This is a genomic window from Heliobacterium chlorum, from assembly GCF_014502795.1.
Taxonomy (GTDB): Bacteria; Bacillota; Desulfitobacteriia; order Heliobacteriales; family Heliobacteriaceae; genus Heliobacterium; species Heliobacterium chlorum.
The window spans coordinates 1-115,343 of sequence record NZ_JACVHF010000004.1 but is presented as its reverse complement, the minus strand read 5'-3'; the positions used below and the strand labels follow the sequence as shown (position 1 = coordinate 115,343).

The window sequence follows — 115,343 nt, the reverse complement described above, 5'->3', positions numbered from 1 at the left end:
GGCATTGACCCGGCCGATGCCCAGTTTTTCCCCTAGGGCTTCTCGCCGTTGACCGGCGCCGGGCACACCGTCGACTTTCCAGATGCGCAGGTCGTCGCGGTTAAAAGTCTCCCGCTTGGTAGCCGGCGAACGGACCTGGTTCAAGGCAACCCGGATATCTTGCAGACGGGCATGTTCGATGCCGACTTTCCCTTCTTTTTTCGCCACTGCTGCCGGCAAAAAGGCATGTTTGACACCGGGTACCGCTTCGGTGACCCACCGGCGGATTCGCTCTCCTGGCCCGTCCGGATCGGTAAACACGATGACCCCGCATCGCTGTTGGGCTTCTTTGATGACCTGCAGCGTCTTCGGGCTCAGACCGAGCCCTTGGGTAATGATCACTTCGGCGTCGACAGCACGCTTTACAGCGACCAGATCGTCCCGCCCTTCCACAACGATCACTTCGGCGATTCTTTCTTTTTCCAGACTTGTTCACCTCATCATCGAGATAGTTTTCCCGCCGGAAAGAAACCAAACCCGCCCCAAATAGGGCGGGCTCAATGGTTCACCATTGAATTTGCTTATTCGTCCAGTACATAGACCTTCGTGTTCTTTTTACCCCATCGTCTCGCATCTTGCTCCGTTTCGACGAACACATCGATGTGGTCGCCGATGATGGACGCTCCCCGGTCAGCGGCGCGGGCAAATCCGTATCCTTCCACGTATAGCTTAGAACCCATAGGGATGGTGGAGGGGTCCACGGCGACCATGCCTACTTCCGGGTATGCGCCAGAGGCTGTGTTTCTGCCCGTATGGGTGTAGGCAGTCGCTGTCATGTACAGTGCCTCTTTGATGCGAAAGCGCAGACCGCCCCGAGACACCTGATCAATCGTACCCATAGCCACCACTTGATTGACGGGCGGTTGAACGATTTCCTGCGAAATCAGTTCCCGCTTAACTTCCTGACCGTCTTCAAAGATCACCTTGGTCGCCTGGCGAACGATGCCGTTCTTTCCTCGAGAAACGATCTTTTGAAGGCCTTTTTCCAAGCTGTTGTCCGGTTTCGATTCTGTGCGAAAAGGAATGGGTTCGTTTTCAACAACTTCTGTTTCCTGTACACGAACGATGCGAACCTGCCCAGGCTTGTCCACCAATGTTTCCAGAGATGGTTCAACCCGGTCCTTGGGCTGCAATTTTATCGATGTTTGTTCAACCAGATCTTTGACGAAGACAGGTGTTGTGACGATTTCTTTGCGCTGGCCATCTACGACCAGCGATACAGGAAAGGCTCGAATGATATGTACGGTAAGTCCGTCTGTCAGCGCTGTCTCTGGACTCGGTTCGACCTTGTCTTTCTCAGCCAAGGTGATTTCCTTTTCTTTCAACACTTCGGCGACGCTGTGGGAGAAGGTACCCACGACGACTTTTTGTCCATCGATGTCCAATGTGATGTCTTTTTGCAACCAATCGTATAAACCCCAGGTGACAAAGAGCAGACCGACAAGAAGGCCTAAAGCCAACTTCCATTGCCGCCCCGGCGGCTGAGAGCGAAACTGAGTGAGATCTTTGGCCACTGTTTGCAGTCTTTGGAGAAAGGATAGCGGCTCGGTCGGGTTAGTGGTGGTGTCATCCGGCATGACGGGGCCCCCTTTCGACCAAGTCTAACCAATTTTAGGTTGTACTCATTTTACTTAAGGAACGGGGGCTTGTCAAAGCTAAGAATGTTGAAAAATGGGAAAAAGAGCCACTGATCCTTCGACGTGGTTTCCTCTTTTCCCCAATCAACTGTGCTTGTGCCGAAAGTTTTAAGCTATTCTCACTATTCCTCCACGATATGTACGGTTACCGGTCGCCTTCCCCAACGAATACATTCCGCTTCCGTGTCGAAAAAAACATCGATTTTATTCCCTTTAATGGCTCCGCCAGTGTCGGCCGCTGTAGCCATACCGTAATTTTCCACAAACAGTTTGGTCCCTAGAGGGATCACCCTTGGGTCCACTGCAACCACACCGACCGACGGCCAACGGCCTGTGGCGGTGCGGCTGCCCGTGTGCGTATAGGCGGTGGCACTCACCGTGAAGGAAGAGGCGATCTTGGATCCCTGGGGAAGACCATTGTCAGTTCCTCCAGATTGCCCAAGGCGAGTGGAGCGCCCCCGTGATGCCATGGCCAATCTACTTCCGCCTCTGTCCGATCCTTCGCCGCGGATGACCACTTCATTCCGAGCTGGCTTTTGTACTTCTTCCCTCAGCCTCTCGGCCCCTACTTCGACTCCATTTTCGAGAGTGACCACTTCGGTGATTTCCTTCAGGCCCTCTTCTCCTTGAACGACGACACGGCTTTGTCCTTTGGGCATCGTCCCGTCGGTCAATTCCTGCCGTTCAAAGGGAATGGGCTCTGTCCGATTCCGGCTCTGCTTTTCTACACGGACGATTCGCCATCGCGATACACCATCTTCCGCCACCGCCTCAAGGCGGTCCTCTTTACCGAAAGCTACGCCCATTTCTTGAAGTTTCTCTTTCGAGAGACTGCCGGTAAGCTTAAAGTTCATCTTTCGTCCGTCCAGGGCCAATTCGTGCCATTGAGACTTCTCCACATGGATAACCATTCCGTCGGTGACTGGCTCTTCTTCCATCGGAGTCAATCGATCGCCAATCTCATAAGGAATCCCCTCGCTGGTGAGCACATCTTTTACGGTCTTCGCGCGGGAACGGACAATCCGTGTCTGCCCTTCCGATTCGACGGAAAGGGTCTTCCAACGAAAGGCATCACTCATCATCACCGGTGTAAGCATGCCGACAAGTGCGAAGAAAGCAGCTGTTCCCACAATCCAAGGAGACGTAAGACGAGCTTTCACTTTCGATTCTGTCGCCGGTGTGCTAGATCTATCCAATCAGAACCCTCCCCTTCTTTTCCCCATAAATCCCCTTTACGGGGACAAGAACGGGCATGGTCCAATCTATTAGGGGCCAATAAAAAAAAGAACCCAAGTGGGTTCTTTTTCCGGTTCCTGATTATGGAATTGAATTCGGTTCTGGAATTCGAAAGAGCCGGCATCCGTTTCGCAGCATCTGTTCGGCCAGTTCTTCGGGATCCTCCTCCCGCAGTTGTGCCACCTTTTGGGCAACCAAAGCTACATTCCCTGAGTGGTTGCGCTTACCGCGAAGGGGGTGCGGCGATAGGTAGGGGGAATCGGTCTCGATGAGCAGCCGATCGGCGGGGACTTTTTTTGCGATGTCCAATAGCTGCCGGGCATTTGTATAGGTGACCGGGCCGGCTAAGGAGATGTAAAAACCGAGATCGAGGCAGAATTTGGCCATCTCCCAACTGCCGGAAAAGCAGTGTAATACTCCCTCGATCCCTTGAGCCTCGCGGCGCAGCGTATCCATGACGTCCCCGTGGGCGTCCCGATCATGGATAATCACCGGTTTGCCAAGTTCCTGGGCGAGATGTAACTGCCGGACAAAGACTTCCTGCTGAACAGGCCGAGGCGACAAATCTCGATAGTAATCGAGCCCAATCTCACCGACGGCGACCATCTTCCGATGGGCCGCCATCGTGCGGAGTTGTTCATAAGTCTCTTCGGTGACTCCTTCCGCATCGTGAGGATGGACGCCCACTGCCGCATAGATGAAGGGATATTGGTCTGCTAGGGCGATCGAGCGTTCTGAGGAAGGAATATCGTAGCCGGCATTGACGATCAATTCGACGCCAGCCTCCTGGGCTTGTGCGAAGACCTCTTCCCGGTCGTCTCGAAAAGATTTGTCGTCCATGTGGGCATGGGTGTCGAAGAGGCGCATCTATTTCACCCGACTGCCAGCGGGAATATCTTTCGTGACGGTCAACGCTTCTAGCACTCCATTGTTGGAGGCCGCCAGAATCATGCCTTGTGAGGTGATTCCCCGCAGTTTGGCCGGCTTTAAGTTGGCCACGAGGACGAGCTTTTTCCCGACGAGTTCTTCCGGCGTATAGTATTGGGCGATCCCAGAGACAACCGTGCGGATTTCATCGCCTAGCTTGACTTTTAACTGCATCAGTTTCTCTGTCTTGGGAACTCTCTCCGCTTCTACCACCTCGATCACCCGCAGATCCACCTTGGCAAAGTCGTCGATGGTAATCTCCGGTAACAGAGGTTCCATAACCGGAAGGTTTTCTGCGACAGCTTCCGTCGTTGATGCTTGGGTGCCCTCTAGGGCTGATTGCGCTGCGCCTTCTGGGACGACAGTTGTTGTATCATTTGCTTTCGTATCGGTCATTTTTTGCTCCGCTGCCTTTCCTTTTTTCTCTGTTTTGGCGTCTTTTTGGCTGCCTGCCTCGGCATCTCCTTGTAAGGCCGCCGGATCGATCCGGGGGAAGAGGGGTTCCCCTTTTTGTACGGTGACACCGTCTGGGAATTCCCCCCAGATGGTCCCTTCCCAGCCCTGCAAATCTTCCCGGTCGGCTATGCCCAACTGGGCAAAGATTTTCTGCGGGATATTGGGCATGACCGGCTTGAGCAAGATCGCGGCCAAGCGAAGGCTTTCCACCATATGATAGAGGACAGCTTCCAGTTCAGCCCGAGCCTCAGGCTTTTTGTTCAATGCCCAAGGAGCCCGTTCGTCCACATATTTGTTCATGCGTCCGACGAGCTTGAAGATGGCGGCATGGGCGCCGGACAGGTCATATTTATCCATCAGAGTGCTGTACTCATGGACGACTTTTTCAGCGAGGGCTTGAATCTCTTTTTCCAGCGGACCTTCTGCCTCGGGAGATGCTTTCTTCACGACACCGCCGGAGAAGCGTTCCACCATCGATAAGGACCGGTGGAGCAGGTTGCCGATATCGTTGGCCAGATCCGTATTGATCCGGCCGATGAGCGATTCCTCCAAATAATAAGCATCTTGACCGGCGGTCATTTCCCGGGCGAAGTAATACCGCATGGCATCGACACCATATTTGTTCGCCAACTCTACCGGATCGACCACATTCCCCTTCGATTTAGACATCTTTCCGGAATCGAGCATGAACCAGCCGTGACCATAAACTTGCTTAGGCAAGGGTTCCCCTAATGCCATCAGGATGATGGGCCAGATGACCGTGTGAAAACGGACGATATCTTTGCCAACGAGATGAACATCGGCCGGCCAGTACCGTTGGTACAATTCCTGGTTATCACTGCCATAGCCTAAGGCGGTGATGTAGTTGGACAGGGCGTCAAACCAGACGTAGATGACATGGTTTTCGTTGATCGGTACGGGGATCCCCCACTTGAAGGTCGTCCGGGAGACACAAAGATCTTCCAACCCCTGCTTGATGAAGCTGAGCATCTCATTGCGCCGGCTCGTCGGCTGGATAAAATCGGGGTTTTCCTCGATGTGTTTGAGCAGGCGGTCCTGGTATTTGGACATGCGGAAGAAATAGCTCTCTTCCTTCACCAGTTCGACAGGACGGTCACAGTCCGGGCAGAGCCTTTGGTTATCCACTTCTTTGAGCTGCCGTTCCACCCAGAAGGCTTCACAAGGCGTGCAATACCAGCCTTCGTATTCCGATTTATAGATGTCTCCGTTATCCCAGATCTTTTGGAAGATGGTCTGGACAGCCTTTTTATGACGTTCTTCGGTCGTGCGAATGAAGTCGTCATATTCAATCTGATACTGCTTCCAGACGGCTAAAAAAGTATCGGCCAGTTGGTTTAAGTACTGAATCGGTTCCATCTCTTTTGCCTTAGCGGAACGCTCTATCTTTTGACCGTGTTCATCGAGCCCGGTGAGGAAGCGCACATCAAATCCCCGCAGGCGCTTGTAACGGGCGATCGTATCGGCCATGACTGTCGAATAGGCGTGGCCGATGTGCGGTTTTCCGCTGGGGTAATAGATGGGCGTCGTCAAATAAAAGGTAGGGCGGTTTTGACTCAATGCGGTAGCCTCCTGTTCATCATCATCTCTCTTATTCCCAAAAACCTGGCTGTAACCCCAGAAAAGATGATTTTTATGGATTTTTGTCAAATTTTAAAAGCAGGGGTTGACTGTTCCTGGAACGAATGGTACCATCAGGTTGTTGAACGTTGTCGAATTTTGGGGAACGAAGGGAGGCAATTTTTCATGAAATCTACAGGTATTGTGCGTAAAGTCGATGAACTGGGACGTGTGGTCATCCCCATTGAACTGCGGCGAACCCTCGGTATCGATGAAAAAGACGCTTTGGAGATTTACGTCGATCACGAGAAGATTATTTTGAGGAAATATGAACCTGCCTGCGTTTTCTGTGGAAGCGCCGTTGATGTTCAGAACTTCCGTGGCAAAGTGGTCTGCCGTGAATGCGCCGTCAGCATGGCTCAAAACGCTGCAGGCTGATTGGCTACATAATACCATTATTTCCAACTGAAAAAAAGAAACGGGCTATATTATGGCGAACATGCCATAAAAACGGGACGGGGGAAACCCCGTCCCGTTATTTTTCTATTTCATCGGAATCGCTTTTGCCTTCATGGAGAAGCTTCAAGCGGTACGCTTCTCGTCGCGGGAGACCCAATTCCTGGGCGGCTTTTTTCAGGGCGCTTTTGTGGTCGTCTCCTTCTGTTTCCAGAATCCTTATCCGTTCGGTCAGTCGTCGGGCCTTTTCGGTGTCACTTTCCTCTTCACCTTCGGATTGTTCCCCTTCTCCAGTCCCTTTCGTTTGTCCCTGACCATCAAAACCGGCTACGACGAGGGTGCATTCCCCCCGCACTCCTTCTTGCAAAGAGAGCGCCAGTTCGTCGAGGGTACCGCGACGGACTTCCTCGTACTTCTTGGTCAGCTCTCGTATCAAAGCCGCTTTCCGTTCCCCGCCAAAGGCGTCCCGGAGGTCTTTTACGGTATCTCTCACCCGGTAGGGTGACTCGTAGATGATCAGGGTGCGCTCCTCCCGGGCGAGCGAGGCGATCCGTTCCCGGTATTCTTTTTTCTGGCGGGGCAAGAAACCTTCGAAGACAAACCGGCCTGTAGGCAGCCCTGAAAGGACGAGTGCCGTCAGGGAAGCTGTCGGCCCGGGCAGCACTTCCACCGGCAAGCCCCGTTCGACACACTGCCGCACCAGGTCTTCACCGGGATCAGAGATCCCCGGTAGTCCGGCGTCGGAAACGAGCGCCACCACAGCGCCTGCAGCCACTTTATCGAGAATCTCCGTTCCTTTGCCAAAGCGGTTATGCTCGTGGTACGACGTGAGCGGCACATGGATATCATAGGCGCTTAAGAGCTTCCGGGTATGGCGGGTATCTTCGGCAGCGATGAGGTCAGCCCTCTTTAACGCTTGCAGCACTCGCAAGGTGATATCTTCAAGATTGCCGATCGGTGTGGCGCAGACGATCAGCTTCCCCGCCCCGGAAGGGCTCTCTTCGGCTTGGTTCATGGTTCACCTACTCTTTTTCTAAAAAACTGACGCAGAACAAACAATCGTCGCCGCTCCGAGGCTGACCGAAGTGAACGTGACAGATATGAAAACCTTCCCGGTATAGCCGGTTCAGATTCTCATGGCCTTGCCGTTCCAGTAGGCGCACATTGTCCTCGACCCGATCGACCGTCTCCGGCGTCACATTGGCCCGTTCCGCCCGCAGCCGCGCGTTTTCTTCCTCTAGCGTATAGACTTCCATTTTCAATGCTTCCACTTCCGACAGGAGTTCCCGCAGTTGCTCTTCCAGAGCGATCAGCTTGGAGGTTACCTTTTTCACCCGCTCCACCTCTCGTGGTTTGCGCTGTCCGCAACATCTCAAGTCAGAATAACATCGTCAGCCCTGTTCTGATTCGGGCATGTCCATCGGTTTTGGGTAAGGCCGGGGAGGTATGTCTTTTCGTTCATAACAGTCGTTTTCGAACTTTAAGCAGCACATGAGGCGGCCGCAGATTCCTGAGATTTTCGTCGGGTTTAAGGAAAGGTTCTGGTCCTTGGCCATGCGGATCGAAACCGGTTCAAAATCCCCCAGGAAGGAGGAGCAGCAGAGCACCCTGCCGCAGCAACCGATGCCGCCAATCATCTTGGCCTCATCACGAACACCGATCTGGCGCAGTTCAATACGGGTCCGGAAAACAGCAGCTAAGTCCTTCACCAGTTCCCGGAAATCGACCCGGCCATCGGCAGTAAAGTAGAAGATGATCTTGGAGGCGTCGAAAGTGTATTCCACATCGACCAGTTTCATCGGTAACTGGTGGATGCTGATCTTCTTTTGGCAAATCTCATAGGCGGCCGTTTCTTTCGAACGGTTCTCTTCCACCTGCTGGGCATCTTCGGCCGTGGCGACTCTCAGCACCTTTTTTAAAGGGTTAACGAGGCTGTCTTCGGGTACTTCCCGAGGAGGTATGACGATCTCTCCATACTCGATACCGCGGGCCGTCTCGACGATCACTCGATCCTGCGCCTGGATTTCCAGATCGCCCGGATCGAAATAATAAACTTTACCGGTTTTTTTAAACCGGACACCGACTATCTTGACCAACATGTTTCCTCCTGTCTCCCTCGGCCCATGTTTTTCTATGTTATTTCCGGGTTAGATCCCGAAGCCGCAACAGCAAATCTTCCACCAGCAAGCGGGCACTGGCGTTTGTCTCGAGCAGGCGTCGTGTTTTCATGACAAGTTCCAATCCTGCCAGCAAAACCGGGAGTGACCAGTTAGCACCGCCAACAATATCGCGGTTGATGATCAGTTCCTCCGCCAGCTTGTCCCCTCGGTCCGCCGACTGCCCCGCCAAGAGCAACCAATCACGCAGCAAAAGGGCTCCGTAGTCGACGAACTCCGCAATGGCTTCTTTGTTCTTGTCCCATTCTTCGGCCAGTTGAAAGATCTGGCTGTCGCTCATCCTGGGCAACCGTTCCAATATCTGCTGGGCCTTCTCCCGTCCCGGCGGCAGTCCTGCTTCGGCTAGTTGGCCTGCCCGGTCCCAACGTCCGTCAGACAACAGCGTCAGCAAGGGAATATGCTGGGGATCGACACCTTTTTCACGCAAGAAACGGCCGATCGCCTCGCCCGGGATGGGTTGAAAATGAACGGGCAGGCAGCGAGATAGGATCGTCGGGAGAATCCCATGGCCTCGGTCGGTAACAAGGATAAAGACCGTAGGCCCTGGCGGCTCTTCCAGTATCTTCAGCAGGGCATTCGCCGCCGGTCCCTGCATCGTTTCGGCCTGTTCAATGATCACAGCTTGATGGGCCGATACGTAGGGGAGATAACGAATCCGCTTTTGCAGATTACGTATTTGATCGATCTTTACGGAAGCCCCGTCGGGACGAATATGAAAAAAGTCCGGATGGTTCTCTCCGGAAAACTGACGGCAAGAAGCACAGCTCTCACAAGCCTCACCCTCTTGAGGCTCCAGACAAAGAACCGCTTGGGCAAAGGCCCGAGCCGTTGTCCTTTTCCCAACACCCTGAGGACCTGAAAAAAGATAAGCGTGGGCGACTCGTTCCCGAGATAATCCACGAATCAACTGCTGGACGGCCCGCTCCTGGCCCTCAATCTCGGATAACCGCACGGCCATCTCCCCTAGGTGATGATATCCAAAAGGAGGCCTCGAATCTCACCGGTTTTACCGAGGATATCGATAGACTCCGACTGTTGAGAAAAAACGGCAGAGGCAAGCTCGTCTAACTGGCGATTCACCTTTTCCACCGTAATGAGTACTTTATGCCGTCCCCGCCGATCCCAGCCTGCTTCTTCCTTCAACTGATAGGCACCGCCGACGACTTGAGCTAAAAACTTCTTTACCATCTCACGGTACTTTTTCAGATGACCTACCGTTCGATTTTGCACTAGGCTCTGGGCAGCACTGTCAATGCGTTCCAACAGGTCTTGCAAATCCGATTGGTCCCGGGCAGAGCGGGCTTTGTGCAGCTCTGAAAGAAAGGCTTCTTTCGTGATACTAGAGCCAGCGTTCCGGTCGCTGTCTGCGATTTGCCGGGCATCGCTGATTCCCGTCGGGAAGTTTTTAATCTTAATGTTATCAGACATGTTTTATCCCTCCTGACAGCAAACCAGTTCCGGCACTTTCTCACGGACCGCGTTGACAACCTGCCGGTGAACCCCGAAGATATCGCTGCCGGCCGGGATGACCCGGATTCGGCTCGTCTCTTTGGCCGCCAGTTCCAGAAAACCGCGGCGAACCTTCTGATGGAAGGCAGCCGTCTCCATCTCCATGCGGTCAGCACCTTTTCGGCGAGCCCGGCTCAAGCCTTTATCGCTGTCAATATCGAGAAGCAATGTCAAATCAGGCGCCAGCCCTTCTGTCGCCCAATGATTGATGCTTTGCAGTCGTTCCATATCCAAACCACGGCCGTACCCTTGATAGGCCAGCGTCGAGTCGGTAAACCGGTCACAGATAACAACTATACCGGCGGCTAAGGCTGGCAAGATTATTTCACGGACCAACTGAGCTCGGGCGGCGGCGTACAGGAAGACTTCCGCCATCGGCACCATTCCCGTCAAGGAGGGATCGAGCAACACCCGGCGGGCTGCCTCGCTCACCGGCGTTCCACCCGGTTCCCGTGTTTCCAGCACGGGGTATTGTAAAGCTCGAAAAGCCTGCGCCAGCAACGCCCCTTGGGTCGTCTTTCCAGCCCCATCGGCTCCTTCGAGAGTGATAAATAGCCCAGGCATGATGGCACCTCGCCTTACCCTTTGCATAGTTACGCTCATTACTATATCATCGGCCAAAATGCCTGAATACTCAATAGGCCACAAGCTGAATCGGAACGTTTATTTATCGATCACGGTGATCAAGGTCAGCTTGGGGTCCGCCGACCCTTGCCAGTGCACTCCGGCTTGTTGGAGTTCTCCGATCAGTTCCACCATTTCCGGCGTTATTTTCTCACCGGGCGCGACGAGGGGAATCCCGGGGGGATAGGGACAGATAAATTCTGCCGCAATCTGGTCACGGGCCTCGGACAGCGAAACGACGCGATGGGAGGCGAAAAATGCTTCCCTCGGTGTCAGCACCATCTGGGGCCACTGCCGGTAGCTGTCTTTAAATAGACTTCCATCTCTAATGCTCCCGGGCTGACGCCGCTCTACGGATCCGGCGAGATGGCGGAAGGCCGCCAGCAGCACGGTATCGGCATCGTCATCGTCAAAGGGAGAGATGAGAAACAGGATATGGGCCGAACCGGCCAGTTCGGCTTCAATGCCATACTTTTCTCTCAGTTGCCGGCGCAGTTCATACCCGGTCATCGGCCAATCCCGGATGACCACGAGTAGACGCGTCGGATCCCAGTCGGTGACACCGGGATAGGCCTTAATTTCTTCACCCCAACAGGAAATTCCTTTGAGGCGATTCAGTTCTTTTCGTAAAAGCTGGGCTCGTTCGGCAGTGTGCTCCCACAGCCCCTGGCCCTCCTCTTCCATGCGGCTCCGGGCCAGATCGAGAGAAGCCAGCAGCAGATAGGAGGGGCTTGTCGTTTGCAGCACCGAGAGGGCTCGGCGGACCTTGTCCACCGCAAAGCTGGGAGGCGAAAATTCCCCCGAGCCGATATGGAGCATGGCCGCCTGAGTGAGAACAGGCAGTGTTTTATGACTTCCATGAACGACCGCATGAGCTCCTAGTTTCAGCGCCGATTCCGGCAACCGGTCGCTGAAGGGATAGGCGGCGCCATGAGCCTCATCGACCCACAGCGGGATCCCTACCCGATGGGAACAATCGAGCCAAGGCGCCAAATCCTCCGCCGTCCCGAAATAGCTCGGCCGAAGCATAAACAACGCCTTGGCGCCGATGGCGCTTTCTTCCAGCCTAGAGGGATCGGAAGCTAAAGGTAGCCCTGTCTCTGCTTCGCAAACTGCCGGGATGTAGCGGGGTACAGCACCGCTGAGCACAAGAGCGCCGAAGAGAGACCGGTGACAGTGACGGGGAAGAACGATCTCATCGCCGGGTTTCAATCCGGACATGCAGAGAGCATGGATCCCCACCGTCGCCCCTTGAACCAAAAAAAAAGTGGCCTGAGCACCAAAGGCCCGAGCAGCAGCGGCTTGGGCCTCAGCAATAGCTTCCTCGGGAGCGTGGAGGTCATCGAGTCCGGGAATTTCCGTTACATCCAGGTCCGGCGTCAGACCAAGTCCTTGGAAGGCCCGCCCTTGCCCATGACCGGGCATATGAAACCCCTTGACTCCCTCACGGCGGTACGCGAGCAAGGCCTCCCATAAGGGTTGTTCTGTCACCGTAGGACCTCCGTTACATTCATATTTTCATTAGACAAAAGCGCTGGCGATGGTCGAAGGCCTTTGCCCATTCGTCAATTTGTTTATAATTGTTATTTTATCATGATTTGCTGCCGTACGCCAAATGGTGCCGCCAAGCGGGATGGTGACGCCATAACCCTGCCAAACTTTCTTTCAACAGGAGATAAGGCCGTTCATTCTCCTGCCATTCGGAGAGATTATTCAAGCAGTCCTCACAGAGAAAAAGACCTTTGAACCAAATTCCCCCGGCGAGCCCTTCGGGGGGTGTACACCGGCATGCGGAACATACGGGCAATACTTTTCCTAAATTCATCGGATCACCTCATAATAATGCCTATTTCCTAGTATGGACATTGGATCCCGCTCCTGAAACCGCCGGACTGCATTCTATGCACCCCAAGGGGATCCGGCGCCCGTCCAAGCGGGATAAATCATGAATCAGCCCATGTAAGAATGCCCTATGTGCCGCCGCTGTGAGGACGAACGCCACTTTTACATATTTTTGCATTTTTCCTCAGTTTCTACCCTTTACAGGCTCATCCCAATCGGGGTATAGTGAAACAGGAGGTGGATGACATGGTTGTTTCGGGAATTGAAGCGATTCGCCAGCAGGTGCAAGCTCAGTGTCCCAAAGGGGATTCCTTCGCTGATTTTGCCGCAACCTTGCAGGCCACGATTAAAGCCCAAGCCCTGGGAAACTATTCGCCTGCGAACCCGAACCGGCTGAACGTCGCCACGGCCTCGGATCTGCTGTTGAACAGGAACATGGTGACTACATCGTCCACGGCGACTGTCAATTCCCAACAAGCCGGTAAAGCCTACACCGCACAGAAAAACATTCCTGCCGGTCAATACAGCGATTTGATTCGCAAGACCGCCCAAAAATATAATGTAGACCCCACACTGGTCTGGGGTGTGATTAAAGCCGAATCCAGCTTCAATCCGCGCGATGTATCGCCGACCGGTGCCGCAGGGCTCATGCAACTCATGCCCGGCACAGCTCGTTCGCTCGGTGTTACCGATGCCTTTGACCCGGCCCAGAATATCGACGGCGGTGTCCGTTACCTGCGACAAATGCTGGATCAGTTCGGGGGCAATGTGAAATTGGCCCTTGCCGCCTACAATGCTGGTCCCGGTAACGTCTCCAAGTATGGAGGAATCCCGCCTTTTTCCGAAACGCAAGCCTATGTTCCCCGGGTGTTACGGTATCAGCAAGAGGCCCAATCGGCCTTCGCATAAATATATACGCTCAGAGCCGCTTATTATCTTGAGAATGGGCGGCTCTTTTTATGGATAAAACCACCAAAGGATTATCGACAAGCATTTCGATAACATTTACAATGTTACTATAAAGAATATACAAACCTTTTCGCCGTCAGAATTTGTGTCGCGTAATGAAAGGCGGGAAACGTATGTCACTTGAGGAACGGACTCAGGAACTCGAAGTGCAGAGCGGAGAACTCCATCGGCGTATGCAGGAAGTCGAGAAACGGACCGATGATCTGCAGAAACGAACGCGGGAACTTGTCCAACGCCTCGATGAAGCTATATCGATGAACAACCTTTTTCTGGCCTTCATCGAAAGCAACGGTCTGACTCAGGAGTTTAAGGCTTTTTCCGAACGGCTCACTTCACCGAACGGAAAATTCAACTAATCCCTTTTAGGGGAAGGAATGACAGGTATAAAACCAGGAGAGTTGCTCTCCTTTTTTGTATCGTGAATTTAAACGGTCATCGAGCCGGCGTAAGACCACCTCAGCTCCGTCCCGTTGAGTGGCTGGCAGAATGATCACCACCGCTTGTTGGGACACATTGACCACCGTATCGTCCGTACGAACGGCCCCTTTGATCAGTTCCATCACCCGCTCATATTCGTTGGATTCGTCGATGACGCGGTCTTCCCCGGCGACGAAACTAAACATGAGCATAATGACGGAAAAACTGTGGCTCACCAGCTTCGTTCTGCGGTCTTGGGCAAGGGCTCGTTGGATTTTGGTCAGCATCGTATCGGGGTTGATCGGTTTCGCGATCAGATCAGATACACCGAGGGCTAAGGCGTTCTCGATAACCTGACGAGTCGCCCGTCCGGTAACGATGACGATAGGAACTGATTTATACATATCGTCAGCTTTCAACTGTCTCGTCAACTGAAAGCCATCCAATCCGGGCAGTATGTAATCCATCAAAATCAGATTTGGTTTTTTGGGAAGAAGATTATCCAATTTGGCCATCATTTCGTTGCCTTCGGCTGCTTCCAGCAGTTCATATCCGCTGGAAGTCAAAACTTGCCGGATACTAGCTCGGAAAGTGGCGTTGTCATCGACGAGCAAAATCGTCTGTTGCATGCCTACTCCCTCTTCCTATCAAGCACTTTCCTGAAAAACTGCAACTCTATTGTAATGGTATTCTGAATTTAAATGCAATGTATCACTTTTGTTTATTTATTGATAAATCTCCCGCCTATCTAGACGGGAGATTTTCTCTTTTTCACAGTAGCCTTCGCCGAGACGATACGACTGCCGCCGCGATGGCCGCACCCACTTCCGACCCCGCCTTCGTTAGGCGCATTTTTACTTCAACTGGGTGACTCCCCTGCGCTTCGGCTAAGGCTTCCTGTAAGGCCTCCCCGTAACCAGGCATTTTCTCGTAGAGCGAACCGTCTACAGCGATGGTATGACTTGACTTACCCTCTGGATCCCGATGATTCAGCACAGCGAGATAGGTTGCCGCGACGAGTCGGGCCGAACGCCGAACCACCATCTCGGCCAAAGAGCGAAGCGTATAGCGTTCACCGAACTTCGATGGTCTGACTGCGGCTCGAAAGTGCAGCCAACGCTCAATCTCTTCCAGATTTGAGCTCCGGTCTGACAGCCAGAGAGATAAATCCTCTGCGCGAATGGCGAAAGCGCGAGCAAAAATCCCTTGTTCCTGAAAACTCAGCCAGCCTTCCTTTTCCATCAGGTCAAGGATCATACGGCGCACCAGTTCACCCACATAATGACCGCTCACCATCTTTTCGAGCCGCTGTTCCCCCGGCTTGTGACTGTACGAATCTAAAGCCTCGTCATAAGCGGTGAATGGCAACCGATCAAAATTCCCTGATTCCATGTTGATGATCATCGGCCCCAGACCGGAAATAGGGTTTGTTTCCATATAACATGTGTTATGGCCGGTGCCGAGAATCGAACCTATATCGGCATCTTTGTCTCCGTAGGCCGCCGTTAATAACGTTCCTACCGTGTCATTGATAATCGCTACCGGCTCGACTCGTCCGCCGAGGCCCCTGCGAGCCAGGGCCTCGGTGAGGAGTTTCCCCACATCTTGTCCTTCCACACCGCTGGTGCGAAACTCTTTCGCCCAGTGAATCAGTTCCGCATGACCGATGTCTTTCTGGCGGCTCGGAAAGGAAAAGGTATGGCCCAATCGAATCGCCTCTCCGGTGTACCCGTCGATGGCTTCTGCGATCAAGGAGGCTAAAAAGTCGAAGAGCTCTTCCGCCGTCACCTGTTCTCGCGTATAGTCATAATCGCCCTTCGGCCCTTTAATGGCTTTAGCGACGCGCCGTAAGACTCGGATTCGTCCTCTTCCTCCCAGTTCCACTTGGGACACTCGAACATTCGTCCCGCCAAAGTCGAGGGCCAAAAAGAGCCCCTGCTCCTGTCCTGTCGGTCTCGCCAGGTAGGAGGGAAGCATTTTCAGCGAACTCCTTTGGCCGGTTAGACCCGCTCGGATGGCATTTTGAAATTTTTGCGCGACCGCTTGCATCATCTCGGGCGAAATCCAGAATTGCTCTTCCAATCGTTGCAGCACCGGTTTCCATCGTTCCATCGGCGGGTCCTCCCATTTCGATCTTGCAAAGCCCGATATTTCAATATAATCCCAAATCCAGTGTAATATAGCCCCTTTTGCGATCACAAGCAAAAGATTCCTATCGACGAACTTCCGATACACAAAAAAACCGGGAAGAACGCTTCTCCCGGTTCTCGATCAGGATGCCCTGTTGCCTCTAGGTCAAGTGTATGTCCCGATCCTTTTCGAAGTACTCGATCAAGGGATGCATGACTACACTCCAGGTAAAGGCGCAAAAGGCGACGATAAAGCCAAACTGAATAAACTCTGCGAAGGAATACAAGGGATAGTGGTTCCAAAGGTACACAAAAAGACCACACCAAAAACCTTGACAAAAAGGGCAACTGAGCAGCTTTTTAAAGAAATAATGCAGGCTTTTCAGGCGCTCCCGGATTGACTTAAATAAGATAAAATCAAATACAAAGAAACGGACGGCCAAAGCAAAGAGCAGATCGACCAGCATTAGAACATCCCCTCAATCTGCGGGAAGCGGTCGACTAAGATTTTCACCTGCTCCCGGGTCAGTGACACTTTTCCGCCATGGTCATCTTGGATCACGACCATCCCCTCGACGATTTCCACCGTCGGGCAGCAGCCGCTTGTGCACAGAGACAGCACGATCATCCTTTACGTCCTCCTTTCGTCCCCCTCACCTCGCATTTACGCCGAGAGCCCCCCAAGTGTAAACATCCCCCTAACCCTGAAAAAAGACTAATTGATAGTCTATTCTATATGTTATGACCTGCACTTCTAGGTCGTGTCTATCCCGCTTCGCAACTCCGCTTATGGGACATTGTTGCAAACTTTTATTGGAGCTCAAAAGGAAACTAGAGCCGGAAATGGAATACTATCCGTCGGAGGTGATTTGACGAATGATCCCTGTTACGTTCGTAACCCACGATGGAGAAATTTCTGTGCAAGCTGCCGAAGGAACCACTCTCCTGGAAGCAGGCCTGAAAAACGGCGTTGATATCGAATACAGTTGTAAAGACGGCCGCTGCGGCGTTTGCCAAGTCACCGTGTTAGAAGGCGAAGAGAACTTGAGTGAGCCTGACATCGATGAAGTGGACGAGCTTTTTGACCGCATTGATGACGGTGTCCGGTTAGCCTGCAAGGCCGCCATCCTCGGCCCGGTGAAAGTACGGGTTCGCTAAAAAAGAATACTGCCTATAACCATCCTACGGGAATAACAGAGCCGATGAAGCAACCATACTGGTGCCTTCTCGGCTTTTTCTTTTTCCTTTTTTGGTTTATGCCTGAAAGCGTATTTGTAAGCTAAGCCTCACCAGCGATATCGACTGGAAAACCGCTTTGCCTCAGTTCCGTGAAAAAGTGATGGAGAAATTAGAAAAGGCCGGGCTGACCGATCTTCGCCAACATATCGAATTTGAACGCATCTACACGCCCTATACATTCCAAGAACGCTTTAATCTCTATCAAGGGGCTGCTTTCGGCTTGGCGCCGACACTGCTGCAATCAGGCTATTTCCGTCCCCATATCTCATCGGAAAATGTGAAGAACCTCTACTTCGTCGGGGCCTGCGTGCATCCCGGCGGAGGGGTTCCCGTCGTCCTCACCTGCGGTAAATTAGCGGCCGACCTCATCCTCAAAGACCATCACTCCGGTACGATCTCTTGGCCGAATCCAGAGATGGCGGGGTAATAAAAAGGAGATGCCTTGTAGGCATCTCCTTTTTTATCGATTACCGTAAATCTATCCCATTTCGGGCCGCCAGTGCCTGTAAGGCGTATTCGCCGGTCGCCGTCATCCCTTGTTGCATCATCCGTCCCAGTTCCGGCTTGGTGCAAGGAACGACCCTTCCTTGCGAGGCGAGTGGCTGAACGACGGACGCCCGGCCTTGGTCCAGGCTGATACCTGCCGTCAAGCCGATGGTGTAGTCCGACTTGTCCAGGAACAAGTCATAGCCTTTGATATTCCCTTCCAGCCCGGCTAGCGCGTCCTGGTTGATGACCAGTTCTTTCGCAAGGCAGCGAGTGAGCCAGTTGGCAAAGCTGAATTTCAGCGTCCCTTCGATCCGGTCCGCATCAGACAACTCGTCACAGAGGGTTACGTCCAATTTGCCTCGTTGACCGAAAACAAGCTGTTCCCCTTGGGCCGATGAAACGGTAACCCATGTATGCACCTTGATGTCCGTCAAGAAGGCGTTATAGCGGTTTACTTCAGTAGCCGTCTTCATCTTCAGCATATCGGGATCGCCCGCTTGCAGTTCCCGGAAGATCGACCGGAACACGCGGTGGGTAAACTCGTCCGTCTCATACATCTGCAGTTCCAGTGCGTTGTGACCGGCTCTGCCCGTCGTCCCGTACGGATTGATGTGCAGCACACCCCAGCGGCGGCGGTTTATGTACTCTCCATTCGATTCTGCCAACCATTCCTGCGCCGCGAGTACCCGGTGTTTGTCAATCCGTTCCACCAAGTCATAAATACCCGAACGCATGGGGATGTCAGAGTAATAATGAAAACCGTCAAAAGACTTGTCATGATGAAAGATAAAGTTGGGGTTCTTCGCCAACACAGCCGGTTTCAAGTTTTCCGGGAAGTCCACATAAAAATCCCGGTCCGAATGGACGATCACGATATCTCCCAATTCATAATGGGGGTCGGCATTGGTCAAGCTCGTCACATTCCATCGCTGTTCGTCCGCCTTAATCTTCCCCAGAAGGGAACCGGGCGCTGCCGACTTTCGTTCCGATTCCGCCTGTGCCGGTTTGGCACTGGCGCCGCCAAAGAGTTTATTAAAAAAACCCATATTGTTCGCCTCACCTCATCATTCATTATACTAAAGCCATACCGAATTTCCACTGGTATTCAACAAACCGCAAAGATATGGAAAATTAGAGGGGTTCGCCTCCGCTCCACTGCCCTAAGGCACGGTGCAGCTCTTCCAGCTTGACGGGTTTACTGATGTAATCATCCATGCCAGCTTGCAGGCAGCGCTCCCGGTCTCCTTCCATGGCATGAGCCGTCAGGGCGATGATCGGCGTATAACGGCCCATGACGCCTTCGATTCGACGTATGGCTTTGGTCGCTTCAAACCCGTCCATCACCGGCATCTGACAATCCATCAAGATAATCCCATAAGGTTTTGCCGATGCCGCCTTGACCGCCTCCCGGCCATTGACACAGACATCCACATCGCCGAAACCAATCTTATTTAACTGCATCACCGTCAGCTTGCGGTTGACAGGGCTATCTTCCACGAGCAGTATAGGGCCCTTCATCAACTTGCTTACACCGTCAGCGGGTACTGTATCAGAGGCATCCCGCAGCGTAACTTTCGCGTTGGTGCCGCCCGTTGGCGTTTCCTCTGTTGACATGACGGGGGATGCTTCCCCCATCGTCTCAAAGGGAATCAAAAACCAAAAGGTCGATCCTTTCCCGGCTTCGCTTTGTACACCGACCGTTCCATTCATCAGCTCGATAAGCCGCTTCGCAATGGACAGCCCCAGCCCTGTTCCCCCGTAGCGACGGGTCATCGAACTGTCTGCCTGATGAAACGGTTGAAAAAGATGCTTAATGACCTCTTTAGACATGCCGATTCCCGTATCGGATACTTGAAAGCGCACATAGACCTTCTCCGATTTGACAGCCATCCGTTGCGCTTGCAGGTCCACTTGTCCCTGCTCCGTAAACTTGATGGCATTGTCCAACAGGTTAAAGAGGATTTGCCGTAAACGGACCGGGTCGCCTCGTAGGATCCGAGGGATTTTCGGATCGAAGGATGTATGAAGATGTAACCCCTTTTCACGTGCCTTGCCCGCTAACGTGGTAGAAGTATTTTGAATGACCCATTCCGCATCAAATTCAACGGTCTCAATGGGCATCTTGCCTGCTTCGATTTTGGAAAAATCCAAAATATCGTTGATGATGGTAAGCAGCAAATAGGCTGAGCTCTGAATCGTCAACGCGAATTCCTTCTGTTCATCCGTTAACAACGTGTCAAGCATCAGATCGACCATGCCTAAAACGCCGTTCATCGGCGTCCGGATTTCATGACTCATGACGGCCAAAAAGTTGCTCTTCGCCCGGTTCGCTTCCTCTGCCAATTCCTTGGCCTTTTTGAGCTCAATCCCAGCATAAACCCGATCCGTCACATCTTCATGGGCCACAACGACTCGCAAAGGTCCGTCCCAGGAAAGACGAGTCACACGACCGACGAACCACCGCTGCTCCACTGGGGAATGACAGGGGTACTCTTGGGCGTATTCCTCCAATTGGCCGTTCATCACCGCTCGGATACCAGTTCCAAACCGTGCTGCGTCAGAAGCATCGTCCCCATCGGTGGCCTCGCAAACAGCTAAATAATTTAATCCAACGCCACTGTCGTCGGGACAAAATCCATTTTTGAGCGCAAAGTCTCGCCATGCCTGGTTGACAGCGATCACAACGCCTGTCTCGTCGAGGATAGCGATTTGGGTGGTCAAACTGTCTACGACCGAACGGGCGATTTTATCCAATTCCGATTTCATATTCCCGTCCACGTTGTCACATCGCCTACCCTGCATGGCAGACCCTCCCGTCCCTTTCCCGTTTCGCTATTTATTTGATTCGACTTAAATCTGCCAAAATCCTCTGATAATGTTTACAAAGAAAAAGCGGCCGAAAAAACGACCACTTTCCTAAGATGTTTATTTGCTTGGTGTGTTATATAAATCCTTATTGACCAGATTGGGGGGACGCCGTCCTTCCAACACCGCCTTGATGTTCTCCGCCGCCATCATCCCCATCTTGGTACGTGTCTCAATCGTAGCACTTCCGATGTGAGGAGCCACCACCACATTGGACAACTCCAACAGCGGATCGTCCGGCGAAATAGGTTCCTCTTTGAAGACATCGAGCCCGGCTCCACCGATCGTTCCGTCCTGCAAAGCAGTCGTCAGCGCTTCCTGATCGACGACGTTCCCTCGAGACGTGTTGATCAAGATGGCCGTCGGTTTCATCAATTGCAGCTCCTTCGCTCCGATCAGATGATAAGTCTCCGGCATCAGCGGGGTGTGGAGGGAGACATAGTCAGACTGCTGCAACAGTTCTTCCAACGAGCAGTATTCCACGCCAAGTTCCGCTTCTGCAGCAGGATTGCGGTGCCTCGATGTATAGAGAATACGCATCCCAAAACCTCGTGCCCGTCGAGCCACAGCTTGTCCGATTCGACCTAAGCCCACGATGCCCAAAGTAGCTCCGCTCACATCGTGGCCTAGCAGCACCAGCGGATGCCAGGCAATCCAGAAACCGTCCCGCGTAAAACGGTCGGCAGCGATCAGATTTCGTGCGGCCGCCATCAACAAGGTAAATGCCATATCGGCCGTTGTCTCTGTCAGTACATCGGGGGTATTTGTCACGGCAATATTTCTTTTCGTCGCGGCTGCCACGTCAATATTGTCGTAACCGACGGCATAATTGGAAATGACGCGCAGTTTTTTTCCCGCTGCCATGACCTCTTCATCGATAGGGTCACTGAGCATGCATAATAAGGCATCAGCCTGAGATACGTGGTAGAGGAGCTCGTGCTTTTCTGGCGCGGGAAAGGCCGGCCACAGATCCACATAAGCGAATTCCTTTAAGCGATCGATGGCTGGTTGAGGCATATCGCGAGTGACAAAGACTCTCGGACGAACACTGTTGTTCATGAAAAAAGCTCCTTTCGTCATGGAGGAAAAAGCTAACAATATAGAGATCTTACTGTGAAGTACCGGAGATGTCCAGCTTTTCGCACGGATCCTTCATGAATTTCAAAATAATAAAGCGGCCAATCTCCTTCGAAGTTTCATCTTCTACAGGGATTGGCCGTGCTTTTAGATATCTACCTGTCTCGATTCTTCGGGATTCACGCCGAATGTTTCTGTCGCGATGCCTGCCGCATCATGAGCATCTTTGATCCGTTTCTCTTGATTGCCTAAGACCACTTCTTTGTCGGCGGCCGAACGTTCGGGCTCCTTTGGCAAGCCTATCACCTCCGCCATTAGAATGCCCGGTTTCATTTTTTACCCTCCACCGACCGGAGGGAAGAGCGAGAGGGTATCCCCATCCGCCAATTCATGATCAATCTCTTTCGAACGGCCGTTCACCATGCAGATGGCCACCTCTTCTTCCGGAATCTCGATTGCCTTAAGGACTTCCCGAACGGTACTTCTCACCGGGAAATCCATATGCTGCGTCATAAAACGCTTGTCACGAAAAGTGGCAAACAATTTGATGAAGACGGTAATATTCTGTTTTAGGGCCGCCTCATTCAACACAAACTGTTCCGACGTTCCATAGCCGTTCAGATGATCCCCCATAGGCTCCCCCCTCCTTTAGCAAAAGGGGAGGCGCTCATGCCTCCCCCGTCATCTTATTCCAATCCAAGTTCTTTTCGTTTTTCTGCCGTCGGTACTCCATCGGCATCCCAACCGCGGACTTCATAGTACTTCGGAAGCAGTTCATCGAGCTTGTGGACCCATCCTTTCGAGGGGCCTTCCGGCATAGGCTCTTCAAGCAAGCGCTTCGGCAGGGTGTCATCTGCTTTGGTAAGACCGGCCTTCAGGTTGAAGATACGCTCCAGGTTGTAAATACGATCCCCAGCGGTCAGCACATCTTCCGCCGTCACTTCCACACCCCAGGCAGCGCTCAGCAGGTCCGCATAATCGCCGGCTCCTAGCGCGAAGGAGGTGAAGAGGCACATACCTGATGCGTCGATGGAGGCGGTCAGATCTTGGAAGATCTTCGCCCAGAGCGGTTTGCCTTCCAGGGAGAAACGGTCCAGTTTTTCCGGCAGGCCTAAGATTTCCGGTGAAATGAGATAGCCGCGAACATGGCAGCCGCCCCGGTTGGATGTGGCGTATTGGACACCGTGTCCTTGAATGCCCCGTGGATCATAGGCAGGGAGTTCCTGCTTTTTCACGGTCATCGAATACTCAGGGACACCGTAAGATTCAGCCAGCCGGTAGGAACCTTGGGCCAACTTAGCTCCGAATCCTTCGCTGGTACCCATCTTTTTCGTCCACTCGATAATCGCTTCCGCATTGCCCCAAGTCAGTTCCGGACCATCGACTTCTTCTGGTTTGATATACCCCTTTTCAAAGAGCTCCATGGCGCAGGCAATGGTGGCGCCGGCGGTGATCGTATCGAGACCGTATTCGTTGCAGAGGTGGTTCGCTTTGATGATCGCTTTCATGTCATTGATGCCGCAGTCGGAACCGTAGCACCAGATCGTTTCATACTCCGGCCCGCCGCCTTCCATCTCATCGGCCTTCGTGTAGCGGCCGCAAGCGATGGGACAGCGGTAGCAGGGGTCTTTCTTCACTAAATACTCAGCCGCCAAGGTCTCACCAGAAATCGCTTCGGCGTCAGCGAAGACACCTGTTTGGAAGTTGCGGGTAGGCAGCACTCCGCTTTCATTGATGATATTGACGAGTACGGCTGTGCCGTAGGTGGGCAGACCTTGACCGGTGACGCCGTTTTCACGGATCTTCTTCATGGCGTCTTTGACGAAAGCTTTCATCTTTTCTTCGTCGGCGATCTTCACCTTGCCAGAGCCTCGAACGACGATAGCTTTTACGTTTTTTGAACCGACGACGGCACCTACACCGGAGCGACCAGCGGCACGGTAGCGCTCATTCATGATCGCCGCCATGGGGGAGAGGTTTTCCCCGGCTGGACCGATACAGAGGACCCGAGCTTTCGGATCGCCAAATTCTTCGAGCAGGGTGTCTGTCGTCTCGTTGACTTTCATCCCCCAGAGATGAGCCGCATCCTTAATCTCCACTTGATCGTCTTTGATGCTGATATAGACCGGCTTTTCCGCCTTGCCTTCGAGTACGACGATGTCGTAGCCGGCGTTTTTCAGTTCCGGTCCCCAGAATCCGCCGGAGTTAGAGGAAGCGATCGTGCCCGTTAAAGGGGACTTGGTAATCACCATATAGCGACCACCGGTAGGAACCGTTGTCCCGGTCAACGGACCTGTGGTGATGAAGACCTTGTTTTCCGGGCTTAAAGCATCGATTTCCGGATCGATTTCTTGGGAAAGAAGGTAGCTGCCCAGACCCCGTCCGCCGATGAACTTCTTGGCCGTTTCCACATCCAAGGGTTCGCACTTGATCGTCTTTTCTGTTAAGTTGATGCGAAGAATGGTACCTACGTAGGCGTGCATGAGAAATCCTCCTTTGATTTATGTTGATTGTGATTACGTCTGCAGTTTGTTCTTTGAAAGCATTCTCACAAACGAAGAGATGCCGGTTCGATTTGCAAAAAGATATCGTCGGAAAATCCGCTTGAATCGGTACAGTGTCAATGCTGACTATGGTTGGTTTTTCTTCGTTGGTGCAGAGGAGGGTCGGTTCGGATTTACATGAAGATATTAAATTTTCATTTGAACTTGCACCCTCATTCACTCATTTATGTAATTAGGCAAAAACATTAAAATCCCTGCTTCAATACACAAAAGATTAGAAATAATCTAATATATGTTTTTCTATTCATATTTACACCTTGATTTTAAAACAAAAAAAGTCTTTTCAGACTCTATTTCATCTGAAAAGACTTTTCTACGAATATAAAGACTTTTATATACCTCTACAAAAAGGCGGTTCGGAAACGATCGGCTGCCGCCGCTTTTTTACAGCGCTCACAGCGGACAGTTCCATCGCCAGAGTACTCGATTGGATTTCCTTGCATCTGCTTGCGCAGGTATTCTGCCTGTTCCCGGGTTACGACTGGTTTCCCGCAATCGGGACAGATCAACAACTCGAAAGCCTTGTTCCAGATCTGCCGCGTCCCTGATTTATCCTGAACCTTGATGGCCCCGGTCGGGCAGATGGAGGCACAGGCAGCGCAACCGATACAGTCGGCGGCTGGATCGTCAAACGGTGTGGCAATCTTTTTGGTAACACCTCGGTGAACCGTCGAGATGGCTCCGGCGCCGATTTTCTCACAGGCACTGGCACATAAGCCGCAGAGGATACAGTCAGAGGAGTTTTCTTTTTTAAACCGGTCAGGCTTTTCGAGGCCGTACTCTTGCATCAGCTTTCCGATGGTCTCGTTTTCTGGTGCCCGAGCGGCCAACAGCATGATCAGGGTCTTGCGCATGCGGAGGATTTTCTCGGAAGCTGTGAACACCTCAATCTCGGCGGAGACGGGGTATACGCAGGAGGTGACAACCTTGTGCCAGCCTTTCTCTACCACTTCGACGATACAGAGACGGCAACTGGCCAGCCCCGGCAGCGCATCATTGTGGCAGAGCGTGGGAATACGGATTCCTTCTCGCCGAGCCACCGTCAATAGATACTCGCCCCGTTCCGCCTCGCAAACTTTTCCGTCGATGACGATTTTCATGATACCACCTCCTAACGAACCTTGACGGCATTACGCTTGCAGCTATCGACACAGTTACCGCAGCGGATGCACTTCTCCTGGTCGATGACATGTCGTTGTTTCGTCGAGCCTGTGATGGCATCGGGAGGACAGTCCCGTCGACAAAGGCCGCAACCGTTACAGAGAGCACCGTCGATCTCAAAGGTGGTCAGTTCCCGGCATACGCCGGCTGGACAGCGCCGTTCCTGGATATGAGCCAAGTATTCCTCCCTAAAGTACCGGATGGTGGTACTCACCGGGTTGGGAGCACTCTTACCTAAGCCACATAAGGCTGCTTCTGCCATCGTCTCACCGATGGTGAGCAGGAGGTCCAGATCCGATTCTTGCCCCCGTCCTTCACAGATGTCCTCTAGGATCTCTGCCATGCGGCGGATCCCTTCGCGGCAAGGCACACATTTTCCGCACGACTCGTCCGCTAGGAACTGAACGTAGTAGCGGGCGACATCGACCATACAAGTGCGGTCATCCATGACAATCATCCCGCCCGATCCCATCATCGATCCCGCCTCGGTGAGGCTGTCAAAATCGACGGGCAAATCGAGCAACTCTTCGGGGATACAGCCGCCGGAGGGGCCGCCTGTTTGGACAGCTTTGAATTTCCGCCCGCCTAAGATGCCGCCGCCGATATCAAAGATCAACTCCCGCAAGCGGATGCCCATGGGTACTTCGACGAGTCCCGTATTTTTCACCTTGCCCACTAGAGAGAAGACCTTCGTCCCGGTGCTCTTCTCCGTCCCAATCTGGCGAAACTGGTCCCCGCCCTGTGTAAGGATCACAGGGATGTTGGCCCAGGTCTCGACGTTGTTGAGGACCGTCGGTTGACCCCAGAGGCCTTTTTCCACGGATCGTATGTACTTGGCCCGCGGTTCACCCACTTTTCCTTCGATCGAAGCCATGAGTGCCGTCGATTCGCCGCATACGAAGGCACCACCGCCCCGGACGATAGATAAGCCGAAAGAATAGCTGCTGCCTAAAATATTACGGCCAAGATAGCCCCGCTCCCGGGCTTGTTCTACCGCCTTCCGAATCGTCTCTACGGCCAGCGCATACTCATCGCGGATGTAGATAAACCCTTCGGCCGCACCGACGGCATAGGCGCCGATGATCATCCCTTCAATGACGCTGTGCGGATCCCCTTCCATGATGCTTCGATCCATGAAAGCGCCCGGATCGCCTTCATCGCCATTACAGACGACATACTTCGGAAAGTTCTTGTAGCCGGCGCATTGTTTCCACTTTCGCCCCGTGGGAAAGCCGGCGCCGCCGCGCCCACGCAGGCCGGAACGGTGCACTTCTTCAATGACAACATCAGGTGTCATTGATTTTACGGTTTTTTCTAAAGCGCCGTAGCCGCCATGGGCGATATAGTCGTCGATCTGATGGGGGTCGATCTCGCCGACATGGCGCAGCACGATTTTGACCTGCGGGGTGTAGAATTCGTTTTCCTTCAGCGATAGGACCGGCTTGCCTGTTTTTGCACTGACATGGAGCAGCTTTGGGATCACCTCTCCGCTGCGCAGCGTTTTCTCGACGATGGCTTCTACATCCTTCAAGGCTACTTTGTAATAGGCGATATCATCGGGAACGATCCGGAGCATCGGTCCCTTTTCACAGAGTCCCTGACAGCCTGTCTCTTTGATGAGGGGACGGACCTCAACGTCGAGACCGGCCTCGTCGATTTTCGACCGCAATGCCTGGGCAATCGCCGGACTGTCGTTGGCCAAACAGCCGGGGCCGCAACAGACGAGCACCGTCCGGCAGTCTCTGCGAAGAGTTTCTTCGGACAAATGGGCCTCACTCACCCTGGTGCCTGCCAGTTCAGGGTTAGTCATGGGCTACACCTCCTGAACGCTCGCTCTGTTCAGGGGCATCGCCGTACTGAGCGATGATCTCCTGCAGTTTGGCCGGGGTGACCTTGCCATAAAAGGTCTCATCGATGACCACGACCGGTGCAATGGCGCAGGCACCGAGGCAGTTGACCAACTCGACGGAAAATTGCCCATCTCCCGTTGTTTCACCAGGCCGAATCTTCAGCAATGTGTATAATTCGTTCGCGAGCATCTGAGAAGAACGGATGTGGCAGGCCGTACCATCACAAATTTTGATGACATGCTTCCCTTTCGGCTGTAAGCTAAGGGCCTTGTAAAAGGTGGCTAAACTGTAAATTTTGCCCAAGGGAAGTTCCAAGTGGTCGGCGATCAACTCCATCGACTCCCGAGGGATGAATTGAAATTCCTTTTGAATATCCTGCAGCATGGCCAAAGTGTACCGCTGTTCTTTAGGGTAGCCTTCTAGAATCCTGCCGGTGACGGCCACCCGGTCCGGTGACCTGTGCTGCATACCGGATGAAAGAGTCAAGATGTTCACCTTCTGCTCTGAATTACTCCGTGAATGACCGTTAGCCTCCGGCCACTAACGGGAAGATGGAGATCTCGTCGTCGGGCTGCAGTCGCGCTTGCGGACCGCCCAGATGAGCGATATGGCGCCCATTGACGAGGATGATGACTTGATCGCTCACCGTCCCCTCGTTCAGCAATTCTTTGTGCATTCGGGGGCCGCAGCGCTGGCCGAGGAGTATGATCAGTTCTTCCACCGTGGCACAATGGTCGACCGTGAGTTCCTTCGCGTTGGCGTACTCGCGAAAATAGGCATAGAAGTTCACCTTCAATAGACTTCACCTTCGTCCTGATACATCCTGTCAAGCGCCCATAATGAAGAATCTGCAATCGGCCCGCCGGGTAAGAGCCGGCCGATTGCAGATCGATAGTTCCGACATGTTCCAAAGAAAGCGAGCCTACGCCGCCTTACCCTTCAATGGTGAGGGCCTTTGTTTTTTCCGCGGTCGGAATCCCATCGGCATCCCAACCACGAAGGGCGTAGTATTCCTCCAGCATCGGTTCCAGTTCTACGACTTTTCCTTTCGCCGGACCATCGGGCAGTGGTTCTTCGAGGAGCCGTTTGGGCAGTGTGTCATCAGCTTTGCTGAATCCGGCTTTCAGGTTGAAGAGCTTTTCTAGGTTCCAGATGCGTTCCCCCAGTTCCAAAATCGCTTCATCGCTGCAATCCCAGCCTACGGCGGTGCGAATCTGCGCGGCGATTTCCGGAAGCCCGATCCCCAAGGACGTGAACAGGCAGATACCTGCCGAGTCGATGACTGCCGTCAGGTCTTGAAAAATCTTCAACCAGAAGGCTTTGCCTTCCGTCGTCAGCGGATCGAGCTTTTCGGGGACACCGAGGATCTCCGGCGCCGTCAGATAGCCGCGAACATGGCATCCGCCCCGGTTGGAAGTGGCATATTCAAGGCCCATACCTTGAACGCCACGAGGATCGTAGGCTGGGAGCTCCTGCTTTTTCACGGTCATCGATAACTCGGGGCAACCGTAGCTTTCGGCCAGGCGGTAGGAACCTTCGGCCAACTGATCGCCAAAGCCTACCCGCAAGCCCGTCTGACGGGTCAGCTCGACGATCGCTTCCGCGTCACCGAAGACTAGGTCCCGGCCAACCTGCTCCCGGCTCAAGCTGCCTTTTTTCATCATCTCCATGGCACAGGCGATCGTCGCACCCATGGTGATCGGATCGAGCCCGAGTTCATTACAGATAAAGTTGGCCTTCGTGATGGCGGCCAAATCGTGGATACCGCAGTTGGCCCCGTAAGACCAGCCTGCTTCGTATTCGGGACCTTCGCCGAATCCTTGGTAAGGGCCGTCGCTGATGCGGGTGACCCGGGCACAGCCGATGGAACAGCCGAAACAGCCCTTGTTGCGGACCAGGTATTTTTCGCGCAGCGTTTCGCCGCCGGTCTCGTCAGCACGATCGAATTTGCCTGAGGCAAAGTTCTTCGTCGGCAGTGCGCCCGATTGGTTGAGCACGTTGACCAAGACTTCTGTGCCATATGTGGGCAGACCCACACCGGTGACTGGATGTGCTTTTAACTTGGTCCGTGCATCCATAGAAGTCGCCAAAAAGGCGTCAGGCTGAGCGACAGCAACGGCGCCGGTTCCTCGGACGACGACAGCTTTCAAGTTTTTTGAACCCATGACGGCGCCTAAGCCGGAACGTCCGGCAGCCCGGTGCTTATCGTTCATGATGGTGGCGAACTTGACGAGCCGTTCCCCGGCAGGTCCGATGCAGGCCACCCGGGCGTCCTCTTCGGTTTCTGCGACGAGGAGGTCTGTCGTTTCGTGGACGTCTTTTCCCCAGAGGTGAGCTGCGCTGCGTATTTCTACTTGATCGTCATTTATGTAGAGATAAACGGGGCCGTCGGCCTTGCCTTCAAAAATGATCCCGTCATAGCCGGCGAATTTGAGTTCAGGGCCGAAATGTCCCCCTGAGTTGGATGCACCGATCGTGCCTGTCAACGGGGCTTTCGTGACGACGACATACCGTCCGGAACAAGCGGCAAAGGTGCCTGTCAGCGGACCGGTCATGAAGATGACCTTGTTTTCGGGACTGAAGGGTTCCACCTTCGGGTCTACTTCGTCGATCATATACTTGGTTCCGAGCCCGCGGGCGCCGAGGTACAGTTCGGCATCCTTCATGTTGAGTGGCTCTTTCTGAATCGTCTTTTCCGTCAGATTTACCCGCAACAGCGTGCCTTTCCAGCCAAACATTATACGCTCGCCTCCCCGAAGACTTCCTTGAATTTGTCGGCCACAGCCTTCTTCTTACGCAGATTGGCCACATTCGCCTCTTTAAACTCAATAGCCCCGGTAGGGCAGACCTTGGCGCAGTTGGAATCGCCGCCGCAAAGATCACACTTGATGATTTTTCGTTCCGCGGGATGATAGCTGATATTGCCGAAGGGACAGGCACTGATACAAAATTTGCAGCCGATACACTTGTTTTCGTCGACCACGACCGTACCTGATGCGTTTCTCGACAAGGCTCCGGACGGGCAGACTTTGCTGCATGCAGCCTCTTCGCATTGCATGCACATGACCGGCACGGAAATGGCGGCTTCTTCAAAGGTCAGCACTGACAGGGCCGCTTGTTTGGGGTTAAAGGCGCCTTCCCGGTGGAAGGAGCAGATGAGTTCACAGCTTCTGCAGCCCAAACATTTTTCCGGCGAAATGATTAGTACCTTGCTCATGGTAACCTCCTCAGGATTCATGGTTTTGGCACTTCCTGGTACGCTGTAAGTTGAGATTTGTGTATCTGTTTTCTATGTATATTCTTTGAAATATTTATGCATAAAATAGAAAAAACCTTCTGTTGAGTTAAACAAATTTATTGGATATTTGGCATGTACGATGATTTGTTTCACCCCTTTTTCTTTCTTCATTTCACAAATAATATGTTTGTTGAAGCATATTTAGTCTTGCCCAGATTGTTATATGCTTTTTTATGCATATTTATATAAATAAATGTGAGTTTGTGACATCAGGTATCTACCCGTGAATTAGCCCATCCACAGAGACCTGTTTAGTACCAGTTCGACAAAGCGAACAAAAAGTACTCCAAACTTTTACCCCCCTACCTCTATAAGACACGTTTAAACATGAAGAAGCCCTGAACCCATGTCGATTCAGGACTTCTTTGGATTACTCCCGTACATTCGGCATATTTCCTCGTGCACGGTAATGGGTATGCAACAATTTCTGAGCAACCTCGCTGCCTGGATGTCCCAGGTACTCTTCATAGATTCGCTGGATCGTCGGATTCTCATAGCTGTTGCGAAGGTGCTTATTGTAGTCGATCTCATATAGAGCGTCAGCTCGGTTGTGGCGGTAATCTAAGGATAGCTTTTTATGATCCCGCCCGGACAGGATCGGTTGACCGCCACCGCCGACACAGCCGCCGGGGCAAGCCATGATTTCCACATAGTCGATCTTTTCGCCGCCTAAGATGGCGTCGAGAATGCGCCGGGCGTTGCCGGTCCCGTGGGCTACAGCCACATGAATATCCCGCCCGCCGAGCATCACATGGGTCAGCTTTAGGCCCGACTGTCCACGAATCTCACGAAACTCGACGGTTTGCTCTCGGGTCCGCTTTTTCGGTGCATCGGCCATCTCTTTCCCGCCGTTCATCACCCACCAAGCGGTTCGCAGTGCCGCCTCCATCACACCGCCGGTGGCACCGAAGATCGTGCCTGCGCCTGTGTAAGTGCCGAGCGGTGCATCGAATTCGTCATCGGGCAGGTTCGCAAAATCGATTCCAGCCTGGCGGATCATCCGGGCCAATTCCCGGGTCGTGAGCACATAATCTATATCCGGCCGTTCCCCATCGCCATGTTCGGGACGGGCCGCCTCATACTTCTTGGCGGTACAAGGCATGATGGCTACCGAGATCATTCGCTCCCTGGGAATGCCCCGCTCTTGGTAGTGATAATGGCGGCAAAGGGCACCGAACATGGCCATGGGCGACTTACATGTGGATACATAGGGGATAAGTTGTGGATAAAAGTGCTCGCAAAACTTTATCCAGCCGGGGCAGCAGGACGTAAGAAAAGGAAGTTTGTTTTGTTCCAGACGCTCGACAAACTCATAGGCCTCTTCCATGATGGTCAGGTCAGCTGCGAAGTCGGTAGCAAAAACCTGATCAAAGCCGAGCCGACGCAGGGCCGTCACCATTTTACCGGTCACTTTCGTCCCCACGGGCAGACCAAACTCTTCCCCCAAGGTCACTTGGATGGAAGGAGCTGTCTGGACAACCACATGGTTTTGGGGATCTTCCAAGGCCATCCAAACGGGGTTGATGTTCTCTTTATCGGCGAGGGATGCCGTAGGGCAGGCGATGACACACTGTCCACACATGATGCATGCCACATCACCCAGATCGCGCATGAACGTCGGCGCGATGACGGTGTCGAAGCCCCGCTTCTGGGCCGAGTAGACGTAACACTCTTGAATCTTGGAACAAATGCTCTCGCAACGGCGGCAGTGGATGCACTTGTTGTAGTCTCGCTGGATGGCTGGATTGTTCTGGTGGATCTCATAGCGCATCGTTTCGCCGGTCGGTTCGATATTGCGGACGCCCAGACTGTCGGCTACGTTCTGAAGCTCACAGTTTAAGTTACGAATGCAGGCTGTACACTCCCGGTGATGGTTGGAAAGGAGCATCTCGACGATCTTTTTCCGGGCCTTTCGTACTCGCGACGTGTTCGTACGGACTTTCATGCCCTCTTCGACCGGATAGATACAGGCCGCGGGCAGCGACTTTCTCCCCTCCACTTCCACTAAACAGACCCGGCAAGCGCCGATCTCGTTGATATCTTTGAGATAACAGAGGGTAGGGATGTTGACGCCGATATTGCGGGCCGCCTCCAAAATTGTCGTCCCCTTCTCGATTTCTACCGGCTGCCCGTCGATTTCCAACTTGACTCGTTCGATCTGCTTTTCTGTGTCCTCCTGATCATTCATTACAGGAATTGGATTTTTCTCTTGGTTCTGCAATGTTCATCACCCCCTGGAAAGGGCCTTGTTTTTTCGAGCCATCTTCGGGCGGTGCATGACCTTGCAGACGCCTGCGGGGCAGCGTTTATCTTGAATATGGGCGAGAACCTCGTCCCGGAAATAGTTCAGCGTGCTGATGACCGGATTGGGCGCCGTCTGCCCTAGACCGCAGATGGCGCCTTCTTTGATGTCCCGGCTCAATTCTTCGATAATCTCTAAATCCTCCATCTCGCCGCGCCCTTCGGTGATCGCGATGACCTTTTCCAAAAGCCGCTTCGTGCCAATCCGGCAGGGCACACACTTTCCGCAGGATTCATCGACAGAAAACTGCAGGTAAAACCGAGCCATATCGACCATGCAATCCTGCTCATCCATCACGATGATGCCGCCAGAGCCCATCATGGAACCGATTTCGTGGAGGCTATCAAAATCGATGGGGATGTCGAGATGCGCTTCCGGCAGAATGCCCCCCGTTGGCCCTCCCATTTGTACCGCCTTAAACTTGCGCCCCTCTGGAATGCCCCCGCCGATGTCATAGATGATCCTTCTTAAGGTAGTCCCCATGGGCACCTCAATCAGTCCTGTATTGTTCACCTTGCCGGCAATGGAAAAGACCTTTGTCCCTTTGCTGCGTTCCGTCCCCATGGTGGCAAACCACTCCGGTCCCCGCAAGATGATCTGGGGGATGTTGGCGTAGGTCTCCACATTATTCAAAAGGGTTGGCCGATCCCACAGTCCTGACACGGCCGGGTAGGGCGGACGAGGACGAGGTTCGCCCCTACGGCCTGTCACTGACCGAAGCAGGGCCGTCTCTTCGCCGCAGACGAAAGCGCCGGCGCCAAGGCGAAGTTCCAGATCAAAGTCAAAGCCGCTGCCGAGGATGTTTTTGCCTAGCAAACCGGCAGCTTTGGCCTGGCCGATGGCGGTCTCGAGCCGGTGGACGGCCAGCGTATAATCGGCCCGCACATACAGATATCCTAAATGAGCAGCGACGGCATACCCGGCGATGATCATCGCCTCAATGATCCCGTGAGGATCCCCTTCCAAGAGACTTCGATCCATAAAGGCCCCCGGATCGCCTTCGTCGCCATTGCAGACGATATACTTTTTTTCATCCTTTACTCCCGCTGCGAAGGACCACTTCTTGCCTGAGGGGAAGCCGGCCCCGCCTCGTCCTCGGATCTGAGAGGCCTCTACCGCCTCAACGACCTGCTGCGGGGACATGCTCGTCAACGCTTTCGCCAAGGCAAAATACCCGTCATGGGCGACGTATTCATGGATATCTTCCGGGTTGATGAGGCCACAATTGCGAAGGGCCACCCGAACCTGACCACGGAAAAAATCGTTTTCGTCCAACCTTTTGATGGGCTCTCCCGCAGAGGGGCTACGATACAAAAGATGTTCGACCAGATTCCCCTGCGCAAGATGCTCATCGCATATGTCCGGAATATCCTCCATCTTCACGCGGCAGTATAAGATCCCTTCAGGGTGAACGATGACGACGGGACCTAAATCGCAAAAGCCAAAACACCCTGTCATCCCCACATAGACCTGATCGCTCCAGCCTCGCCGTTCAATCTCTTTTTCGAACGCGGCTTGCAGTGTCTCACTGTGACCGGTCATACAGCTTGTCCCCCGGCAGAAGAGAATTTGGCGAGGGAACGATATGTTTTCGTCTGCCTTTTTGCCCAGCGTTCCACTTGTAAGGCGTTGTGTGAGTACCGGGCGGTAGCGTTCTTTAATTTTCTCCAGGTCTTCAACGGACCGAATCGGCCCGATAGCGTTACGATTGACCATTAAAATTTTCCTCTTCTGCAACCCTGTCTCTGTATTTCGCCAGGATAAAGGGGACATCTTCCGCTTTGACACGGCTGTATATTTCACCGTTTATTGCCATGACCGGCGCCATCCCGCAAGCACCGACACAGCGACTGCTCGTCAAAGAAAAAAGACCGTCTTTCGTCGTCTCTGTTACGTCGATGGACAGTTCTTTTTTCAGGGCCTTGACAATATCCTGTGCTCCTTTGACATAGCAGGTCGTACCTAAACAAACTCCGATGGTATACTTGCCTTTCGGACGGGTGGAGAAAGTACTGTAAAAACTGACCACCCCGGCAACCTCACTGATCGGGATGGACATGCGATCGGCCACGTAAACTTGAACTCCTTCCGGAATGTAACCGAAAATCTCCTGGGCTTTCTGCAGCACACGAACAAGTTGACCAGGCTTGTCCCGGAATTCCTCCAAGGCCTGATCGAGCTTTGCTTTTTTGTCTTTGTCTTTGATGAGTTTTGCTGTATCGATATGGGGGGCGTCCCAACGGTTAGCGGCCATATATCGTTTTATCTTATCCATAGGGCCTCCCGGTATAGCATGGTTCTCACACTGACAGATTCCAGCTTTTTTACCGCTAAACTTCTCATGGTAGGATACCCAAGATCTGTTTTTCTATGTCCATACACCCTCTACGGTGACGGCTCATATGCAATAGAGTTGGATCAATTTCATGAGGGGGCCAGGAAAGATGAAGAGATGGACCCTGCCATTGGTTACGCTACTGACCGCTGTGATGCTTCTGTTCCTCGTCTCGCCTGTTTTCGCCAATACCATCAAGCTCATCGTTGACGGTACCTATGTTCAAAGCGATGTCGCACCGTTGTTGGTCAACAACCGTGCACTCGTCCCTATCCGGGTTGTCAGCGAGCGTCTGGGAGCCAATGTGAATTGGGACCCGAACACGTCTACGGCGACCATACAATCGGGCAACCGGGTCATCTACCTTACAGCCGGGAGTTCCACTGCCGACATTGATGGAAAAACAGTCTATCTCGATCCGCCGCCGCAGATCATGGAGGGACGCCTGATGGTTCCGCTCCGCTTTATTTCAGAATCTCTGGGCAAGAACGTCTACTATGATGCGACTTTTCTCGATGAACCGACCGTTTGGGTCTCTACAGAAAATCTATTGTCTCTAGATGACGTGAACGTGAACGATGGCAATTACATCGAATACACGGAAGAGGCCAGCGGACTCCCCTATTACGTTATGAAATCAGAGGGCGTGACGAAGCGCGGTATCCACATCGGCGATCCGATTTCGACCGTCAAAGAGCGCTACGGCATTCCCCAGCGTGATACGTATGACTCTTCCACAAAAAAGAATATCGTTGAGTACACCACCTTGTTCTTACCACAATCCGGTTATAGCTACTGGTTAGTATTTGAGCATCAGAACGGTACCGTAGCGCGAGTCGTCGTCTATCCACCAAACTAACATTTAGACGCAAAAGGGACATCACTGCGCTGATGTCCCTTTTGCTTGTTTTCGCTTAACAGTCTCCATAAAATGAGATACACTTATCCTGATAAATCGCCCCAACCGAAAACCGATGTACGATTTCGACATAAAAAAGGAGTTTATCGCGTTTATGGACAATCAATCGCAACCGAACTGCCCTTCCTGGCACGATGATGTCCGCCGGGTGGCTCAAGGCATCCGCCGGCGCGTGCTGGAACACACCGTCAAAAACAACGGCGGCTATCTCAGCCAAGCCTGCTCGTCTGCTGAGATGCTCGCCACTCTATATCTGAAAGTGATGAACGTAGGACCTGTCGAGCGTCCTCTCGTTCCACCGCCTTTCCCGGGCGTGCCCGGTCCGAATAACCCAAACAGCTTTACCGGTGCTATCTTCAACGGCCCGAAAGCGCCTCACTTGGATCGCTTCATCCTTTCACCGGCCCAGTACGCTCTCGTCGTCTATGCAGCCTTGATCGAACTGGGCCGCATGGATCCGGACGGATTGAACCAGTTCAACAAAGATGGCAGCACTGTAGAGATGATCGGTGCCGAACACTCTCCAGGTATGGAAGTGATGACCGGTTCCCTCGGGCAAGGCTTAAGCCAAGCGGCAGGCATCGCCATGGCCCGCAAACTGCGCGGGGAAACCGGCCGGGTCTGGGTGTTCATGTCGGACGGCGAGCTCCAGTCGGGCCAAAACTGGGAAGCCCTACAAGCCATGTCTCACCACAAACTCGACAACATGGGCATCTATGTCGATGTGAATAAGCAGCAATGCGACGGACCTATCTGTTCCGTCATGAATATGGACCCCCTGGCTGAACGGCTAGCCTCTTTCGGGGCGAGAGTGATTGAGGTTAACGGGCACGACCTTGACGCTTTGGCGGCACCGGCCGAACTGGAGCGGGACGGCCGGCCCCTCGTCGTTCTCGCCGATACGGATCCCTGTGCCGGAATGCCGATTCTCCAATCGCGAATCCCGAAGCTCCATTATGTTCGTTTTGTCAATGAGGACGAACGCCAACGCTATCAATCCTTCTTAGCGGATTTTTGCAGATAATCGCGTCGATATGTGAAGTTGATTTGTAAAGTACACGATGAGGAGTACCGAAATGGAGATATTGTCAAAAGTACACGCCAAAAACCTCGTCCAATGGGCAAAGGATAAGCCGGAAGTGCTCGTCCTTTCGGCCGATCTGACGAGCTCCACCGAGATTGACCTGTTCCGGGATACCTACCCCGACCGGTTTCTCTCGATGGGCATCGCTGAACAGAACATGCTGAGCTTTGCCGGCGGCCTCGCTCGGGAGGGCTTATATCCCTTCATCCATACCTTTGCCGTCTTTATCTACCGGCGCGCCTTCGATCAGATCGCTATGTCTGTGGCCTACCCGAACGTACCTGTTCGGATGTTCGGCTTTCTGCCAGGCATCATGACTCCCGGCGGCGCCACCCATCAAGCGATTGAAGACATCGCCGTCATGCGTGCCCTACCCAACATGACGATCTTCGAATGCGGTGACGCCACCGACGTGGAATCGGTGCTTGACGTGGCCCATGCTGTAAACGGCCCCGTCTATGTACGCATGCTCCGTGGAGAGATTCCCCGTCTGTTCCACCCTTCCGACAAAATGCAGTTCGGCAAGGCCCGGGTCATCCAAGAAGGCACCGATATCACCTTGCTCACGACAGGCATCTGCACCGAAGAAGCCATGCGGGCGGTGCAGGTCCTGCAAAAGCGAGGGCTCTCGATCCAGCATATGCATGTGACGACCTTAAAACCCTTCGATGACCCCTCGGTGCTGGAAGCAGCGGCAAAGGCAAAGTACGGTGTCATCACGATGGAAAACCACTCCATCATCGGTGGTCTCGGAACCATCGTCGCTGAAGTGATGGCCGAGGCCGGGTTAGGCAAAAAACTCGTCCGCATCGGCCTGAAAGACACCTTCGTCCACGGCGCCAGCAAGCCTTATCTGATGCGTGAATACGGCATCGACGCCATGGCGCTCATCGCTGAAGTGGAGCGCCTCGTCGATGACCGCTTTGGCATCGCAGAAAGCGAACTGGCCCAAACCTACCTCGCCCCGGTGCACAGCCTGGCCAAAGCGGAGGCGTTGTAATGATTTCAGGAGAACGCTTTTCCGTCATTTACCGCCTGGTAGGATCAGAGAAAGAGGCGATCAAGAAGGCACTCGATATTTGCCTGGAGCAGACGGTTGAATTCCCGGAAGAACTGGTGCCTCGCGGCATGATCCGCGATCATGTGGTGGGACGTATTGAGTCGGTAACGCCCATCAGCGACGTCTCCGTTCGGGACGGACTATGTGGCAGAACCGGTACGGAGGCCGGGGCAACAGCAGGGGTATGTGCAGGGACAGCGTCAGCGACGGAAGGCTCCCGCCCCTCCTGCCGGGTTACCATCAGCTATGCCGTGGAAACAACCTCTGGAGAATTGACGCAGCTGCTTAACGTGATTTTTGGGAACATCAGTATTAAACCGGGTATTGTCGTCGAAGAGATTTGCCTTCCCGAATCACTGCTAAAATCCTTTCGCGGTCCTCGCTTTGGGCGGCAAGGCCTGCGAAAACTGCTCGGTGTTCCTCACCGTCCGCTCTTGTTTACGGCGCTGAAACCGATGGGGCTTTCCGCCGCCGAGTTGGCTAAAATGGCATACGAGTGCGCCCTTGGCGGCATCGACATCATCAAAGATGATCACGGCCTGACGAACCAGGTCTTCGCCCCTTACGAGGAACGAGTACGCCTTTGTGCCGAAGCGGTAGCCAAAGCCAATCGGGAGACTGGCTTTAATGCCATCTACGTTCCCAACGTGACGGCTCCCTATAACCAGTTGTTCCAGCGAGCCCGCTTTGCCAAAGAGGTGGGTGCCCAAGGGCTCATGATCTCGCCAGCCTTGGCTGGCCTGGACACTATGCGGGAATTAGCCGATGATGACAGCTTAGCACTGCCCATCTTCAGCCATCCAGCCTTTCAAGGCAGCTATGTCACCTCTGCCGAAAACGGCATTTCCCACTTCGCCCTTTTCGGCCAAATCACCCGCCTCGCCGGAGCCGATGGCGTCGTTTACCCCAACTTTGGCGGCCGCTTCTCCTTCAGCCGGGAGGAGTGCCGGCGGATCGCCGAAGGAACCGAAACACCGATGGGACATATCCAACCGATCTTCCCCTGCCCCGGCGGCGGAATGAGCCTCGAAGCTATCCCAGATATGCTGCAAGTGTATGGACGAGATGTCACCTTCCTCATCGGAGGCGGACTTTTCCGCCATGGTCCAAACCTGGTGGAAAACTGCCGTTATTTCCGAGAGATGGTTGAAAAGATGGTTTAATCGGAATGCCCCTGCAGTCTCCGAATAATTCGGACTTGCAGGGGCATCTTTTTGTGAAAAACCTTCTTCATCATAGCCTGTGATCCAACGTGTCATGAACGAATAATTTACCTAAAATTACATACTCCTCGCTCCTTGATATCAGACTCTCTGTCTAATGGCATTCTTGCTCAATGATTAGGTGTTTTGAATCGGGTGTGCTGTTGGGGCTCTAAATAATTGGGTGGACTGAAAATCTATGTAAAGACGGTCGTTTTCCACTAGCCATGCGTCGTAGCGTATCCCCGAGCCGTCTCGCTCCTTCCTGAAGTACCTCCTCCGGATGGGTCGTGAAACAGAGGCGAAATTCTTGGTCTCCGACCGGGGTCGTATAAAAGGCGCTACCGGGGACGAAAGAAACGCCCGATTTGATCGCCTCGTGCAAAAGATCCCGGGAATAGACGTCCCCTTCGATTTGACACCAGAAATAAAAGCCGCCGTCAGGTACGTGGAAGGTCAACTGTTCCCCGGCATACCGTCGCAGCGCTTTAGCCATCACGTCGCGGCGGTGTTTGTATTCTTTTCTCACCTTTGCCAGATGACTCGGCAGTTCGTCGCTTTCCAAGTATAGATGCAACAGCCACTGGCTCACATTGCTCGTGTGCAGATCGATATATTGCTTTTCTAAAGCGAGCCGGCTGATTAGTGTCGGTGCAGCCGCTACATAACCCATACGGAGACCCGGAAAGAGAATCTTCGAAAAGGTATTGAGATAAATTACCCCGCCGTAGCCGTCCCTCGCTTTCAGCGATAAGGGCGGCTTTTGTTCAAAATGCAACTCGCCGTAGGCATCGTCTTCCACGATCACCAGGCGATAACGTGCCGCCAGTTCCAATAGGTCCACCCGTTCCTGTTCCGTCATGACCCGGCCGGTAGGGTTATGAAAGGTGGGATTGATGTATAAAAACTTCGGACGGTAGCGAATGAGATAGTCCTCTAACAGTGCCAGGGTCATGCCGTCACCAACAGGCAACGTCAAGATGCGAGCTCCGGCCCCTTGAAAGACCTGAATCGCACCGATGAAGGTGGGCGCTTCCACAACGACATAGTCACCCGGTTCCAGCATCACCCGGGCCAGCAGATAAAGCCCGTTTTGAGAACCGGCAAAGGTCATCACCTGATCGGCTGTCGCCACAATCCCCTTTTCGGCCAGGTGTTTAACCAGGGAATGGCGCAAGGGCTCGTATCCTTCCGTCGGAATGTGACCAAAATCAGACCTTTCCATCTGGTCCATATGCTGTTCCATCAAAGACTTCATGCTCTCAATGGGAAACGTAGCCGGATCGGCCATACCGGCAGCCAAAGAGATATTATCCCGGTCCATTCGCGCCGAGACTAAATCGCGCAAGACCGTGGACATGGCCGACGGCGGCGCGGCTGCGAAAAGTTCTGTCCAGGGTATATCGCTGGTCGTTCCTGAATTCGCCACGGCGTGTCTCTCCACATAGGTGCCGCTCCCCACCCGGGTTTTTATCCACCCCTCTTGCTCTAAGCAGCGGTAGGCATTGATAGCGGTCGTGCGACTCACATCGAAAATATGGGCCAGTTCTCGCTCCGGCGGCAGTTTGGCACCGGGCGGCAGAACGTGATGGAGAATTTTCTGAATCACCATATCGGCAATCTGTCGGTACAGCGGCCTCGTCGAACAAGGATCCAATTTCACGTCAGCAAAACAATTGGATGCGTCCATTTGCTCTGTTTACTCCTTTTAATATCCAATTTACTCGCTACATCAACGAATTGGATATTTACGATGATTTTCCTGCCCTCTACAATAAGGACCAATCAGTAATTTTTCAAGGAGGGGGCAGCGCTAATGGAAGCGGGAAAAAGTTCAGCCGCAATCATTCCTACACCGTCAACAGAGGATTTTCGCATCGCTCTTCGAGACACTTCACCCATCCTGTTAGGCATTGTCCCCTTCGGCATCACTTGCGGTGTCATGGGACTTACGGCCGGACTGACACCCTTGGAGACGATCATGATGTCGATTATGGTCTTCGCTGGTGCCTCTCAGTTCGTGGCCATATCCATGTTAGGTGCCGGAATTACCAGTTGGAGCGTTATCGTCTTCACCACGCTACTGGTTAACTTACGCCATCTGCTGATGGGTGCTTCCCTGGCGCCGTACATGTCGCAACTGCCCAAACCGCTGCAAGCGCTCTTAGCTTTCGTCCTTACGGACGAGTCCTACGCCATTACAATCAGCCGGACCCACAATGGCCATTACAGCGGTGCTTATCAACTGGGTGCCAGCGTTCTTTTATACACGACATGGGCCGTATCGACGGCAGTTGGCGCTTACTTGGGCAGCTATTTCCCGGATCCGCTGGCTTGGGGCCTCGATTTCGCCATGCCGGCCACCTTTATGGTCCTCTTGATCCCCCGTTTGATGGAGGACCGCATTCAACAAATTGTTTGCGCCATCGCCGCCGTGTTGGCCGTTGCAGGAGCGCTCCTGTTGCCGGGGAAATGGTACATCATTATCGCCTGCTTAGCGGCCAGTGCCGTCGGCGCTTATCTGGAAGGAGGAAAAGGCGGTGCGCAGTGACATCTTCTGGCTCATTCTCGGCATGACTGCCGTCACCTACATGACCCGAATCAGTTCTCTGGGGCTGATTCGCTTCATGCCTCCCTGGATGGAAAAATGGCTCAAATATGTACCCACATCCGTCTTGACCATCCTCATCGTGCCCGCCTTGCTGCTCCCCCAGGGCAGGCTGGACATTTCTCTACAAAATCACTATCTCTTGGCGGGGCTCGTCGCTGCCCTCGTCGCTTATAAAACACGCAATGTGACAGCCACTTTAGGGCTCGGTATGGCCGTGATGTTTTCACTTCGCTGGTTATCCATTTGAGAACGGAACGACGGTTTATACTTTACATTCCCCACGTCGACGATGATTTGTCACCTTCCAAATCATCTTGCGAAAATACCCATTGTCTCATTTCAACCAGTATGGTATAGTAACAGCAATCATCCTCCTTGAAGGATGCGGAGACGGGCTGACAGAGGTCAGTTCGAGACGAGAAGAGTAGAGTATGAGTGAAAACTGCATAAGAGAGGAGTTGAGCCGAGTTGAGCTGAGCCGAGAAGTTTCCGTCATTCTTCGGATTTTCGGATCTATATTTTATGTTGCCCACTCAAACCAGGCCAATTTCGGTCTGGTTTTTTAATTTTTCTGGGCAAAACACCACTCAATCACAGAAAACATATAGAGGAGAAATTGAAAATGAGTAAAGAACATCAACCGATTATACTTCAAGAAGATGCCCTGACTACTGGAAATCGTACCGCCGGCCGCAGCAAGCAGTTAGCCGTCGTGGCGATGTTGATCGCCATCGGTGCCGTGTTGCGCATGGTTTCGCCAGCCATCTTCGGGATCACCCCGAACTTTGTTATCGCCATGTACTGTCTCGCCATCGTCCTGATTCGGCCGAAACTCGGTGAAGCCCTGGCCATCGGTATCGTCGGCGGCGCTGTCAGCATGGTTTCTTCGAAATCCCCCATTCCCTACATAAACCTGATCACGGAACCTGCCGGCGCTATGGCTTGCGCTTTTATCGTCGCTACATTGTCCGACTTGGCCCTTGGCCGCTTCTCCCTCAAACCGCTCGTCGCCACCGTCATCGGTACACTCGTTAGCGGCGGCCTCTATGTACTAATCAACAAATTTGCCTTGAATCTTCCCGTCGCGGTAGCTCAAGGAGCTTTGGTCGGCGTCGTACTCCCGGTCACCCTGTTCAACGCGATTATCGCTCAAGCGATTTACTTGCCGGCGAAAAAGCTGCTTCGCCTGTAGACCTTCAACAATTCCTTACCGGATCACTTTTACGACAGCCAATAAGACATAGGCCTCTCTTTTAGAAGCCTATGTGTGTCTCCCTCTCTGATAAACGCCCGAAGAGGAAAAAGCAAATAATCTGCGCCCGGCAGGCCTGGGAGGTATCCCCGTTGCTATCGATCACGATAGAAAATCTGACCTTTTCCTACCCCGATTGTTCGTCCCCAGCCCTGCATGAAATCAATCTCACCATGGAAGCGGGCGAATTCATCGTCATCACAGGAGCTACAGGTGCCGGGAAAAGCACTTTGCTGCGCTCCATTAACGGCGTCATCCCTCACTTCCAACCGGGGACCTTGCAGGGAAATGTCTGGCTGGACGGGGCCACTCCCTCGGGACGAGTCCCGGTGGCCCGTGTAAGCGCCCCCCAACTGGCTCGGTTTATCGGCAGCGTCTTCGATGATCCGGAAGGGCAGATTGTTTCCCCTATTGTAGAGGAAGAGATCGCTTTCGGCTTAGAAAATACAGGCGTTGACCCCGCCCAAATGGACGGCCGCATCGCCAAAGCGTTGGCCGATTGCGGCATCTCCCATTTGCGTCACCGCGCTACCAGCAGCTTATCGGGTGGGCAAAAACAACGGGTGGCTATCGCAGCGGCCTTGGCTCTGGCCCCAAAAATCCTGGTACTGGACGAGCCAACGTCAGAACTGGACCCCGACGGAACCGAAGCTGTCCTCAACGTGCTGTCCGAACTAAACAAAAATCACGGAATTACGATCATCATCGCCGAACAAAAAGTGACCCTCCTGGCCCCCCTCTGTGACCGGCTCGTCCTGCTCGAAAAGGGCCGCATCGCACTGCAGGGTCCGCCCCGCCAAGTCTTTTTGCACCCCCACATCTTTGCAAAACTCGGCGTGGAACTGCCTGCACCGGCCCGACTGGCCCATGCCCTTGTTCAAGAAGGAGTGCTTCCGCCATTCGATTCACCGGACGCTCCTCCGATTCCGTTGACGGTTGAAGAGGCCTTTACGTTGAGCCGCCAGTTGCTGTAACTGCAAGCTGCTCTATCCACCAGGGAGGACAAATCAATGCCCGCAAAGCTGACAGGCCGGCCCTTGATAGAGGTTCGGCAGTTAAAACATACCTACCGCTCCGGCGGAGAAGCCCTCAAAGGAATCGATCTCACGATCAACACCGGTGAGATGATCGCCGTCGTTGGTCGTAACGGTGCCGGCAAGACCACCTTGACCAAACATTTTAACGGCCTCTTGCGGCCAACAGCCGGTACGGTTCTTCTTGATGGCCAGGACACAGCGAAACTTCCCGTCGCCCAATTGGCACGAACCGTGGGCTACGTATTTCAAAACCCCGATCATCAGATATTCCATGAACGCCTTTTTGACGAGATCGCTTTCGGCCCCCGAAACCTTGGCCTGCGGGGCGATGAACTGACCGCCCGCGTCGATAGTGCCCTCAAAGCCGTCGACCTGACTGAGTATCGGGATCGAGATCCCGGTGACCTCAGTCGCGGACAGCGCAAACGAGCCGCCTTAGCGTCGGTGCTCGCCATGGAAACAGCCGTGATCATCCTTGACGAGCCAACAAGCGGCCAGGACTACCAAGAATCGGAACAGATCATGGAGATCTTGCGGGAATTAAACCGCCGGGGTCACACGATTCTTTTCATCACTCATGATATGGAACTAGTGCAGGAACATGCTCATCGCGTTTTGCTGATCGATGACGGAAAACTGGTCATCGACGCTCCACCGCAAGAACTCTTTCGCCAAGAACAGGCCCTTACGAGTGCCGGACTGCGTCTGCCGCCGACGGCAGAGTTAGAACAGCGTTTGGCCGCCTTCGGTATCCACAGCGACGCTGGAACTGTGGAAGCACTTGCCACGTCCATCGCCCGACGTTCGTCTCGGATTATTGCCAGAGATTCGTTCGACGAGAACTGCTCAGGGGGTGTAGCCGCATGTCAGTAAGTATCGAATATATTCCCACCGGTTCACCCGTTCACCGGCTCCATGCCTTGACCAAGCTCCTCTTTGCCCTAGCCGTGCTGACCATCAGCATGTTGCTCTCCCAGCCACTGCCTCTACTTTTGCTCTTTTTCAGCCTGCTCGGTATCGCCGCCTTGGCCTCCGTAAGCCAAGAAATCCTCTCCGCCGTAAAAGGGCTTCTCAAGGTGGCTTTTTTCCTGGTACTATTGCAGATGTTCTTCTATCCCGAGGGAACGGTTCTTTTCGCTCCCGTTTCCTCTCTGCCAGGGTTGGCCGTGACCGACCAAGGGATCCTTTTCGGCATTTCCATAGCCCTGCGGATGATGGTCATCGTCACCAGTTTCTTGCTCTTTTTAACGACGACACCAGCCCGTAGCACCGTCCTGTCGCTGGTAGAATACTTGAAAGTCCCCTATGATTACGCCTTCCTCTTCATTACAGCACTTCGTTTCATCCCCACTTTTCTAGAAGAGGTTCGACTGATAGGCCAAGCCCAGGAGGCCCGGGCCCATGACTTTTCTGGCGGCGGACCGCTGGCTCGATTAAAGACTATCTTTCCCTTGGCGCTCCCTTTGGTCATGATCTCGCTGCAGCGGGCCGAACGAATGGCCATGGCCATGGAAACACGAGGTTTCGGTTTGCCGGGGAGAACCTATTACCGTACGGAAAAGCCGGGGGCTGTCGATATCATGGTCATCGTCGCATTGTTGAGCGCTGTCGCCGTGGCAGTCCTTCTGCGATTCTAACCAACGATTCTAACCAACATCACCAATGCCAACTTTAGAGATTAAAAAAAGCTCTGCAGAGCCTCGGCCTTGCAGAGCTTTTTTCATGTCTTTCTAACCTACGATTCTATCAATCAAACAATGTTTTTGGTAAAATATGGTATATGAATCTCTAAAGTTCGTTACCAAATGGGTATCTTATAAGATAATTGGAGGAGTAAATGTGAATGAGGAACGAGTATAGGGAAATTTACACAATTATCGAAAAGCATTGGAACGACTGCAAGGTGCCTTAAACGTAGAGAATCCCCCTGAATATCTCTATGACGCAGTAATAAAACGGTTTGAGTTTACCTACGAAATGGCTTGGAAATTGATGAAGTCATTCATGGAATACAAAGGGGGCGCTGACTTACGCTTCCCCAGAGACATTTTTAAAGAAGCATACGTTACAGGAATCATTGAAGATGGCGAGGTTTGGATATCTATGTTAAAAGACAGAAACCTAACCAGCCACATCTACGATGAGTCTAGCGCACGTGCCATTTACTACCGTGTTAAAGCGATTTATTTTGTGCATCTAACAACCTTGAAAACAACGTTCGAGAGGAAACTGTGAACGCCATGTTTGGATTGAATGAATCTGTCACTCTCGCCTTGACTGATATCTTTTCCCAGTATCCGGAGGTAGAGCAAGTCATTATTTTTGGCTCGCGAGCAAGAGGAGATTACAAAAAGCAATCCGATATTGATTTCGCCATTTATCACCGTGGTGATTTATCACCGAGTCTATATTTAGACCTCGATGAAGCTGCCGGAATTTATAAAATCGATGTCATTGATATGAAGACTATTCATAATGAAGACCTCCGGTCAAAAATCGAACGTGATGGCATTGAGTTCTATCGGAAGAAAAGTGGTGGTTTAGGTTTGGAACAGGCCTAGATATCCAAAAACTCTATGCACTCTTCTCCAAGTTCACCAGCGACCAGTTCCAAAATATTCGGCGGAACCTGGTCAGAATCGGACATTTCATCAAAGGTCGGGAAGACGAGATAATCACCTTCATTTGTCTCCCTGTTGACGATGAGTACAAACAACTGCTCTTTAGCCGTAAGGGCTACTGAGTAGAGCGTATTTACATCCCCTTCTCCTTCGACGTCCCGAATCAACCAGCGGCCGTTGAAAATGACCTTGCGTTTATAGCCCCCGCAAAGGTATCTGACCACGGTGCGGTTGTTCTCTTCCTTTTCTTGCCTTTCCGCCTGTTCTCTTTCAAGTTCCATAAGCTTTTCTACATCCTCCCTCATTCGAATCAACTTGTCCTTTCTCGGAACATAGAATAGTGAGTGAATCTGCATGATAGTTAGTCGCTCTAGAAAGAAGCCCTGATGCTAACACGATATCTCCATCTATTGATTTATGCCTATAGATAAAACTTTAGGCTATCTTTTTTGCTGATTGTTCAGCATAGCTAAACCCCTTGTCCTATCTTTGTTTATAAGCCTTACACTGATATACTGAGGGAAAAAGCCCTTGGAGGGGTATTCGTTGAATCCAGAAACTAAGCTGCCTCATCGCTGGATGGTAGTCCTCTTTACCTTGTTCATTTCCATTTCCCTAAACGTGTATCACTTCTCTCAACCTGCTTCCACAGTGAAAACAGACAGTACAGATCACAGCGGTCAAACCTTGCGTGACCTGTACATGCTTGACGTGCTGCTCGAGCACCTTCAAGAAACGCTGCAAAGCTATGGGCAGTCAGAAGCCGCTTTAACCTCAGAAGCCTGCGTTAGAGCCTACAGTCTGGGAGCAGCCCGTTCGTTTCCTTCACCGGTACTCAACAGTCTGCTCGCCCAAGACGATGAGATGATCCGGGACGACTTATGCCAAGTGCGCAACCGGTTTAGTCAAAGCATCAGCCATTTACTCGATCATCTTTCCTCGTCCCCTGCACCCCAAACGATACAATCGGCCCAAGCACTGGCCCTATCCGTGGAAACACAGAAAAAGCAGCTCGAAGACTACATATTCGGTGCTAATTCGCCGAAAGACGCTCGAGCGGCACGGGATGCGGCGAAGAATGTTATGCTCGTACTGTCGGCAGATTTTGAAGCGGTCGTCCCATCGGCTCAACGATAGTTCCGCTTAGAGAATGACTGCTATCCGCGAATGAAAGAAGGGAATTCGGATGTTACCGCTAACGGGGAAACAAAAAAAATGGTTCGACGGCTGGCTCTGGTCGATCGCGGCTGGCTTGATTTTCGGCTATTATAAGGCACCTTGGTTACAGGGTGTGCCCATGATCTTTTTCTTTGTCGCCTTCTTCTGGCTTACACTTTTCCTGGATTGGCGCAAGGGGCGGCTCACTGGCAGCGGGTCAGAAATCGCGATGATCGGAACTATGATTCTGGGAATAAACCTGCTTGTTTATTCGGCCGCTTTCGGGGTCCTCATCATGTTAATCTAAAATTGATTTTCGATAATTCCAGAAAAAGAAGTCGTACCGGTTTCAATCCCGGTACGACTTCTTTTTTACGACGTTTTATTCTTGAGTGAATTACAATCTAAACTGCTCCAAGGTATGCTTTAACCTATCGGCAACGTCACTGAGCTGCTGCGCCGATTTGGCGATCTCATCGACAACATTAGCCTGTTGTTGTAGCGATGCGGAGATCTCCTCCGTTGATGCTGACGACTCCTCGGCGATGGCGGAGATACTTTCAACAGAACTGACTACGATATCTTTTTCCTCATTGACGACCATGATACTGCTAGATAGACTGCCGATTTTACCGACGATGCGATTGATCGATGCATTAATTTTGTCAAACTTCCCCTCTGTAGCCTCCGAGGCTAAGGACGTTCTGAGAATGACGTCTTTCGTCGATTCCATGATCTCTTTGGTTTTCGTAATTTCTTCGTGAATATCGCTCGTGGTGTTTTCAATTTCTTCGGCATGATTAGATACCTGCTCCGCCAATTTTTTGATCTCCTCAGCGACTACCGCAAAGCCCCTTCCCGCTTCGCCGGCATGGGCTGATTCAATCATCGCATTTAATGCTAACAGATTCGTCTGGCTGGCAATGGATTTGATCATATCGGTAATGGCCGTAATTGACTTCGATTTTTTATCCAGCACATCGACCTGGAGCCCCACATTTGATGTGGCGTCAACATTTTCTTTAACCGCCTGCTTTAGATCGCTAATGGCACTGATCCCCTCCTCGTTGGCTTTTCCCACCCCCTCGATCTCGCTCTGAATGGTGTCGGAGTTTTCCACCGATAGGCGTATTTTCTCAGATAGGTCACTCAGCTTATGAACGGCTTCCTCCGAGTCCTTCGCTTGTTCCGAGGCGCCCTTCGCTAAGTCGTCTGTGGCATGAGCAATATCATCGACGGAGACAGCCGTATCACTGATCAGCTTCGCTAAGTTTCGGGAGTGGTTATCGACGACATTTGCCGTCGTTGTTATTTCGCTCAACAGTTCTCTTAATAATTGCCTGGTATTGATCAGCGAATCTGCCATACTTCTAAATTCATAAGAATAAGAGTTCAATTCCTGGTCCTTCGATGGATCGTAAGTCAAGTCGAGATCTCGGGTTTGACCGAGGAGATGGTTGATTTTTTCTATCGGTCTCGTAAAAGCCCTCACTGCAAACACAGCAACGATAACGATGATGATGATGGTGACCGCGACGAGTTCCGCCGTAGTGATCACCGAAGCTTGAATTCCTCCAAAGAGCTCATTTTTCTTGCCGGTGACGACAAGTTTCCAATTCGTTAAGGGCACTTTTTGATAAAAACCGAGCCTCTCTGTTTGATCTGAAGCTACATATTCTATTTCCCCGTTATCTTTTTTGAACACTGTCTCTTGAAAAAGACTTAACTGACTGGGGTTGAGTTCTTCAAACATTTTCCCAACCTTTTCAGCATCCGGGTGAACTAAGAATACTCTGTCTTTAGAGACTAAATAACCGTACCCCGTTTCTCCTACCTTGATATCCTTAACGATCGTTTCAATCCCCGACGCGTTATACATCAACCCAAAGATACCAATAAACTGCCCTGCTTCATTTTTTAACGGAAGGACAAAGGCCACATTTTTATTTCCTGTTGTCTTGCTGATGATAATGTCACTGATTACAATTGAATCCGATTGCTGTGCTTGCTTAAAATAGGTTCTATCGGATAAGTTGATCTTTTGTTGCTGGTCATTGATGGAATTCCCTGTTTTATCTGCAAATACGACCCTTTCGATGCCATCGTACTGGCGTTGTATTTTCTGTAAAATTGGAACAACATCATTGATAGTGGCGGTTTTTAACTCGGGGTAGACGTTAGCTATTTTGGCCAATTCATCGACTCTGTGTTCAAGCCACAGATCTAACTCTTCCGCTTTGTCTTCAGCAACTTCTTTTTGACGATTTATAATGAGTGATGTTACTTCATCTCGATAACTGTTGATCTGATATATACTGCTGACCAACAGGGGAATCAAGGCGATTGCCAAGGATATTAGCAATACTCTTATCCGTAATGTCTTTACGCTACCCGTCCTCTTCAGACTAAAATGCACCGCATACACCCTTTCTATAGGCGAATTAGACCTTTTTCTATACCATGTTACGGAAAACGCAATGGGTTTGTTTATACACTTTGATAATAAAATGCGGTTTATCCTATGTAATAGGCATTTTCAAGACCACATCTTGCGTGTACTTTCGATACATATTGATAACAAGTTTCGGAATAAGCAGGATAGAAAAAGACGACAACTCTATCCCGGTTATCGGAAAAAGAGTTATCGTCTTTCTTCTGTGGGTATTTAATTCTGTTTGATTCTACTTCATCAAATCACTTCGTTATCAAATTAATTTGTTTTTAGAGACTTTACAATCCCCTTCGCCAAGCTAGCGGCCATGATTTCCTGCCCTTCCGGACTACCGATAAACTGTGCGTCTTTTTGATTGCTTAGAAAAACCATCTCCACCAAGGCAACAGGCACTTGACTGTAAATGGATCCCGTCAGCGCCCCTTGCTTACTCCCGATATAGGTCTGGGCATCCGTACGAACCCCGTTGTCTTTTAACTGTTCACCCATCCCCTCAGCGAGTTCTCCATGAATCGCTTCGGCAGCTACACGGCTCTTTTCGATTACAGCTGTCGACGGGCCCGTTACACCGTCGACCGTTCCTTGACGGTCCGGATAGTACACCGTAAAGCCTGTTCTTTTCTCGGAGGGCTCTGAGTCACAATGGAGCCGGAAAAATAATGCGGCTTGAGCTTCATTGGCTTTCCTCGCTCTGGCTTGATTCGATACGATCGTCTCCTTATCTTGGCGGGTCAAGATCACCTGGAAACCGTATTTCTTTTCCAGAATCGATGCTAGTCGTTGGCCCACTTGGAGGGTAACGTCTGCCTCGCGAAGACCATGCTGCACCTCCAACCCGTCGTCCCCATCGGAAGGATGACCAGGATCGATGCACAGGACCGTCTTTGCTTGTTTCCCAACCACACTTTCAGTTTCTGATGAGGATAGAACTGCATCATGTAGGGCTTTTTCATTTCTAACATTTTTATCGTCTTTTTCACTACAGCCGCTGATCCCAACAGCTCCGCAAATGAGCACTGCCGTCAGGAGAGCAATGAGTGTTCTTCCCTTTACCATCACCATTGTCCCTTCGCTTTCTGGTATTCCAAAATCTTTTCAGCATTTGCTTTTTCCAAGGGCGTCAAGGAATTCGACACCGCTTCATTCACTTGCTGCCGCTGGCTAAACCTTCCCCCAGGCTGATACCATGACTGCCGGCCGAAATAGTTTCGAAATTGAGCCAGTTCAAAAATCCAACCGTGGCGGGCGTAGATTTCGTTGCGCATGATGTCCAGTTCTTCTTTGGACATCCCATTGAGGTCATCGTAAGTCACGGCGCGGTAGGCGGTCCAGGGATAGCGGCCCGGTATGCTCGATGGATTGCCGTATTGCTGTATGATGGTTACTGACGACTGCCGACCATTCGATTCCTCAGCCGAATTAGGATTTTCCTGTTTTCCCGGATTTTTTGGCTCTACTCGTTTTGGGGCTAGCACCTGAACATTCTTCTGTAATTCTTCCCTTAACCGGGATAGACCCGCCTCTCTGTCAAAAGAATAGGACTGATTCAATATCCCCGCTTGAGCCTTTACTTCGTCTATCAACCTCAGGGCTTCCCCATTAGACGATAAGGCGTCGTCATAGTCGGTCTCCTGCAGCAATTTTTCCGTTTCTTCAATCAGCCTTTTTTCCTTCTGTATGTACTGCTCAAACTGACGAAAATCTTCGGACTCGTTCTTGGCATCAAAGTATAGTTTCCCTTGTCCTAAAAAGTTATCCATACTCGTGTGAAGGCTTGTTAAGCGTTCATGAATCAAAGCCTTTTTCGTTGGGGCCAGATTATCTTCCGCAACTTGGGCCAACGTTTCGTTCTGTAAACTGACTTGTTGAAGAACGTTTCCCCTCTTGACCATCATCTCTTTATCTGCTTTTAATAGCTTCCAAGTGTAATAGCCGGCGGCAGACACCAAAAGTACGACGACCATGACAGCGCCTACAATTGCGAGTATACCTGTCTTGCCGTCCAGCTTTATCGCTGCTTGTTGTCCGAAAGACGTTGTTCCTCCTTGCGACTGCAATTGTGCCTGCGCCTGCGCCTGTGTCTGTTCAGTTTCCAAACCAACGGTTTGTTTGGCACCACAGTTACCACAAAAAAGATCGCTCTGTAAAAGGGGCTCCCCACATTTGGGGCAGATCCGTCGTTCTACCAACGTCATCCCTCCGTTTTACAAGTTTACACGCGCCTATTGCAGCACTTTAGTCTATGAACAGTTATAGGGCTTATTGCAAATGGTACGGCTCAACGTTAGCGGTAATTAGTTCCATTCAGTTGATCGGGGGTGTACCCCCCAAAAGGCTTGTTTGCAAAAATCGGTAATTGATAATAAATTCTCAGTCAATAATGTAGGTGAACACGCTTGACTTAAGACTATGAGAAACATATTAAACGGTCAAAACCCAAATGGTAAATTTTCCGACAAGAGGCTGTGAGGGTGACTTTATCATGGTTAATCAAAAGGTTAAAGAAAAACTTGATACGTATCGTAAGGCGATAAGCAGGCTAGAAGATATTCTTAATGAAGAAATTTCAAACGACTATATATATGACGCCGTTATTCGGCGATTTGAATTCACGTATGAGGTCGCTTGGAAACTAATGAAGTTAACGCTTGAATACAAAGGGATTGTCGAGGCAAGATCGCCGAGAGATGTTTTTCGAGAAGCCTTCGCTGTTGGTATCATAAAGAATGGTGATGTCTGGTTTAAGATGCTTACCGATAGGAACTTGACCAGTCATACCTATGATCAGGAAACTGCCATCGCTATCTATCATCGAATCAAAGATGACTATTTCGAAACACTAAACCTTTTAATTGAACAAATCGAGAGGTCCTTATAATGACTCCCCTTGGAGTTAACAAACAATTGCTCGGAAACATTGTTTCCACGATTTCTAATTACAAAGAAATCGAAAAAGCGCTTATCTTCGGTTCTAGAGCCAGCGGCGATTATAAAAATTACTCCGACATTAATATCGCTCTCTTTTTAAAAGATGATATCCCCACCCAGCTCTTCTTCGATTTAGACGAACTGAATTGCATTTATAAAATCGATCTCGTTAACTTCAATAAATCCTGCAACGAAGATTTTAAAGGGAATATCCTCAAACAAGGCATTGAGATGTACAATAAGCAAGTTTTGCCAGTTACCTAAACAGGATCATATTTAGAAAAGGTCGTACCGATTTTAATTCGGTACGACCTTTTTTACCACTAAAAATACTCAAAGCAATTGAAGGGAAACGACTATTATTTCCTCACTATATCGTCGTTCCCCTAATTAAAACCGACGACCCGTTCTTCTAGAATTTCCAGCAAGTAGCCGAGCCTCTGGACATCCATAGCTTTTGCGGCCTCTTCTGCCTTGAAGGAGTATCTCGCGATTTCTTTCGCTCCTACACTGCCGGAGGACCCTTTCAATTGATGCAAAAGAGCTTTTACTTCTGCAAGGTCATTCTTAGATAGCTGTTCCTTTATGCCTGCGATTAGTTTCTTTGACTGTTGGTGAAAGTCACGCAAAAGCGCTTTGCCATCCTCCCTGTCAAGGCCTGATTCATCTGTCAGGAAACGCATCGCTTCGGCATAATCGTTTCGATCCGTCTTTTCTTTGTACTGCTCCTCCGAGCTTCTTCCGTATTTCTCTAACACCTGCAGAACTTGGTCCAGGTTTACCGGTTTACTTAGATAATCATCCATGCCTGCTTCAAGACATTTTTCTTTATCATCTTTCATCGCATAGGCCGTCAACGCGACAATCGTCTTATGTCGTTGCCCACTTTCCGCCGCTCGTATCTGGCGCGTCGCTTCATAACCGTCCATGACGGGCATCTGGCAGTCCATGAACAGGATATCATAATCGTTATCATCGCAAGCCTTGACCGCTTCAGCCCCATTGACCGCAACGTCACAGCTAAGCCCTTTCATCTTCAATAGCTTAATAAAAAATTTCCGGTTCACTTCGTTATCTTCTACCAGCAGTATTTTAAGCTTATGGTTATATTTCGCTTCCCGGGCCGTGTGTCGAGTGATGAAGATATCCTCTTTTCGGTTACTCCCTTTCTTCCCGTCAAGAACCATCGCCACACAGTCAAGCAGTTCCGTCCTCTTGTAGGGCTTGGAAATATAGCCGGTAAAGCCTTTTGTTCTGGCGTGCTTAGCCTCAGCATTTGTCGTCACTGATGTGACAAGGATCAAGGGAATCTCTTGTGCAGAAGGCACAGCCTGAACCGCTTCGGAAAAGTCAAACCCGGACATCCCCGTCATTTTATAATCCACGAGGATTACATGATAGTTCTGCCCACCTTCCCCATTGATAAGCGTACTCAACCCTTCGGCGCAACTAGGAGCTTCGATAACGGTACAACCGACTTCTTCTAGGTATACCCTGGCAATAAAGCGGTTCATCGCTAGGTCGTCTAAGATTAAAACGCGTTTGCCTTTAAGGACAGAGTAATCGGGCAGGACCGGAATCAATGGATCTTCTGCCTTGTCCATCTGTACGGTGAAGAAGAAGGTCGTCCCTTTCCCTTTTTCACTGCTGACAGTGATCTCTCCCCCCATCATTTCCACAAGTCTTTTGCAGATGGCAAGACCGAGTCCCGTACCACCGTATTTCCGTGTAGACGAAGAATCAGCTTGGGTAAATGGGGCAAAAACCTTTTTCATTTCCTGCTCTGTCATCCCGATACCGCTATCAGACACGCAAAAAGCGATCTCCACCGTCTTTTCTGTTTGTCGACGCAGCAACACCTCAACAAAGGCTTCGCCCTGTTCCGTAAACTTCAAGGCATTGCTGACCATATTGCTGATCACTTGGCGCAATTTCGTCGGATCGCCGACTACATAGTGAGGAACGGTCGAGTTGATCATCACGTTCAGGTCGAGGCCTTTTTCTTTCGCCTTCGGTTCAAAGAGAACGACGGCCGCTTCAACCATGGCACGAATGTCGAAGGGGATATGTTCGATCTCCATCTTGCCGGATTCGATTTTAGAAATATCCAATATATCGTTGATCACGTTCAGCAAATTATCGGTAGACGTCTTCATCAACTGGATAAATTCCATCTGTTCCCCATTTAGCTCTGTCGTCTCCAAAAGTTGCAGAAAGCCGACCACCCCGTTCATGGGCGTTCGAATCTCGTGGCTCATACTGGCAAGAAACTGGCTTTTGGCTAGGTTCGCCGCTTCTGCCTGTTCCTTGGCAAAAATCAGTTGTTCTTGCGTTCTCTCTAACTCCGATGTCCTTTCTTTGACTTTCTCCTCAAGATTGTTGAATAGGGTATCTAATTCTTCAGCCATATGATTGAAAGCCGTCGCTAATTTTCCGATTTCATCATTGCGAAAGATCGTCGCCCGCTGTGATAAATTCCCTTCTGAAAACTTATCGGCGGCGTTGATCAGTTCACTAATCGGCTTCAGGATGAAATCGGTGCTTTTCTTATGGATGAGAATGGATAGGATAACCCCAAGGAGCGATAAGCCCAGGGCAGTGTAAATGTTTTTATTGATTTCGGCGGTATAAAAGCTTTCTGGGATCGCGGTGATGATCAGCCAGTCTAAACCGTCTTTTTTATACTCGGCAAAATTCACATGAAAGATATCCTGTTCTTTATAGATGATAATTTCATGATTGAAACTATTTTTGTAATCCTCGTATGCCTCAATGATCGGCTTGTTTTCAATCTCCGCGATGGTCTTTCTCTTGAGCTTCCCGTCGGGGAGAACATCAAAATTCCGATTTTCTAATGAGTTGGCAACCAGTTCTCCCGAGCCCTTTTCCACAATAAAAGCGACAGCACCCTGATCTTGTACAATCTCTTTGAGGCTGCTGTTCAGTTTCGATAAGGTAATATGTGTCCCTAACACGCCCTGAAGGATATGGTCTCTGTTGTAGATCGGATAGGCCGCCGAAAGAGCTAAATCGTCTTTTACAAAGTGTTTGTAAATTGGAGAAAAGACGGGCTTCCCTTTTTCTTTGGCGATGATGTACCAATCCCTCGTCCGGGGATCGAATTTTCCAAAGTCTCCGATGAATCCACCCTCGGTAAAGTCCTCGGTAAGTCGATAATAGCGCGAAATCCCCTTGGTCTCTGCATCGCTTCGGTAGATTTCTATCTCATTGTCTTTATTTCTGCGAGCTCCAAAATACTCGCCCTTTTCCGTGCCATAACTGAAACTGTAAATCTCCTCGGGGTTAGATTGAATCACCCGGGCAAAAAAGGCATTCCGTTTTTGCTTATTCGTGAGATCGACGATTCCATCGCGAATCAAATCGTCGTTCATTTCATTTATGTATAGGGGAAGTGAGACTGCGGTTTCCATTTTATCGTAAATCGCCCGATTCGCTTCTGCTTCCATCTTCGTAATGTGGCTGACCATGGAAGAGTTCCAGTTTGAAAAGACGACAAAAGTGATGACACCGATCGTCGCAATCATCAGCACAATAAAGGAAGCGCTGATGAGCAATCTCAAGGAGCTTCCTTGGCTTTCTCGATTATTTACGTCAGATTTAACGTTTGCATCCATATAACCACATCCGTTACTTCGATCTTTGTTTATTTTATCTTCTATATAAATGCTAGGAGTAAGTCCGTTGTCCCGAGCGTATTATATCGATTATAGCAGTACCCTGGCACCCATTAAAGTGATTGTCCTATCTTTTTCAATATTCATCGAAGGACTGTTTTTCTAAAAGAAATCTTAAAATCTGGCTGATACCATATTAAGATTTGCTTAGGATAATTAAAGGTGGATCATCGAATTCACCTGTCGAGTGAACAATACCAATGAAGTGAGGGGAAACCATGAGCATTCATCGAGAGATGAGCAGCGTGAAGAAAGGTCTTTCCGTCGCAGCGCTTCTCATCGCCTTGGCCGTCGTCGCCGGTTGTAACAGCAACGGGGCTTCCACTGCCAATCCGACGGCGCAAAGCCAATCAGGCAAAGAGGGTACCACAAACGGTGCCACCATCCCCCTTCCTAACCGTCAACCGGAACTGGTTGGCAAAGTCAAAGATATCGTAGGTAACGAAGTCACCCTGTACAAAGGAAAAGTCGAGCAAAATCAGGACGGTACTGCATCGAACAACAGCGGTGGCAATGGCGCTGCAAATGGCAACGGGCAAAACCAGAATAACCAAAACAGGCCTAACAGACAGAATAACCCCACTGGTCAGAACGACCCAAACGGCCAGAATAGCCAAAACGGTCAAAACGGGGAAACCCGCACCCAAAGAGATAACGGACAGAGACCGGCGGGCATGGGACGAATGACCTTTACCGATGAAACCGAGACCGTTCTCATTCCCGTAGGCACACCGATTGCGACGATGCAACGGGGCAGTCGCGTTGCCGTATCTGCCCAACTAACCGATATAAAAAAGGATCAAATCGTCCGCTTCTGGAAAAACGGCGATACGATTGAGTTTGTGCAACTCCTCGGTGGTGCGAACGGGGGTCAGCGGCCAAACCAGCAACCAGGGAACGGTCAGGCGGGTAATGGCAATCCACGGCCTGGGGGACCCGATGGAAACAACTCCCGGTAGATAAACCGTTCGACCTGGGAAGTACCTGTTTAGGTGTCTGAATCGCACAAAAAGATGTACATACTTATGGGGGAAGGTAGTCTTCGATTCTCAGAAGGCTACCTTCCCCTTTACTGTGAAAAATCAATTCCATGGTGACCTGATCGGATGAGCCTTCATGCCTTGACGAAACAAGTCATGAGCGTCTTGCTTAGTTCACCGTGATTCCTTCTTGCAAGAGGGTCAGTGCCTGTTGCGTCAGGAAGATATCCCGTTCGTTATTGAACAGTTTTTGATTGGCCTCGAATAAATCCATCTCGCTTTTCATGACTTGCAGAGATGTGGCATATCCGAGTTCATAGCGTTTTTTATCTGCATCATATTGGCGCTGGGCCGTGTCCACTTGGTTCTTGAATTGTGTCTCCGACTCTTGTTTTGAAGCCAGATCGGAAAGCAATTTGCGAATGCTCTGCTCAACCTGAGCATTTTGTTCTTTGAGGTCCACCTGTAATCCCTTTTTATCGAGGTGAAGAAGGTCTTCCTGGTAGTCCAGATCGTCGGCGCTTTTCGACGTGTCCCAACGATCTGATTCAATATCACTTACGGCATGATCTTTCTTCTGGATATCGCGCTCCAACTGGGATAGTTTTACGGTCTTCTTTCTGACGATGGGAGACAATTCGTCGAAGGTCGGAATTGATTCCATTCGTTTCACTTCTAGTGGTTTCAGGTTCAACTGAGCCTTGTAGTCCCGGCCCATCTGCTCATTGAAATTCCCCTTCAGTGTGGCCAGACTGCGCTGCGCTTCTGCAAGGGAACTTTCCGCAGCCGATTCCGTTTGCTCCAACTGGGACACCGTATCCTTGCTGCTTCCACCGAGTGCGAGGCGCTTTTTTTCCACTTCGAGCAAGCTTTTTTGGTAATTTCGTTTTCGCTGGAGCACGAGTATGTTCTGTTCTTGTTGCAAGATGGCCGCATATTGCTTTTGGATATCGTACTTCAGGGCTTCTTCTTGTTGCTCCTTGGCGATGGTCGCATCGTCATAGTTGTCTTTGGCATCGTTCATTTTGTCTCGTAAGGACTCTGTATCTTGCTGGTCCTTACGGTAGGTACTTTCTGCCGAATCCACTGTTTGTTCTTGAACATTAATCCTACTTTGTAACAATGCAATCTCGTAAGAAATGTCATTGATCTGGTCTTGGTAGCCGTGAGCTTGAGCATCGGATAATTTGATTTCAAGTATGTGTTTCTGATTATAGTATTCATCGAGCACTGATAGGGCTCGCCCATAGGTATCCAGAGACGACGGCGAGTCCGCATTATCGTATTTTCGTTCGGCTTGGTCATAGTTGATTCGTGCCCGGTCGATGTTAAGCTGTGATTTTTCCAAGTCACGGCTGTGGCTGATGGCTAAGACAGTCGCCTCTTCCAGGTTGAACGTATTTTCCTCTGCATAGGCCGGTATCGAGTGGAACGCCAAAAGGGTAGTTACGGCAAAGATGGAGAGCAGTTGTTTTTTCATAGTGTCTTCCCTCGCTTATTCATAGCGCAATGCCTCAATCGGATTCAGATCAGCCGCTTTCCAGGCGGGATAGAATCCAAAAAACACGCCGGTGATTACGGAAAACAATAGACCCAGCATGAGGCCGTTCAAAGTCGGCAGTGCAGCCAGTTCAAAGTAACTGAGCACAGGTAGCATGCTGTATCCGATGATGCTGCCCAAGATGCCGCCCACAAAGCTGATGACGACAGCCTCACCTAAAAACTGACTGAGGATCTCGGAACGGGTCGCCCCTATCGCTTTGAGCGTACCAATCTCTTTCGTCCGTTCTTTGACCGTCACGAACATGACGTTCATGATGCCGATCCCGCTGACGATTAAGACGACGACAGCGACGGACAGCAAGAGCATGGACATCGTTTTGGCTGTCGATTGGGCGGAGGCCAACCGGCTCCCGGCATCGACGATGCGGAATTGATCGGATCCGCCCAAACGATGGGTTTCATCGAGAATCGATTTAATATCGTCAATGGCCGAAGACACGGAGTTTAAGTCTTTGGCGACAACCGTAATGTTGGGATTCGATCGGTTCCCAAGCAGGTATTTCTCGGCCACGCTCATGGGTAGAAATACGGAGTCGTCATAGCTCATGAAGGAGCCTGAATCACCGACGCGATTCAAGAGACCGACAACCTCAAAAGATCGGCTGTTGATCTCGATACTCTTGCCCACGATCTCATCAGGGTTGCCGTCTGTGTAGGTATTGGCAAATTCAGAGCCAACGACGGCAGCGCGACTGTGCTTGCTCTCATCGTCATCTTCCAGCAACCGGCCGATTTGAACGCTCAGATGGTTGGCCTCTTGGTACTCCGGTACGATCCCAAAAAAGGAGCCTTTATTTCCATAGTTGCCGTATTTCATCGTCCCTGATCCGTTGATCACCGGATATGCCGAGGCCACATTGGCGCTTTCGGTAAGGCGTTCTGCGTCTTTTTTGGTGAGTGGGTCTTTGACCTTCCCCCGCGTAGCTGATGTGACCATAATCGTGCCCACATTGAGTTTGGAGTATTGCTGATTCACCTGGGCTTCCCCGCCGGCTCCGATGGCGACAACAAGGAAAATCGTCGCTGTACCGACTATCACCCCGAGGGTGGTGAGCAGACTGCGAAACTTATTGTGGTAGATATTGATGAAGACCAGCTTGATCAGTTGCCGAACTTTCATCGGAAACCACCTGCATTGTTGCCTGCGTTATTTCCCGCGCCGCTCCGGTTGTTCCCTTGGGTAGTGTTTTTAGTGGTACTTTGATTGCTATTCTTCGCATCCGTCGCAGCAGCTTTCTGCCTTTTCGGAATGACGACGGTTTCATTCCCATTTAGACCTTCGAGCACCTCAACGGTAGTCCCGTCGGAGAAGCCGGTCTTGATCGGCCTTTCCACCATCACACCTTGATCATTGAGAACGGTCACAGCCTGTTTCCCGTCGACTATTTTGACAGCACTATAGGGGATATTTAGGCATTGATCGACCTCTTTGATCACAAAGGTGAAGCTGGCCGTCATGCCATCGCGCAGATCGTCGTCCGCATTCGTAATCCGAACGGTCACAGGATAGCTTACCAGCCCGGACGAGTCTGTGGCGGGAAGGTGGTCGATCTTGGTCACTTCCCCCACATACTTTTTGTCAGGAACGGCGTCTACAGCGATGTTTACCTTCTGCCCGATTTTGACTTTGCCGATGTCGTATTCGATTACTTTCGTCGTCGCATCGATTTCGTTGTTTTCGTGGAGCACAGCAAAGTCCTGATCCTCGGCGACATTCTCGCCCGCCTTTTTGACCAGCTTTAAGACTTTACCCGATACCGGTGCATACAGCACGGTGTTTTCTAAGTTTTCCTTGGCCATTTTTACAGACATTTCACTTTGGGCGAAGGAATCGCTCCGTTCATATTCGGACTTGGCCAGTTCGTACTTCTTTTGCTGGTTCCTGTACTCGATTTCGCTGCTTTCCAAATCGGCTTTTTTGGATTTTATATCATTGGCGCTGTAGGCATCGGGCAACTGTTGCATCATAGCATAGTCGTCTCGTAACTTTTGCAGATTCGTTTCCATCTGTTTCAGCTTTAATTCCGAATCCATCAAACTGGTGTACTGTGAGTTTTTGCTTGTCCGGCTCTGCTCTTGGGTATCATTGAGTTTGGCGACGGCGAGGTCGTACTGGTCTCGGTAGTCTTTATCATCAAGCCTGGCGATGACAGCCCCGGCCTCCACCATGTCCCCCTCGTTGACGAGAACGCTATTCACCCTGCCCTTGACGTTGAACTGCAATGTCACTTCGGAAAATTTGATGGTTCCATCGGATTGAAGGCCGACGACAATATCTCCTCGTTTCACTTTTGCCTGGTCGTATTGGACCTCTGTTTGAGTATTGCTTTTTTGATGTTTCCAAGCGGCGTAACCGCCTACGACGACGAGAGAAGCGACTACCGCGAAGGCGATCCACTTTTTCGCTTTGATTTTTTGGGCTATGTACTGAACCTTAGTTTTCGTAGAGCCTTCCATCTCGGATAAACACAACCTTTTGCATTTTTTCGGCGACTTCGGTGTCATGGGTGATCACGAGGATGGTATTCCCCTGATGATGCAGATCTTGAAATATCTTGATGGCGTCCAAACTCGATTTGCTGTCTAAGTTACCGGTCGGTTCGTCCGCTAAAAGCAGGGGCGGATCTCCCACGATGGCGCGGGCAATGGCTACCCGTTGTTGCTGCCCCCCCGATAGTTCGTTGGGGCGGTGTTTTAGGCGGTTTTCCAAACCGAGCAGGATGAGTTTCTCTTTTGCTCGCTCATAGGCCTCAGCTTCGTCGATACCCCGGTAGAGAAGAGGGAGCATCACGTTCTGAATCGCCGTCAAACGCGGCAGCAAATTGAACTTCTGAAAGACAAAGCCGATTTTTTGGTTTCGCATATGGGCCAACTGCTTCTCGTTCGCTTGAAGAACGTCAACCCCGTCGAGAAAATATGTACCGGAAGTGGGCTGATCGAGGCAGCCAAGGACATTCATCAGCGTTGACTTACCGGAACCGGAGGGGCCTAAGATCGCCGTGAAATCGTTTTCCATAACTGTAATACTCACGTCATCGAGAACGCGCAAAAGCTCTGTCCCTGTCTGATATTCCTTAATGATGTTGCGCGCATCGATGATGCGTTTTTTGTTTTCCAGACTAAACACTCCAGTTTTAGGTTTTTTCTCAGTGTGCTTTATTCCTTACCAGTGTAACAAACAGATTTTTATAAATTGTGGAGATTTCTTTTTGGTTTTACTTTTTTAAAAAATAAAGCGGTCGTTCGCAATTCTCTACGAACGACCGCTTTCCCCTAATCTCACATTCTGTGTGTGAAAGTCTGCAACTGGCCCTCTCAGCCTTTATATACAGATTACCCCGGGGCTAACGAGGGAAAACCGCACGAAGTAATCCTCGCCCTCTATAATCCAAACAGGCAATAAAAAAATGCACCAGCCTAAATATAGCTTTTAGTTATTAAGGACGACGTTTGTGTAGTCCTTTTTTCTTAACAAAATCTTAATACCTGCTAAAAACGATTCGTAAAAAACCACGTTACAATTTAATTGGGGGTAGTCTGCAATTAATTTAGATATATGGACTGACTAATCCTTCGGACGGGTATATCATAGTACATATCTTCATGGGGTTAACCCTTTCGCAAACTTATCGGGTTTGTAGACCAAATCTCCGGAGGCTATTCATGAAATCTTTACTTCGCAGCATGGTTCTCGCCTTAATGGTTTCTATCTTTACCTTGTCGACACCGCTATTTGTGGCGGCTCAGCCTACCCTGAGCGTCTTGGTAAACGGCAATCCCGTTAATTCCGATGTACAGCCGGTGATCAGTAATGATCGTGTCCTTGTCCCTATCCGAGCCGTCTCGGAGTCACTGGGAGCCACAGTAAATTGGTATAACGAGACGAAAACGGTCGTGGTGACAAAGGGTTCCACGGTCATTCAGCTGACTGTCGATTCCAAGGAGATCGTCGGTACCTTTGGACGAAAGGAAATCGATGTTCCGGCCCAGTTGATGAATGACCGCGTCTTTCTTCCCGTCCGGGCTGTGGCCGAACTCTTTGGATGTACGGTGAACTTTGATGACGCGACGAGACAGGTTCAAATTTCCATGCCCGATAATCCCGGGCCAACTGCGCCAAGTCCCGTAACTCCACCGGATTCACCCTCACGCGGATCAACCTCTAGCCCCGTGGTAACGACACCACAACTCACTCGCGTATATAAATCGGGAGCCGGTATTTTCTCATTGAACATAACTGGTGCGGCCAATATTACATATAAAGCTTTTGAGTTATCGAACCCACATCGGCTTGTAGTTGATTTGTCGAATGTGACGACTGATATCCCCAAAGGGAGCCTCCCTGTATCGGGCGGTCCCGTAAACGGTGTCCGCCTGGGGATTCGAGACGATGGAGGAATTCGCATCGTCTATGATCTCGCAGAACCGGATACTGGGACCCGAATCAAATACACGATATCGCAAACACCCACCGGTATTACTGTCGATTTCAACCGCAAGGCGATTCGGATCGTTATCGATCCGGGTCATGGTGGAAAAGACACAGGGGCCATCGGGAATGCGGGCGTTCAGGAAAAAGACGTCGTGCTGAGTGTCAGCTTGAAATTAGCAAGCGCGCTTAAGGCAATGGGGATTGAAACCATATTAACTCGTTCCGATGATACCTTTGTCGAGTTGGAAGACCGGGCCGAACTAAGTCATGATAAAGCCCCAGATCTGTTTTTAAGTATCCATGTGAATTCCGCAGACTCCCCGGAGGCCCATGGAACAGAGACATGGTACCGGTACGAGGAATATGCCAATTTAGCGTCAGTGTTTGAAAAAGATCTAGCTGCTGGACTGGGACGAACCGATCGCGGGGTTAAAGATGGCAACCTTTGGGTGTTAAAACCGGAAGAAGTCCCGAGTATTCTGGTGGAGTTGGCCTTTATCTCCAATAGCGAAGAGGAAGCTTTATTAAAATCGCAGGATTTTCAAAACAAAGCGGTGTCGGGGCTTGTTAAAGGTGTCCGGGATTACTTTAAGCTACGGTGAACGGGGGTAAAAAACTTTTATCTCCCTTATCAGGGAAAATGAAATCGGAAATCAAAAATGGGCCGTTACAAAGATCAACGTTCTTTGTAACGGCCCATTTTTCTACTAATTCCCGACCTATTAAACAAAAATCGGGGTCCTTAAAGTCTTGTAACCTCGGGTACCCCGACATAAACGACTATATTGGTGGAGATGAGCGGGATCGAACCGCTGGCCTCCTGCATGCGAATTTTAAGGTATATACTTTTTGCCTTTCACAACCGATCCCATCGAATCTTAACGAATACCAAAAAAGCTTATAACATCAACGTTTTTTGCCACTCATTATGTTATCAAGGATCATCTAATCGTATCTAATCCCAAGTACATTGGCATCATCGTTGGCATCATTGGCATCGGTGTTGGCATCAGCAAAACGATAACAGAGAGTGATTCACCCATGGATCTTAAGCCCTAGAGAATAGTCGGTTACAATTATTTGCCTCAGTTTTTTTCCTTTCGCTATTCCACAGTAACAGAAGGTTGAAGGGACTGAACTTTTTACCTTTTTACGTGTTTCTTAAGGATAATCGCTTGAACTTTTAGACTACGTACTCCTCTGCTTTGCCTCCGAGCCATCGAATATAAGGTAAACCGAAATTACGAATCCGATTAATTTAGTAGCTTCATTTTCGACCGATGCGAAAAATGCCCTCTTGATTTTTTGCGGTTAAAAAAACAACGTCTGAATGCTCTCACGTTGCTCTATCAACCATTTTAAATTGATAAAGAGACGGGGGCCGACAGCAAATTAACGAGTGTTTCCCTTAGAAAGATTCGATCGTTAATCTGTAATAGAGAAATAAGTAATTTTAAGGATATCTTCCAACAACAAAAGCAACTATCATATTAGATACGTTTTGACTCATTACTTTCTAGCGAAGCTTTAGCAACATCCCTTAATATAGAACCCTTGTACACCTATTAATTAATTTTTGGTTTCTTAGAAGTTATATTTCTCTAGTAGTTGTATCTCCTTCATCTTAATAATTAGGTTTATCGCCAAGTTTTCTATATACGTTAGGTCTTCTGAATTAAGTTTATATTGCTTGTACTCCGCGTTTAAATCAGTAAACACTCTGATACATCTTAGTAAGCTATCAGCTAACTGGGAGTTATTGCCATCCAGGTTAATTATGCTTTCAAATCTTTTTCCTCCCAAATAATCTATTATCTTTCTTGATATAATATTTGGTGAATCAGAATTGTCAAATTTCGGAGCAGAAATTTTTGATGCAATATAGTAGTAATCCATTACTGGATGTACCCTATTCAAACAAAAGCATAAGATATCCCTTAAAATAATAATTTCATCATAACTAACTATAACGTTTGATAAGCTATAAAAGCTTTGCATCTTTGAAAATATATCATCGTTGTAAAATAATTTGTAATAGTCTTGTTTTATAAAGTCTTCCACTCTTATGCGGTTCTTGTCACAAATAAACGGAATAAATGAGTTGGTTAACCAAGTATAAGCTGTTCGAACCCCCCAACTATCGCTCTTATTAATTTTTACTTCTTCGAATCTGTTCTTGGTAATATCGTTAATACTAATGTAAATATTTACATCGTCATTTAGTAAATGTTTATCTTTCTCAGCTCTAAAGATTGCATGTTCACCCCTATTTAACCCTACATCATTTAATGTTGTAGGAGTGTAAACATGTATATAATCATTATTGTGTTGAAAGATATTCCACTTTGTTTTGTTTAATTCCCAATCATATTCATTGGCAACACTAATTAATAATTTCCAGTGCTCCCTTCCTATTCTCAATAATTTATATTTGTATTTGTTGTCTATTAGATCAAAATTGGTGACTTCAAATTTTGCTTCAAACTCTTTTAACTTATTTAATAATAAGTTTTTGTTTTTAAAAACCTTATTATTTAGTTTTTTATAAACCCCACTAGGGACTAGCATATTAAAAGCATTAGTGTTAAATGATATTAAGTTGTTTTTAATATTTAGTGTTTCTTTATAACTTTTTAAGAATAACTCTACGGTCTGGTTATGATTTAAGTAAAAAGCCAGATTCCCATAACTTATGGTAGAGCTAATTCTAACCGGATACTCACTATAGTAATAACTCATATCAATGTCTTGATTAGCGCTGGCGGAATAGTGAATGAGCTTCCCTTTTACTTCATTCTTCTCATTATCACTTTTTCTTCTGCTAATTATCTCTTTTATTCGTTTTAGTTCTGTGTCATACATTTCTTGATTAGACATGTCATAGTAGCTTAACCCAGATACGCTTTTGGGTAATTCGACTCGGTTATCTTTTCTTTTGTACAATATTGGTATTAAGGATTCTTTGTCATTGTGAAATCTTTTTATTATATAATCTGTTTCTTTTTCAACCCAACTTCTCTCTTTTGTTGGGTCGTATTTCAAATTAGCTTTTTCTATGTATGAGGGGGTAATAATGATTATAATATAATCTGAATCTAGCATATTATCGTAGACAAATCGATCTATATCCCGGCTTGTCCCTTTGTTAATTTCATTTTTATCAAATACTAATTCCAGTTTCTCATCATATAGGTCGTGTATTAATTTATCAACCCAAACCTCATTGTCCTCTTCAGCCCAACTGTAGCTTATATATATTTTTATTTTATCCACATTTTCTTCCTTTAAAATAAGCATAAATATCAAATCTTTTTAAAATGAAAATCTTACTGTACGCCGAAGTATATACATAACGTACTCATTTTCAAATCCTATTATCTTTTATAAGTCTCCAATAATGATACCCTAGAGCAGTAAGTTTACATGCTTTTGAATTCATCGCAGCAAAATACATATGTTCCTCATCAACTGGAACTACCAATCCAACACTTTGGAACTTCTGTAAATCCTTAAATTTCGAAACATTTTCTGGAACCGCATATGGTTTTATTACCTTATGGTCTATATCTTCCGTATTGGTATATTCAAATGAGGGATCTAGCGGAAACTTTGCGTTGGGATTAGGAAAATAATCAATAAGCCTTCTTATGACATCAATAGAAACTTGGGGATTTACTGTACGCAATGATGTAAACCGGGAAATATTGGTTTTAAAAACAGGCCTTTGGTCCCATGGTCCTAAAGCTTGATCAATATAAGAATAAACGCTACCCGGTGTTATGCTGCCTCGTAAATCAGCTGAACCACCTTGTAGAGCATCTAATAATAGATTTGTAAAGACTCCATGTCCATTTATCTCTAAGGATGTCTCATAATCTCTACTAGCAGTAAGTATTGAAACCCCTTCTCCAATCTGTGCATTAGCCCCTCCGTTTACCTTAGGTGAACCAAATGCACCAGAATGACAACAATCAAGAATGATAATCTTATTTTTAGACTTCGAATTGTTTGCCATATAAAGTATTTCATCCATAGAAACACCTACATCATGTGCCTTATAATCAGGGGTTACAATATAACCTCCAACATCATCGATAAAGCCATGACCAGAGAAATAAAATAACGAAGTATCGCTATCTCCCTTAAAGAGTTCTGCGATTAAAGATTTCAACTCACCTTTATTCGAAATATCATGAATTAGTTTAACATCAAAATTGGGTGAACCATCACCGTTTTTCGCAATAATTCCGGCAAATGCATTAGCGTCATTTATGCATCCGTTTAGTTTTGACTGAGGGTAATTGTTAATTCCAACGACCAGTGCCTTTCTCATTAAAAGCCACCTACTTTCCTAGTCTAACGATTTAAGCCAGTTAGCAATGTTATTCCACGTCCAGTTTATAACCTTTACGCCTTTTAGCTCATCTGGAAGAATAGTTGGGCGATTATCATGGTTCCCCCAAATACCTATGCAAGGAATACCTTCTTCTTTGGCGCATCTTATTTCCCAAAGTTGTCCATCTGCATTTTTTGTATTCTTCGTTACAATTACAATAACCCCATCACATCCCTTGATTTTAGTTCTGCATTTTGTTTTCCATGCAGAATCCCAAGGTTGTTTCACAGACATATCGACAAACTCAAATGGAGATTTTTCATTTCTAGATTGCCCCACCAAGAAGTCCCTCAAGGTCTTGTCTTCAATAGCAAAACTAATAAAGATTCTTTTCGCCAATATAATCTCTCCTTATTCTATATTAAACATTGATACAGTTTGCTTTATCTCGTATTTGTTAGAATTCCCGTTACTTTTGTCTAAGCCTTTTAGAATTTGATACTTCTCAGCATTCATTTCTGAATAAACTTCTTCATTTGATATTAGGATCGTAACCCCCCCATGCAATTAAGCCAATATATGTATTTTATCATCAAAACGTTTAAGATTTTGTCGAAATATGTCACGACTTTTGTTTTTATTCATAGACAAAAAAATCAAGAGAAAGACCGCTAGTTATCATTGTAATCTCGATGAACGGTCTTTCTCTTATTAAAAATTTAGTAACATAACAACAGTATCCCGTACACGCCTAATTACCGAACCTTAAAAAGCCTTATTTATCAGGGATCCGCGCCATATAAGCCTTACTCAGTGGTAATAGTCGGACCTGCTTGTGTAATCAAAATACCCTTTCGGTGATTAGGTGAAAACCGTTCCATATTGAATAAAGAACGTTCGGTGATTAGGTAAATCGGAAGTAACGCTCTCCATCTTAAGTGGGGGGCGTTTTTATTTCTGACCAAAAAATTTTTTTAAGAGAGAAAGCAGTTGGGCAGAATTACCATACACGTGCTTGCATGATTGTTAGTTATAGCACGTCGTTGGCTCAGATACACAAAACAAGGAGGAAAAAAATCATGGCACCAAAGGCCCCAAGGAAAGCGAAAGAACCCATCAGAAAGCCGAAGCGTGCGAACGGCGAAGGATCTCTTAGTCAGCTTAAAGATGGTCGCTGGCAAGCACGCTTCTGGCGAATAGATCCGTTGACCCAGGAACGTAAACGCATGGCGGTATATGGTCGTACCAAAGAAGAAGCTGGGGCAAAAATGAGAAAGGCCATGCACGAAATAGAAACTGGGAGGTTCATCGATCCGAATAAAATCACCTTAGCAACATGGATAAACCAATGGCTCGATACTTATAAAAAGCCTGTTTTGAAACCTAGCACTTACGCACTCTATGAAATGACGTTCCGAACGCATATTGAACCCACTTTAGGTAAAAAGACACTTCAAAACCTGCAAACGGCAGAGATTCAAAAACTTATAAATTATAAGGCCAAGAATGGTAAGCTAGACGGTTCAGGTGGTCTCTCAACCCGTAACCTACACTTAATCCATCAGATAATATCAGGAGCATTAAAGCAAGCCGAGAAAGAACAGAAAGTTTTCCGGAACGTCGCAGATGCAGTCGAGCTCCCATCCATCAAGTACACTGAAATTCAACCCCTGACCTTAGAGCAGGTCAATAACTTTCTCGATGTTGCCAAAGACAGCAGGCACTATGCAGCCTTTTTGCTGGAATTGACAACAGGCCTTCGACGAGGCGAATTATTGGCACTAAGATGGGCAGATATCGACCTTGAAAAGGGCACCTTAAAGGTCAATCAGAGCCTATCCAGAGTGGCTGTACAAGAAGCAGATTCAAAAACACAACTTATTTTTCAAGCACCTAAAACGAAGAAGTCACAACGGACAATCAAAATTCCGCCCGACGCCTTGAAGGAACTTAAAATCCATAAGGTAAAGCAGGCTGAGGAACGGTTGGCGAAAGGGTCGGGCTACTCTGATCAAGGTCTCGTTTTTTGCGGATCGGAAGGCCAACCAATCGATCCACGGTCGTTCACCCGTCGATATGAAACACTGTTAGAAAAAGCAGAAGTACCTAAGGTATCCTTTCACGCACTCAGACACACCGTCGCTGTCCTGCTCATCAAGGCAGGCGAGAAAGTAAAGAACGTCCAAAATCTTCTGGTCACGAAAAGTTCAGTACAACGATGGACATTTACGCCGATTATATCGACGACGAAGAGATGGAAAATGTATCTAACCGAATGCAATCACTCATCGGTAAAAAATAAAAAAGCCCATCGGATAGATGGACTATGCTTGGCTAGGAAGGTCAAGTCTAATGGCTCGACCTTCCGTAAATTCAACGTAAAATCAATCGTTGGCATCAGCGTTGGCATCAACCCTGTTTTGGCATCACTCTGAGACATCAGCCAAAAACCCCGGAACCCTTGATTTTACTGAGTTTTTCAATGGTGGAGATGAGCGGGATCGAACCGCTGGCCTCCTGCATGCGAAGCAGGCGCTCTCCCAGCTGAGCTACACCCCCACGTGACAAAAAATATTATAGCGCAAAGGTATGCCGGATGCAAGTCGCATCCGGCCTCCTTTTCTACCCATATGGTTTTTATAATCTTGCGTATCTTACGCCTTCGGCTGCTTCTGCTCTTCCGGCTTCAGCTTCTCGACGACGATAGCGCAGTCCGGGCAGACGTTCTGACAGATGCCGCAAGCGATACAGGCAGGGTCCTGCTGCACTTCTACGGCCGGTGTGCCGTAGACGCCGAGCTTCTTCGACCAGGTGATCGTGTCGGTCGGGCACTTCTCGATGCATAGTCCGCAGCCTTTGCACAAGCCCGGGAATACGCTATGGCGCCCTTTTCCGCTCTCGATCGTATATACCTTCCATTCGGCCATTTGGAGAAGTTCCTCCTTTGTCTTACAGCTGGCTTTCAACCAACTGCATACCCCGTTCCAGCGCACGGTAGTTCAGTTCCCGTAGCTTGGGGTCTTGTTCGAATTTGTATCCTAGTCGATCTTCTAAAGCTTTTTTCGCCTGATCTTCGCTAACCACGTGCGTGGATCGGATCACAGCGCCCATGATGATGATATTGAAGACCCGGGGGTGAAGTTCGTTCTTCGCTGTTTCGATGGCCGGGATGCCAATGACCTTTTTGGCACCCTTCGGCAGATCGTCTTCGACGCCTTCGATGGCCGTGTCATAGACGAAAACGGTGTTTCCGTCTACATACTGAGCACAGCGGCGGACGGCCCGGTCGGACAAGGCGATGACGATATCGGCTTTTTCAAACTTGGGTGAACCGACTTTTTCTTTCTCGGAAATCTGCACGAAGGCGATGGAGACGCCGCCCCGCTGTTCAACGCCAAAGTTCGGAATATAGAGGGCTTCTTTGCCTTCTTCATTGGCCGCTTCGGTGATAATCTCCGCGACCGACTGCACCCCTTGACCGCCTTCACCGGCCAGGGCGATCTTGACGAGTTTGGACATCTTACTGCCCCTCCTTCTTGGCGGGAGCTTTCAGTTCGCCGACCTTGAAGTATTTGGTCATTTCCTTCTCGACGAACTCCCAGGTCTTCGCCGCATTCGTCCGCCAGTTGGTCGGGCAGGCCGATAGGGCTTCGACGAAAGAAAAGCCGTTGCCGTCGATCTGGTTTTGCAGGGCTTTTTTGAACATCTGGGTCAGTTGGCGCAAGTTCGCCATGGTCCCCCGGGCCACATAAGCACTGGCCGGTGTGATGGCGGCGACCATTTCCGGACCGAGGGTCGGATTCCCCGTCGATTCGGGATCGCGGCCGTAGGGAGACGTTTCGGTCTTCATCCCCGGCAGGGTCGTCGGCGCCATCTGGCCGCCGGTCATGCCGTACTGGACGTTGTTCGCTACGATGACGAGGATCTTTTCGTTCCGGCTGGCGGCGTTGACAAGGTGCTGCGATCCGATGGCATAACCGCCGCCATCGCCCATGTAGGCGATGCAGATCCGGTCGGGACGAGCCCGCTTGACACCGGTCATAACGGGGGTGGTCCGTCCGTGGTGGGTTTGGATGGAGTCGCAGTTAAAGAGGTCCCAGGACAAGAGGGAACAACCGATATCACAGCCAAAGACCACCCGGTCTTGGATACCCAGTTCATCGATGGCCGTGCCTAGGGCTTTTAAGATGTCGCCGTGACCGCAGCCAGGGCAGAATTTATGAGGCTTCGTCTCCTGCCGCCAGCATTTGGGCATTTTCGGTTCTAATACCGTTGCTACTGTCATGGTGCTTCGACCCTCCCCTTAGATCATGGCCTTGACTTTATTTACGATTTCGTCGGACGTGATGCCGAGGCCCGGCTTAAAGATAGTTTCCATGGGCGTCGTCAGGCCATAGAGAGCGTCGGTGACGATTTTAGCAAACTGGCCTTGGGACGATTCGACGATGAGCAGTTTTTTCGCTTTTTCGGCGATGGGGCGCAGGGCGTCCTTCGCAAAGGGCCGCAAGGTAATCGGCCGGAAGAATCCCGCTTTCACGCCGGCAGCACGGAGGTTGCGAACCGCTTCGATGGCGGCGCGGGAGACAATGCCGTGGCACAAGATGACCACATCGGCGTCATCGCATTCCATGGTGCTGTGCTCGACGATCTCCGGTGCCATTTTCTCGTAGGCGTCAACGAGATCCTTGACGACCTCATAGAGTTCTTCTTCGGTGTTGTAGGTGTTGCGCAGGTGCGCCGGATCGCGATCGACACCGGGCATTCCGGGCAGACCGACGAGCGGATAGGTGTCCACCATCTTTATGCCGCGGACTTCCGGATCATAGATCGTCACAGACTCGCGCATCTTCGCCTGGTAGCCGTCGCCTAAGACGAAAGTGGGGAACCGGTATTTCCAAGCCACGTTGAAGGACTTAATGGTGTAATCGAAGAGTTCTTGGTGCGACGAGGTGGAGTACACGACACGCAGGCCTTCGCCGTTGGCGCCGAAGCAGGTCATGGTCACTTCCTGCTGGGAATAGATGACCGTCGCTGTCGATGGGCCGCCCCGCTGCTGGATGATGAAGACGGCAGGAATGCGCATCATTTCGGCCATGGACATGGCTTCTTGCATGAGCGTGTTCCCAGGACCAGCCGTCGCGGTGAAGCAACGTTTGCCGGACATAACGCCGCCGCAGGTGGTAAAGCCGGCCGAGATCTCGTCTTCCGTCTGGAGGAACGTCCGGTTGTGTTTGGGCGCTAAGCGCGTCCAGTAGTGCATGATTTCGTTTTGAGGTGTGATGGGGTAGCCGTACATGACATCGACGTTTGCAGCGAGTGCGGCATAGGCGCACACTTCGTTGCCCGTCATGAACATGCGTTTTTCCCCTTGAATCGGCTTGTCTGCCATGAGTGAGGAGCACCTCCTGAAGCTAGATATGTTTTACCAAAAGGTTCGAGGCATGTAGCGCGTTAAAAAACGGATCGGTTGTCCCAAGACATCGTCCTCGGTAAGGATTCCGCGAAACCTCTCGTCGGCCGCAGTGGCTTCCACGGGCAGACCGAGTACCTGCGCGGCTTTCGATACCAGGCGGGCTCCCTCTCGAATGAGCGCGATGTCCGTCTCATCAGCGAGGTGGGTGTTGTTGATGAGCGCGTCGACCCGTCCGAGTCCTCGCACATGTTCGAGGATGTCATCGACGGAAGAGGTCATGGGCCGGGAGGCGTTGATGACGGCGATGACACGCAGGGCTTTATGCTCTTCTACCCCATGAAGGAGATTGAGCGTTTTGGACCCCTCGACGCCGTAACCGATATCGAGGACGATGTCCCCTTCCCGGTGAAGCGACCAGAGCATGTCCCCCCGGATCAAGGTACCAGCCTCGCCGAGTCCCATCGTGTCCCGGGTCTCCCAGGCGATTACGGTCATGCCCTTCGCTTCCAGTTCCCGCTTGATCGGCCGGAGGGTATAGAAGGGTTCCACCACATCTAAGTCGACCAAGGTCACTGGGCGGCCCTGCTCCAGGAGTTCGAGAGCACGGTTCACGGCATTTTCACTCTTGCCGCTGGCATACTCGCCGATATATGCTTCTACGACCCGCTGTTGTTCTGAGCCAGTGATTGGGCACCACCTCCGCTATCGTTTATTTTCCCCGAGGCCCGTAAAAACATGCCGCTATTCCCACGAAAGAGCCGAATAGGGCTTATTTTTTGCCATCGTCATTAAAAAGACCCTAGTCAGTATGTAACTATCCCTAGAAAAACGTCGAAACGCGCTTCGTCTCCCTGAAGGATATCATCCCCGTTTTTTCATTTCAATAGCGCCCCTCATCCGTGACGAGCACCGTCCAAGTTATTCTTTTCTTAAGCCGCCGACGAAATATTTGGAAAAGGGGTTCCTATGCAGCGAGGACGGGGTGATACCCCGTCCTCGAGAGCGCTTTTTAATCTTATTGAGCCAGTCGTTTGTACATGGCGTACCGGTCTTTGGCATCCTCTTCGGTCTTGGCGAAGAGTTGGTCCGCCTGATCCGGGAAGGTCCGGATGAGGGAGTTGAAGCGCACTTCGCTCATGATGAAGTCGCGGAAGGATTCCGTCGGCTCTTTGGAGTCGAGGACAAAAGGATTTTGGCCTTCTTCCTTGAGGAGCGGGTTATAGCGGTAGAGGTGCCAGTACCCCGACTTGACGGCTTTCGCCGCTTGGGCTTGCGAGTTGGCCATACCCGACTTCATGCCATGGTTGATGCAAGGCGCATAGGCGATGATCAAGGAAGGACCGTCATAGGCTTCGGCTTCTTTGATGGCTTTGATCGTCTGGTTCATGTCCGCGCCCATGGCGATCTGGGCGACGTAGACATATCCATAGGACATGGCCATCATGCCGAGGTCTTTTTTCTTCGTCCGTTTACCGGAGGCTGCGAACTTGGCGATGGCTGCCGTCGGCGTGGATTTGGAAGACTGACCGCCTGTGTTGGAGTAGACTTCCGTGTCGAGGACGAGGATGTTCACGTTTTCGCCGGAGGCTAACACGTGGTCCAGGCCGCCGTAACCGATGTCGTAAGCCCAACCGTCGCCGCCGAAGATCCACTGAGATTTCTTGATCAGGAGGTCTGCCCGGTCCGCAATTTGGGCCAGCACAGGATGGTCTTGGCCTTCAAGCATCGGCAGGATTTTGGCCGTCGCTGCTTTGGAGCCCTCTGCATCATCGAAAGCGGCCAGCCATTCGCTGAAGGCATCCTTCAAGGCGCCGTCGATTTCCAAGGCAAGGGCTGCTTGGACGAGTTCGGCCAGTTTTTCCCGGCGTTTGATAACCCCGATATGCATCCCGTAACCAAACTCGGCGTTGTCCTCGAAGAGGGAGTTCGCCCAAGCTGGTCCTTTGCCTTCGGCATTGGTGCAGTACGGCATAGAGGGTGCGCTGGCACCCCAGATGGAGGTACAGCCGGTAGCGTTGGCGACCATCATACGGTCACCGTAGAGCTGGGTGATCAGCTTGACGTACGGCGTTTCGCCACAGCCGGCACAGGCGCCGGAGAATTCCAGCAGCGGCTGGGCAAACTGGCTGCCTTTGATGGTGTCCAGCTTCAGGAGGTTATCTTTCACCGATACACTGGAGAAGGCAAAGTTCCAGTTCGGAAGCTGTGTTTCGGCCTGACCGCCGGCGTCCTGCATAACGAGCGACTTTTGCTTGGACGGGCAGACAGCGGCACAGACACCACAGCCCATGCAGTCTAAGGGGCTTACTTGCATGCGGTAGGTGAGCCCTTCCAGTTGTTTGCCGATCGCTTTGATGGTTTCAAAGCTTTCCGGTGCCTTCGCTTGTTCGTCGGCATTGAGCAGGAAAGGACGGATCGCTGCGTGAGGGCAAACAAAGGAGCACTGGTTACACTGGATGCAAGTGTCCTTGTTCCATTCGGGAACGAAGGCCGCGACGCCCCGTTTTTCATAGCGGGAAGTTCCCAAGGGGAAGGTGCCGTCAGCAGCATCGGCAAATACGCTGACGGGCAAGCTGTCGCCTTGCAGCGCGTTCATGGGCTGCAGGATTTTTTCGATGAATTCCGGTACGTCTTGCGTGACGGCGGCTTCATCGACGGCGCCTGCCCATGCGGCCGGTACTTCCACTTTGACCAGGGCGTTGATACCTTGCTCGACAGCAGCTTCGTTCATGGCGACGATCTGTTCACCTTTGCGGCCATAGGCTTTTTTGATGCTGTCTTTCAGGTATCCGACAGCCGTGTCGATGGGGATCACGTTGGCCAGCTTAAAGAAGGCCGACTGCATGATCATGTTGGTCCGGTTGCCGAGACCGAGTTTCTTGGCGATGTGGACGGCATCGATCGTATAGAAATTGATTTTCTTTTCGGCCAGATAGCGCTTGAGTTTGGCCGGAAGTTTTTCATTCAGTTCTTCCGGCGACCATACCGTGTTCAGCAGGAAGGCGCCGCCTTCTTTCAGGCCGGCCAGCAGGTTGTACTGGTAGACATAGGCCTGGTTGCTGCAGGAGATGAAGTCAGCCGAGTGGATGAGATAAGGCGAGCGGATGTGCTTTTTACCGAAGCGCAGGTGTGAAACGGTCACGCCGCCAGACTTTTTCGAGTCGTAGGCGAAGTATGCCTGGGCATACATATCGGTGTTGTTCCCGATGATCTCGACGGCTTGCTTGTTCGCGCCCACGGTGCCGTCGGAGCCAAGGCCCCAGAACTTGCACTGGATGGTTCCTTCGGGAGCCGCGTCGATGAATTCAGCCGGAGCGAGCGAAGTGAAGGTCACATCGTCGACGATGCCGACGGTGAAGCCTTGCTTCGGTTCGGCTGCCTTCAGGTTGTCATAGACAGCTTTGATGTCGGAAGGCAGAACTTCCTTGGAGCCTAAGCCGTAACGGCCGCCGATGATAAGGGGTTTGTTCTCACACTCGTAGAAGAGGGTACGCACGTCTTCAAAGAGCGGTTCGCCGAGAGCGCCGGGCTCTTTGCATCGGTCGAGGACAGCGATTTTCTTGACGGTTTTGGGGAGCACGTCGAAGAAGTACTTGGCCGAGAAGGGGCGATAGAGGCGCACTTTGATGAGGCCCACTTTTTCACCTTTCGCCAAGAGGTAGTCGACGGTCTCTTCGATCGTATCGCAAGCCGATCCCATCGCCACGATGATGTGTTCGGCATCTTCCGCGCCGTAGTAATTGAAGGGTTTATAATCGCGGCCGGTGAGCGCGCTGATTTGGGTCATATATTCGGCCACAATGTCCGCAACGGCATTGTAGTAAGGATTGCAGGCTTCTTTCGCTTGGAAGAAGATGTCCGGGTTTTGAGCGGTGCCCCGGATGACGGGATGCTCTGGATTCAGCGCACGAGCCCGGAAGGCTTTCAGGGCATCTTGGTCAAGCAGTTTGGCGAAATCTTCGTAATCGATGACCTCAATTTTCTGCATCTCATGAGAGGTCCGGAAGCCGTCAAAGTAGTGCAGGAAGGGCACACGCGACTTGATGGCGGACAGGTGGGCGACACCAGCCAGATCCATGACTTCTTGTACCCCGCCGGAGGCCAGCATGGCCCATCCGGTCTGGCGGCAAGCCATGACATCAGAATGGTCGCCGAAGATGCTGAGAGCGTGTCCCGCAACGGCCCGAGCCGATACGTGCATGACGCCAGGCAGCAGTTCGCCGGCAATTTTGTACATGTTTGGGATCATCAACAGCAAGCCCTGAGAAGCGGTGTATGTAGTGGTCAGCGCACCGGCAGTCAGAGAGCCATGGACGGCCCCGGCAGCACCCGCTTCCGATTGCATTTCGGCAACGGTTACTGTCTGTCCAAAGATGTTTTTCTTTCCTTGCGCACTCCACTCATCGACGTATTCCGCCATGTTGGAGGAAGGAGTGATGGGGTAGATGGCTGCACATTCGGTAAAAGCATATGATACATAGCCGGCAGCCTTATTTCCGTCCATCGTTTTCATGACTTTGGGCAAGGTTCACAATCCCCTTTCAAAGAATATTCTAAAAGTTTGAATCTTAGGGCTATCTGAATGTTCCCATGATTCGCTCTCAGAAGTCAATATAGTTCGACGGTTAGCCTAATCTTCCTGCCTTCATGCACAAAAAAAACAGAAAGTATAATGTATACTTTTCCGGATATATCCGTCTAGGGATTGGACAGTGGGCTCGCCCAAGAAGAATTATATAAATGGTATTCCTTTCCGTCAATGATCTTGTTAGATCATTAAATATTTCAACATTATTAATAAGATCATACCAGGCACTCCGAGAAACCCGGCAATCAAGGCGCTTGCTAAGTTTACCGGCAAGGTAAAGCCAAAATAGCCCCCAACTAAGTTCGTTCCACCGAGCATGAGGATGCCGAGCAGGGAATTAAAGGCGATAGTGAAGACCCAACGCATGGGTCGCCAGAACAGGTGGCCGGCAACCATCAGCAGCAGCGCCGCCAGGCCGATCAGGGTCAATTGCTGGGCAGAGATGTCCACATTTTTCACCCCCATACCAATCTACGCTTGTCCCTAAAAAACAGAACAAAAAAACCGGCTCAAGCCTCCACCGAGGCTGTCCGGTTCTTTCCTTAAGTGTATATTTATAGTTCTCGCCGGCCGTCGATAGCCCGCAACAGGGTCACCTGGTCGGCATACTCCAGATCGCCGCCGACGGGGAGGCCGTGGGCGATCCGGGACACCTTAATTCCCATGGGCTTGATCAAACGGGCCAGGTATGCCGCCGTCGCTTCCCCTTCGACGGTGGGGTTGGTGGCGACGATGATTTCCCGCAGCTCCGGATCGCCGAGCCGGGTCATGAGTTGGCTGATTTTCAGCTGTTCTGGGCCGACTCCTTCGATGGGCGATAACGCGCCGTGCAGGACATGATATAACCCGCGGTACTCCCGTGTCTTTTCCACAGCGACCACGTCCCGCGGTTCTTCGACGACGCAGATGACGCTGCGGTCTCGATTGGTATCACCGCAGACCCGGCAGGGGTCGCTGTCGGTAAGATTCGTACAGACCGAGCAATAGAGGGTTTTATCATGGGCCTCCACGATGGCCCGCGCCAAAGCAACGGCCTCGGTTCGGGGCACGTTCAGCAGGTGAAATGCCAACCGCTGGGCCGTCTTGGGACCGACACCGGGGAGCTTGGACAGTTCTTCGATCAGCCGGCTGACAGGTTCTGCGTAGTACAGCATCGGTTAGAAGAGGCCGGGAATTTTCATTCCACCTGTAACTTTGGACATTTCCTGAGAGACCATCTCCTGGGCTTTGCGCAGCGCTTCGTTGACGACCGTCAAAATGAGGTCTTGCAGCATCTCCACATCGTCGGGATCGACCGCTTCCGGTGCGATGCTGATCGAGAGGATCTCGTTTTTGCCGTTGGCAACCACTTTAATGGCACCGCCGCCACCGGTGGCTTCGACAGTCCGTTCCGCCAATTCCTCTTGGAGTTTGGCCATATCCGCTTGCATTTTTTGCACTTGTTTCATCATCTTTTGCATGTTTCCCATATTTCCGAACAATGGAGGTTCCCCCTTCCTTTTATAGCGTCAGTAGTTTACCACAATTCTACAGCGATATAAAGTGCGCATCCAGAAAAAAGCGGCCGGACAAGGCCGATAAAAAAAAATAACACTGCCGCGAGGGAAGTCATTCGGACATTCCTGCGGCAGTGTTATTGGTAACGCGATAAAATAGGTACCCCTCCTTCAGTTATCTGGGCGCCGCTTTCAGGCTCTCAAAGAGCAGGCCGGTGATGACGACAGCCAAGAGGACCAAGCCGATATCGATCACGGGGCCACCCTCCCTTCATGAATATTTTCTGCAGACCTATCGAAGTCGGACAGCGAACGGAGCAGCGTGCCTTGTGAAGATAGCGGTTTGTCGGTTAAGTTTCTGTTAAGGATATTAAGAATAAGCGAAGTATAGAGCAGATTTGAACGGATGTCAATATTTTCAACTGCAATTTTTGATAAGGTTTTTTCAGACGGTTTAAGCTATAGCCGAGGTGATGGCAACATGGACAAAGGTCGCGACAGTGGCAAGATCGCGAAAGATCCCGCTCGCCTGCAGCAAGAACTTTCCGAAAACCTGAACCCGGACGATTTCGAGGAAACGGAACAGTCGGCCGTAAAAGCCTTCGGTGAAGGTCATTCGGAGATGCTGACCGGTGACATCGGCAAGCAGGTGATAAGAACGCCCTAACGGGGCAAGCTAGCTTCGGAGGTGGTGGGATGAGACGCTTGTGGGCTCGGTTAATACCGATGGGTCTTCGCGGTTATCTTATGTATAACGTGGCCCGTCTGGGAATCCGCTGGAGTCTCCGTAACCGCCGCTGGATGCAGTTTCGGTAATCCCACACCATTCCGTTAACGGAAAAAGGCCGAGGGCAATCATGCCTCCGGCCTTTTTCCTTGTTCCAGGTCATCGTCAACAAATTCTATCGGTAAATTCGGATCGTGAAAGACCTTTTCCCGAATATAGTTGGGATCGGCCCAAAGAGGAACAGCTTGAGCTTGGGTTTCAGCAGCGTCCGTTTCCCTTTGGGCCTCACCCTTTGGGATGCCTCCCCGTTGCGCTGCCGGGCTGGGTTTCCACTGGCTCTCGTGAGAAAGGACGACAATAACCGGCCGGTCTAAGGCTTTCGAAAACTCCTCCTTGAGGACCGTCGTTACATCAGCCAGCCTCGGATCGTTCGTCTGATTAAAGAGTGGATTGTCGTGGACCAGAATAATCCGGTTTTGCTCGACCTCGGCTAAGCGGGCTTGTCCCCGCAGAATGGACCGCTTCAGCGGGGAAATCCGTTCAACAGCTTGTCCCAGCACATCAGGCCAGCAATCGTTGACCTGGTCAAAGCTCAAAGGCGGTTCCGACGTCTTCGACGGCACCGCCGTCATCGACTCCTCGGGCGCTGCGAAGGCAACGGGACGGACGGGTACGGCAGGACGGATTTGCTTATCTAGAAAAGGGCTCTCTTTCGATTCCCCCTTGGGACCGCCCGAATTCTCGACGGCCTGTTGTAAGTCCCGCAACTTTGCTTCCAGGCTCTCAATGCGCCGGCGAAGGGCCCGCAGTTCCATCTCGCTGGAGCCGCCAGCCGCCCCACCCAGCGACGGGGCCATTCCTGCTCCTGAATTTATGGCTGTCCCATTTCCCGCGAACGTCCCTGCACCATTGATCGCGGCAGCCGCGGCACTCCCTCGGGGGGTGCCGCTGTTTACCTTTCCATTGAGGGGAGCCGCTCCTCGGCCTGCCGCCGCAGTACTGCCAGCGAGCGTTCCTTCCCCGCGGTTCGGCCACTCCCGGCGGGCGATGCGCACAAAGGCGACTTCCAGCAGGATGCGAGGATGGGTGGTCCACTTCATATCGTTTTCGGCCTGGCTCAGCAAGGAGATGCACCCTTGCAGCTCTTCCGCTTGATAGGCGTCGTTCTTTTCCCTCACCTGGGCTGCGATGTCCCCCGGCATGTCCACCAAGTCTTCTGCCGAAGGCACCGTCTTTAAGATCAACCGATCCCGAAAGTGCTCGATCAGATCCTGCGTCAGCGGCCGGACTTCTTTGCCCCGGTTGATCAACTCATTGAGCTTCAAAAGCACATCGGACAAGCGCCCTTCCGCTAAGCCCTGGCTCAATTCAAAAAGCACCTCGTCGGCGACGGCTCCCAAAATGGCCGTCACATCGCTCGTGCCGATCTGCTGCCCTGCGAAAGACACGCATTGATCTAAAATCCCCAGGGCGTCCCGCATCCCGCCTTCGGCTTTGCGGGCGATAAAGAGCAGCGTATCCCGAGTGGCTTCAATGCCGTGGTGGCTGCAGATTTTATCGAGACGGTTAGCAATCTCGTCGACAGCGAGGCGTCGAAAGTCGAAACGCTGGCATCGAGACAAAATGGTCGCCGGAATCTTATGCACTTCCGTCGTAGCGAGAACGAAGATGACGTTCGCCGGCGGTTCTTCCAGTGTCTTTAAAAGCGCATTGAAGGCTTCCGTCGTCAACATGTGTACTTCGTCGATGATGTACACTTTGTATATTCCTTCTTGAGGAGCATATTTCACCTGCTCCCGCAGTTCCCGGATCTCGTCGACGCCCCGGTTGGAGGCGGCGTCGATCTCCAAGACATCGTGAGAGGCACCGCTGTTGATGGCCTGGCAGTTGGCGCATTGATTGCAAGGTTTGATTTTCCCGTCACTGGTACAGTTTAAGGCTTTCGCTAGGATCTTGGCGGTCGTCGTCTTTCCCGTCCCGCGAGGGCCGCAAAAGAGGTAGGCGTGGGCGATCCGTTTATAGGTGATGGCGTTGAGCAAAGTTCGGCTCACATGTTCCTGGCCGACCAACTCATGAAAGGTCTGGGGGCGCCACTCCCGGTACAATGCCAGATATGCCATGTCATCCTCCCACATACAGAAAAAAGATGGTCTTTCACCATCTTTCCTTCCTAGAATTGCACAACCGAAGCCTCTTTATAAAGCTCGGCCAATTATACATGTTGTATTAAATATTAAATGGCCGTGCACCCGACCTCGAACGCTGCCTTCCGAGCGTTACCTCTGTAGTTAGCTCGAGCCAGGCTCCCCTGCGGCACCCGAAATGGCCTACTTACCGTTGCTTCCTTCCGGACCTGGCGGGGTTCATAGGTTTCCGTTGCGCAGGACCCAACTGTCAGCACCACTTGCAGAAGCCAGACCTCACAAGACAGGCCCTCATGACGGGCGTCCACCCCGCTGTAGCGGATTGCGGGTTACAAGGCACCGCTAACGCCCCGTGTAGCACGGCCAAAACGAACAATTCAAATCGGCGAAATCTCGTATCACTAGTATATCGATGGGCCGCCCACTTGTAAAGCGGGTTTCCATGGCAGTACAGCCACAGGTCTCCTTGTCCCATCGAACTTCGCCTAAGAATCCAAATCAGACTGTCGATGTGTCCTCGACAGCTTTATTATTGTACCTCCCATCACCGCTTTGGTCAACCCGGTAAATTTTAACTTACAGAGGAGTCCATATTTTAACGCTTCTTGGGCGTCCCTAAAGGCTCTTTAGGAACCGGTCCCCCGGTACCGCGACAGCCCATAGATCCAGTAACGATAGCCCAATCCAAAGATGATCAGCCCGACGATCGGTGTCAGCCCGGCATAAAGGGCGAGCTCATCGTGACGCAGAAAAAGAGCGCCCGGATAAAAGCCGACAAAGGCAAAGGGAATCACCCAAGTGAGCACCCATCGCACCGCTCCTTTATAGATAGAAACAGGATAGCGGCCGTATCCGGTCAGATTGTAAATCAAGGGAGATACACCGGAGCGACCTTCCGCCCAAAAACCAGTCGCCGCCAGGGCCGTAAAAATACCTCCATAGACGAGCACCGAACCGGCGACCAGAATGACGAAGACAAATGGCTCCCACCAGATCAGATCAATCCCAAGACGGCTCCGGGCGTAGCCCATCAGGGCGATCCCAAAGACAGCCCCAGAGAGGGGTTCCAGTTCGATCATCTCCAAGTAGATCTGCAGCAGCGGGTTCACCGGCCGGATCAAAACTCGGTCCAACTGCCCTTCCACGATGTACTGATCACGAATGTACCAAGAGCCTCGAAAGAGACAGTTGAACAAGGCAAAGGGCACCATAAAATATCCCACGATGCCGATGATTTCGTCCCGAGTCCATCCGGCAATATCGGGCACTTGGGTAAAAACAATGAGCACAAAGGCTAAACTCACCGCCTGGTACAACAGATCGGCGGTCGACTCAATGATGAAATCGGCCCGGTAGGCCAGCTTTGTTTTTACATACTGCTGAAGATAGATCCAGACAATCTCTCTATCCACCTTGCACCACCATCTTTCTCCGGGCTATGGCAAAGAGCGCCCAAGCCAGCACCGACAGCAGCAATGCCCATAGGAACTGGCGGCTTAACGCATCCACTAAGGCATCCCCTTGCAGCGCTCCTGTGTAGATCATTGTCGGCACAAAGGCGATCGATTGAAAGGGAAGCCATTTGAGCCATAGCTGCAATCCCTCGGGAAAGAGAGAAATGGGCACAACGAGCCCCGACAGCAAATCGATGGAGATGTGTTTCGCCCGGATGATCCCTGTCGTGTTAAGTGTGTAAAAAGCCGTCATCCCTGTCAGCAGATTGATGGCGTTATTGACGGCAAAGCTCAAGATAATACTGAGGCCAAACCAGCCAAAAGACGCCATGGATGCCGGCCAAGCGACGGGAAAGAGAAGGTAGACGAAGATCGACCCCGGCACCGTAAAGAAAAACAGCCGGAAAAGGGCCTCTCCCAAGGCTCCGGAGATTTTAAAGGTTAGGTAATCATAGGGACGAGCCAGTTCCACAGCCACTTTTCCCGTCCGTACATCATCGGCGATTTCTCGATCTACGTTGTTAAAATAAAAGGTCCGGCTGATCCAGGCGACCGCTACATAGGTGACCATCTGCTCCAAAGTGAGTCCGCCGATGAGGGAGCGGTGGCGGTAGATTGCCTCCCAGAGAAAATAATAGGCTCCGATGTTGATGGCATAGTTGAAGACCCCCGTAAAGTAGACGACCCGGTAGGCCAGCATCTTCATAAACTGAATGCGTATGACTTCATACTGCAGCTTCAGCCAGGCGTTCATACCATCACCGACCCTTGATAGATTTCCTTGACGATCTCTTCGATTTTGGTCGCATCGATGGCAATATCCAGCACGGGGTACTGATCAATTAAGATTTTCATGACTTCCGCTGGCGCCACTTCCTTCGCCGAAAAAGTGGCGATCGCCCGCCGGCTTTCCGGCGTTTCCCACCGTACCGGCAGATGACCAAAGGATGCATGCAGTTCGGCCAAGTTTACCGGCGCGGAAAAGTCCACTTTAATCGTCCGGCCTTGTCCAAAGCTATCCTGCAGTTTTCCGAGAGAACCGTCATAGACGATTTTCCCCTTGTCGATCATGACCACCCTCGAGCATAGCGCTTCGATATCCGAGAGGTCGTGCGTCGTGAGCAATACCGTCGTACCGAGTTCCTGGTTGATCTCCGAGAGAAACCGCCGTATACGGTCCTTCGCCAGCACGTCCAACCCGATCGTCGGTTCATCGAGAAAGACCAGATCGGGGTGATGGAGCAAGGCCGCTGTCAATTCACAGCGCATGCGCTGTCCTAAGGAAAGCTTACGCACCGGGATATGTAGGAAATCGGCCATCTCCAAGAGTTCCACAAACCGATCTAAGCGCTGGCGATAGACCGATTCGGGAATCCGGTACACCCGGCTTAAGAGGCGAAAGGATTCGCTGACAGCCAAATCCCACCAGAGCTGGCTGCGCTGTCCGAAGACGACACCGATACGGCGGCAAAATTCCACCCGCTCCTTATGAGGAACGAAGCCATTGACGACCAAGTGACCAGACGAGGGCACGAGGATCCCCGACAGCATCTTGATCGTCGTCGACTTGCCGGCGCCGTTGGCGCCGATATAGCCCACCATCTCACCGCGGTTTACCTTGAGGTCGATCTGGTCGACAGCCTTCACCGTCTGGTAGTCCCTATCCCATAAATCCCGAACGGCGCCCATGACCCCTTCGCGGCGCTGAAAAAGGCGGAACTCTTTCGTCAAACCCAAAGCTTCAATCATCCTGAGGTCATCCTCTCCTGACTCTAATCCAAATCCATATTTTCAGTAAAAATTCAAACAAATCATATTATTTTTCCCAGGTTCCCCTTTTCCCGATTCCGTTTTCACTGTTATGATAAAACTAACAATCATTTTATGCAAAATCACGAAATCTTCGGCACCTTTGTCCGATAGACCATTCACTCCACGAACCGTGAGGAAACCCGAAACTGCATCCGTCGACCCGGGCTCATGAGGAGGTGCTGAACATGAGATTGCAATCGGCACAGCATCTACAAAAAGCTATCACGCGGTACTCCGCCTTAGGGATCTTCGCGATTGGCCTGATCATCGCGCTCGTCAGTATCTTACCACTATATCAACATCTAAAGAATTCGGAAAACGAACGGCTCCTTTTTGCAGCCCGTTCGCGTACGATGGCCGTTGAACAATTTCTCTCGAAGAGCCAAGAGATCACCTTACAGATCACCAGCCGCAGTCAGATCAAAAAAGCGCTCACCGATTATATTCACGGGAAAATGACCCACGATCAATTAGCTGCGGAAACTACTGTACGCCTGTCCGATGCAATGAACCAGTCGACTGGCGTGGTGGGCATCACCCGATTTGATGCCCTAGGCAACGTGGTCGCTCAGATTGGACTCCCCTTGCCGGAAGGAGAACAATTATTCCCTAAGGACCTCACCGAAGACACTCAAATCGGCAATCCCATCATCCAAGCGGGAGTTGGGCCGCTGTTAGTCGTGAGCGGGGCCATCGTTGGAACCCATGGCGAGCGCCTCGGCGTCGATAAAGTAATTTTTTCGCTGAATGAACTCGCCGATATCGCAGCCGATAATACCGGTCTCGGTCAATCCGGGGAGATGCTCCTCGGCCGTGTGCAAGACGGTCAATGTGCTCTCTTTTTCCCGCCGCAGAAGACCGATCGCATTGAACGTTCTCAGGTCCCCCTCACCTCAGAGATCGGCCTGGCGATGCAGAAAGCTGTTGCCGGTGAGACCGGCCTCCTCGTTCCGGAAGAACATAACAGAAACCATGACATCATCTCCTACGGGCCCATCCGGGGAACCTCCTGGGCCATCCTTGTCCGTATGGACGCCGAGGAGCTCTATATATCTGTCCAAAGCCAAGTGGCCTTGATCGCCTGGATCATCATCGCCTTGATCATCTTAGGTGTCATCGGAATGACCATATTGCTGCGACCGTTGACCGGAAAAATCATCGTTCAGACGACCGAACTGCAAGATGAAATCCGTGAAAAGACGTCGGCCTTGGAAAAGGAGTTATGGGAACGACGGCAGATGGAGACAGCACTTGTCCAAGCAAAGGAAGAAGCCGAAGTGGCCAACCGGGCCAAAAGCGCCTTCCTGGCCAATATGTCTCATGAAATTCGCACACCCCTGAACGCCATCATCGGCATGGCTGACCTGCTCTGGGAAACTCCCTTGAACGAGGAGCAGAAAAAATACATCGGTATTTTCCGGGACGCCGGAAATAATCTGCTGGCCTTGATCAACGATATCCTCGATCTGTCAAAAATTGAGTCTGGAAAAATGGAGCCCAAACAAACCATCTTCAATCTGTCCGATGCCATTCGGGAAACGATGAATCTCTTTGTATCTATCGCCCAAGAAAAAGGGCTCTGCCTAAAACAGCAACTGCCCGCCGAGGCCCCCTTATTTTTCGAAGGCGATCTGGACAGTCTCCGCCAAGTCCTCCTTAATCTTCTCGGTAACGCCGTGAAATTTACTGAACAGGGAGAGATCACTCTCTCCGTTGCGCTCGAACCAAACAGGCTGACCGCATCGGACTCCCAAGAGGAGGGTGAGGTATTCCTTTATTGTTCCGTAACCGACACCGGCATCGGCATCCCCCAAGAGCAGCAAGAACGTATTTTTGACACCTTTACGCAAGTCGATGTGTCTACTACCCGCAAGTATGGCGGAACGGGACTGGGCCTTTCCATCTGCAAAAAGCTGGTCGAACTCATGGGCGGTCAGATTCGTGTGCACAGCCAACCCGGAAAAGGAAGCACCTTCACCTTTATGGCCCGTTTTCGCCCGATTTACCTGGAATCGCCTGAATCCTTCAAGTTCGAAAACCCACCATCGAACGAACCGTCCTCTACTCAGGAAACTTCCGAACTGGAAGATACATCATCATCCGTTTCGTTGCCTGAGCGAGATAATCAGCTTCCCTTGCCCGATCAGGCAGGTTACAGCAGGGATCCTTTCCGGAACATCTTGCTCGCCGAGGACTCTCACGTCAATGCCATGCTGGTCCAACTGTACCTAAAGGGACTGCACTACCGGCTCGATATCGTCGAGAACGGAGAGGAGGCCCTCGAAAAGTTCCGGCAGAAACACTATGACCTTGTCCTTATGGATATTCAAATGCCTGTGAAAGACGGTTATACTTCCACCCGGGAGATCCGCCAGTGGGAGCAGAGACAGGGCAAACACCCTGTCCCCATCATTGCACTGACAGCCAGCGTGTTCCTGGAAGATCAGGAACGGGCCCTAGCGGCCGGTTGCAACATGCTCCTTCCCAAGCCCGTGAAAAAAATGATTCTCTTAGATACCTTGTCACGGTACCTTTCGAGAGCGGAAGTCGCCGTGACTGTGGACAAGGATAGCTGAAGAAGACCCGTGATCATCTACAGTCTAGAGCATAAAAAACGAGGGGAGCTCTTTTTTGAGCCCCTCTCGTTTTTTATGTGAAAAAACATATTCATCATGGCTGTGTCCTAACAGGTGATGAACGCTTTCTTATGTCGCTGAACTCATCGAGTCCGGCTACCGGAAAGCCACGCTGATCAATTCATTGAAGTGTGGCAAAATGGCATCCACCAAACGGGGGTCAAATTGACTCCCCGAGTGTCTCAGCAATTCTTCCCGAATTCTCTCGGCAGGAAGTCTTTTGCGATAGGGCCGATCGCTCGCCATCGCATCGATGGCATCGGCGATAGCGATGATTCGACTAGCCAAGGGAATGTCCTCACCGCTTAAGGACTGGGGATAGCCCCGTCCATCATAGCGTTCATGGTGGTGGTAGACGATAGTGGCCACTTCCCGGAACAGCTTAATCGGTCGCAACAGTTCGGCGCCCATGGCCGAATGCCCTTTCATCTCAGCAAACTCCACATCGGTAAGCGGTCCCGGTTTTTGCAGCACGCTTTCCTTGATCCCGATTTTGCCTACATCGTGCAGCAAGCCGGCGACGCCGATCGTCTCGAGCTCCCCTTCGGATACTCCGGCATGCCGGGCAATCGCTCTGGATAGCAGCATGACCTGCTCTGAGTGACCGCCCGTGTAGGCGTCCCGCAAATCGATCGCCCGGGAAAGGGTCTTGATCATGGCCCAGAAGGAATCTTGCAACGCTCCATAGGTATTGGCACTCACTAGGGCCATTGAAACCACATGGGCCATTTCGAACAGTCGTTGGACATGTTCGTCCCCATAGAATTCGGGCTCTCGATGGCCGACTGTGATGATACCGATGACCTTGTCATTCGCCGTGAGCGGCACCGAGAGAGTAGAATGGAGTCCAAGGACAAGCAGTTCTTCTTCATGTGGAAACAGTTCTAGCGTTTGCAGGTTTGGCCGAATCAGCGGGCTTCGCTCTTCCATTAAGCGGGGAATCAGCGTCGTCTCGATGGGGACCGTATCGACGATCATCCCGCCGCTCTGCGTCTCCCAGATATAGAAATTGGCCGTCTTCTTCTCGTCTTCCCACATGGCCACCGTAATGTAATGAGTTGGAACGAGGTCTTTCACGTGTTCTAAAATCGCCCGGACCACTTCTTCCCGCCGCAAGGTGTTCCCCAATACGGCTCGGAAAATCTGATCCATCGCTTCCAACGTCGCTAATTTCTCTTTCAACGTGGCTGTCGCCTTCTGAATCTCCCGATTCAGCGATGCTTCCTGTTCCGCCACGGCGGCCGACATCTGATTAAAAGCGGAAGCGAGCGCAGCGATCTCGTCAGGCCCTTCTACCTGTACACAAACCCGCTTTCCTTCGGTCATCTGTTGGGCAGCCAGCGTCATCCGGCGCAGCGGTGCCGTCATGCGCCGGCTTAGGAACGTCGACAAGGCCATGGCTAAGCAAAAGACTGTGAAGGCCACCGATCCCGTATACCAAAGACGCAACCTTTTCTGTGCCTGTAGCTTATCGGCACGCATGGCCACCTCGACCATACCGAGTGGTTTATAAAAATACATGATCGGAACCGTCTCGACAAGCAATTCCCTACCGTTATTTTCCCCGCTCTGGTTGATGATTTGGCCATCCGTATCATAGACCGTCACATATTGCACATCAGACTGTGACATCATGGAATAGACGAGTGAGTTGATTCGACTGTAATCCCCTTTGAGCATATCCAAACTGACGGCGGAAGCTAGCACACTTCCCCGAGACGCGGCTTCCTTGCGTAAATTGTCTTCCAAATAAGCGCTTTCTACGCGAACATAATGCCCTGCCATAGCGACAATTCCGATCAGGCTGATCAAAGTCATCGTCAGCCAATATCGGAAGGTAATATGTCGTATCCAAGCCATACGGAACGCACCCCTTCAACATCGGCACGAACAGCAACACTTTTACCAATGAGTATTCAATCATTTGTCAATCAATACAATCGTACTTAAATTATGACTTCTCCTTTGTGGCTTGGCAAGTATCGGCCCTTGAAAAGTTCTATTCAGATATTCGGTTTCGGAACTCTCTGAATATTCAATATATCCTATTGCTTTTTTGGGGCCTTTCCCTTACAATGGGCACTAATTATGTCGAAGGGGAGGGACAGTATAAAAACGTATACATTTGTCGAGGGTTAGTTTTCAGAAAATTATACAAATACCAAGCTTTAGTTAAAACGCTTGCCCCATGCATTCGTACACTTGATCCATGAAAATCGACTAGGAGGCGGAGTATGTCTAGCGAAGCTAAACAGATTGAAACCAAAATAACGGTAGCCGATCCTACAGCCCTCGGTGTTTTCGGATTGGCCATGGTCACCTTCGTGGCCTCAACGCAAAAGCTCGGTTGGACCACGGGCGTCTCCGCCCTTGTTCCTTGGGCCATATTCTTGGGTGCGTTAGCCCAATTTGTCGCCGGCATGTTCGATTTCAAAAAGAACAATTATTTCGGCGCGACAGTTCTCACTTCCTATGGTCTCTTCTGGTTTTCTGTAGCCATGTCCTGGGCCATCACGCTCGGTTGGCTCGGCGAGGATTTTAAAGCCACCTTCAGCGGCGTCCAACTTGGTTGGGCCTTTTTGGGGTATTTTATCTTCTCACTCTTTATCATGATCGCATCTTTTGAGACGAACAAAGTCTTCGCCGCGATTTTAGTCCTCATCAACGTTCTGCTGCTCTCCCTAGCTCTGACGTCCTTTAAGGTTGTCGACCTTCACCTGGTCGCCGGTTGGTCTGAGTTTGCCATCTCCATCTTAGGCTTTTACGGTTGCGGCGCCATTTTCCTCAACCAATTCTTTGGCCGGACCGTGCTACCCCTCGGTGCCCCCCTGGGATTGATCAAAAAAGGTCCTCGTTAATTCTACATATTGAATGGACGCGACTTATGTTTGCAAGCCAGCCGAACCCTTTGGGGTTCGGCTTTTTTATATCAGTTTCAGAATACCTGTGACCCCATCAGCACAAACGGTTTATTTAAAAAATAAATCAGGGAGTCGCCTCCCTGATTTATGTACCCGTATAGCTTATACCCGTTGAAACGTTAAAAAATTAGTGCTGATTACGCGTCTTGCAGGACGAAATAGAAGGGGATATGAACAAAGACAAAGAAAAAGGCCAGGGTGTGAGCAACGTTCCACATTTGGCTGTACAGTTCCATGAATTACACCTCCCCATAATACATAATTTCCCAAAGCACTGGTTGTAGGTTTTCCTAAAACCAGGACTAGGCTACATATAGTTTATCGTATTCGACGTAGATTTGGTTATTCCTTTTTTGAAAAAAAATTAAACAAAGCTGATTTAGCGAATTTACTCACCCAAAACTAACATCGTGGCCGTTTGGTTAATATGTCCGAAATACTGCTCGCCATATGTTGAAAAACCAACCATCGGAATATCTACGAACAGCTCGCCATAGTTTTCAAGACGGCCTTCTTTCAACAATTCCAACGTCCGTAAAATACAATTAAACTGAATAATCCCCAGCAACTGACCTCTACGTTGTTTCAGATCGTCAAGAACCTGCGATGTCTCCTTGATAATATCAGTGGGTTCCAAAACGTAAAGGTTCATCCCTTCTATAATATTACAATAGAAGACCATTTTATTCCTATCTTTTTTCTGAGGACTACGGACAAATGGCTCCCCTGCTGCAACTAGCCCTACGGGATTGCACATAAAATACTTTTCCAGTTCTTCAACAGGTCGCCCAATTGCCTTTGCGTAGGCCTCAGCAGCCGGCTCTCCGTTAAATTCGTAAACAGTTCGGTGAACTTCATCTACTTTTGTAGCCACTAGTATTCTATCGGTTACAGCAAAACTTTGCGTCTTCACAATCTCATGAGGTACGCCCGGTTTAAGTACCACAAGCAAGGCGGCGTCCGTGTATACTTCTCCGTCACAAAATAAAAACGTAGTTTTAAACTGCAAATCATCACCAGCAGATCCACCAACAAAGTGCACGTCCGTTTTTGTTCCGATAATATCCATAAGCCGTTCTTCTGCCATACTCAGACCATCGACAAGGACAAGGCCTACGTATTTTTCGAAGTCCATCTCTTGCATCGATACTTGAAAGTGACGTTCAAAGGTACCGAACGCTTCCGTCACATTGATGTCTTTCGACAGATTTTTGATGACGGCTACGGCTACATCATGAATAATATGATCATCCAGTGCGGTAGCGACGATCGATTCATTCAACACTTTTCCATTCGCCAATTCACCCGCCGTCGTACATCCAACGACGATCGAATCAGGGAAGGCTTTTTTCATTTCTCGACCTATAATCAACGGTTCGTACTTTGAAGACGCAAAAAATAGCACTATTTTAATATTTTCTGCCTGACTCTTAATTTGTTCTGCAATCTCTCTAACGGCCCCTTCCGGCGATAGGTGCTGAGAAAAGACTGAGACCATATGCTTCATAGCTATTCCTCCTTTTCAACAGCTTTACAGGGGTACTCCAAAGGAACGGGCGATGTCTTCCACCCTGGCGATCAGCAATGGATCATCTGGAGAACTCATGGTATACGCTTCGGGATCAATTCCTTTTAAGGTGAACTTTAATTTTGTGCTCTTGATTAAAATGGGATTCCCTCTCCCCTTGACTTGTACTACCTTATCAATGATTTGCTTAATTCGTCCCGGCACAATTTACCACTCCTTCCGTGTAACCGTTGAATCGGACACTAGATTTTTTGCGACAGACCACGCTCTTTGCAATTGCAATTTCTTTTACTTGACTTTGCATACCCCCCTATAGAGAGAAATCAATCTACCCTTTCTTTTAAGCTGCTTTTACCCTTCGTTTCATTGTATTAATTATCCTTTATTTCTAAATATGCTTTAAGAAAATATTTGCTTTTACATTTACACACTCTTCCATGTCACCTTGTTATGTGATTTCTTTCACTATCTGTTATAATAATGGTTGGCTTTTTTACTCAAAGCACAACGCTGTTGGTTTTCTGTAAGAGAGGTAATGAACATGCTGGAATACGTGATGCAAATCGATTTTATCGATCGCCCCGGTCTCGGATACGAGATATTCGAATGCTGCGAAAAAAACAACGTCGATAAAATCGCCATGGAAGCCTCGCCAAAGAGCGGTATGATGATTAAATTCCGTTGTGAATCGGCAGGTCAGGTTCAACCGCTGATCAGCGACCTTAGAAAGATCCCGGGGATCCAGTCGATCAGATTTCGCGATCAAATGCCTTCGGAAGAACGGGCCCACGAGTTGAATACGATCCTTAACTCGGTCAGCGAAGGTATCATCGCCGTTGATAAAGACGGCGCCATTTCCCACATCAATGAAGTCGCTTGCCGGATCTTCCTCTGTACCAAAGAAGAAGCGATCGGATTGGGCGCAGAGCGGCTCTTTCAACCCAACCCGCCCATATTGGAGACCCTGCGAACCGGCAAGGCTTATCACCTGTTAGAACGAAAAATCAAACGCGGCAGCAAGATCATCCACTTTCTCACCAGCGGCGAGCCGGTGGTCAATGAGAAGGGGCAGATCATCGGCGCCGTTTCGACCGTCAAGGACTTTCACCAGGTGCGCGAGATCATCTCCAAAGTGGATCGGCGTACTTCTTTGATCTGCTTCGACGATATCGTCTACCAGAGCGAGAAGATGGACCGCCTGGTCACCACGGCCAAGACCGTCGCCAAGGGCTCTTCTACGGTCCTTTTGCGCGGTGAAAGCGGGACCGGTAAGGAAATGTTCGCTGCAGCGATTCATATGGAAAGTCCACGACACCGGGGACCCTTTATCCCAATCAACTGTGCCGCTTTGCCGGACAACCTCCTTGAAAGTGAACTCTTCGGCTACGAGGAAGGCGCCTTCACCGGTGCCTCTAAAGGCGGAAAAAAAGGTCTCTTTGAACAGGCCAACAGCGGCACCCTCTTTTTGGACGAAATCGGTGAAATCTCTCCTCCAGTGCAAGTTCGTCTCTTGCGGGTATTGCAAGAGGGCCGGATCCGACGGGTTGGGGGGAGCACTTAAATCCCCGTCGACGTGCGCATCATCGCCGCCACACACCGCAACCTGGAGGAAATGACGAAAACGGGCGAATTCCGTGAAGACCTCTATTATCGGCTGAACGTGATCCCCCTGCGCATCCCGCCCCTTCGGGAACGAGTCGACGATATTCCCCTCGTAGCCCAACAGCTAATCCGAAAAATCTCCGGGAAATTAAACAAACCGGAAGCCCGGCTCTCCCGGGACAGCGTGGAATTGCTCATGGGCCAGCAGTGGCCTGGCAATGTGCGGCAGTTAGAAAACGCGTTGGAACGGCTGCTCAACTTAGTCGACACACCGGAAATTCAGCCGCACCATTTGCAAGAGTGGACCGATATCGTCGACATCCCTCTAGAGAATGAAAATGGATCGACACAAGAAGTTCTCCGTGACTTCGTACGTGGCATCTCCAAAAACTTCGTCGACAGTTCCTCAGCGAAAGAGTCTCCCTTCGCGACGATTCAGGATCGCTCTACGCCACTGCGATTATGCCTTGAAATTCCGCTTGGTTCAAGAGAAAGGCAGAACTGGCCGCCGTTGAAAAGCATCGTCGCCGAAGTGGAAAAAGCGGTACTACAAAAGGTATTGGAGAGCCACCCCTCATCCCGTCAGGCCGGTCAGATTCTGGGCGTGTCCAATACGACCGTCTTAAATAAAATCCACGCCTACGGAATCGGCCAGTAGTGGCATGGTTCTTGCATGTGATATTGAGTACAACCTAATATCGCCCCCATTTTAGAAAGGAGTTATGCCTGTGAGTGCAACACCACATGGTTCCGGCGATATGCAACGGGGATTAAAGAACCGGCATATCCAAATGATCGCCCTCGGCGGCGCCATCGGCACGGGACTCTTCTACGGCTCTGCAGCTACCATCAAGATGGCCGGCCCGGCGATCACCCTTTCCTATATCATCGGCGGAATCATCATCTTCTGGATCATGCGCCACCTCGGAGAAATGTCTGTATATGAACCTGTCTCGGGCTCATTCAGTCACTTCGCCTACAAGTATTGGGGCGACTTCGCCGGTTTTCTCTCCGGCTGGAACTACTGGTTCAACTATATCATCGTCAGCATGGCCGAACTGACTGCTGTCGGCATCTACGTCAATTACTGGTGGCCGGACATCCCGACGTGGGTCTCCGCCTTGGTCTTTCTCGTCGTCATCACCTTAGCCAACTTAATCAATGTCAAAATGTACGGAGAATTTGAGTTTTGGTTTGCCATCATCAAAGTTGTCGCTATCATCGGTATGATCCTTCTGGGCATCCTGCTCATTTTCTTCGGTCTCGGCGGGGAAGCCACCGGTTTTAGTAACCTCTGGGCCCATGGCGGCTTTCTGCCGAACGGCGCTACAGGCCTGCTCCTCTCCTTGGTCGTCGTCATGTTTTCCTTCGGCGGCATCGAACTCATCGGCATCACGGCCGGGGAAGCCGATAATCCGAAAAAATCGATTCCCCAAGCTATCAATCAGGTCATGTGGCGGATCCTCATCTTCTATGTGGGCGCCCTAACGGTCATGATGATCATCTATCCCTGGGATAAAGTCGGTATGGACGGCAGTCCCTTCGTTCAGATCTTCTCCAAGATGGGCATCTCCGCCGCCGCCACCATCCTCAACATCGTCGTGCTGACGGCAGCCCTTTCTGTCTACAACAGCGGAATCTACAGCAACGCCCGCATGCTCTTTTCCCTGGCTCAGCAAGGCAACGCACCGAAAATGTTTACCAAGTTGAGCCGAAACGGCATCCCCGTCGCTGGTGTCCTCGCCTCCTCCTCCTTTACGCTGTTGGCGGTCGTCCTGAACTATCTCTTTCCCGGCAAAGTATTCATGTACCTCATCTCCGTCGCTATCCTGGCTGCGATCATCAACTGGACCATGATCACTGTCACTCACCTAAAGTTTCGTAAAGCCCATGCCCATGAGGCCCATAAGTTAGACTTTAAAGCGCCTTGGTATCCCTACACCAACTACATCTGCCTGGCCTTCCTCGCTCTCATCTTCGGCCTTATGGCCACGATGGAAGATATGCAGATATCGGTTTACCTCGCTCCCCTGTGGATCGGCCTTCTCTGGATCGGTTATAAGGTCAAGACGAACGGAAAAGGCAGTACGGCCGAACAAAAGGGACTGACCGAGACAGGTAGGTAGATTCTTTAGATTTTCTTAAAAATTTTATTTACTCTTCCCATGTTTTTTCACGAGGAGCACCGAAATGCCGGCGCTCCTCACTTTTTGTCTTCCCCTGAAAATGCTCTTTCAGAGCAACCTTGTCTTTAATGATTACCCGGTCGATGTATCTAACTTTTTTCGTTAAAGACCGTACGGAGAAATCACGTTTTTATGATAAGTATTCTTATCAGCGTCAAGATTTTTTGACAAAAAATCTTTTCATGCGTATAGGAAATCGGCCATAGGAGGACTCAAGGCTCCCCACATGGAAAGCTTGTAGGGAAAAGTTGCCGTTACATCTCCATAAAATATCGTCACTCGGAACGGCAATCGGTTCATGTTCCTATGGATAACTTATAGGGACTTGAACTAATGGTGGATACATTTGTTTTTCTCATGTGATTGGCATGACTTTTGCATATTCATACGTACAGAAAGCAACCCACATTTTTAGGAGGAATTCACATGGTAAGAAAAGCTGAACCCTTTCGCATTAAAATGGTTGAACCGATTCGAATGATCTCCCGGGAAGAGCGCGTCGCGGCTCTGCAGGAGGCCGGATATAACCCTTTCGCCCTCAAATCGGAAGACGTATACATCGACCTGCTGACCGACAGCGGTACCGGTGCGATGAGCGACCGCCAGTGGTCTGCCATGATGGTGGGCGACGAAGCCTACGCCGGCAGCAAATCCTTCTATAAAGTCAAATCCGCCGTCAAGGATATCTTTAACTATGACTACGTCATCCCCACTCACCAAGGACGGGGCGCCGAACAGGTTCTCTTCCCACACCTTATCCCTCAAAAAGGCATGTATGTCCTGGGTAACATGCACTTCGATACCACCATGGCTTGGATTGAACTAAACGGCGCTATCCCTGTCAACCTCGTGACGGAAGATGCCTTTGATACACAAAAAGAAGTGCCTTTCAAGGGAAACTTCGACCTCGCTAAACTGGAAGGGTTCATTCAGGAAAAAGGCGCAGAGAACATCGCCTTCATCATCGTTACCGTGACCTGCAACTCCGCCGGCGGCCAGCCTGTCTCTATGGAAAACGTCCGTGCCGTCAAAGCCATCGCCGATAAATACGGCATTAAAATCAACTTCGATTCGGCCCGCTTCGCCGAAAACGCCTACTTCATCAAGAAGCGGGAAGCCGGATACGCCGACAAGAGCATTCAGGAAATCGTTCAAGAGATGTATGCCATGGGTGATTTTCTGACCATGAGTGCCAAGAAGGACGCCATCGTCAACATGGGCGGTATGATTGCCATTAAAGAGGATAAGGAGCTTTTCCAAGCGGCCAGCGCCTCCTGTGTCCCCATGGAAGGCTTTGTCACCTACGGCGGTCTCTCCGGCCGTGACATGGAAGCCCTCGCTGTCGGGCTTTTTGAAGGACTGGATGTGGATTACCTGGAAAGCCGTATCGGCCAAGTGGAATACCTCGGTGAAGAACTGCGCAAGCGCGGAATTCCGATCCAATGGCCTGTGGGCGGCCACGCCGTCTTTGTCGACGCCGGAAAGTTTTTGCCCCATATTCCCGCAGAACAGTTCCCCGCGCAAGCGCTCTGCAATGAACTTTATCTCGAAGCAGGCGTCCGCCCCGTCGAGGTCGGTTCCCTTCTCCTCGGCCGCGATCCCCAGACGGGCAAACAGAAAAAGGCAGGCGTAGAATTCATGCGCCTCACCATCCCCCGCCGGGTATACACGGACCGTCACATGGATGTCGTCGTCGATGCCCTCGAAACCATCTGGAAACGCCGCGAGAGTATCAAAGGGCTTGAGTTCACCTACGAGCCGAAAGTGCTGCGCCACTTCCTCTGCCGCTTGAAACCGATCGGAGAATAAGCAGGAAAGCATATAATGAACATGATGTAGATGTTTATTCCAACGGAATATTTTGCTCTGAAAAGAGGGGACAGGCATCTCATACGATATTCTTTATGCTCGTGCCGCACTCTGTCTGCTGCACAACTGTATCTAAGGAACCGGAGGTATCGAATTGATGAAAGTTCATATCGACACGGTTGACGCCCCGAAAGCGATTGGTCCCTATTCTCAAGGCATAAAAATGGGAAACCTCATCTTCACCTCAGGTCAGTTGCCCATTGACCCCAAAACCGGCATCATGGCGGAGGACATCCGGGAAGCAACGCAACAGTCCCTGGATAACGTCAAAGCCATCTTGGAAGCGGCAGGCGCATCCCTTTCCGACGTGGTGAAGACAACGGTCTTCCTGCGTGATATGAATGACTTCTCTGCTATGAATGAAGTCTATGCCACCTATTTCCCGTCAAACCCGCCCTCTCGTTCCGCTGTACAGGTCGCCCGGTTGCCTAAGGACGCCGTTATTGAAATCGAAGCTATTGCCCTTATCGTCGAATAGCCCAACGAGACGCTCAGCCAAGATCCTTTAAAATCTTGTCTCGACGAAGGTATAACGAAAAACCCCGGGAATTCACCGATTTCGTGAATCCCGGGGTTTCTTTTATTATAGGCTTATATGGTCAGATTGTTTATCTTTAGGCATTTTGGTCCTGTAAGACGGTCTGCATCTGGCACGACTGAGTACTGATAGCATTTTTCTTGCAGGTTTTCATACAGCTGTGGCAGTGGAGGCAATCTGGATCAGCGATTACTGCCTCATTCCGGTATTCAGTAATCCCAATTTGGAAAGGACAGACGGTTTCACAGCGCTTGCAACTGACACAGCTATGGGAAACGGTCAATGCATTGCGATAACCGGAGAGGTGAGTGACACCAGCGGCCATGGCGCCCATGGGACAAACTGCACACCATGTACGCGGAGAATAGAGTATGCCGAGGACGATACCGATGACGGTGGTCATGGCCACCATGAGCACAAAAGCAAAACCGATTTTAGCTATGTCGCCGTGAGCTGCGTAGAGGCGATACCCGAAGAAGGAGAAAAGGCCGATCATAACCGCTATCCGAGTTGCCGGCGTACGAACCCATTTGGGGATCGGTTGATTCCGGCTTATGGGAGCGATAAAGCGATTGTAGAAAGCCCCCCGCGGACAGAAGTTGCCGCACCACTGGCGGCCTTTCCAGTAGGCCACGATCCATGGTGCTGCCATACAGATAATGGCCGTGTACCCAATCATGGGATAGAAGAAACCCAACCCAACAAAACCAATGAGTATATAAGGACCGTATTTTTGCATGAAATTCATCCCAAGCCCTCCTTGCAGGTAGTTATTAGGTTGTTATACCCCATACCCGTATGGTGTTTATAATCTTACTTGATGATACCTAATCCGTCAATAGCATTTTTCGGAAAATACACAAAAAGGACCGGCCCGATGTTTCCATCAGACCGGCCCCTGTCGTTTTTACGATTCAGTTTTTTAGACTACGATTCCGGTATCTCCACCCATCGCCCCAGCGTAGTCTTTAATTTTTCGAGCAGAACAGGTTTCGTCACATAATCATCCATCCCTGCGGCGATGCACTTGTCCCGATCTCCCCGCATCGCATTGGCCGTCATGGCGATGATCGGCGTACGCCTTCCCTGTTCGATTTGGCGAATCCGCTGGCTCGCTTCCAAACCGTCCATGACAGGCATCTGGCAATCCATCAAAATGACATCGTAAGTCTCTTTCATCACAGCCTCTAACGCTTCCTGGCCGTTGCTGGCTACGTCTATATTTTTAAAACCCATTCGTTGCAGTTGCATGACGGCCAGCTTGCGATTGACTTGATTGTCTTCAGCGAGAAGAATCTTGCCCTTCCATTCTCCTTTGGGAGCCGCCCTTTCCGTCGAAGAGGACTGCACCGTATTTCGCGAGATCAATGCCGGTTCGATTCGATTGGCCAAAGATGCCTCGGAGAGACGGCCGCCACCATTCCTGGAGGGAGTTCGAGCCAAGGGCAAGCTAAACCAAAACAGAGAGCCTTTCCCCGGTTCGCTTTCTACCCCAATTTCTCCGCCCATCATGGTGACCAGTCGTTTGGTGATCGATAAGCCGAGCCCGGTCCCTCCATATCTTCGGGTGAATGAACTGTTTTCCTGGGTGAAAGGGCGGAATAAGTGCGGGATCATCTCTTTGGAGATACCCACTCCCGTATCTCTCACTTCAAAGCGCAGCCGCTGCGTCTTTTCATCTTCCGACAGGAGCTTCACCTCAAGTTCCACTTTTCCACTATCGGTGAACTTGATGGCGTTTCCAAGCAAATTGAATAGAATCTGCCGGATTCGGACGGGATCGCTGCGCAATTCTCGGGAGATCTGTTCGTCCACCTGCATTGACAAACGCAGGTGTTTTTCTTTTGCTTTTGCCTCGAGGAGCCCGATGACGGTGGAGACGACCGTCGGCAGGTCGAAATCAAGTTGCTCCAGTTTCATCTTCCCGGCTTCGATTTTAGAAAAATCGAGGATGTCGTTGATGATCACCAGCAGTAATCGTGCCGACTCGAGTACCATCCGGGCGCAATCCTGTTGCTCTTGGTTGAGAGGGGAATGGATCAAGACTTCAGCAAGGCCGATGATGCCATTCATAGGGGTGCGGATTTCATGGCTCATGGTAGCCAGAAAATCACTCTTCACCCGGTTCGCCGCTTCAGCAGCTTCCTTCGCTTTTTTCATCTCCGTGATGTCGAGCAAATATCCGTCATAATAACGAATTTTCCCCTGGTCATCGCGATGAATGACGCCATATTCGTATATCCAGCAGATTTTCCCGTCAGCGCGGATCAGCCGGTAGTCCATGTTTCGGGTATTCGACGGTCCGTCCGTTTCCCGTACTCCCTGGACCCGCTCCCGGTCATCGGGGTGAATGATATTGGCGTAGGCTATCTCGGATTTTAGAAGGGCTTCTGCCCTATAGCCGAACTGAGATACGTTTTCTGAGATGTCTACAATCTCCCACTGCGTTTCGATGACGCAACGAAAGACGACGACAGGTCCGCTGAAAAACAGACGCTGCCCTCGCTGTAAGGCCGCTGTGGCCAGCTTATACTCATGAATATCGACACAGGCGCCAATGAAACCCATGAAATGACCTGTCACCGAAAACCGAGGTATTCCGATGTCGACGATCCAACAATAGTTCCCGTCGGCACGCATGAGGCGGTATTCCATACGAAAACCGGTTCTTGTCCTGAAGTTCTTCCTATAGGTATCTAAACAGTGTTCCCGGTCCTCCGGATGGACCCCTTGCACCCATCCGTCTCCATACTCTTCCTCTAAGGTTCGTCCTCGAAAATCGAGCCATCCTTGGTTGAAGTGGGTGCATAACCCATCCAAGCCGGACATCCAGAGTAGCGCCGGGGAGGAGTCGGCCAAGGTTCGGAAAATCGTCTCGCTCTCCCGCAGGGCTTCTTCGATTTGCTTGCGATCGGTGATCTCCCGGCTGACGCCGACAAGACCGATCACATCGTCTTCCTTGCTATAAATGGGGTTTAGGACCGTCTCAAAATGCCAGACCTGGTGAGCACCTTCATATATCCATTCATAAGTCACCGTTTCTCCGTGAAAAGCTTGTTGGTATGCTTTTTCATGAACCGCAGAGTACCCGGCAAAGACTTCTTTCGGCGTCTTTCCAATGAACCGTTCCGGGAGAAAACCATATCGTCCTGCCCAACGACCGTAGACGCCGGTATAGCGCTGTTGATCATCGAGTTCAAATACGATATCGCTCATCGATTCCAAGAGAAGTCGATAGCGATTCTCTTCCTCGCGATAGGGGTTCAATTGTTGCGCGTCTGCACCCTGTGCCCATCTGGATGTCATCGGCAACCGCTCCCATTTTTCCATTCTAATTTACTTTTAATTTACCACGACAATCCTTCTACGGCTAGCACTTGTTTGCATTTGGAACAAATAATTTGCCGGTAATGAGAAAGGCCCCGTTCATCTTTCCTTTGAAGACAGTAGAACAGGGGCCTTCTCTCGCTTATGCTTTTAACTTCATCAACTTTTCGGCAAGCTTGACGGCCGAGACCGCATCGGGCGCATACCCGTCGGCTCCAGCCTGGGTCGCATACTCGCTGTTGACCACGGCACCGCCAGCCATCGTAAGACTAGGGACACCCGCCTTTTTCAAGGCAGCAATCGTCTTGTCGATCTCCGGCAAGGTCGTCGTCATCAAGGCACAAAGGCCGACGATGTCTGCCTGTTGGGCTTCCGCCTGAGCTACGATGGTCTCGGCGGGTACATCTTTGCCGAGATCGATGACCGTGAAACCGTTGTTCTCGAGCAGGGCGGCGACGATATTTTTCCCGAGGTCGTGAATGTCGCCTTTGACGGTGGCCATCAACACCCGCCCTTTGCTGGTCACAGCCTGGGTGGGTAGTTCTGTTTTCAATGTCTGGAATGCCGCTCGCATCGTTTCAGCGGCAAGCATGACCTGGGGCAGAAACACTCGGCCTGCACCATAGGCTTCACCGATTTCGGTCATGGCCGCTGTCAATCCCTGTTCGGTAATCTCAATGGCCGGGATCGCTTGTTTTACGGCCTCTTTCACCAGTGTGATGATCGTCTCTTTTTCGCCGCGAATGACCGCCCGGCGGATTTTCGAGAGCACGTCCCCTTCTTCCGCAGCGACCGCTGTTGAACCAGCCTTCGCCGCCGTCCCTGCGCCCGCTCCGAGGGCACCGGACGCACCTTGACCCGTTCCTAAAGCGGCACCGGTGACGGTAGCGCCGCTGTATTTCAGACTGAAGCTCTGCCCTTGCTTATCATGGCCCAGAAGGACCAATGCGGCATTCATGGCATCGCGTAAGGTGGCGTCAAAGGGATTGAGGATCGGCGCATCTAAGCCCGCATCTAAGGCCAATGTGCAGAAGGCGGCATTGACCAGCGGACGGCAGGGCAGTCCAAAAGATACGTTGCTCAGCCCCATGACTGTGGGGAAGCCGAACTCCTTGCGGTACAGCCGCAGCGTATTCAAGGTCTCCTTCGCCGCCTCGGCGTCAGCCGCCACGGTAAGCACCAGCGGATCTAAGAGCAGATCTTTGCGCCTGAAGCCTGCTTCCAGAGCCGCTTCAACGACTTTACGGGCCACTTCGACCCGCTCCTGCGCGGTTTGGGGTACACCATCGGTACCGATCGGCAGACAGAGGATGGCGGCGCCATACTTTTTCGCTAAGGGCAAGAATTCTTTGATCCGATCCGGTTCGGCACTGACTGAGTTGACCAGAGCCCGGCCCGGATAGGCTTTTAATCCCGCCTCCAAGGCGGCCGGGTCGGTCGTGTCGATGGCTAAGGGTACATCGATGAGCATGGATAATTCCGTAACGGCTTCCGCCATCGCTTGGGCTTGATCGATACCCGGGACGCCCATGTTTACATCGAGGATCCCTGCACCCGACTGGACTTGTTCGAGGGCGTCTTTTTTCACCATCTGCCAGCTGCCCGATTTGATCTCGGCAGCCAGTACTTTCCGTCCTGTCGGGTTGATCCGCTCCCCGATGAGCACCGGTGGGAAGGCAGGTCCTACGAAGACGGTGCGGCTGCGGCTGGTAAGGGCCGTCGCCTTGGCCCGCTCTGAGACGGGTCGTGATTTTGGGGTATAGCCCTGTAACGCCTTTGCTACCGCAGCGATATGTTCTGGGGTTGTCCCACAGCAACCGCCGATGATGCTTGCGCCCGCTTCGGCCAGCTTTGGTGCCCAGGAAGCAAACTCGTCCGCCTGCATGGGAAAAACAGTCTTTCCGTGAATCAGTTCGGGCATACCTGCATTGGCCTGAATGCTGATGGGCCGGTCGGTCGCCTCCGCCATAGCTTGTACGACGGGAAGCAGTTGGGCTGGCCCTAAGGAACAGTTGGCACCAATGATATCGGCCCCCATTGCTTCCAGCAGGATCGCTGCCGTTTGGGGATCGGTCCCGGTGACGGTGCGTCCGTCGGAACCAAAGGCGAGTTGGCAGATGACAGGTTTGTCTGTGACCGCCTTAGCCGCCAGCAGTGCTGCCCGCATCTCCTGGATATCGATGATCGTTTCGATGATGATGTAGTCCACGCCGGCTTCAGCCATGGCTCCGATCTGCTCTTTAAAGACATCGACAGCTTCGTCAAACGACAGCTCCCCGAGCGGTGCGATCAGTTTCCCTGTAGACCCGACAGATCCGGCCACCTTCGTGTCGCTGGTACAAGCCGCCCGAGCGGCTCCCACGGCAGCGTGGCATATCTCCCGAACCTTGTCCCGTAAACCATAGTGGGATAGCTTGATCCGGTTGGCACCAAAGGTGTTCGTTTCAATGATATCGGCGCCTTTTTCCACGTACTGACGGTGAATGGCCGTCACCGCCGCCGGATTTTCCAGGTTAAACTGCTCCGGACAAGCTCCTGGTTTCAGCCCAGCCGCTTGTAACATGGTCCCCATGGCACCATCGAAAATTTTAATCATCGCCATAATTCCTTTCTGTCGTTAAGTCACAGAAACTTTGCACTTTATGGTGCAGTATCTTTTCGTTAATCAGGGCAAAATGACTTCCACTGCTACGTTATACGCCCAAATTTTACTTCTGGCGCGATTTTACTCCCAGCGCAATAGTCTTGTCATAAACACCTGCGTCGTTAGAACTCTATCCTGCAAGATTAGAGCTTGCGTGCGATACAGTCGATTTTGGGACAAGCGGCACAGCCTTTGCGGCAGACGAGCTTGTCACCCTTTATATCGTTCACATCTTTTTCTTTATCCGTAGATATTGAAGATATTGAAGATACTGGCGATACTGATTCCCTGTTAGCCCATTTGAGCTTACCCTCGTTTGATTCGGTATCACCGGTTGCTTCCAGGTTACCGTGGCGGGGGATCAGTCCAATAACGGCCGTAATCGATTTTTGCGGCTGAAGCATAAACCCTTCTGTAACGGAGATGGCCAGACCGGAAGGGCCGGCTAGGGGTAATAGGGCTTTTTGCACACTTACGTCCCAATCACCGTACCCGGGGCTGTACCGCCATGTGGCCCGGTATCCCCGGCGTGCTGCCTCTTCTTCAATCATCCGGTTGGCTTTATCGGCTACCATTTCCACTGCCGTCGTTCCGACCGCATCCAACAAAAGTCCTTTGGTATAGTGTCCGTCGGCAAAACACTTCTCGGTGGCCTGCTCGATGGCCGGACCGATGGTCGCTGCTAGGATGACGACCTCTTCCGCTTCATGCAGATGCTTTTGAATATCCTGCCCTGCAAGCGAGAGGGTAGGATTCGCTAGAATCGTTGCTGTATTCCGATCATAAGAGTAACTGTGCCAGGCCGCTCTGCCTTCCGCGTAGAGAAGCCCCTCCCTGCAGGCACTGGTAATCATCTCTTCTGGAAAAGCCTCGCCAGCCCTGGCCAGCCCTGCATAACGGCGGGTTTCTGCCGCATCGATATGCGTAAGGGGAAAACGGTAAACAGGCATCAGTCTCACTCCTTACCTTACCGTGCGATTTGTATATTGCATTGTAGATTATATCCTTGTTTGAAAGCTGGCGCAAAGAGGAAAATCACCTAGAAAAATAAAAAGGTAAGGCTGCCGATTATCCGACAGCCTCACCGGAGGTTCATTACTTTGCTCTTTCTACATTAATGCAACTCAACATAGCAACTCAACTATTACTTAAATGCCTTTTGATTTGAGTTCGAACATATCGGTCATTTCCCAAGCGCCTTTGGTAATGTATGGCAATTATTCACAAGACAATCATTTCACGAACTATTGGACTTTTTTGTAGTCTTTAGCGATAGGAGAAGAAACCCGACGATTGGCAGAATGGCGGCGCTCAGATAGACCCTCTGGAACCCCCAAAATTCACTCAACCCCGCCCAGAAGGAACCTGCCGTCACACCGATATCAAAAAAACTCGTAAACAAACCGAGTGCGCTGCCTTTCGACGAAGGCGGCGTCTGCCGGAGCACGATGACCGTGAGCGCCGGATACATCAAGCCAAAGCCGAGGCCGTACAAAAAAGCCTGCGTCAACAAATAGGGCAAGCTCTTTGAAAAACCTAGCGCTGAGACAGAGACGATAATAAATGCCAAGGCGATTTTGACGATGCCCACTTCGTCTGTAAAGATTATTTTGGGCATCAACAATCTGGATAAGATGATCGCTCCCGCATTGACCGTAAAAAACCACTCAAACCCTGAGATGTGCACTTCCTTGGCAAACAGAGGCAACATCGTTATAATCGTCCCGTTGGTAAAGGTGATCACGAAAAGAATGAGCCCAGGGTAGATCACATAGGGGTTTTTTAAGATGTCCCGAAAAGGCGTCTCCTTTTCCCCTTCCGTTTGTACTTGCCTTTCTTCTCTCGTCAGCGGAAGCAAGAGGGCCGTCAACACAGTGAAGCTCGCCGAAAGGCCAACCACTGTCCAGAGCCCGAACTCCCGATGCAGGTAAAGTCCCAGCGACGGCATGAGTCCCTTCCCCAGGATCAAGGCGATGCTGTGAATCCCAACCGCCCTGCCTAAAAAGGCTCCATCTACGTTTTCCGTCAACAACGAGATGGAAGAGACCGTGAACACACCGATCGTGTAGCCAAAAACCAGTTGCATGAGGGCGACGTAAGCTAAGGAGGGTTTGATAAAAAAGAGAGGTGTCGCCGCTGAAAGGGCCACACAAGACCAGAGCAACCCTTTACGGCCGTACCGATCCCCCAAAATCCCTGCGAGCACACGTAAAAAAAGGGAGCCAAAGAAAAAGAGGCCCATGATGAGACCGATGTCGAGCTTGTTCGCCCCCAACTCATCCATGTATACGGGAAGGACCGGAAGCAGTAAATAATAGGTAGCCGTAAAGGCTGTAGTCGCTGCGAGTAGTGTGAGGAAGGGAAGGGTCCAAAATTGCTGCGTCGAACCTGTCATCTTTATCCTTCTTTTTACGTTTATCTACATTCTTCTATCATCTCTATCGGAAGCCTTTCTGAGAACAGCCTTAATATGCGAGAAAAGGGACTCCGTTAATCCTCTTCGTGAAACCGAACAGTCGAGAAGATACACATGACTAGGGCTTTGTATAGCGGTAACCGTAAAAATTAAAAAAGAGCCGACCTAATCTCATGTAGGCCGACCCCTTTTTCTCACGTATTACGTTATTACACTTAGATTCTTCTATTGCGAACGAGATTTAACTTCAACCCAAAACCTATTTTTATTTTCTATACGAAGAAAGGTGAGTCTTTACTCAGGCTGAAAACAAGCGTATAATAAAAAAGCTACCGTTGTTTTCCGCCTCATTAGTATTACCCAAAATAATTGTAACACGTTTCCCGCGTCAAGTCAAGCGATTTTTTTTGTGAATGGAGGTACTCTCATGGATCGCTATCCACAGGAACTTCTCGAAGAACGGGAATATCTGAAAAGCACACTGTCGGTCATTCAAAAAGAGTTGCTGACAGAACAAGAGAAGCTATCCGATAAAAAGCGAAAAGTCATCGAATCCAGGCGGGACATGTGGGAGAATACAGGCCATTCCGGAAGAGACTTCACCCGACTGACCGAGATGAATCAATATCTTTTCGAGGTGAATCATCAGACTGGTTCCTACTACAACACATTGCAGCAGGTGAAGAAATACAAGAAAATTATCGACAAACCCTACTTCGGCCGCTTCGATTTCAAAGAAGACGGATACGACCTCGTCGAGCCCATTTATGTGGGACTACACACAGTGATCGATTCTGCGACCCAACAGGTCCTTGTTTACGACTGGCGTGCTCCTATCTCCAGCATCTTTTATCGTTATGAACTGGGACTAGCCGCCTATCAGGCCCCCTTGGGTTTGGTCGCCGGTGATGTCCAACGAAAACGGCAGTATAAGATTCAACGGTCCGAACTTGTTTATTTCTTCGACTGCAATATCCTCATCAACGACGAATTTCTACAAGATATATTGAGTCAGAATGCTTCGGCGAAAATGAAGAACATCGTCGAGACGATTCAAAAAGAACAGGATACCATTATCCGGGACCGGGAGAACGACCTGTTGATCGTACAAGGTGTGGCTGGCAGTGGGAAGACCTCTGTGGCATTGCACCGCATCGCTTTTTTACTCTATGACGGGTTGAAATCCAATCTCGCTTCCCATAACATCCTCATCCTCTCCCCGAACGCCCTATTCAACAAGTATATCTCACAGGTCCTGCCTGATCTCGGGGAAGAAAACGTGGTACAAACCACCTTTGACGATATAGCCGGCGACTTCTTTGCCGGTTCTGTTCAGTTAGAAACCCGGTCTTCTCATCTGGAAGCTATAATCCAAAGCCAAACGGAGTCAGAACGTAACGAACGAACCGATGCCTATCAGTTTAAAGGCTCTCAAGCTTTTGTGACTCTCCTCGAACGATTAATTCGGTACTATGAACATCGCCTCATCCCGTTCCAAGACGTTTATTATAACGGTGTTGTCGTAGAAACTCGACAACAGTTGAAAAACCGATTTTTAAACGACAAAATTGGCATGCCCATGGCCATTCGACTGGCACGCATGGAAAAGACCATACTGGATAAAATTCACCCAGTGCAAAAAGAGCGACTGAAGAAACTAGAAGCTATCGTCGCAACGAGCGAAGGCCATGAGTTAGAGATAAAACCTTTTAGCCGACTGCTGTCGATGAAAGAAGCGAAAGCCTTTCGAGAACGTCTGCGCGCGTTCACTCGCATTGACTACCACAAGCTTTATCAACAGCTTTTCTTACAGCCAAAATTGTTTTTTTCCCTGGCACGAGGCCTGAACCTCCCACGTGACATCGAAAGGATCATCACTGCGACTGCAGAGGCCTTAAAAAACGGGCAGGTCCGTTATGAAGATTGTGCTCCCCTGCTGTATCTAAAACTTCGTGTCGAGGGATCTCATCTTTTTTCCGACATCAAACAAGTGGTCATTGACGAAGCACAAGATTACACCCCTATACACTACGAAGTGTTCAAAATATTATTCAAAGACGTCAAGTATACGGTCCTTGGCGATTACCACCAGAGCCTAGAGCGACAGGTTGACGAAACCATCTATGATGATGTGATCCAGATCCTCGGAGTGGCAAAAACAATCAAGCTGTTTCTCCGCAAGGGATACCGTTCCTCTTACGAAATCAATCGATTTGCCAGGCATGTGCTAGGGACCGACGAAGATAGCCTGGCCTTTCAACGTCACGAAGCTGAACCCCACGTAGTTCCTTTTCCGAGTATGGGCGAAATGGACGAAGCCGTTCTCCAGGAGGCGACATCTTTTATCCAGCAAGGCTTTTCTTCAGTGGCGATTATCTGTAAAAGCCAGATGCAAGCAGAGCAAGTCTACCACAGGCTTTCTCGCAAAGCCCCCCTTCGACTGATCCGTCCTCACGAAGGAACCTTGGAAAAGGGCATTCAGATCATTTCCGCTCATACGGCGAAGGGACTTGAGTTTGACGTAGTTCTGCTATACGGGGCGGATAAAAAAACTTATGGGAATGATTTTGATCGGCGACTGATGTATGTCGCATGCACCCGGGCACTTCACCGGTTGCATATCTATCACACTGGCGAAAAGAGTCCCTTTTTTCCCGGCTAGACTGAGCCTTTCAACATGTTTCAGTGCCTAAAAAAACGTTAATGGCCCTTTAGGTCTTAAGCTATTATGACGATCGCTTTGGGGATAAAAGATAAGAAGAGGGGATTCTCCATCGTGTATGGAGAATCCCCTCTTCTGTTTTCTGAAGCCACGTGTGATCGCACCGCGCCAAATCGGGAATCCCATCCAGATACGATGGAATCAGTGTTTTTCCGCAGGCTTAGACGATTTAATGTTCTCAAGCGTCATCGAAAAATCAGAAGACACTTGATTCACTGTTTGTGCCTGTACATAGATGGAGCAATATTTATCGTATAACGCCTGTAAGGTGTCATACGCTTCTTTGCATTCCTTGGGGTGGTTCTTCAACTTCTTCATTTTTTCATCGATTCTGTCTTTCGCATGGGCCATTTCCACGAGGACGTTATCCTTCGCAGTGGACTCCTTGATCTTCTCGAAATCAATGTCCAATTCCGCCGTTTTTATGGCGTTGCTCCATACCTCCGAGTAGCCCTCGGCATACCCTTTGGTCAAGGAAAGTCCTGTCATGGCCTGTTCGGTAATATCCTTTACCGTTTCATTGTACAGGCTGACATACTCATTGAACTTGATCGTCTGAGTGTTGTTCTCCATGAGCGTAAGAATACTGGACGTCATGATCAAAACAACGAGCACAAAAATCAGGAGTGCCCGGTTCTTATTCACCGACTGTACAGGTTCACGCTCATCGCGAGGTTCTTCACCATAATTACTCATCGCCCACGCATCACCTCCAACAATTTAATTTTGAGAGATCCCGAAAGGGTATGATCAGGACGCCTGTCTTCCCTTCTCATAACACGTTTATACGGAAACTAGTAAAAATATTCCAAGAATCAGGAAATATTGTTGCATATGCATTTATCTTTTTTTACGCTCCCGCACAAAATTTCGAAAAAAGGCACCCATTTATAAATATCTGCAAGGATACTATCACAAAAGAGGACATGCTTACAGATTTACTATAATTTTGTCGAATAGTATATTTCTTTATATTTAACTCATTTTTCTTTATGTGTACGCGTATAAATTTATTACAAATAATTAAAGGAGGTGAGAGTGTGCGAGGGACGAAACATCGCGTTTTACAAGCAATTATACTGATTGTCCTTTGTACCGTATTCCTGGTTGGCTGCGTCCAGTCGGATATTCATGTGAAGGTGAATCCCGACGGCAGCGGGGACCTCGGCTACTCCATTCTTGTGAAACCCTCTTTACTGGGTGGAGACGGTGGGTATAATCCCCTGGACGACTTAAAAGCCAATGCAGAGCAATCAGGCTTTACCGTCACCAGTTTAGAACAGGATGGTATGGTTGGTTTTCAAGCCTCCAAACAAGTTAAAAGTATTGCCAAGGAGTCTTCTAGCGATCTTTTCCTCGGGAAAATCGGTGAAGGTTTCACCCAGAAGTCGTCCTATTTGAAAAATACATACACACTGAATACAGCGATTGACCTATCCGACCTTAGCTTCACAGGCAATGACAAAGTCAATCCATTGCTCCAAGCGGCCTTGAAACAGGTGAAGTTGACTCTGACGGTCGATCTCCCGGTCTCAGCGGCCAAGCATAATGCAACGACTATCGCTAAAAACGGGAAAGAACTGACTTGGCTTCTTCAACCGGGTCAAGTGAATCAAATCAACATCGTAGCCGAACAGTATAATACCACGACCATCTCTCTCCTGGGGGTTGCCGGTCTGCTGATTATCGGCGGCATCAGTGTGGCCATCTCCCAAATAAAGAAACAGACTGTCGCTGTAACCGCTACGGAACAAGAAACAGCAGCCCAAGAAACTCCGTCTGTGGAGGCATCTACGGGCGAACAAGTAGGTGAAAACACCAGTGCCGAAGCAAATGCGGAAACCGTTGCGGAAGTTGCTGTTGGAGTCGAACCGAATACCGGTGATGATTCGACGGAGAACAAACAAGGCTAAGCTAGGGCGATAAATACAAAACCCTTCACCTTTATTTCCTATCGGAAGTGGTGAAGGGTTTTTTGTATTAACTCACGATGTTGATCGCGTTTCCTTGAATGAAACCTTCAATATTTCCGGCCAATAGCTGAATCAGTCTTTGCCTCGACTCCAAACACTTCCAACCGATATGGGGTGTGAGGATTACGTTCTCCATCGTGAATAAGGGATTGTTCAGCTCCGGTGGTTCTGGATCCTGCACATCCAGAGCTGCACCGGCAATTTTTCCAGTTTGCAACGCCTCAATCAGATCCGTTTCTTTAATCAAGGGACCGCGGGATGTGTTGATGATGTAGGCAGAGGGCTTCATCAGGTTTAACCGCTCTTTATTGATGATGTGTCTAGTATCGGCGGTCAGAGGGCAATGGAGGGAGATATAATCACTTTCTTTTAACAATTCCTCCAGGCTGGCCGTGCGAACCTTGGGATCCTCCCATGTTTTCGGTGTCCGATTGTACACGAGGACATTCATCCCAAGGGCTAGAGCCACTTTCATCACTTGCTGCCCAATGCTTCCGCTGCCAATGATACCGAGTGTTTTATTTTGCACCTCAAAGTGGGGTACCTGCAGGTGTTTCGTAAAATTGCTGTAATCGTCTTGCTTAATCATGACTTGTTGGCGATGCAAAGAGGAACTCAAATTCAAAATAAAGGCGATAGCCAACTGCGCCACGGCCTCCGTGCTATAGCCGGGAATATTGCATACAGCGATGCCCTTTTCTTTCGCCGCCGCAATGTCAATATTGTTATAGCCAGTCCCGGCCTCTGCGATAAACTTTACAGAGGGTGGGAATTTCTCTATCAAACCTCTTCCGACTGGCAGTTCCTTCGTGATAACAATCGTCTGATCTTTTACCCGTTCAATGATTTCCTCGTCGTTGCTATCATCATATCTCGTCAAGTCGGTGATATTTGAGATCGGTGAAAAGTCGAGCTTATTATCGAAGTCAACTTTAGCTGCGTTGAGAAATACTGTCTTTTTCATAGCTACCCCCTGTTGATCGTCAAATTCTGTCGTTTGGAACAACCAGTAACGCTACCGGCTTGTACAACTAACTTGTGACACTTATAGTTTGACCTAAAAGCTCGATCACTATGGTATCTTCCGTTACTTTACACCAATGTACTGAGTACTGAACCATCGCAGGCCCTTATCTACACAATCCACTAAAACCTGTACCCTTGAGGGAAGGAGTTTATTTCACTCTAACCTCCTTGCGTTTGTTTGCCTTTTCACGAATATCATTTCTATGCATTTTATCTATTTCCTGCAATCTTATTATAACTTTTGGGAATCACCGTTATAACCGGAGTGCTCCCTCTATTATCGACAGAGTTAGACCTTCCCTCTTTGGTGTCTCACTTTTGACTCGGACCGATTGCTCCTTTAGAACCGTAAGTCGTCTTGCTTTTCAATTGCCTTTTTCCATCTGAGATGATACGATCAACCTCGAAAAGGAGGGCAAAAGATGTACAAAAGAACCTTTCGAGAGCTAGCAGATTATATCGCTCAACTAGATATTTTACCATCAGAACAATTAATGATCCTGACGGCAGATAAGTCGTCTCACCATGTGCCCGAATTAATCAATTTGATGAACAGCAAAAACATGCAATTTTTCGGTGGTGTCTACGCAGCGCTCCTCTCGGGAAACAAGATGGAGAGAGAAGGCTTTATCGTTCAGAAGTATGAGCCACTCTATTGCTCCATTGTCCTTCCCTTCTTAATGCGTTTTAATCTAGATCCAAAAGACTTAGAAAACACGACAGCACTAGTTCTCGTCGATGGCCTCTCCAGCAAATTCAAAGATTTAACCGATACCGTCTACAATAAAGTTGGAAGCAATGTGACCTATATCGGTGGCGGGGCGGGACATTACGACCTACAGCATAGACCGTGCATCTATGACCACAAAGGGATCTATAAAGATGTCCTCTATATTTGTATCGTCAAAGGATCTACAGAACTTGCCGTTGAGCATGGTTGGAGAAAAATGGACGGACCCTTTACCATTACACAATCGAACGGGAATACCTTAGCGGAGATTGACTACCAAAACGCCTTTGATGTGTATAAAGACATCATCGAACAAGAAGAGAATCTGAGAATCAGCAAAGAGGACTTTTTTAGTTTTGCTAAAGATCATCCTTTTGGCATCCAAGAAAAAGGCCATTTCGAAATCGTCGTAAGAGATCCCATCGGTGTAAACGACAATGATGAAATTGTCTGTATCGCCGATATTCCTAAAGGCAGTCAAGTCTACGTATTGAAGGGGAACGCAAATACCTTGTTGGCTTCTTCCATACAGATCGCGGAATATTGTGCGAAACGGGCGCCCGCCAAATATCGGCCTCTGCTTTTCGACTGCATTTCCCGGGCCATGTTCCTAGAGGAACGCTTTGACTCCGAGTTAAGCAATATTCAAGCATACCTAAAATACCCGGTGGAAGGTGCCTTATCCATCGGCGAAATAGCGTCCCGGAAAAACGGTGAGATTATCATACATAACAAGTCTACGATTCTTGGTTTGTTGTCGTTCGAAGAGAACCGCTAGACCTTACACTTCTAAAAAACAGCGACAAAAAAGCCTACCGCATTTTTGCAGTAGGCTTTCGCATTCCATCAAAACTGAACAGAAGTATCGTAAAGCAGTTAAGGTCAAGTCCTCGACCGATTCGTACCCGTCGACTGAACACCTCACGGCGTGTACATCTCGGGCCGATCGACCAGGTCATCTTCCTGGGGTCTTACCTACTTGCGTAGTGGGAAGTCTCATCTTTGGGTCGGTTTCGCGCTTAGATGCTTTCAGCGCTTATCCGCTCCCGACATAGCTACCCAGCGCTGCCGTTGGCACGACAACT

General features: G+C 50.5%; 100 protein-coding genes, 1 tRNA gene, 1 rRNA gene, 1 other RNA gene and 2 pseudogenes (1 of these 105 running past the window's edge). 34 read left to right on the top strand and 71 right to left on the bottom strand.

The window, feature by feature from the left end; all coding sequences use genetic code 11:
* The 5 genes from rnmV to metG form a co-directional block, all read right to left on the bottom strand.
* Positions 1-441, bottom strand: partial view of a ribonuclease M5 gene (rnmV, locus tag H1S01_RS06535; RefSeq protein WP_341479046.1) — the 5' portion only. The gene continues 111 nt to the left of window position 1, outside the view; only the first 441 of its 552 coding nucleotides appear in the window; the start codon lies at positions 439-441; its stop codon lies off the left edge, out of view.
* A gap of 119 nt (positions 442-560) precedes the next feature.
* Positions 561-1,616 (bottom strand): 3D domain-containing protein, encoded by a 1,056-nt coding sequence (locus H1S01_RS06530; protein WP_188039288.1) that lies wholly within the window; start codon positions 1,614-1,616, stop codon positions 561-563.
* 182 nt (positions 1,617-1,798) lie between these two features.
* A complete protein-coding gene (locus H1S01_RS06525; RefSeq protein WP_188039287.1) occupies positions 1,799-2,872 on the bottom strand; it encodes a 3D domain-containing protein in 1,074 nt (357 codons plus the stop codon).
* A gap of 121 nt (positions 2,873-2,993) precedes the next feature.
* The gene (locus H1S01_RS06520) at positions 2,994-3,779 is read right to left on the bottom strand and encodes a TatD family hydrolase (protein WP_188039286.1); all 786 of its coding nucleotides are present in this window, start codon (positions 3,777-3,779) and stop codon (positions 2,994-2,996) included.
* On the bottom strand, positions 3,780-5,873 hold the full coding sequence (gene metG, locus H1S01_RS06515) for a methionine--tRNA ligase (RefSeq protein ID WP_188039285.1): 2,094 nt from the start codon (positions 5,871-5,873) through the stop codon (positions 3,780-3,782). It lies immediately after the preceding gene.
* Between the two features lie 186 nt (positions 5,874-6,059).
* On the opposite strand from metG, the gene H1S01_RS06510 reads away from it, so the two are divergent.
* On the top strand, positions 6,060-6,311 hold the full coding sequence (locus H1S01_RS06510; RefSeq protein WP_155475541.1) for an AbrB/MazE/SpoVT family DNA-binding domain-containing protein: 252 nt from the start codon (positions 6,060-6,062) through the stop codon (positions 6,309-6,311).
* A 97-nt stretch (positions 6,312-6,408) separates the two neighbouring features.
* Here the strand turns inward: H1S01_RS06510 and rsmI are convergent, their stop codons facing one another.
* The 8 genes from rsmI to H1S01_RS06470 all read right to left on the bottom strand — a co-directional run bounded on the left by rsmI (position 6,409) and on the right by H1S01_RS06470 (position 12,464).
* Positions 6,409-7,344, bottom strand: coding sequence for a 16S rRNA (cytidine(1402)-2'-O)-methyltransferase (gene rsmI, locus H1S01_RS06505; protein ID WP_188039284.1), 936 nt, complete (start codon positions 7,342-7,344; stop codon positions 6,409-6,411).
* Positions 7,345-7,351: 7 nt separating this feature from the next.
* A complete protein-coding gene (locus tag H1S01_RS06500) occupies positions 7,352-7,663 on the bottom strand; it encodes an initiation control protein YabA (protein WP_170291698.1) in 312 nt (103 codons plus the stop codon).
* A 57-nt stretch (positions 7,664-7,720) separates the two neighbouring features.
* The gene (locus H1S01_RS06495; protein ID WP_188039378.1) at positions 7,721-8,425 is read right to left on the bottom strand and encodes a PSP1 domain-containing protein; all 705 of its coding nucleotides are present in this window, start codon (positions 8,423-8,425) and stop codon (positions 7,721-7,723) included.
* A gap of 40 nt (positions 8,426-8,465) precedes the next feature.
* Positions 8,466-9,458, bottom strand: coding sequence for a DNA polymerase III subunit delta' (gene holB / locus H1S01_RS06490; protein ID WP_188039283.1), 993 nt, complete (start codon positions 9,456-9,458; stop codon positions 8,466-8,468).
* 11 nt (positions 9,459-9,469) lie between these two features.
* Positions 9,470-9,934 carry a YaaR family protein gene (locus H1S01_RS06485; RefSeq protein ID WP_188039282.1) on the bottom strand — a complete coding sequence of 155 codons (465 nt, stop codon included), beginning with the start codon at positions 9,932-9,934 and terminating at the stop codon, positions 9,470-9,472.
* 3 nt (positions 9,935-9,937) lie between these two features.
* Positions 9,938-10,579, bottom strand: coding sequence for a dTMP kinase (tmk, locus tag H1S01_RS06480; protein ID WP_188039281.1), 642 nt, complete (start codon positions 10,577-10,579; stop codon positions 9,938-9,940).
* 99 nt (positions 10,580-10,678) lie between these two features.
* On the bottom strand, positions 10,679-12,130 hold the full coding sequence (locus tag H1S01_RS06475; protein ID WP_188039280.1) for an Orn/Lys/Arg family decarboxylase: 1,452 nt from the start codon (positions 12,128-12,130) through the stop codon (positions 10,679-10,681).
* 100 nt (positions 12,131-12,230) lie between these two features.
* Positions 12,231-12,464 (bottom strand): sigma factor G inhibitor Gin, encoded by a 234-nt coding sequence (locus H1S01_RS06470; RefSeq protein ID WP_188039279.1) that lies wholly within the window; start codon positions 12,462-12,464, stop codon positions 12,231-12,233.
* Positions 12,465-12,727: 263 nt separating this feature from the next.
* Here H1S01_RS06470 and H1S01_RS21890 point away from each other — a divergent pair, with 263 nt between their 5' ends.
* Together H1S01_RS21890 and H1S01_RS06460 are read left to right on the top strand one after the other, a co-directional pair.
* Positions 12,728-13,390, top strand: coding sequence for a lytic transglycosylase domain-containing protein (locus H1S01_RS21890; RefSeq protein ID WP_188039278.1), 663 nt, complete (start codon positions 12,728-12,730; stop codon positions 13,388-13,390).
* A 173-nt stretch (positions 13,391-13,563) separates the two neighbouring features.
* Positions 13,564-13,806, top strand: coding sequence for a hypothetical protein (locus H1S01_RS06460; RefSeq protein ID WP_188039277.1), 243 nt, complete (start codon positions 13,564-13,566; stop codon positions 13,804-13,806).
* A gap of 6 nt (positions 13,807-13,812) precedes the next feature.
* Here H1S01_RS06460 and H1S01_RS06455 read toward each other — a convergent pair whose 3' ends face one another.
* From H1S01_RS06455 to H1S01_RS06440, 4 genes are all read right to left on the bottom strand, one after another.
* Positions 13,813-14,496: a response regulator gene (locus H1S01_RS06455; RefSeq protein ID WP_188039276.1), complete on the bottom strand. Its 684-nt coding sequence runs from the start codon at positions 14,494-14,496 to the stop codon at positions 13,813-13,815.
* A gap of 142 nt (positions 14,497-14,638) precedes the next feature.
* Positions 14,639-15,979: a hexokinase family protein gene (locus tag H1S01_RS06450; protein ID WP_188039275.1), complete on the bottom strand. Its 1,341-nt coding sequence runs from the start codon at positions 15,977-15,979 to the stop codon at positions 14,639-14,641.
* A gap of 178 nt (positions 15,980-16,157) precedes the next feature.
* Positions 16,158-16,463 (bottom strand): hypothetical protein, encoded by a 306-nt coding sequence (locus H1S01_RS06445; protein ID WP_188039274.1) that lies wholly within the window; start codon positions 16,461-16,463, stop codon positions 16,158-16,160.
* A complete protein-coding gene (locus H1S01_RS06440; RefSeq protein WP_155475529.1) occupies positions 16,463-16,624 on the bottom strand; it encodes a globin family protein in 162 nt (53 codons plus the stop codon). The genes H1S01_RS06445 and H1S01_RS06440 overlap by 1 nt, the downstream gene beginning before the upstream one ends.
* Before the next feature lie 248 nt (positions 16,625-16,872).
* On the opposite strand from H1S01_RS06440, the gene H1S01_RS06435 reads away from it, so the two are divergent.
* On the top strand, positions 16,873-17,154 hold the full coding sequence (locus tag H1S01_RS06435; protein ID WP_188039273.1) for a 2Fe-2S iron-sulfur cluster-binding protein: 282 nt from the start codon (positions 16,873-16,875) through the stop codon (positions 17,152-17,154).
* Between the two features lie 157 nt (positions 17,155-17,311).
* The gene (locus H1S01_RS06430; protein ID WP_188039272.1) at positions 17,312-17,662 is read left to right on the top strand and encodes a phytoene desaturase family protein; all 351 of its coding nucleotides are present in this window, start codon (positions 17,312-17,314) and stop codon (positions 17,660-17,662) included.
* A gap of 40 nt (positions 17,663-17,702) precedes the next feature.
* Here H1S01_RS06430 and H1S01_RS06425 read toward each other — a convergent pair whose 3' ends face one another.
* From H1S01_RS06425 to H1S01_RS06355, 15 genes are all read right to left on the bottom strand, one after another.
* Positions 17,703-18,770, bottom strand: a complete 1,068-nt coding sequence (locus H1S01_RS06425) for a hypothetical protein (protein WP_188039271.1) — start codon at positions 18,768-18,770, stop codon at positions 17,703-17,705.
* An 85-nt stretch (positions 18,771-18,855) separates the two neighbouring features.
* Positions 18,856-20,526 (bottom strand): PAS domain-containing hybrid sensor histidine kinase/response regulator, encoded by a 1,671-nt coding sequence (locus H1S01_RS06420; RefSeq protein WP_188039270.1) that lies wholly within the window; start codon positions 20,524-20,526, stop codon positions 18,856-18,858.
* 123 nt (positions 20,527-20,649) lie between these two features.
* Positions 20,650-21,648 (bottom strand): glyoxylate reductase, encoded by a 999-nt coding sequence (gyaR, locus tag H1S01_RS06415; RefSeq protein WP_188039269.1) that lies wholly within the window; start codon positions 21,646-21,648, stop codon positions 20,650-20,652.
* 165 nt (positions 21,649-21,813) lie between these two features.
* Positions 21,814-21,999 carry a hypothetical protein gene (locus H1S01_RS06410; protein ID WP_188039268.1) on the bottom strand — a complete coding sequence of 62 codons (186 nt, stop codon included), beginning with the start codon at positions 21,997-21,999 and terminating at the stop codon, positions 21,814-21,816.
* Between the two features lie 3 nt (positions 22,000-22,002).
* Positions 22,003-22,299 (bottom strand): MoaD/ThiS family protein, encoded by a 297-nt coding sequence (locus tag H1S01_RS06405; RefSeq protein ID WP_188039267.1) that lies wholly within the window; start codon positions 22,297-22,299, stop codon positions 22,003-22,005.
* 53 nt (positions 22,300-22,352) lie between these two features.
* Entirely contained in the window at positions 22,353-24,149 is a 1,797-nt protein-coding gene (locus H1S01_RS06400) for an aldehyde ferredoxin oxidoreductase family protein (protein ID WP_188039266.1), read from the bottom strand.
* A 422-nt stretch (positions 24,150-24,571) separates the two neighbouring features.
* Positions 24,572-25,330 carry a 2Fe-2S iron-sulfur cluster-binding protein gene (locus tag H1S01_RS06395; RefSeq protein WP_188039265.1) on the bottom strand — a complete coding sequence of 253 codons (759 nt, stop codon included), beginning with the start codon at positions 25,328-25,330 and terminating at the stop codon, positions 24,572-24,574.
* A gap of 11 nt (positions 25,331-25,341) precedes the next feature.
* Complete coding sequence (locus H1S01_RS06390) at positions 25,342-27,201, bottom strand: NADH-quinone oxidoreductase subunit NuoF (RefSeq protein ID WP_188039264.1); 1,860 nt, start codon at positions 27,199-27,201, stop codon at positions 25,342-25,344.
* Positions 27,194-27,727: an NADH-quinone oxidoreductase subunit NuoE family protein gene (locus tag H1S01_RS06385; RefSeq protein ID WP_243237088.1), complete on the bottom strand. Its 534-nt coding sequence runs from the start codon at positions 27,725-27,727 to the stop codon at positions 27,194-27,196. The genes H1S01_RS06390 and H1S01_RS06385 overlap by 8 nt, the downstream gene beginning before the upstream one ends.
* A gap of 40 nt (positions 27,728-27,767) precedes the next feature.
* The gene (locus H1S01_RS06380; RefSeq protein WP_341479049.1) at positions 27,768-28,031 is read right to left on the bottom strand and encodes a MoaD/ThiS family protein; all 264 of its coding nucleotides are present in this window, start codon (positions 28,029-28,031) and stop codon (positions 27,768-27,770) included.
* A 142-nt stretch (positions 28,032-28,173) separates the two neighbouring features.
* Positions 28,174-29,979: an aldehyde ferredoxin oxidoreductase family protein gene (locus H1S01_RS06375; RefSeq protein ID WP_188039262.1), complete on the bottom strand. Its 1,806-nt coding sequence runs from the start codon at positions 29,977-29,979 to the stop codon at positions 28,174-28,176.
* Positions 29,979-30,458 carry a 4Fe-4S dicluster domain-containing protein gene (locus H1S01_RS06370; protein WP_188039261.1) on the bottom strand — a complete coding sequence of 160 codons (480 nt, stop codon included), beginning with the start codon at positions 30,456-30,458 and terminating at the stop codon, positions 29,979-29,981. The genes H1S01_RS06375 and H1S01_RS06370 overlap by 1 nt, the downstream gene beginning before the upstream one ends.
* A 451-nt stretch (positions 30,459-30,909) precedes the next feature.
* Positions 30,910-32,760, bottom strand: coding sequence for an NADH-dependent [FeFe] hydrogenase, group A6 (locus tag H1S01_RS06365; RefSeq protein ID WP_341479045.1), 1,851 nt, complete (start codon positions 32,758-32,760; stop codon positions 30,910-30,912).
* A 6-nt stretch (positions 32,761-32,766) separates the two neighbouring features.
* Positions 32,767-34,557: an NADH-ubiquinone oxidoreductase-F iron-sulfur binding region domain-containing protein gene (locus tag H1S01_RS06360; protein WP_188039260.1), complete on the bottom strand. Its 1,791-nt coding sequence runs from the start codon at positions 34,555-34,557 to the stop codon at positions 32,767-32,769.
* Positions 34,544-35,116: an NADH-quinone oxidoreductase subunit NuoE family protein gene (locus H1S01_RS06355; protein WP_480035576.1), complete on the bottom strand. Its 573-nt coding sequence runs from the start codon at positions 35,114-35,116 to the stop codon at positions 34,544-34,546. Before H1S01_RS06355 ends, H1S01_RS06360 begins: the two co-directional genes overlap by 14 nt.
* A gap of 169 nt (positions 35,117-35,285) precedes the next feature.
* On the opposite strand from H1S01_RS06355, the gene H1S01_RS06350 reads away from it, so the two are divergent.
* The 4 genes from H1S01_RS06350 (at position 35,286) to H1S01_RS06335 (ending at position 39,402) form a co-directional block, all read left to right on the top strand.
* The gene (locus tag H1S01_RS06350) at positions 35,286-36,035 is read left to right on the top strand and encodes a copper amine oxidase N-terminal domain-containing protein (protein ID WP_188039259.1); all 750 of its coding nucleotides are present in this window, start codon (positions 35,286-35,288) and stop codon (positions 36,033-36,035) included.
* Between the two features lie 154 nt (positions 36,036-36,189).
* Entirely contained in the window at positions 36,190-37,119 is a 930-nt protein-coding gene (locus H1S01_RS06345; protein ID WP_188039258.1) for a transketolase, read from the top strand.
* A 52-nt stretch (positions 37,120-37,171) separates the two neighbouring features.
* On the top strand, positions 37,172-38,179 hold the full coding sequence (locus H1S01_RS06340) for a transketolase family protein (protein WP_188039257.1): 1,008 nt from the start codon (positions 37,172-37,174) through the stop codon (positions 38,177-38,179).
* The gene (locus H1S01_RS06335; RefSeq protein WP_188039256.1) at positions 38,179-39,402 is read left to right on the top strand and encodes a RuBisCO large subunit C-terminal-like domain-containing protein; all 1,224 of its coding nucleotides are present in this window, start codon (positions 38,179-38,181) and stop codon (positions 39,400-39,402) included. The genes H1S01_RS06340 and H1S01_RS06335 overlap by 1 nt, the downstream gene beginning before the upstream one ends.
* 211 nt (positions 39,403-39,613) lie before the next feature.
* Here H1S01_RS06335 and pdxR read toward each other — a convergent pair whose 3' ends face one another.
* On the bottom strand, positions 39,614-41,131 hold the full coding sequence (pdxR, locus tag H1S01_RS06330) for a MocR-like pyridoxine biosynthesis transcription factor PdxR (RefSeq protein WP_188039255.1): 1,518 nt from the start codon (positions 41,129-41,131) through the stop codon (positions 39,614-39,616).
* 126 nt (positions 41,132-41,257) lie between these two features.
* Here pdxR and H1S01_RS06325 point away from each other — a divergent pair, with 126 nt between their 5' ends.
* From H1S01_RS06325 to H1S01_RS06290, 8 genes and pseudogenes are all read left to right on the top strand, one after another.
* Positions 41,258-41,992, top strand: coding sequence for an AzlC family ABC transporter permease (locus H1S01_RS06325; RefSeq protein ID WP_188039254.1), 735 nt, complete (start codon positions 41,258-41,260; stop codon positions 41,990-41,992).
* Positions 41,982-42,299 (top strand): AzlD domain-containing protein, encoded by a 318-nt coding sequence (locus tag H1S01_RS06320; RefSeq protein ID WP_188039253.1) that lies wholly within the window; start codon positions 41,982-41,984, stop codon positions 42,297-42,299. Before H1S01_RS06325 ends, H1S01_RS06320 begins: the two co-directional genes overlap by 11 nt.
* A 375-nt stretch (positions 42,300-42,674) precedes the next feature.
* Positions 42,675-43,244, top strand: coding sequence for a tryptophan transporter (locus tag H1S01_RS06315; RefSeq protein ID WP_188039252.1), 570 nt, complete (start codon positions 42,675-42,677; stop codon positions 43,242-43,244).
* 152 nt (positions 43,245-43,396) lie between these two features.
* Positions 43,397-44,278 carry an energy-coupling factor ABC transporter ATP-binding protein gene (locus tag H1S01_RS06310; protein ID WP_243237085.1) on the top strand — a complete coding sequence of 294 codons (882 nt, stop codon included), beginning with the start codon at positions 43,397-43,399 and terminating at the stop codon, positions 44,276-44,278.
* Positions 44,279-44,314: 36 nt separating this feature from the next.
* A complete protein-coding gene (locus H1S01_RS06305) occupies positions 44,315-45,214 on the top strand; it encodes an energy-coupling factor ABC transporter ATP-binding protein (RefSeq protein ID WP_188039250.1) in 900 nt (299 codons plus the stop codon).
* Positions 45,205-45,978, top strand: coding sequence for an energy-coupling factor transporter transmembrane component T family protein (locus tag H1S01_RS06300; protein WP_188039249.1), 774 nt, complete (start codon positions 45,205-45,207; stop codon positions 45,976-45,978). Before H1S01_RS06305 ends, H1S01_RS06300 begins: the two co-directional genes overlap by 10 nt.
* Before the next feature lie 238 nt (positions 45,979-46,216).
* Positions 46,217-46,576: pseudogene (locus tag H1S01_RS22495) on the top strand (nucleotidyltransferase substrate binding protein); the annotation flags it as partial.
* Positions 46,577-46,581: 5 nt separating this feature from the next.
* Positions 46,582-46,902 (top strand): nucleotidyltransferase domain-containing protein, encoded by a 321-nt coding sequence (locus H1S01_RS06290; RefSeq protein ID WP_188039374.1) that lies wholly within the window; start codon positions 46,582-46,584, stop codon positions 46,900-46,902.
* Here H1S01_RS06290 and H1S01_RS06285 read toward each other — a convergent pair.
* Positions 46,899-47,243, bottom strand: a complete 345-nt coding sequence (locus tag H1S01_RS06285) for a hypothetical protein (protein ID WP_188039248.1) — start codon at positions 47,241-47,243, stop codon at positions 46,899-46,901. The genes H1S01_RS06290 and H1S01_RS06285 overlap by 4 nt on opposite strands.
* A gap of 265 nt (positions 47,244-47,508) precedes the next feature.
* On the opposite strand from H1S01_RS06285, the gene H1S01_RS06280 reads away from it, so the two are divergent.
* Positions 47,509-48,099 (top strand): hypothetical protein, encoded by a 591-nt coding sequence (locus tag H1S01_RS06280; RefSeq protein WP_188039247.1) that lies wholly within the window; start codon positions 47,509-47,511, stop codon positions 48,097-48,099.
* 49 nt (positions 48,100-48,148) lie between these two features.
* A complete protein-coding gene (locus H1S01_RS06275) occupies positions 48,149-48,427 on the top strand; it encodes a hypothetical protein (protein ID WP_188039246.1) in 279 nt (92 codons plus the stop codon).
* 90 nt (positions 48,428-48,517) lie between these two features.
* Here H1S01_RS06275 and H1S01_RS06270 read toward each other — a convergent pair whose 3' ends face one another.
* The 3 genes from H1S01_RS06270 to H1S01_RS06260 all read right to left on the bottom strand — a co-directional run bounded on the left by H1S01_RS06270 (position 48,518) and on the right by H1S01_RS06260 (position 52,761).
* Positions 48,518-50,470: a methyl-accepting chemotaxis protein gene (locus H1S01_RS06270; protein ID WP_188039245.1), complete on the bottom strand. Its 1,953-nt coding sequence runs from the start codon at positions 50,468-50,470 to the stop codon at positions 48,518-48,520.
* 360 nt (positions 50,471-50,830) lie between these two features.
* Positions 50,831-51,628, bottom strand: a complete 798-nt coding sequence (locus H1S01_RS06265) for an N-acetylmuramoyl-L-alanine amidase family protein (RefSeq protein WP_188039244.1) — start codon at positions 51,626-51,628, stop codon at positions 50,831-50,833.
* Positions 51,628-52,761 carry a YARHG domain-containing protein gene (locus H1S01_RS06260; protein WP_188039243.1) on the bottom strand — a complete coding sequence of 378 codons (1,134 nt, stop codon included), beginning with the start codon at positions 52,759-52,761 and terminating at the stop codon, positions 51,628-51,630. The genes H1S01_RS06265 and H1S01_RS06260 overlap by 1 nt, the downstream gene beginning before the upstream one ends.
* Positions 52,762-53,054: 293 nt before the next feature.
* Here H1S01_RS06260 and H1S01_RS06255 point away from each other — a divergent pair, with 293 nt between their 5' ends.
* Together H1S01_RS06255 and H1S01_RS06250 are read left to right on the top strand one after the other, a co-directional pair.
* Positions 53,055-53,450, top strand: a complete 396-nt coding sequence (locus H1S01_RS06255) for a nucleotidyltransferase substrate binding protein (RefSeq protein ID WP_188039242.1) — start codon at positions 53,055-53,057, stop codon at positions 53,448-53,450.
* Complete coding sequence (locus H1S01_RS06250) at positions 53,450-53,764, top strand: nucleotidyltransferase domain-containing protein (protein WP_188039241.1); 315 nt, start codon at positions 53,450-53,452, stop codon at positions 53,762-53,764. The genes H1S01_RS06255 and H1S01_RS06250 overlap by 1 nt, the downstream gene beginning before the upstream one ends.
* 122 nt (positions 53,765-53,886) lie before the next feature.
* On the opposite strand, the gene H1S01_RS06245 is transcribed toward H1S01_RS06250, so the two are convergent.
* A complete protein-coding gene (locus H1S01_RS06245; protein ID WP_188039240.1) occupies positions 53,887-57,135 on the bottom strand; it encodes a sensor histidine kinase in 3,249 nt (1,082 codons plus the stop codon).
* Positions 57,136-57,413: 278 nt separating this feature from the next.
* Here H1S01_RS06245 and H1S01_RS06240 point away from each other — a divergent pair, with 278 nt between their 5' ends.
* Positions 57,414-58,154, top strand: coding sequence for a hypothetical protein (locus H1S01_RS06240; RefSeq protein WP_188039239.1), 741 nt, complete (start codon positions 57,414-57,416; stop codon positions 58,152-58,154).
* 190 nt (positions 58,155-58,344) lie between these two features.
* Here H1S01_RS06240 and H1S01_RS06235 read toward each other — a convergent pair whose 3' ends face one another.
* Genes H1S01_RS06235 through H1S01_RS06220 form a run of 4 tightly spaced genes read right to left on the bottom strand, consistent with a single transcriptional unit; the run spans position 58,345 to position 62,838 of the window.
* A complete protein-coding gene (locus tag H1S01_RS06235; RefSeq protein ID WP_188039238.1) occupies positions 58,345-59,655 on the bottom strand; it encodes a TolC family protein in 1,311 nt (436 codons plus the stop codon).
* Between the two features lie 15 nt (positions 59,656-59,670).
* On the bottom strand, positions 59,671-60,858 hold the full coding sequence (locus tag H1S01_RS06230; RefSeq protein WP_188039237.1) for an ABC transporter permease: 1,188 nt from the start codon (positions 60,856-60,858) through the stop codon (positions 59,671-59,673).
* A complete protein-coding gene (locus H1S01_RS06225; protein ID WP_188039236.1) occupies positions 60,855-62,195 on the bottom strand; it encodes an efflux RND transporter periplasmic adaptor subunit in 1,341 nt (446 codons plus the stop codon). Before H1S01_RS06225 ends, H1S01_RS06230 begins: the two co-directional genes overlap by 4 nt.
* Positions 62,173-62,838 (bottom strand): ATP-binding cassette domain-containing protein, encoded by a 666-nt coding sequence (locus tag H1S01_RS06220; RefSeq protein WP_188039373.1) that lies wholly within the window; start codon positions 62,836-62,838, stop codon positions 62,173-62,175. Before H1S01_RS06220 ends, H1S01_RS06225 begins: the two co-directional genes overlap by 23 nt.
* A 563-nt stretch (positions 62,839-63,401) precedes the next feature.
* On the opposite strand from H1S01_RS06220, the gene H1S01_RS06215 reads away from it, so the two are divergent.
* Positions 63,402-64,772 (top strand): N-acetylmuramoyl-L-alanine amidase family protein, encoded by a 1,371-nt coding sequence (locus H1S01_RS06215; protein WP_188039235.1) that lies wholly within the window; start codon positions 63,402-63,404, stop codon positions 64,770-64,772.
* 982 nt (positions 64,773-65,754) lie between these two features.
* Here the strand turns inward: H1S01_RS06215 and H1S01_RS06210 are convergent.
* From H1S01_RS06210 to H1S01_RS06200, 3 genes are all read right to left on the bottom strand, one after another.
* Positions 65,755-67,443 (bottom strand): TIR domain-containing protein, encoded by a 1,689-nt coding sequence (locus tag H1S01_RS06210; RefSeq protein WP_188039234.1) that lies wholly within the window; start codon positions 67,441-67,443, stop codon positions 65,755-65,757.
* A 91-nt stretch (positions 67,444-67,534) separates the two neighbouring features.
* Positions 67,535-68,503 carry a caspase family protein gene (locus H1S01_RS06205; RefSeq protein ID WP_188039233.1) on the bottom strand — a complete coding sequence of 323 codons (969 nt, stop codon included), beginning with the start codon at positions 68,501-68,503 and terminating at the stop codon, positions 67,535-67,537.
* 18 nt (positions 68,504-68,521) lie between these two features.
* On the bottom strand, positions 68,522-68,905 hold the full coding sequence (locus H1S01_RS06200) for a TIR domain-containing protein (protein ID WP_207732220.1): 384 nt from the start codon (positions 68,903-68,905) through the stop codon (positions 68,522-68,524).
* Positions 68,906-69,585: 680 nt separating this feature from the next.
* Between H1S01_RS06200 and H1S01_RS06195 the strand changes: the two genes are divergently transcribed.
* A complete protein-coding gene (locus H1S01_RS06195) occupies positions 69,586-70,941 on the top strand; it encodes a tyrosine-type recombinase/integrase (protein ID WP_188039232.1) in 1,356 nt (451 codons plus the stop codon).
* A 48-nt stretch (positions 70,942-70,989) separates the two neighbouring features.
* On the opposite strand, the gene H1S01_RS06190 is transcribed toward H1S01_RS06195, so the two are convergent.
* From H1S01_RS06190 to H1S01_RS06145, 10 genes are all read right to left on the bottom strand, one after another.
* Positions 70,990-71,065: transfer RNA gene (locus H1S01_RS06190), tRNA-Ala, on the bottom strand.
* 95 nt (positions 71,066-71,160) lie between these two features.
* Entirely contained in the window at positions 71,161-71,433 is a 273-nt protein-coding gene (locus tag H1S01_RS06185; RefSeq protein ID WP_188039371.1) for a 4Fe-4S dicluster domain-containing protein, read from the bottom strand.
* 22 nt (positions 71,434-71,455) lie between these two features.
* Positions 71,456-72,025 carry a 2-oxoacid:acceptor oxidoreductase family protein gene (locus H1S01_RS06180; RefSeq protein WP_188039231.1) on the bottom strand — a complete coding sequence of 190 codons (570 nt, stop codon included), beginning with the start codon at positions 72,023-72,025 and terminating at the stop codon, positions 71,456-71,458.
* A 1-nt stretch (position 72,026) separates the two neighbouring features.
* Positions 72,027-72,791, bottom strand: a complete 765-nt coding sequence (locus H1S01_RS06175) for a thiamine pyrophosphate-dependent enzyme (protein WP_188039230.1) — start codon at positions 72,789-72,791, stop codon at positions 72,027-72,029.
* Between the two features lie 18 nt (positions 72,792-72,809).
* Positions 72,810-73,895 (bottom strand): transketolase C-terminal domain-containing protein, encoded by a 1,086-nt coding sequence (locus H1S01_RS06170; RefSeq protein ID WP_188039229.1) that lies wholly within the window; start codon positions 73,893-73,895, stop codon positions 72,810-72,812.
* A 33-nt stretch (positions 73,896-73,928) separates the two neighbouring features.
* Positions 73,929-74,531 (bottom strand): hypothetical protein, encoded by a 603-nt coding sequence (locus H1S01_RS06165; protein ID WP_341479044.1) that lies wholly within the window; start codon positions 74,529-74,531, stop codon positions 73,929-73,931.
* Positions 74,532-74,934: 403 nt separating this feature from the next.
* Positions 74,935-78,432: a pyruvate:ferredoxin (flavodoxin) oxidoreductase gene (nifJ, locus tag H1S01_RS06160; protein ID WP_207732226.1), complete on the bottom strand. Its 3,498-nt coding sequence runs from the start codon at positions 78,430-78,432 to the stop codon at positions 74,935-74,937.
* Positions 78,433-78,687: 255 nt separating this feature from the next.
* Positions 78,688-78,957 carry a pro-sigmaK processing inhibitor BofA family protein gene (locus tag H1S01_RS06155; RefSeq protein ID WP_188039227.1) on the bottom strand — a complete coding sequence of 90 codons (270 nt, stop codon included), beginning with the start codon at positions 78,955-78,957 and terminating at the stop codon, positions 78,688-78,690.
* 104 nt (positions 78,958-79,061) lie between these two features.
* A complete protein-coding gene (recR, locus tag H1S01_RS06150; protein ID WP_188039226.1) occupies positions 79,062-79,661 on the bottom strand; it encodes a recombination mediator RecR in 600 nt (199 codons plus the stop codon).
* Positions 79,662-79,664: 3 nt separating this feature from the next.
* On the bottom strand, positions 79,665-79,976 hold the full coding sequence (locus H1S01_RS06145; protein ID WP_243237111.1) for a YbaB/EbfC family nucleoid-associated protein: 312 nt from the start codon (positions 79,974-79,976) through the stop codon (positions 79,665-79,667).
* A gap of 508 nt (positions 79,977-80,484) precedes the next feature.
* On the opposite strand from H1S01_RS06145, the gene H1S01_RS06140 reads away from it, so the two are divergent.
* Positions 80,485-80,670 carry a hypothetical protein gene (locus tag H1S01_RS06140; protein WP_188039224.1) on the top strand — a complete coding sequence of 62 codons (186 nt, stop codon included), beginning with the start codon at positions 80,485-80,487 and terminating at the stop codon, positions 80,668-80,670.
* A gap of 188 nt (positions 80,671-80,858) precedes the next feature.
* Here the strand turns inward: H1S01_RS06140 and dnaX are convergent, their stop codons facing one another.
* The 5 genes from dnaX to H1S01_RS06115 all read right to left on the bottom strand — a co-directional run bounded on the left by dnaX (position 80,859) and on the right by H1S01_RS06115 (position 86,077).
* Complete coding sequence (gene dnaX, locus H1S01_RS06135; protein WP_188039223.1) at positions 80,859-82,850, bottom strand: DNA polymerase III subunit gamma/tau; 1,992 nt, start codon at positions 82,848-82,850, stop codon at positions 80,859-80,861.
* Between the two features lie 121 nt (positions 82,851-82,971).
* Positions 82,972-83,237: signal recognition particle sRNA large type (ffs, locus tag H1S01_RS06130), an RNA gene on the bottom strand.
* Positions 83,238-83,500: 263 nt separating this feature from the next.
* Positions 83,501-84,286, bottom strand: coding sequence for an ABC-2 family transporter protein (locus H1S01_RS06125; protein ID WP_188039222.1), 786 nt, complete (start codon positions 84,284-84,286; stop codon positions 83,501-83,503).
* Positions 84,279-85,082 (bottom strand): ABC transporter permease, encoded by an 804-nt coding sequence (locus tag H1S01_RS06120; RefSeq protein WP_188039221.1) that lies wholly within the window; start codon positions 85,080-85,082, stop codon positions 84,279-84,281. Before H1S01_RS06120 ends, H1S01_RS06125 begins: the two co-directional genes overlap by 8 nt.
* Positions 85,079-86,077, bottom strand: a complete 999-nt coding sequence (locus H1S01_RS06115) for an ABC transporter ATP-binding protein (RefSeq protein ID WP_188039220.1) — start codon at positions 86,075-86,077, stop codon at positions 85,079-85,081. The genes H1S01_RS06120 and H1S01_RS06115 overlap by 4 nt, the downstream gene beginning before the upstream one ends.
* A gap of 248 nt (positions 86,078-86,325) precedes the next feature.
* Between H1S01_RS06115 and H1S01_RS06110 the strand changes: the two genes are divergently transcribed.
* On the top strand, positions 86,326-88,716 hold the full coding sequence (locus H1S01_RS06110; RefSeq protein ID WP_188039219.1) for a hybrid sensor histidine kinase/response regulator: 2,391 nt from the start codon (positions 86,326-86,328) through the stop codon (positions 88,714-88,716).
* A gap of 156 nt (positions 88,717-88,872) precedes the next feature.
* Here the strand turns inward: H1S01_RS06110 and H1S01_RS06105 are convergent, their stop codons facing one another.
* The gene (locus H1S01_RS06105; RefSeq protein ID WP_188039218.1) at positions 88,873-90,636 is read right to left on the bottom strand and encodes an HD domain-containing phosphohydrolase; all 1,764 of its coding nucleotides are present in this window, start codon (positions 90,634-90,636) and stop codon (positions 88,873-88,875) included.
* A gap of 374 nt (positions 90,637-91,010) precedes the next feature.
* Between H1S01_RS06105 and H1S01_RS06100 the strand changes: the two genes are divergently transcribed.
* Positions 91,011-91,634: an acetate uptake transporter gene (locus H1S01_RS06100; protein WP_188039217.1), complete on the top strand. Its 624-nt coding sequence runs from the start codon at positions 91,011-91,013 to the stop codon at positions 91,632-91,634.
* 451 nt (positions 91,635-92,085) lie between these two features.
* Here H1S01_RS06100 and H1S01_RS06095 read toward each other — a convergent pair whose 3' ends face one another.
* Entirely contained in the window at positions 92,086-93,204 is a 1,119-nt protein-coding gene (locus tag H1S01_RS06095; RefSeq protein ID WP_188039216.1) for an FIST signal transduction protein, read from the bottom strand.
* Between the two features lie 24 nt (positions 93,205-93,228).
* Complete coding sequence (locus H1S01_RS06090) at positions 93,229-93,429, bottom strand: hypothetical protein (RefSeq protein ID WP_188039215.1); 201 nt, start codon at positions 93,427-93,429, stop codon at positions 93,229-93,231.
* A gap of 331 nt (positions 93,430-93,760) precedes the next feature.
* On the opposite strand from H1S01_RS06090, the pseudogene H1S01_RS06085 reads away from it, so the two are divergent.
* The 4 genes and pseudogenes from H1S01_RS06085 to H1S01_RS06070 all read left to right on the top strand — a co-directional run bounded on the left by H1S01_RS06085 (position 93,761) and on the right by H1S01_RS06070 (position 99,360).
* A pseudogene (locus tag H1S01_RS06085) lies at positions 93,761-95,485 on the top strand (sigma 54-interacting transcriptional regulator).
* Between the two features lie 100 nt (positions 95,486-95,585).
* On the top strand, positions 95,586-96,953 hold the full coding sequence (locus H1S01_RS06080) for an amino acid permease (protein WP_243237109.1): 1,368 nt from the start codon (positions 95,586-95,588) through the stop codon (positions 96,951-96,953).
* Positions 96,954-97,439: 486 nt separating this feature from the next.
* Entirely contained in the window at positions 97,440-98,822 is a 1,383-nt protein-coding gene (locus H1S01_RS06075) for a tryptophanase (RefSeq protein WP_188039213.1), read from the top strand.
* A gap of 157 nt (positions 98,823-98,979) precedes the next feature.
* Positions 98,980-99,360, top strand: coding sequence for a RidA family protein (locus H1S01_RS06070; protein ID WP_188039369.1), 381 nt, complete (start codon positions 98,980-98,982; stop codon positions 99,358-99,360).
* Between the two features lie 136 nt (positions 99,361-99,496).
* Here H1S01_RS06070 and H1S01_RS06065 read toward each other — a convergent pair whose 3' ends face one another.
* From H1S01_RS06065 to H1S01_RS06045, 5 genes are all read right to left on the bottom strand, one after another.
* The gene (locus tag H1S01_RS06065) at positions 99,497-100,168 is read right to left on the bottom strand and encodes a 4Fe-4S binding protein (protein ID WP_188039212.1); all 672 of its coding nucleotides are present in this window, start codon (positions 100,166-100,168) and stop codon (positions 99,497-99,499) included.
* A gap of 179 nt (positions 100,169-100,347) precedes the next feature.
* Complete coding sequence (locus H1S01_RS06060; protein ID WP_188039211.1) at positions 100,348-102,726, bottom strand: PAS domain S-box protein; 2,379 nt, start codon at positions 102,724-102,726, stop codon at positions 100,348-100,350.
* A 163-nt stretch (positions 102,727-102,889) separates the two neighbouring features.
* The gene (locus tag H1S01_RS06055) at positions 102,890-105,343 is read right to left on the bottom strand and encodes a homocysteine S-methyltransferase family protein (protein WP_188039210.1); all 2,454 of its coding nucleotides are present in this window, start codon (positions 105,341-105,343) and stop codon (positions 102,890-102,892) included.
* 191 nt (positions 105,344-105,534) lie between these two features.
* Positions 105,535-106,341 (bottom strand): methionine synthase, encoded by an 807-nt coding sequence (locus H1S01_RS06050; RefSeq protein ID WP_188039209.1) that lies wholly within the window; start codon positions 106,339-106,341, stop codon positions 105,535-105,537.
* 287 nt (positions 106,342-106,628) lie between these two features.
* A complete protein-coding gene (locus H1S01_RS06045; protein WP_188039208.1) occupies positions 106,629-107,786 on the bottom strand; it encodes an MFS transporter in 1,158 nt (385 codons plus the stop codon).
* A 448-nt stretch (positions 107,787-108,234) separates the two neighbouring features.
* On the opposite strand from H1S01_RS06045, the gene H1S01_RS06040 reads away from it, so the two are divergent.
* Complete coding sequence (locus H1S01_RS06040) at positions 108,235-110,469, top strand: HelD family protein (RefSeq protein ID WP_188039207.1); 2,235 nt, start codon at positions 108,235-108,237, stop codon at positions 110,467-110,469.
* Positions 110,470-110,670: 201 nt separating this feature from the next.
* Here the strand turns inward: H1S01_RS06040 and H1S01_RS06035 are convergent, their stop codons facing one another.
* Entirely contained in the window at positions 110,671-111,225 is a 555-nt protein-coding gene (locus H1S01_RS06035) for a hypothetical protein (protein ID WP_188039206.1), read from the bottom strand.
* A gap of 344 nt (positions 111,226-111,569) precedes the next feature.
* On the opposite strand from H1S01_RS06035, the gene H1S01_RS06030 reads away from it, so the two are divergent.
* Entirely contained in the window at positions 111,570-112,442 is an 873-nt protein-coding gene (locus H1S01_RS06030; RefSeq protein WP_188039205.1) for a DUF3153 domain-containing protein, read from the top strand.
* Positions 112,443-112,509: 67 nt separating this feature from the next.
* On the opposite strand, the gene H1S01_RS06025 is transcribed toward H1S01_RS06030, so the two are convergent.
* On the bottom strand, positions 112,510-113,466 hold the full coding sequence (locus H1S01_RS06025) for an NAD(P)-dependent oxidoreductase (RefSeq protein WP_188039204.1): 957 nt from the start codon (positions 113,464-113,466) through the stop codon (positions 112,510-112,512).
* 484 nt (positions 113,467-113,950) lie between these two features.
* Between H1S01_RS06025 and H1S01_RS06020 the strand changes: the two genes are divergently transcribed.
* A complete protein-coding gene (locus tag H1S01_RS06020; protein WP_188039203.1) occupies positions 113,951-115,036 on the top strand; it encodes an FIST signal transduction protein in 1,086 nt (361 codons plus the stop codon).
* Between the two features lie 100 nt (positions 115,037-115,136).
* On the opposite strand, the gene H1S01_RS06015 is transcribed toward H1S01_RS06020, so the two are convergent.
* Positions 115,137-115,343 (bottom strand): 23S ribosomal RNA (locus H1S01_RS06015); the annotation flags it as partial.

Excerpts from the sequence above, each read along its gene's own strand:
- H1S01_RS06145 (WP_243237111.1), bottom strand. The coding sequence starts at position 79,976 with ATGGGAAACATGCAAAAGATGATGAAACAAGTGCAAAAAATGCAAGCG.
- H1S01_RS06215 (WP_188039235.1), top strand. The coding sequence starts at position 63,402 with ATGAAATCTTTACTTCGCAGCATGGTTCTCGCCTTAATGGTTTCTATC.
- pdxR (WP_188039255.1), bottom strand. The coding sequence starts at position 41,131 with ATGGACGCATCCAATTGTTTTGCTGACGTGAAATTGGATCCTTGTTCG.
- H1S01_RS06240 (WP_188039239.1), top strand. The coding sequence starts at position 57,414 with ATGAGCATTCATCGAGAGATGAGCAGCGTGAAGAAAGGTCTTTCCGTC.
- H1S01_RS06080 (WP_243237109.1), top strand. The coding sequence starts at position 95,586 with ATGCAACGGGGATTAAAGAACCGGCATATCCAAATGATCGCCCTCGGC.
- gyaR (WP_188039269.1), bottom strand. The coding sequence starts at position 21,648 with ATGAACAACAGTGTTCGTCCGAGAGTCTTTGTCACTCGCGATATGCCT.
- H1S01_RS06175 (WP_188039230.1), bottom strand. The coding sequence starts at position 72,791 with ATGACAGTAGCAACGGTATTAGAACCGAAAATGCCCAAATGCTGGCGG.
- H1S01_RS06045 (WP_188039208.1), bottom strand. The coding sequence starts at position 107,786 with ATGACAGGTTCGACGCAGCAATTTTGGACCCTTCCCTTCCTCACACTA.
- H1S01_RS06440 (WP_155475529.1), bottom strand. The coding sequence starts at position 16,624 with ATGATCGTGCTGTCTCTGTGCACAAGCGGCTGCTGCCCGACGGTGGAA.
- H1S01_RS06340 (WP_188039257.1), top strand. The coding sequence starts at position 37,172 with ATGGAGATATTGTCAAAAGTACACGCCAAAAACCTCGTCCAATGGGCA.
- H1S01_RS06180 (WP_188039231.1), bottom strand. The coding sequence starts at position 72,025 with ATGTCCAAACTCGTCAAGATCGCCCTGGCCGGTGAAGGCGGTCAAGGG.
- H1S01_RS06410 (WP_188039268.1), bottom strand. The coding sequence starts at position 21,999 with ATGAAACCGGGCATTCTAATGGCGGAGGTGATAGGCTTGCCAAAGGAG.
- H1S01_RS06140 (WP_188039224.1), top strand. The coding sequence starts at position 80,485 with ATGGACAAAGGTCGCGACAGTGGCAAGATCGCGAAAGATCCCGCTCGC.
- dnaX (WP_188039223.1), bottom strand. The coding sequence starts at position 82,850 with ATGGCATATCTGGCATTGTACCGGGAGTGGCGCCCCCAGACCTTTCAT.
- recR (WP_188039226.1), bottom strand. The coding sequence starts at position 79,661 with ATGCTGTACTACGCAGAACCTGTCAGCCGGCTGATCGAAGAACTGTCC.
- H1S01_RS06360 (WP_188039260.1), bottom strand. The coding sequence starts at position 34,557 with ATGGTCAATCGTAACGCTATCGGGCCGATTCGGTCCGTTGAAGACCTG.
- H1S01_RS06185 (WP_188039371.1), bottom strand. The coding sequence starts at position 71,433 with ATGGCCGAATGGAAGGTATATACGATCGAGAGCGGAAAAGGGCGCCAT.
- H1S01_RS06075 (WP_188039213.1), top strand. The coding sequence starts at position 97,440 with ATGGTAAGAAAAGCTGAACCCTTTCGCATTAAAATGGTTGAACCGATT.
- H1S01_RS06305 (WP_188039250.1), top strand. The coding sequence starts at position 44,315 with ATGCCCGCAAAGCTGACAGGCCGGCCCTTGATAGAGGTTCGGCAGTTA.
- H1S01_RS06470 (WP_188039279.1), bottom strand. The coding sequence starts at position 12,464 with ATGAATTTAGGAAAAGTATTGCCCGTATGTTCCGCATGCCGGTGTACA.
- H1S01_RS06460 (WP_188039277.1), top strand. The coding sequence starts at position 13,564 with ATGTCACTTGAGGAACGGACTCAGGAACTCGAAGTGCAGAGCGGAGAA.
- H1S01_RS06095 (WP_188039216.1), bottom strand. The coding sequence starts at position 93,204 with ATGAAGCATATGGTCTCAGTCTTTTCTCAGCACCTATCGCCGGAAGGG.
- H1S01_RS06195 (WP_188039232.1), top strand. The coding sequence starts at position 69,586 with ATGGCACCAAAGGCCCCAAGGAAAGCGAAAGAACCCATCAGAAAGCCG.
- H1S01_RS06055 (WP_188039210.1), bottom strand. The coding sequence starts at position 105,343 with ATGATTAAAATTTTCGATGGTGCCATGGGGACCATGTTACAAGCGGCT.
- H1S01_RS06250 (WP_188039241.1), top strand. The coding sequence starts at position 53,450 with ATGACTCCCCTTGGAGTTAACAAACAATTGCTCGGAAACATTGTTTCC.
- H1S01_RS06485 (WP_188039282.1), bottom strand. The coding sequence starts at position 9,934 with ATGTCTGATAACATTAAGATTAAAAACTTCCCGACGGGAATCAGCGAT.
- H1S01_RS06355 (WP_480035576.1), bottom strand. The coding sequence starts at position 35,116 with ATGGATAAGATAAAACGATATATGGCCGCTAACCGTTGGGACGCCCCC.
- H1S01_RS06245 (WP_188039240.1), bottom strand. The coding sequence starts at position 57,135 with ATGGATGCAAACGTTAAATCTGACGTAAATAATCGAGAAAGCCAAGGA.
- H1S01_RS06445 (WP_188039274.1), bottom strand. The coding sequence starts at position 16,463 with ATGCTGGTCGATCTGCTCTTTGCTTTGGCCGTCCGTTTCTTTGTATTT.
- H1S01_RS06235 (WP_188039238.1), bottom strand. The coding sequence starts at position 59,655 with ATGAAAAAACAACTGCTCTCCATCTTTGCCGTAACTACCCTTTTGGCG.
- H1S01_RS06325 (WP_188039254.1), top strand. The coding sequence starts at position 41,258 with ATGGAAGCGGGAAAAAGTTCAGCCGCAATCATTCCTACACCGTCAACA.
- H1S01_RS06290 (WP_188039374.1), top strand. The coding sequence starts at position 46,582 with ATGTTTGGATTGAATGAATCTGTCACTCTCGCCTTGACTGATATCTTT.
- H1S01_RS06115 (WP_188039220.1), bottom strand. The coding sequence starts at position 86,077 with ATGATTGAAGCTTTGGGTTTGACGAAAGAGTTCCGCCTTTTTCAGCGC.
- H1S01_RS06230 (WP_188039237.1), bottom strand. The coding sequence starts at position 60,858 with ATGAAAGTTCGGCAACTGATCAAGCTGGTCTTCATCAATATCTACCAC.
- rsmI (WP_188039284.1), bottom strand. The coding sequence starts at position 7,344 with ATGAACCAAGCCGAAGAGAGCCCTTCCGGGGCGGGGAAGCTGATCGTC.
- H1S01_RS06025 (WP_188039204.1), bottom strand. The coding sequence starts at position 113,466 with ATGAAAAAGACAGTATTTCTCAACGCAGCTAAAGTTGACTTCGATAAT.
- H1S01_RS06400 (WP_188039266.1), bottom strand. The coding sequence starts at position 24,149 with ATGCACGCCTACGTAGGTACCATTCTTCGCATCAACTTAACAGAAAAG.
- nifJ (WP_207732226.1), bottom strand. The coding sequence starts at position 78,432 with ATGAAAACGATGGACGGAAATAAGGCTGCCGGCTATGTATCATATGCT.
- H1S01_RS06060 (WP_188039211.1), bottom strand. The coding sequence starts at position 102,726 with ATGACATCCAGATGGGCACAGGGTGCAGACGCGCAACAATTGAACCCC.
- H1S01_RS06375 (WP_188039262.1), bottom strand. The coding sequence starts at position 29,979 with ATGTTTGGCTGGAAAGGCACGCTGTTGCGGGTAAATCTGACGGAAAAG.
- H1S01_RS06420 (WP_188039270.1), bottom strand. The coding sequence starts at position 20,526 with ATGCAGGGTAGGCGATGTGACAACGTGGACGGGAATATGAAATCGGAA.
- H1S01_RS06070 (WP_188039369.1), top strand. The coding sequence starts at position 98,980 with ATGAAAGTTCATATCGACACGGTTGACGCCCCGAAAGCGATTGGTCCC.
- H1S01_RS06370 (WP_188039261.1), bottom strand. The coding sequence starts at position 30,458 with ATGAGCAAGGTACTAATCATTTCGCCGGAAAAATGTTTGGGCTGCAGA.
- H1S01_RS06225 (WP_188039236.1), bottom strand. The coding sequence starts at position 62,195 with ATGGAAGGCTCTACGAAAACTAAGGTTCAGTACATAGCCCAAAAAATC.
- H1S01_RS21890 (WP_188039278.1), top strand. The coding sequence starts at position 12,728 with ATGGTTGTTTCGGGAATTGAAGCGATTCGCCAGCAGGTGCAAGCTCAG.
- H1S01_RS06040 (WP_188039207.1), top strand. The coding sequence starts at position 108,235 with ATGGATCGCTATCCACAGGAACTTCTCGAAGAACGGGAATATCTGAAA.
- H1S01_RS06300 (WP_188039249.1), top strand. The coding sequence starts at position 45,205 with ATGTCAGTAAGTATCGAATATATTCCCACCGGTTCACCCGTTCACCGG.
- tmk (WP_188039281.1), bottom strand. The coding sequence starts at position 10,579 with ATGCCTGGGCTATTTATCACTCTCGAAGGAGCCGATGGGGCTGGAAAG.
- H1S01_RS06205 (WP_188039233.1), bottom strand. The coding sequence starts at position 68,503 with ATGAGAAAGGCACTGGTCGTTGGAATTAACAATTACCCTCAGTCAAAA.
- H1S01_RS06425 (WP_188039271.1), bottom strand. The coding sequence starts at position 18,770 with ATGGGTTTTTTTAATAAACTCTTTGGCGGCGCCAGTGCCAAACCGGCA.
- H1S01_RS06435 (WP_188039273.1), top strand. The coding sequence starts at position 16,873 with ATGATCCCTGTTACGTTCGTAACCCACGATGGAGAAATTTCTGTGCAA.
- H1S01_RS06530 (WP_188039288.1), bottom strand. The coding sequence starts at position 1,616 with ATGCCGGATGACACCACCACTAACCCGACCGAGCCGCTATCCTTTCTC.
- H1S01_RS06285 (WP_188039248.1), bottom strand. The coding sequence starts at position 47,243 with ATGGAACTTGAAAGAGAACAGGCGGAAAGGCAAGAAAAGGAAGAGAAC.
- H1S01_RS06335 (WP_188039256.1), top strand. The coding sequence starts at position 38,179 with ATGATTTCAGGAGAACGCTTTTCCGTCATTTACCGCCTGGTAGGATCA.
- H1S01_RS06255 (WP_188039242.1), top strand. The coding sequence starts at position 53,055 with ATGGTTAATCAAAAGGTTAAAGAAAAACTTGATACGTATCGTAAGGCG.
- H1S01_RS06450 (WP_188039275.1), bottom strand. The coding sequence starts at position 15,979 with ATGGAACGATGGAAACCGGTGCTGCAACGATTGGAAGAGCAATTCTGG.
- H1S01_RS06170 (WP_188039229.1), bottom strand. The coding sequence starts at position 73,895 with ATGGCAGACAAGCCGATTCAAGGGGAAAAACGCATGTTCATGACGGGC.
- H1S01_RS06265 (WP_188039244.1), bottom strand. The coding sequence starts at position 51,628 with ATGGTAAAGGGAAGAACACTCATTGCTCTCCTGACGGCAGTGCTCATT.
- H1S01_RS06100 (WP_188039217.1), top strand. The coding sequence starts at position 91,011 with ATGTCTAGCGAAGCTAAACAGATTGAAACCAAAATAACGGTAGCCGAT.
- H1S01_RS06395 (WP_188039265.1), bottom strand. The coding sequence starts at position 25,330 with ATGAAAATCGTCATCGACGGAAAAGTTTGCGAGGCGGAACGGGGCGAG.
- H1S01_RS06510 (WP_155475541.1), top strand. The coding sequence starts at position 6,060 with ATGAAATCTACAGGTATTGTGCGTAAAGTCGATGAACTGGGACGTGTG.
- H1S01_RS06275 (WP_188039246.1), top strand. The coding sequence starts at position 48,149 with ATGTTACCGCTAACGGGGAAACAAAAAAAATGGTTCGACGGCTGGCTC.
- H1S01_RS06520 (WP_188039286.1), bottom strand. The coding sequence starts at position 3,779 with ATGCGCCTCTTCGACACCCATGCCCACATGGACGACAAATCTTTTCGA.
- H1S01_RS06345 (WP_188039258.1), top strand. The coding sequence starts at position 36,190 with ATGGACAATCAATCGCAACCGAACTGCCCTTCCTGGCACGATGATGTC.
- H1S01_RS06350 (WP_188039259.1), top strand. The coding sequence starts at position 35,286 with ATGAAGAGATGGACCCTGCCATTGGTTACGCTACTGACCGCTGTGATG.
- H1S01_RS06120 (WP_188039221.1), bottom strand. The coding sequence starts at position 85,082 with ATGAACGCCTGGCTGAAGCTGCAGTATGAAGTCATACGCATTCAGTTT.
- H1S01_RS06315 (WP_188039252.1), top strand. The coding sequence starts at position 42,675 with ATGAGTAAAGAACATCAACCGATTATACTTCAAGAAGATGCCCTGACT.
- H1S01_RS06110 (WP_188039219.1), top strand. The coding sequence starts at position 86,326 with ATGAGATTGCAATCGGCACAGCATCTACAAAAAGCTATCACGCGGTAC.
- H1S01_RS06455 (WP_188039276.1), bottom strand. The coding sequence starts at position 14,496 with ATGCAACAGACGATTTTGCTCGTCGATGACAACGCCACTTTCCGAGCT.
- H1S01_RS06390 (WP_188039264.1), bottom strand. The coding sequence starts at position 27,201 with ATGACTAACCCTGAACTGGCAGGCACCAGGGTGAGTGAGGCCCATTTG.
- H1S01_RS06035 (WP_188039206.1), bottom strand. The coding sequence starts at position 111,225 with ATGAGTAATTATGGTGAAGAACCTCGCGATGAGCGTGAACCTGTACAG.
- H1S01_RS06065 (WP_188039212.1), bottom strand. The coding sequence starts at position 100,168 with ATGAATTTCATGCAAAAATACGGTCCTTATATACTCATTGGTTTTGTT.
- H1S01_RS06020 (WP_188039203.1), top strand. The coding sequence starts at position 113,951 with ATGTACAAAAGAACCTTTCGAGAGCTAGCAGATTATATCGCTCAACTA.
- H1S01_RS06405 (WP_188039267.1), bottom strand. The coding sequence starts at position 22,299 with ATGGGGGATCATCTGAACGGCTATGGAACGTCGGAACAGTTTGTGTTG.
- H1S01_RS06050 (WP_188039209.1), bottom strand. The coding sequence starts at position 106,341 with ATGCCTGTTTACCGTTTTCCCCTTACGCATATCGATGCGGCAGAAACC.
- H1S01_RS06105 (WP_188039218.1), bottom strand. The coding sequence starts at position 90,636 with ATGGCTTGGATACGACATATTACCTTCCGATATTGGCTGACGATGACT.